An 86716-nucleotide genomic window follows, 5' to 3' on the forward strand; every position below is an offset into this window, starting at 1 on the left:
CTGTGTGAGTGAGGCCCCGGCCCGCAACCCCGTCACCACGACGGCGTCACGTCATACCGTCTAGCCGACACCGAACAGTGTTCTACTGTTGCGATCATGGGGGCGACAAAGCGGTATCCCCGACCGAGGCCTCCGGACCCGCTCAAGCGGCTGTGTGGGTCCTAGTCGACCATCGCGGAACTTGTGGCCCATGGGTCGGGCTGACATTGGAGTGGCAGGAGATCAACTCCGAGAACTGGACAGCTCGCGTGATCTATGTCCGCAACCCGAAGCGGGGGAGGCAGTTGAGGAGTGGCTTGATGCTGGCTTGCTACGGCCGGCCGATTCTGCAAGCTTCGAGCGGATCGCCGGGGAGGCGCATTACATCGACACGCGGGGGCTGTAGTGGCGGTTTCACTCGGTCGGCCGGCACTCGCCGAACAACGGACGTTGACGTGTATCTGCCAGACTGCTGTCCGGACGAGCGGCATTATTCGACGCTAGGAGGGGACTCTACGCGATGGGGATACGAAAGGTCACAGTCAACAACTTCCGGTCCATTCGAGCTGTGGACGACCTTGAGCTTGGGCCGTTGACGGTGTTGATCGGGCGAAATAACTCGGGCAAGTCGGCACTGCTGCGCGCGATGTATCTCGCCCAAGCTGGAGTGAATTTCCAATCTGGTGACGTTCGCTTGCGTACAGGCGGACCTATCGTCGTCGACATGACGGTGGCGGGGGGCCAGTATCCGGGAAGCATCTCGGAGCACTGGAGTCCAACTTGGGGAACGATGCCGGACGACATACGTATCCGCGTGGATGCAAACGCTAGATCGATCGACGTTAAACTCGTCTGGAGAATCGCGCAGGCCTCCGATCTGAGCGAGAATCGACTTCCAGGCGGCCTTTCAGCGAATCGTCCGGGCCATTTATTCGTTCCCATCTTGTCTCGCCGCAGGTCAGGTGCATATGACCAAACTATCAACCGTGAGCGAACGGCCACAGTGCACCCCAGCGATTCAAATCTTGCCGCAAGTATCTCTTCCTTGAGCGGAGAGTATGCCGAGGGCGTAAAATTCAGGCGGCTCATAAAGTCGGTATTCGATCTCGACCGCATCGATCTTTTCGCCGCGGAGAATGGCCAGTCGCCCGGCATTGCAATTAGCTCCAGCGAGGGCATTGAGCTGGAACGAATGGGAGAGGGCGTCAGTGGCGCACTCAAGATCCTCTCTGAGATTGCCCTAGCCGGCGATCACGTCTTCTTGGTTGAGGAGCCGGAGAATGACCTGCACCCAGAAGCATTGCGACGCTTGCTGGATGCGATGATCGAGGCCACGGTTGATGGCGCCAGCCAATTCATTGTTTCGACGCATAGCGATTTGGTGTTGCGGATGCTTGGCGCTGAACCTGGCGCTGTTGTTTATCGAACCGAGATGGTTTGGAAGGATGGTCTACCCGAAACGTCCTACCATCTCGTCGCGGACGCATATGATCGACATGCCGCGTTGAGAGAATTGGGATACGAGGAATCATTGCCCGCTGGCTGGCTAGTCTTTGAAGAGGCTAGCGCCGAGTACTTTGTAAATAACGCATTGATCCCCGAGTTTGCTCCTAGGCTGGCTGGCTTGAAGTCAGTTAGCGCACAAGGCGCTGGGAATTTAGCACGCACGGTCGACGCACTCTATCGCCTTGTGCTGTTCGCTCATTTGCGGGACAAGTCACTGCCTAGGGCTTGGGTTATAGCTGACGGAGGCACGCCGGGATTGACCGCAAAAGCCAAACTCGAGGAAAGATTTCCAACCTGGCCACCTGACCGATTCATCGTGCTCGGCAAGACACAGATCGAGGACTACTATCCTGATCGCTTCCGGGATTCGGTATCTCAGATATCGCAGGAACGTGACAAGAAGAAGCAAGGTGAAATGAAGGGCGAACTCGCTCGGAAGGTTTGCCAGTGGTATAACAAGGAGCCTGAATCCGCAAGCGACGAGCTAAAGCTGTCAGCTGAGGAGGTTATTGCCGCCCTGCAGACCATCGAAGCACAAATCGGCACGCTCTTCGACTAGCGCCGAGCATGCTCGCATGTTGACAGTCAACTGTCAGCGCGTGGGCAGTTCTCTGCATCGCCCCGATAGCTGCCGACCTCAGGTTCGGGCCGGTGCGGGTCAAGGGTCGAGCTTGCTCGATCGCGGAGCGACGCCGGAGGCGCCCTTGACGCGTGCCGGGCCGGACCCACTCCCATGATTGCTAGCGGTGCGATGCGGAGCCCCAGGTCCACGCTGCGACGGCGCCGGCACTGAGCCAGAGATCCGAAGGTAGCCGGCCACCTGCTCGACTCCCCCGAGGGTGCCGTTCGTTGATGACGAGTCTCGTTGTCTCCGGGCGGCCACCCTTTGGCACGTGCGCGCCAAGCCAAGGGCCGCCAGGGAGGAGCCCCCAGGGCGACGAACCGCCCGCGGCCCGGCCTCCGGTGGCGGCGCGCTCCCGGGCCCCCTAAGGGCCCGGCTTGAAGACGTAGAGAAACTTGAAGACGTAGAGAAACTTGTCAGACGACGGAACGCGGATGGCATGGCAAGCCAGCGACGGTATGCCTTGACGGTGGGCAGCGGTAGGTCTCGTGTTGCCAGGCGAGCGCAACCAGCTCTTCGTCGTCGGGCAGCCAGACGATCGGACGTATCGCAGCCCGTGGATCACATCGAATCCGGCGCTACTGCTTCGCGGCTCGCGCCATCCCCCTGAAACTGTGGGACGTTGCTGCCATCCTTAGGAGTCCGATCGCGCTTCGCTAAGGCCCGAGTGTCGCACAAACGTTCGATTGAATGGTGGAATGAGAGCACATATGAGTAGCGGCAGTCTTGTCCCTCGGAACGCGCTGCACCTCACCGGAGGGGTTGCTTGATGCCGCCCGCCAGCAAGGAGGCCCAGCGTGCGGAGCTGCACAAGACCATCTGGCGCATTGCCAGCGACCTGCGTGGCAGCGTGGATGGCTGGGACTTCAAGAGCTACGTGCTCGGCATGCTGTTCTACCGCTTCATCAGCGAGAACCTCACGGCCTACCTAAACAAGTTGGAGCGCGAGGCTGGCGATAGCGACTTTGACTACACCGAACTCAGCGACAAGGACGCCGAGTTCGGCCGCAGGGACACGGTGGACGAGAAGGGCTTCTACATCCTGCCGAGCGAGCTGTTCGCAAACGTCCGCAAGCGTGCCGCTGGCGACGAGGACCTAAACGAGACGCTGGCTCGCGTCTTCAAGAACATCGAGGGTTCGGCCCTCGGCACCGACAGCGAGGACGATCTCAAGGGTCTGTTCGACGACCTGGACGTCAATAGCGCAAAGCTCGGTCCGACGGTAGCCAAGCGCAACGTGAAGCTCGTGAAGCTCCTCGAAGCCATCGGCGACCTGAACCTGGGCGACTTCAACGATCACGCCATCGACTCTTTCGGCGATGCCTACGAGTACCTGATGACCATGTACGCGTCGAACGCGGGCAAGTCTGGTGGTGAGTTCTTCACGCCGCAGGAGGTCAGCGAACTGCTAGCGCGCATCACTGTGGTCGGCAAGACGTCTGTCAACAAGGTGTATGACCCGGCCGTCGGCTCGGGCTCGCTGCTCCTGAAGTTTGCCAAGGTGCTGGGCAAGGACAGCGTCCGCCAAGGCTTCTTCGGTCAGGAGATCAACCTGACCACCTACAACCTGGCTCGCATCAACATGTTCTTGCACGACATCAACTACGAGAAGTTCGACCTGGCGCACGGTGACACTCTCACCGACCCACAGCACTGGGACGACGAGCCGTTCGAGGCAATCGTCAGCAATCCGCCCTACTCCATCAAGTGGGACGGCGACACCAATCCTCTGCTGATTAATGACCCGCGCTACGCGCCAGCCGGCGTGCTCGCACCGAAGAGCAAGGCTGACCTTGCCTTCACGATGCACATGCTGTCGTGGCTGGCAGTCAACGGCACTGCCGCCATTGTTCAGTTCCCCGGCGCGCTGTACCGCGGCGGTGCCGAGCAGAAGATCCGCAAGTACCTGGTAGACAACAACTACGTCGACACGGTGATCGAGCTGCCGTCCGACTTGTTCTTCGGCACCACCATCGCCACCTGCGTCCTGATCCTGAAGAAGTCGAAGAAGGACAACTCCGTCCTCTTCATCGACGCCTCGGCCGAGTTCAAGCGCCTAGGCAACAAGAACAAGCTGCTGCCCGAGCACCAGCAGAAAATCCTCGATGCCTTCACTGCCCGCGAGGACGCCGACCACTTCGCCAAACTGGTCCCGAACGCAGACATCGCCACCAATGGCTACAACCTCACCGTATCGTCCTACGTCGAGGAGGAGGACACGACCGAGGCGATCGACATTACGGCTCTGAACGAGCAGATCGCCGGGATCGTGAAACGCCAGGCCGAACTGCGCACGCTGATCGACGCCATCGTGGCCGACCTGGAAGCGGGGGGAAATGCGCTTGTCTGACCTCCTTTCGAGGGCTCCAGAGCCGACCGCAACAAGAGTTGAAGGCTTCCTCGACGACCGCGCGTTGAAGTGGGGCAAGCACAAGAAGATCAAGGTCGGCAAAGTGTTCCACAACTTCCATTGCAAGACATGTAACGACCAACGGACCTTCGAGTCCGGTGATGAGCTCTACTGTCTGGGTCTCGGCGACCATGCGGTCAGCATCGATGCCACACTGAGGTGCACAGCGTGCCAGTCGTCGGTTGAAACGTGGTTTCTTGTCGCTAGCAATGACAACATCGCTGGATTTGCCCCGGAAGTTCGAATCGAGCGGTATACCGAGAACCTACGGGATCGCGCTGAGCACATTGGCGAGACTGCTGGCCAGTTCGCCGATCTGGTGAGACGCGCGCACGTGGCGTATGACGCAGAACTTGGCGCCGGATCAATGGTCTACTTGCGTTGGATCCTAGAATCGATCACGTACGAGGTCGCCGAGATTGCAGGGATCCCCACCAAGGGCAAGAAAGGTGGGCGAGTTCCTTTCAAGGACCTTCTCGAACGAGTAAACGAGCAGCGGCGCATCATCCCGCAACGTTTCTCCAGCAATGGGTACAAGTTGTTTGGCGAGTTGAGCGACGTTATCCACGGGAACTCAACCGAAGAGGAGGCATTGAAGAAGTTCAAGCCATGTCTTCAGCTCGTGCTTGGGGTGGTTGAAGAAGTTAACCGAGACAACGTCTTCGCCAAGGCTATCGACGAGCTCGGGTGGGGCGTCGATGACATCGACGAGATCGCAGGGGAGGCGTCATGAGCCGGATCGACGACCTGATCCAAGAGTTCAGCCCGCACGGCGTTCGGCGCGAGTCGCTCGAAGACCTTGGTATCATTTTCGGCGGCCTCACCGGAAAGTCTAAGGCCGACTTCTCGGATGGCAACGCTCGTTACGTCTCGTACGTCAACGTCCTCAATAACCTCGCGGTCAAGGTCGACGCCAACGACTTCGTTCGAGTCGCGCCGGGCGAGAAGCAGCGGAAGTTAATGCGCGGCGACATCCTTTTCACCGGATCGTCGGAGACGCCAGATGAGGTCGCGATGTCGTCGGTCGTGACCGCGGATGTTGACGAACCGCTGTACCTCAACAGTTTCACCATCGGCTATCGCCTCAATAACCCGAACACCCTTGACCCCGAGTTCACCAAGCATCTGTTTCGCTCCGGGGCCATGCGCAAGCAGCTCGTGCGTACGGCCAGCGGCGTGACTCGCTTCAATGTATCGAAGGCTCGCCTTGCGAAGGTTGTCGTGCCGATCCCGCCTGTCGAAGTTCAGCGCGAGATCGTTCGCGTGCTTGACTCATTTAGCGCGCTTGAAGCGGAGCTGGAAGCTGAGCTGGCAGCTCGGCGGCGTCAGTACGTCTACTACCGCTACTTGCTCCTGACATTCGACGATGATGTGCAACGAAAGCCGATGGGGACACTCGCCGTCAGCATCGCATCAGGCAAGAACAAGTTGCGTGCTGACCAGGGTGAATTCCCTGTCTATGGCTCTACTGGGCTGCTTGGATACTCCGATCATTTCGCCAACTCGGGAGACGTTCTACTAGTCGCTCGCGTGGGCGCCAACGCAGGCCGAGTCAATGCGGTGGGAGGCAACTTTGATGTCTCTGACAACACCCTGATTGTTCGACCTGACGAAGAGTGGGATGTGCGCTTTGCGTTCCACCAACTGACCCACATGAACTTAAACCAGTACGCGGTCGGCGGCGGCCAGCCGCTCCTAACTGGGGGGCTATTGAAGAGCCTTGAGATCGAACTTCCACCTCTTGAAGTACAGCAACGCATTGCAGCTACGCTCGACAAGTTCGATGCGCTCGTCAACGACCTGAACGATGGCCTCCCTGCCGAACTGAATGCTCGCCGGACCCAATACGAGTACTACCGCGACAAACTCCTGGCCTTTGCGGAGGCGGCGGCATGAGCGAACTGTCGTCGCATCGATATGAGCCGATCGCGGTCAGCTCAGAGAGCACGGTCGTTGCTGAGTTCACCGCGGACGAATCCGCGAGCTCGGCCCACCAGTCCGAGGCCGACCTGGAAAGGGAGTTCGTCGGGCTACTGCAGTCACAGGCCTACGAGCACCTGCCCATCATGTCTGAGGCGCAGCTGGTCACCAACCTGCGCACGCAGCTAGGAGCCCTGAACGGGATCACGTTCAGTGACACTGAGTGGGAGTCGTTTTTCAGCGAGAAGATCGCTAGGGCGAACGAGGGCATCGTGGAGAAGGCGGTGCGCATCCAAGAGGATCACATCCAAGTTCTCAGGCGCGATGACGGTTCGACCAAGAACGTCTCGTTGATCGACAAGAAGAACATCCACAACAACAGCCTGCAGGTGATCAACCAGTACAACATCGGTGCTGGCGAGGGCGGTGCAGCACACGCCAACCGCTACGACGTGACAGTGCTGGTGAACGGCCTGCCGCTGGTACACATCGAACTAAAGCGGCGCGGCATGGAAATCCGCGAGGCGTTCAACCAGATCGACCGCTACCAGCGAGACAGCTTCTGGGCCGGTTCAGGGCTGTTCGAGTACGTGCAACTGTTCGTGATCAGCAACGGCACGCTGACGAAGTACTACAGCAACACCACCCGCCGCCTGCACCTAAGCGAGAACACGGGTGCAAAGCGTGGCCGCAAGACGTCGAACTCGTTCGAGTTCACCTCGTGGTGGGCAGACGCCACCAACCGGCCGATCCAAGACCTGACGAGCTTCACCAGAACATTCTTCGCCAAGCATTCGTTGCTGAACGTGCTGACCAAGTACTGCGTGCTGACGGCCGACCGGCTCTTGCTGGTGATGCGGCCGTACCAGATCGTGGCGACCGAGCGGATTCTGCAGAAAATCGAAGTCGCCACCAACCACAAGCAGCTCGGCAGGACCGCGGCCGGCGGGTACGTGTGGCACACCACTGGCTCCGGCAAGACGCTGACGAGCTTCAAGTCGGCGCAGTTGGCGTCGAAGCTGCCAGACGTCGACAAGGTGCTCTTCGTGGTCGACCGCAAGGATCTCGACTACCAGACCATGCGCGAGTACGACCGCTTCCAGAAGGGCGCCGCCAACTCCAACACCTCGACGGCTGTCCTCAAGCGCCAGCTCGAGGATTCTGGCGCAACCATCATCATCACGACCATCCAGAAGCTCGCCAACTTCATCGCCGCGAACATGAACCATGCGGTCTACGACGGCCATGTAGTGATCATCTTCGACGAGTGTCACCGCTCGCAGTTCGGCGACATGCACACCGCCATCACCAAGGCGTTCAAGCGCTACAACCTGTTCGGCTTCACTGGCACGCCGATCTTTTCGGTGAACGCGGGAAGTAGCGGCAGCCCGAACCTGCGCACCACGGCTCAAGCGTTCGGCTGCTTCCTGCACGGCGACCCGGCCAACTGCCCGCCCGAAGCCCACCAGATGGCAGTGCATGCCTACACCATCGTGGACGCCATCAATGACAAGAACGTTCTGCCCTTCCGCATCGACTACGTCAACACCATCAAGCTGTCCAAGCGCATCGATGACAAGCAGGTGTCGGCCATCAACACTGAGCGGGCGTTGCTCGCGCCTGAGCGGCTGAGCCAGGTGGTTGGTTACACGCTGGAGCACTTCGATCAGAAGACCAAGCGTGCCGAGCACTATTCGTTGGCTGGCAAGCGGGTGCATGGCTTCAACGCCCTGTTCGCCACCGCTTCGATCGACGCGGCGAAGCGCTACTACGCCGACTTCACGGAGCAGCAGAAGCACCTGACACCTGACCGACGGCTGAAAATTGGGCTCATCTATAGCTACGCCGCCAACGAGGACGTCGGCGACGACTATCTGGACGAAGAGGGCTTCGAGACCAGCGCTCTCGACCAGTCGTCGCGAGATTTCCTCGACGCTGCGATTCAGGACTACAACGCCACATTCGGCACCAGCTTCGACACGTCGGGCGACAAGTTCCAGAACTACTACAAGGATCTGTCGCTACGGCTGAAGAACCGCGAGATCGACCTGGTGATCGTGGTCAACATGTTCCTGACCGGCTTCGACGCCACGACCCTGAACACGTTGTTCGTGGACAAGCGGCTGGTCAACCACGGCCTCATCCAGGCCTACTCGCGGACCAACCGCATCCTGAACTCGGTCAAGACCTACGGCAATATCGTCTCCTTCCGCGACCTCGAGGAAGAGACCAACGCCGCCATCGCGCTGTTCGGCAACAAGGAGGCCCGCAGCATCGTCCTGCTCAAGCCGTACGCCGAGTACTACGGCGAGTACAGCGAGCGCTCCAACGAGCTGCTGGAGAAGTTCCCTCTCGGCGAGCCGATCGTCGGCGAAGCCGCCCAAAAGGCGTTCATCGCCCTGTTCGGTGTCATCTTGCGGCTGCAGAACATCCTGACCTCGTTCGATGAGTTCGCGGGCAACGAGGTGCTGACCGAGCGTCAGAACCAGGATTACCGCAGCGCCTACCTGAATCTCTACGCCGAGTTCCGCAAGGAGGGCGAGGCCGAGAAGGAATCGATCAACGACGACGTGGTCTTCGAGATTGAGCTGATCAAGCAGGTTGAGATCAACGTTGACTACATCCTGATGCTCGTGCAGAAGTGGCGCGAGGCGCGTGGCAACGGCTCGGACACGGAGCTCAATGCCGTGATGAAGATCCAGCGTGCTGTCGACTCCAGCCTGACGCTGCGCAACAAGAAGGACCTCATCATGGACTTCGTTGACCGCGTCTCGGCCAGCGGCGAGATTGATGAAGAGTGGCGCGCCTACGTCGACGCCAAGCGCACCACCGAGCTGGACGCGATCATCAGCGACGAGAGCCTGAGGCCTGAGGAGACGAAGACGTTCGTCGACCAAGCCTTCCGCGACGGCGCCATCCCGGTCACCGGTACAGCGATTACGAGGATTCTGCCGCCCGCTTCCCGTTTCTCGGCAGCCGGCGGACACGGCGAGAAGAAGCAGCGTGTGCTCGCTCGCCTCGAAGATTTCTTCGGACGGTTCTTTGGGCTGTCGGCAGGAGCGCAGGCGTGATCGAGAAGGTTCGAGTCGATGACTGCTGTCACTCGACTACGGTGTTGACTATCACCTTCGATAGATCGTCGACTGGGTTCCCCTCGTGGAGACATCCGCTTAGAGAGTGTGGGTGATGGGCGAGCCACGATGGAAGTTTGATCGGGAGTTCCGGCAGGGCGCGGTGCGGATTGTCTGGGAACGTGGGTTGGCCGGGCGTCCCAGGCGGTGGCCAGGCTTCTAGCCTGTCGCGGATCAGCTGGCGGACATGTGTCGCGCATCTCTTAGCGGATCACAGGAATTGCAGCCACTCTCGTCCGCCACGGTGATCTGCGATAGAGCGGAAGTACGGATCGCGGCTACGTGTTGATATTTCCTACGGTAGAGGCCAGGCCAGATCCGTACGTGTGGATTTGTGGCCTGACGGGCGGCGAATTTTCGGCCGCCGCCGATACAGTTGGACCGTGACTCCTGATGACCTCAGCTCCGACTTGGTGTGGGAGCCGCTGTGGGTCGGGCGGCCTCCCGATACGCACTTCTCGGCCGTGGTTCTAGTCCGCTTGTGCGTGCTGACGACACGAACAAACTCGAGACGCACGCGACTCTTGGCGGCCGGGTCGAGGACGACGAAGGCGACCAGTCCGACCTGCTCAAGGTGGCTGTGGGCATCGCGTTGACCATCGGCGCCGTCAAGGCGGCATCGCACGTCCAGACCTGGTGGAAGGAACGCCGAGCAAAGAAGGTAGCGCTCTCAGAAGCGGCCGAGCCCGCCGGCGAAGCCGACACTTCCGACGTGGCGACGCTGGCCGTTGCCGCCTTCGCGTCCGAAGTGGAGGTAGCGCTGAACGAGCAAAGGACGAAGATGAGCAGCGCAGAAGCGCAGCGACGCGTCCTCGAAATCATGCTCGCGGCGGCCGTCATCGCCGACAACATAAGAGCACTTTCGAGCGCTCAAGTCGAGGACGGCGCCCGCGCAGAGTTGCAGAGCGCACCGGCGAAGCTCACGGTTCCCCAGGTCACGGACAGCCTCAACCGGATGCTCGAGGCGGACGGCACTCTGCTCTGTGAGCAAGCATCGGCTGACCTCATGCGGATTTTCGGAGGAGGTTGCGCCGTCGACGGCCAGTACATGCCTTGCGCAACGACAGGATCAGGGAAGCTCTGCGGCTGCCTCGGACTGCGTAGCCCTACGCTCTGCCGGAAGTAGTTCATGCCCTCCAGCCCGGCCGTGCGCAGTAGACACGACCCAGGCCGTCCGATCATCGCAAATTCGTGCGTTCGCTGGCGCCCAATGGTGGGACAGCAGCCTTTTAAGCCTGTCGCGAATCTGGTGACGAACGAGTGTCGCGGATCTGTTGGCGGATCACATTGGCGACATTGGGTCGGGTTGCCCGCACCTGGACGCACTGAGATGGCAAGGTGTAGCCATGTCCGAAGACCTCATCCCTGTCCTTGGCCGGCTTACTCCTGTACCCCCCCGCGACGTGTGGTCGCATGAGGCTCACAGCTTCACGCCGTGGCTACTCAACAATGTCGACGTACTCAGCGATTTACTCGGGATGGATCTCGCACTCGAGGTGGCAGAGCATCCGGTAGGCGGATTCAGCTTGGACCTCATGGGTCGGGATGAGACCACTGGCGAGGTTGTGATCGTTGAGAATCAGCTTGAGACCTCCGATCACGGCCACCTCGGCCAGATCCTCACCTACGCGGCCGGCACTGACCCCACCACGATCGTCTGGGTTGCCGCATCGTTTCGAGCCGAACATCGAGCGGCAATCGACTGGCTCAATGCTCGCACTGATGAGAACACGAGATTCTTTGGTGTGGAACTCGGCGTAGTGCGGATCGGACAATCTGACCCAGCGCCGTCGTTCCGGTTGGTTGCCCAACCCAATGATTGGGAGAAGACGGTTCGGGCCGCCACAAGCCAGGCCGACGCAGCCGGCAAGCAGGTTCTGTACCGTTCCTTCTGGCGTCGATGGATGGATCTATTGCAGGCCGAGCGCCCGGGTTGGTCTCGGGCGAGGAGCGCTCCGCGAGACTCGTGGTTCACCATGACAGCCGGAATCGCTGGCGCCACTTATTACACGGCATTTACCAAGCGTGGTCTCTCCAGCCAACTGGTCTTTGAATCACCCGACCGTGATGTCAACCTCACCCGATTCCAAGCGCTGCAGGCGAACCAATCGGCTATGGAACAGGTCTACGGGCACCCCTTGGACTGGGAGGAGCTGCCTACTCGTAAAGCGACCCGAGTAGCGGAGTATCTGCCCGACACCGACGTGAGCGTCGAGGAAGACTGGAATAGGTACCTTGAATGGTTGCTTGATCGACAGACCCGACTCCGGGAAGCCTTGGCGACAATCGGCGGCGTGCCATCCTGATGCTGTATTGCGGCCGCGGTGAGGCGATACGCCCCGCGCAGGTGATCGACGCGCACCACCCGTCCGTGGCCAACCCTGCCATGGCCAGATTCGTGCGTTGGCCGGTCAACTACCACTTGGGACCGCCGCCCAATGGAAGCCTCTCCATAACCTGCCACTCATACATCCGGTTGTCGCGGTGCATCTCGATCAGGGGCACTTCATCCACATGGACGTGCGTGCGTGTGCTCTCGACAGCTTCGAACGCTGTCAGGGCCTCGGCGGCCGACTGGTCCGCATTGACGTACGCGAAGCTCACGTGCGGTTGGAAGTCCCTGGAGCCCAGGTCGACGCTCCCCCGCCCTACGGCCTTCTCGATCGCTGACCTGACTCGGTCTCGAAGGGCGCACAGAGGTTGCACGTCTTCAGGCAGGAGCACGAGTGCTTCTGGTCGGATGAGAGGACGGTTGAAAACGAGGGCGAACGGCTGAACCTCTGCCAGTGCTGCGCGCGTTGTCTTCATGACCGACGAAAGGTCTTCCTGCGAGATGCCGTCCACGAACGCGAGTCCTTGCATCGTTATGTGAAGCCCCTCTCGGGGGATCGGGTCGAAACCAACGATGCCCCGGATCGCATCTTGGTACCGCGTAACCAGACTTGCTAGATCCTCGCACCACCCGACCGCGAGGTGGAAAGCTAGGAAGCGGGTGCCCATCTGCCAGCCTGGCCGCCACCACCAATGGTTTCGAAGTTCGGTTGCGTTGCGCCACATCTACTCTGGCTTGTCTGTCATCGGCCTCCTAGATCTCCGACTGCGCGTTTGGCTGCTCGGCTTCTGCGGTGATCTCGTACTCATCAATGAGCATCACGCGATCGGCCGGCCAAACTGACTCGGACACTTCGACGACGTCGCCGTCTGTACTGCGGGCGGTATGGATGACGTGGAGAACGGGCATGCCGGGGGCCAGGTTGAGGATGTCGCTCTCCTCGGCGGTTGGCAGTCGAGAGACCCACGCGTCGCGAGCCTGAGCATAGAGCTTGCCGCTGAGCTCTTCGACGCACAGAAATAGTGCCTTCGGTACGACAGTCGGCTCCTCGAGGTAGGTGCCTCCGGCGATCTCGACCGGGATGTAGCTGGCACCAACTTCTTCTGGGCCGTCGACCTTGTCGTAGAGGTTTCGGCGCCGTACGACTACCTCCGTGCCCGGCAATGTTCATCGCCTCGGCGATGTGCTGCGGAACCGATTGCCGACCGGCGAAGACGATCCGGTGCTCGAAGTCGGATGACAGGAGCTGCTTGTCGGCGCGCGCTCGTCCGTAGCGGTTGCGCGATCGTCTCTGACGTCGTCGACCATCCTTGACGAAGGTGCCGACGCCGTGGCGGGACTCGATGAGACCTTCGGCGCGTAGGACGCCGATGGCTTGGCGGAGTGTAGGGAGGCTCACGTCGAAGCGTGCAGTCAGAGCCATCTCCGCGGGCAGTCGATCGCCAGGCTGCAGCTTGCCGTTCTGAATGTCGGCACGCACGTCCTCTATAGGACCTGAGGACAGGACGACTGACAAGGAAGGTTCTCATGAAGCTGACCATCGACACCACGGGCAAGACGTTCACGGTCACGAAGGGTGTGGAGGAGAAGAAGGACCAGAACGGCCGGCAGAAGGCTGACCGGAACACCAACGAGCTGCTCTGGTCGGTTCAGGTGATGGCGCTCGACGAGACCGGCGGCGAGGTGATCAATGTGACTTTGGCGGGCAATGCCACGCCGAAGGTCAACGTTGGCGCTGTTGTCGTGCCGGTCGAGCTGGAGGCCATGCCGTGGGCCACCAATGGGCGGAACGGTGTCGCGTACCGGGCCAAGACCCTCAACGCGCAGGCCGCGGGCAAGTCCGCCTAGTTCTCCACTCGTCCCGTGCTTTCGTGCAACTGCTCAGCTAAGGGGTAAGAGCGGTTGCCCGTTGGTCCAGACGTGGGCCCGCTGGTGGCGTGTTCGACCAGGTGCTCTACCGAGGCGACACCTACCAACTCGTTCTCGCGGGCCTGCGGGCGGCAAGGCATCCCCGCCTCGGTCGTCCAGCACCCTTCGGCGTTCGTCACCTTCACCGCGCCCTCGTTCGGTCCGGTCCACTCCGCCCGCAAGCACCGAGGACGCGACGGGCAGCTCTGCAACCAGGTTTGCCGGCCGCGCCACAAACCCGACCTCTGCCCCCACGGCATCGACTTGCGTTGCCACCAGGTCCACCACGACGGCGAGAAGATCCTGGGCATGCCGCGTGTCTGGACTGCTACGACCACGACCACCAGGTCGTCTGGAACGCCCTGTCCGGCGAACTGTGGCGACGCACGATGGAGCGCGCCAAGGACACCCTCCGCCGCTGGGGCGCCAAGCACGGCATCCAGGTCAAGCTGTCCTACGGCAAGGTCGCTGAGATGCAGTCGCGGGGCGTCGCGCACTTCCACCCGTTGATCCGGCTCGACGGAGCCGATCCGCTGGAGCCCCACCACCTGGCCGTGCCGCATCTGGCCGCCGACTTCGCTTTGCTCACCGACGCGATCCGCCGCGCCGCCGAAGGCACCCGGTTCCGGTCCGCCGCACCCCGACAAGCTCGGCGCTGGCTCATCGAATGGGGCCAGCAACTCGACGTACGGCCGGTTCGGCAAGCGGTGGCCGGGGTGATCACCGAAACCGCGGTCGCCGGGTACCTCGCCAAGTACGCCACCAAGGGAGCCGAGGCCACCGGCCACTCATCGGCTCGCCTCACCGCCGCGACCGTGCGCCGCTACACCAGCGACAACACCCACACGGCCCGCCTGGTCGACGCCTGCTGGCGACTCGGACGCCCCGGCGCAGACCTCGACCCCGCAGAGGCCGCCAAGAACTCCGGACGCCTGTCCTACAAGAGGCTCCGGCTCTGGGCACACATGCTCGGCTTCGGTGGCCACTTCTCCACCAAGTCCCGGCAGTACTCCACGAGACTGAGAGCCCTTCGCGAGGCGCGGGCCAACTGGCGACGCGAACGCCACCGCACCGCCGAACGCACCGGCGACACCGAAACCACCCTCATCGTCGGCAACTTCACCTACGCCAACACCGGCTGGCGAACCATCGGCGACGCACTCCTCGCCAACACCGCAGCCGCGAAAGCACGCGAAAACCGACGGCTGGTCAAAGACGAACTGGAAGCAATCGGAGATCTCGATTGAAGGAGGAAAGTCAGTGGTTGCAAGCATGCAGCGGCGATGGACCGTTGAGGATGTCGCCACCTACTTGGGCGTGCCGGTCAAGACGCTCTACAAGTGGCGCTGCCAGTGCTACGGCCCCGTCGGAGTTCGGATCGGCAAGCATTTGCGTTACGACTCGGACGAAGTGGTTGCCTGGTTCGACGCGCAGAAGTTGGCGTCATAGGTCAGGGGCTGAAGATGGGTAGGAAGCCACTGCCGCTTGGTTCCTGGGGACGGATCCGGACCTATGCCGTGCACGTCAACGAGAAGGTAAGGCGGATCGCTTCCGGGCGGTTGCGTACTACCGAGACTTCGACGGCAAGACGCGTCAGGTCGACGCGTATGGCAAGAGCGCAACGGCAGCAGATAACAACCTGCAAACGAAGTTGAAGGAGCGCTCGCAGCTGGCGAGGTCTGGCACGCTCACGTCGATGACCCGGTTCTCTGCGGCGGTCGATGTCTACATCGGAAAGCTCAACGCGATGGTTAAGGACGACAAGCGCTCACCCGGAACGCCCTACACCTATCAGACGCAACTCAAGACGAACGTGCTGCCACGCGTCGGCGACGTACGGCTTGGTGAGATGACCACTCCGCTCCTCGACAAGGTCATCACCGCGATCAAGGACGAGGTCGGCGCGGTGTCGGCAAAGACCTGCAAGAGCGTCATTGCTGGTGTTCTCTCACTCGCCGTACGGCACGGCGCGATCGTCTCGCACCCAGTTCGCGAACTGGGCTCCATCGAGGCAGCACCTAAGACGGCACCGAGAGCGATGACCGATCAGGAACGACAGGAGTGGTTCGTGATGTTGGCGAGTGACGAACGCGCCAACCGTGCGGACATCCCCGACCTGTCGCTATTCCTACTGGCCACCGGACTGCGCATCAGCGAGTCGCTCGCTGTCCTATGGGAGCAAGTGGACTTCGAAGCGAACGAGGTCGAGATCACTTCGCAGATCAACAGGGTCAAGGGGGTAGGTCTCGTCCGGCGTCGCACAAAGTCCAGGGCGGGTTTCCGTGTGCTGAGCCTTCCTTCCTGGGCGATGGCAATGCTGCAACGACGGTTCAGCGCCGGTGTCCAACTGGACGCTCCAGTCTTCGCCGATGCACTGGGAGGGTTCCGGGACCCGAACAACGTCCGCACGGATCTGCGCCGCGCTCGGCAGCCGATCGGTAGTGAGCAACGCCGGGAGCTCGGTCGCGAGCTGCAGAAGATTCGCCGCGAGGCCGGCCTTCTACAAGCTGACGTTGCTCAGCGGTTGGGATGGCCGAAGCACAAGCTCAGCCTGATTGAACCGCGCGTGTGCGCGTGGACCGCTCGGAAGCGGAAGCCCTCCTGGCGCTGTACCGAGTAAAGCGCTCCGTTCGTACATCCCTGCTCGACCTCTTAGCTCGAGCGGCTGAGCCCTCGATCGCCGACCAATTCGCCTGGGTCACATCGCACAACTTCCGGAAGACAACGGCGACGCTTCTGGACGAGGCCGGGCAAACGGCAAGGCAGGTAGCAGACCAGCTCGGTCAGTCGCGCCCATCCATGACCCAGGATGTCTACTTTGCCCGACGAGCCCGGAATCCAGAGGCCGCGCATGCTCTGGCCAAGGCGATGCCGGAGAGCCGGGAAGACCAAAACCATGGGGTAAACCATGGGCAGGAGGCTCCTCGTTCATGAGCCCGAAGGCATATGCCCTGGTGAGAGAGCCGACGAGGGGACTCGAACCCCTAACCACCGCTTTACAAGAGCGGTGCGCTACCAATTGCGCCACGTCGGCGGGTGCACGTGAGTGCCGGACCATCGTAGAGGATCCTGAGCCCCGGACGTCGCAAAGGTTGCCCCGGGGGGTGGTGGACGGGTCAGACCTGGGCGGCAACCCGGGCGGACAGACATGGGCTGGGTGGCAGGCCGGGCGGGCGGGCGACCGAGCGCCAGGCTGGGGTGGACGGGCGTCTGCTGGGTGGAAGCGGGGTTGGGGTGGGAGCCGAGGAGGCGGTGCACCGGAGTGGGGCCGTGCAGGTCTTGCGGGGGAATGTCCCGTTTCGGCGGTTGTGGGTTGCTCGGGCTGTGTCGTTCCTCGGGGATTCGCTGAGTCTCGTCGCGTTGCTGCTGTATGTGGAGGAAAAGACCGGGGCGGCGTTGGCGGTGGCGTTGCTGTTGTTGGCTGGGGACTTCACGCCGGGGTTGTTCGGAGCGTTCGTGGGGGTGATCGGAGACAAGTTCGATCTCCGGAAGGTGATGGTCGCCTGCGATGTCCTGCAAGGCGCGCTCGTGGTCGTGATGGCTGCCACCCTGCCGCCGTTGCCGGTGTTGCTTGCGCTGGTCGCGGTCCGGAGCCTGGTCGCGCAGGTGTTCCAGGCGAGCTCGCGGAGCGCAGTACCGGCGCTGGTGCCCGATCGGGATCTGGAGACGGCGAACTCGGCGCTGGGGGCGGGTACGCACGGGCTCGAGGCGGTCGGGCCGTTGATCGCGGCAGCTTTGTTCCTGGTCCTCGATGTGCGCGGGATCCTCTTCATCGACGCGGCGACCTTCCTCGCGTCTGCGGTTCTCCTGAGCCGGCTGCCGTCGCTGCCGCCCAGCGAAGAGTCCGACGGGGGCTCATTCCTCGGCAACGCACGAGCCGGGTTGAGGTACATCTGGAGGACGAAGGTCGTCCGCGTGATCGGTCTGGGGTTCTTCGCCGTGGTCGCGTTCAGCGGGGTCGACGACGTGGCGATGGTGTTCCTCGCCAAGGACGAACTGCACGGTGGGAACTCGGCCGCCGCCACCCTGTACGCCGGGGTCGGCATCGGCCTCGTCGTCGGCTATGCCCTGCTGACCAGACTCGGCAACAAGCTCAGCATGCTCCCCCTGATGGTGATCGGCTTCGCAGTAGCGAGCGCGGGCAACCTGTTCACCGGGTTGGCCTGGGCTATCTGGGCAGCACTTGCGCTGCAGACCATCCGCGGGCTAGGGATCGCCGCGCTCGACGTGGCGATCAACACGCACCTGCAGCGCGTCGTACCGGCTGCCATGCTCGGGCGGGTGTTCGGGAACCTGTACGGCGCGATCGGCCTGGCTGCAGGTATCTCGTACGTCTTCGGCGGCCTACTGCTCCAACACACCAACGCCCGGGTCACCTTCATAACCGCAGGCGCGGGTGGACTCCTCGCTGCAGCCGCAACCGCGCTTGCCCTGGCTACGAGAGCTCGGCAATAGGCCGCCGCAAAGCACGCGCCCCTGGTACTGCGATCAGCGCGACGACGGCCATCACCAGGAATGCGGCCAGCGGGTGATCCACCAGTAGCCCGACCACTGTGGCAACCACCAGGCCGCCCAGGTTCCCCGCCATCCAGATCAGCCCGGCGCCTGTGCCTTCGGCTTCGCCCGTACGGCGCTCCACGAGCTCCAGCACGATCGGTAGAGCCGGCAGCAGGAGGAACCCAATCACCGTGATCGCCACGAACCCCATGACCACCCCAGGCAGGAACGCCAGCGCAGCACAGGCCAAGGCGGTTACGGAGAGGCTTGCCACGAGCAGGGCGGACTCGGCGTGGCGACGGACAACCAGGACCGGTACCACGGCACTACCGATGACACCGGCAACCACGTTGACCAGCAGGATCGTGCTTGCGGTCTCGCCGCTGACTCCGGCTGGTTCCAACAGCGCCTGCGCAAAGGTGGTCATGGCAACGAACACGCCGAACGGGAAGATCGCCAGCAATGACAACCGCCGGATCAGCGGATCACCCCAGGCGACCTTCAGAGCACCACGATCAGGGCGTCGCCGTTCGACCTTGTGCTCACCGGGCTTGCGCAGGGCAACTAGCAGTAGTACGGCGGCGAGCACGCTGAAGCCGGCCGACAACCACAGCATGCTGGGCAGCTGATCCGCATGGGGCAGCACGGCGGCTAGTACGAAGGCGATCACCATGCCGGCGAAGACGCTCGCAGTACCGGCCGCAATCCCCGTTGGGCGGTCCTTCTCGGCCAGGTAGCGCCCAGTGATGCCCGTGACTGCGTTCAGCACGAACGGCTGCGCGACCGAGGCCAGCAACTGCCCGACTAGGAGCCAGCTGTAGTCGTCACCGATGAGCCGCACGGCTGCACCGATAGCAGTGAGCAGTGCACCGATGAGCAAGCCGGTGCGGAACCACCGGTCGAGGATCAGCCCGGCCGGGATCGCCAGCACGACGTACAGGAGCGGGAAGACCTGGGCGAGCCACCCGATTGCGCTCTCGGACACGCCGTACCGCTCGGCCGCGACAGTGGTGACGCCAGCGAAGTTGAGCCAGACCAACTGGGTGGCCGCGCCGACCAGCGCGAACGCGCCGATCGCCGACCACCTACTCCGAACCGCTGTCCCCACCTGAGTCGCCATCCGGCCTCCCTTTTGGCAGGAGACTAGCCGCCGTACGCGGCTCAAAATAGGAAGAAGGCCGCGATCGCAGTTGGAAGGATGCCGGGTACGAGCCAAGGTGACAGCAGTGAGCGTTGGAAGATCAGCAGTACGCCGCCGGCGGTGACGAGGCCGACGACGCCGGACATCACCCAGAGACCGACGCCCTTGCCGTAGTCGGTGTCGACGAGGTTGGTGCTGTAGGCGGCGAGGGTGACCGCGGGGGCGCCGCCCACGTGGATCAAGATGACTGAGGCGACCCAGCGTTGGACTGTCTCGATCTTCACGAGCTAGCCGACCTGCTCGACCGTGGCCGCGTGACGCTGGGCGAGGTCGTGGTAGACGGCGGCATTGTGGTCGACGAACAGCTTGGCGGTGCCCTCGAGCGGGATGATCTTCTTCGCCGGGCTCCCGAGGGCGACCGACTCAGGCGGGATCACCGAACCCGGCGTGACGGTGGCGCCGGCCGCGACCAGGGTGCGCTCACCCACAACCGCGCCGTCCAGCACGATCGCGCCGTTGCCGATCAGGGCCTGCTCACCGACGATGCAGTCGTGGACCAGGCACTGATGCCCGACGGTCGCGTTCTTGCCGACCTCGCAGACGCCGCCGTCGCCGACGTGGATCACCGAGTTGTCCTGGATGTTTGCGCCTTCGCGGATGACGATCCGGCCCAGATCGGCGCGGATCACCACGCCGTACCAGATCGACGCGCCCTTCTCGACGACCACATCGCCGACCAAGGTGGCGGTCGGCGCGATCCAGGCTTCCGGGTGCACGGTGGGGCTCACGCCCTCGAAGGAAAACAGCGGCATAGCCAGCAGACTAAGCGACTGCGCGGACGCGACGGACCAGTACTGCGCCCAGCAGCGTCACGGCGGCGGCCGATCCATAGAGCATCGGGTAGCCGCCTACGTACTTCACCACGGGGGCGGCGATGGCCGGGGCGATCACCTGGGGCAGGGAGTTTGCGATATTGATCACGCCCAGGTCCTTCGCCCGGTCGCGTGCGCTCGGCAACACCTCGGTGAGCAAGGCGAAGTCGACCGACAAGTACACCCCGAACCCGACGCCCAGGATCACAGCGGCCACCACAGCCGCCGACCACGTCGGCCACACCGCCAGAACCACCGCCCCAACGGCCATCACCACGCCGGACCAGGTGACGAACACCTTCCGGCGGCCCAGCCGGTCGGACCAGCTCCCCGACGCCACCGCGGTCAGCAGCACGCAGACGCTGTAGATCGCGGTCAGGATCAGTACGCCGGTGTCCGGATTGTCGTAGGACACCGCGTCCTGTAGGTAGAAGAACAGGTACAGCGTGCCGAGGCCGTTGCCTAGGTTCAGCAGGAACCGCGTCAACCAGGCCCAGCCGAAGTCGGGAAAGCGCCGCGGGCTGACCCAGAAGCCGCGGAGGAACTCCGGCCAGGCGAAGGGAGTTCTGGAAGCCAACCGCTGATCGCCGCTCCCGAGCAGGTAAGGCACCACCGAGATCAGTAGGAAGACAGCACACGCAAGGTAGCCAACGCCGACCCCTCCGACGGCGGTGGCCAACCCCACTCCCACCAAAGCGCCGAGCGTCTGAGCCAGCGCGACCCAACCGCCGACAACACCTCGCTGCAACTTCGGGACCCGATCCGGGATCGCCGCTGTGATTGCCGCCAGCAACGCATTGCAGAACAGTTGCACCAGGCACCAACCGAGCAACATCCACGCGACGGCACCTGCTCCAGCGAGCACTAGCAACCCGATCGCCCCGCCGACCGCGCCTCCGAACACCCACGGAACCCGCCGGCCCCAGCGGGACGCAGTACGGTCGGAAAGCGCGCCGAACAAGGGGTTCGCGACTACCGACACGGCGGCTCCGACTCCGGTGACCAGCCCGAAGACGAACTCCTTGTTGCCTGGAGCAATCGCATCGGACTGCTTCGCGAGCAGCACCTGGATCGGGCCGAGCCAGGCCGCGAACACCCCGACATTCGCCAGCACCACCGCCGCCGTCCACCGTCCCTGCACTGCCACCACCGGCTCAGCCAGAGCCAGCGCAGCGGCAGCCTCCGCGCCAGGGTCGGCGGCGGCAGTCGGCTCGGTGGTCATCCTCGGCTCTTGGCGATCAAGTCGCGGTACCAGTGGTACGACGCTTTCGGCGTGCGGGCCTGGGTCTCGAAGTCGACATGCACCAGGCCGAACCGCTGGGAGTACCCGACGGACCACTCGAAGTTGTCCAGCAGCGACCACTGGAAGTACCCGCGCACGTCCACGCCGTCGTCGATCGCCTGCTTCAGCACCCGCAGATACGAGTCCAGGTAGTCGATCCGGCGCTGGTCCGCGACCACCCCGTCGACCGGTCCGTCGTTGATCGCGCAGCCGTTCTCGGTGATGTAGATCGGCGGCAGCCGGTCGCCGTACCGGTCCTTGAAGGTGCGCAGGATCTCGCCGAAGGCAGCGGGCACCACGGGCCAGCCGAAGTCCGTCTTCGGGTAGTCGTCGAGCTCTCGCGGTTCGAACGGAAGTCCAGCCGGCATGGTGAAGCCGTCCGTCGCGGAGGTGTCCGGGCTGCCGGTCGGCGCACCGACGCGAATGGGCGCGTAGTGGTTGAGGCCGAAGAAGTCGAGCGGCGTCGAGATGATCTCCAGGTCCTCGGCCACCGGACCCGGCATCGCAGCAGCGAGATCTTCCGTGGGATAGCGGCCCAGCAACACCGGATCAGCGAACAACCAGTTGACCAGCGCGTCGTAGAACCCAGCTGCCGCGACGTCCTCCGCGCTGTCGCTGGCTGGCCAGGTTGGCGCGTGGTTGCTCGCGATCCCGATGGTGGACGCACCGCCGGCACGCAGAGCCTGGACGGCTCGACCATGAGCCAGCAGTTGGTGATGAGCGACCGGCAGGGCATCGAACAGCAGCTTCTTGCCCGGCGCATGCGCCCCGAGGGAGTAGCCCATCAGCGTGATCACCATCGGCTCGTTGATGGTCATCCACAGCGCGACCCGGTCGGCGAACCGATCGGCCAGGATCGAGGCGTAGTCGGCGAAGCGCGAGGTGATGTCCCGCGAGAGCCAGCCGCCCGCATCCTCCAACGCCTGCGGGGTGTCCCAATGGAAGAGCGTCGGGGCGGGCTGGATCCCGGCCGCCAGCAACGAGTCGATCAGCCGGTCGTAGAAATCGAGTCCCGCGGGATTTGCCGGCCCCTGCCCGGAAGGCTGCACCCGCGGCCAGGAGAAGGAGAACCGGTAGGTGTCGACCCCGAGGTCCGCCATCAGGGCGACATCGTCGGCATACCGGTGGTAGTGGTCGCAGGCGACGTCACCGGTGTCGCCGTTGAGGATCCGGCCCGGCTCGGCGCAGAACGTGTCCCACGTCGAGGGCCCGCGACCGCCCTCGGCCACGGCACCCTCGATCTGGTACGCCGACGTCGACACCCCCCAGCGGAAGTCAGGGCCGAAGACCAATGGCTCAGCTGTCATTCGCATCATCCTCGTCGGGTTGGGCGGGCGCGTCCTGGGGCCGCGGCGGCTCGATCTTGCGGACGACCACCGCGGTGCCGTAGGCGGCGACCTCGCTCATCGTCTGGGCGATCTCGTTGCAGTCGAACCGCATCGCCAGGATCGCGTTGGCGCCCAACTGGTGCGCCATCTGGCACATCCGCATCACCGCGACATGCCGCGACTCGGCCAGCATCCGGGTGTACTCCGGCACCTCGCCGCCACCCAGCGAACGAAAGCTCGCGGTGAAGTTCGAGCCGAAGTCGCGACTCCGCACGGTCAACCCGAAGACCTCCCCGAACACCTGCTCGACCGTGTAGCCCGGCAGGTCGTTCATGGTCGAGACAAGCACCGGGTACGGCGAACCCTGCGGCGCGATGTGCGGCACGTTCGACTGCACCGGCTGGTAACCCGCCGGCGGCTGGCCCTGACCAGGCTGGCCGTAACCAGGCTGGCCCTGACCAGGTTGCCCGTAGCCCGTCTGGCCGTAGCCCGGCGGTGGTGGCCCCTGCTGGTAGCCAGGCGCGTACCCGGGCGGCGGCCCCTGCTGGTACCCCTGCTGCGGCGGATAAGGCTGGTTCGGGGGAAAGTTCTGGTTCATGCCGCCATCTTGGCAGTCCCCTGGTCGTCCCCTGGTCGTCCCCTGTCGTCACTGCCGGAAGACCTGGAGCTCATACAGCGAGTACCCGTACGACGTGGCCCGCTGTGTCCCGGTGATCCGGACATAGCGAGCCGCGGTGGCCCCGAACCGTGCCACGTCCTCCCCGCCATTTCCGTTGCTGGTGGCAAACACCTGCTGCCAGTTCACGTTGTCCCGCGACACCTCGACCTTGTACGCCGAGGCGTACGCGGACTCCCACTGGAGCACCACCCGGCGGATCGTCTGCTCGCTGCCGAGGTCGACCTTCAACCACTGCGGGTCGGACCAGTCGCTCGCCCAACGGGTCGCCGGGTCGCCATCGACGGCCCTGGACGGCGGCGAGTTGAAGAGTCCCGTCTCGTAGCTGCTCGCGGTCGCGGTCTTGCCCACCGCCTGGTTGCTGACGACATCACCGCGGCGGGCCGGGAACTCGATCACCTGCTGGTAAGTCGGCCGGTTGACCCAGGCGATCCGATCCTGGGTGATCCCACCCATCGGTTGGTGCACGATCTGGTCCGCGCAGAACTGGTCCCCCGCAGTACAGTCGGGCGTTGCCGGATAGGTGGTCGCCGCCGGCACCTTGGTTGCCGCCAGCAAGGACTCCGCGAGAACGCCACGGCAGGCGGCGAGCGAACCAGCACCGCAGTACGTCACCGGTTGCGCGGCCTTAACCGGGTCGCCGAGCACCTTGCGCAGGTCGCGCTGAACGAAGCCCCACCACCCGTTCTGGAAGGCGGAACCCTGTGCGCTCGGGCGTTCGTCGATCTTCTGCGTACGCACGAGCGCGTCGTACAGGTCCGGCCCGAGGCCTTGGAACTCGGCAGGAACCAGCAGCGGCCACCAGGCATCGAGGATCCGGATCGCCTCGGCGTGGTCGTAGGTCTTGGACGCCTCGTTGGGCGTCTTCCGATGGCTCCCGGCCGTTTGCCAGGCTTGCAGCTTGGCGACCGCGTCCGCGACGGCCGGGTCGGTGATCGGCGCGCTCTTCAAGACGCGCAGCAGATAGGGCAGCACCTGATCAGCCCGCAGGTCCACCGTCGCGGCGTCTTCCATCGCCGACACGAGCTTGCCACGGGTGAACTTCTGGCCGGACCCGATCACCGCCTTGATCCGGTCGTCCAGCGGTTGGCTGCGATACACCGAGTTGTAGCCGAAGTTGCCGTCGGCAGCGGAGAACCCGGGTGCCTGCTTGTTGTTCCAGCTGGTCAGGTAGTCCTGGTTCACCACCTGCGGATGCTGCACGGCCGGGGTGTAGGTGGCCCGGTTGGTGTCCGGGTTCCAGCCCTGCCACTCGTACTGCGGGTAGCCCCAGGTCGGCAGGTTCGGATCGGCCCCGGCCGGGCGGATCGGGTTGTCGCCGGAGTTGAAGTACGCGATGTCCGTCTTGTCCGTGTAGAACCAGTTGAAGGTGTAGCCGATGTTGCTCGCGGCGTTCTTGAAGTCCGTCGCGGAGTGGATCTTGTCCGGGTCGTTCAGCAGCATGAACCCGAGTGCCGAGCCCGCCTCGTTCCCGTACGTCGACCGGTTGCTCGTGAACAGGACGGGTTTGCCGCCGACCGTGCCGCGATGGGTGACGATTCCGAGTTTGGTGCGCTGGGCAACCAAAGTGTAGGAGCCGGCCGGTTCGGAGGAGCCCAGGCTCGAGTACCACGCGTTGTGCCGTTCCAGCTTCTCGATCGGCAGGCACTGGTTCCGGAAGACGTAATGCGTCGACGCCTTCGTCGGCGTTCCACCGTCCGGCTCGCACAGCGGCACGGCGTACGTGTCGGTGATGTCCTGGCCGGCGGAGGTGGCGCTCCACGAGTAGTCGGCACCCCGGCCGATCAGGGTGTAGAAGTTCAGCCCCGCGAAGGCGGCGCCGCGGCTGCTGACTCCCGGACCTTGGAGTTCCTGGCGGAGCAGGAGTTGCGGCGCGAAGTACGAGGTCTGCGGGCCGTAGACCGCGACCGGGTTGCCACTCTCGGTGTACTGCCCGGAGACCAGCAGAGCGTTCGACATCCCCTTGGGACCGAAGCCTTCCGGGAAGACGCCGCCGTCGAAGATGCCCTTCAGCGATTCCTTGCTCTGCGCAGTTCCAGGCGGTTTGATCCCGGTACTGCTCTTGGGCTGCGCTGCCGTCGTGGTCATTGCGGATCCCGTCTGGTCGACGACCTCCGGCTCAGGGGTGACCGACCCGCGATCCGGCATCGCGCGCCCGGCCGGGTTGGCGGGCGTCGTGCCGTAGGGGAACGTCGTGCCGTTGTGCACGGTGGTGCTCGCCTCAGGATCGTTCTGCGAACGGAACGACTCCCAGACCTTGGTGCCCTGCGCCACTCCGTACTTCGCCTGCGCCTCGAGCAACGCGAGCGCGGACTGGATCTCACCACCGCCACCAGTGCCGAAGATGCCCGCGACCACAGCGGCCGTGGCGACCACGTCGGTCACCTTCCACGGTTGCGGCGTCGGCAGGCCGAGCGCGACGTACTCACCGGGATAGGCGACCCCGACCGTGTTGATGTAGTAGTTCACGCCATCGACCCAGGCCTGGATGTCCTGCTGCATCTTGGCCCCGTCAGCGCCGTAGCGCTCGTCGGCGTCGTCGAACTGCTTCTGCAGCTCTGCCTCGGTGTACGGCGCGATCCGCCAGAACTCCTGCTCGAACGCCCGGTTCGCCGCCGCGCCACCCGCGAACGGGGTCAGCTGGCCGCGGCCGAGATGCCGGAACACGTCCATCACGAACAAGCGGTCCTGCGCCCCGGCGTACCCGGCGCCGAACATCGTGCCCTCGCGGGTGGTCCCGGTGATGTGCGGGATGCCGCGAGACTTGTCGCGCACGATCGTCACGTCCGCGCGCGGTTGGAACGTGCTCGCCACGTCATCGGGTCTCACCCCGAACGAGGAGTCGTCGAAGTACGGATCAAGACCGTCGTCGGTGATGCCCTGCGAGTTCCAGACCAGTTGCTCGTACGGCTTGAGGGTGTCGCTGAAATGCGGCGGGCGGGTGCCGAATCCCTGGAAAAGAAGGAGATCCGCGAAGGTCGCGTTGCCGTTCTGCCCGGGTGGCACGATGTCCGCGCACTGCCCGACGCAATAGTCGGTCGGCGGAGCGGCCTGGGTTGCCGTCGGCCTGGCTTCGCTGGGCGTAGACAAGCCCAGGACCAGTACTGCGGTGACGGCCAGCGCGGCGGTCGTCGTACGAGCAAAGCGGTGGGTGTGAGCACGGGCAGTGTGAACACGTAGAGCGGGGCGGCGCGTCACGGGGTCCTCCCTGGGAGATCGTCGCGGTGATGACGGCAGGGAACGTCTGAAAACTGACGATGACTCACTAGTAGGTCTAGGTCAAGAGTCTTGGACACTTGACCTAGAAGTCGTACTGTGATCGCACGGGAGAGCGGTCGAGAGGAGTCCGATGCCACGGGTACCCGCGAGCGAGCGACGCGCCGAGCTGGTCCAGGCGGCGATCCAGGTCGCGACCCGGGAGGGGCTCGCCGCGACCACCACCCGGCGGATCGCGCAGGAGCTCGGCATCTCGGTCGGCATCGTGCACTATTGCTTCCGCTCAAAGGAGGAACTGCTCCACGAGGTGATCCGAGTGATCGCTGAGGCGCAGGTCGTCGCCGCACGCTCGGCCATCGTTCCCGGTGGGGACGTGCGGGAGAGTGTGCGGAACGCGTTCCTCGGATTCTGGGGACTGGTCGAGGAGACGCCGGACGCCCAACTGCTGACCTACGAGCTGACGAGTTGGGCGCTGCGGAACGCCGAGACGGAACCACTCGCGCGGGAGCAACGAGCGAGTCAGCTCGCCGGCATCGTGGAGATCCTCGACGAGATCTCGGCCGCCACCGGCGCCTCCTGGTCCTTGCCGGCCGACCAACTCGCCCGAATGACCCTCGCCATCACCGACGGCGTCACCCTCGGCTGGCTGGTCGACCGCGACACCAAGGCCGCAGTACAGGCTCTGGAGGTCTTCGCCGACCAACTGATCAAGCTGGCCCTGTAAAACAGGAAGGCCCCCGGGTGATCCGGGGGCCTTCCTGGTTAGAGCTTGGTCAGCGGGAGTACGACTTGCCGCCGCGGTCGGAGCGGCCCTTGTAGCCACCACCGCCCTGTCCGCCACGGCCTTCGTAGCCACGGCCGCTCGGACGGCTGTTGCCGCCGCCGAAGCGCTTGCCACCCTTGTTGAACCCACCGCTGCCACGCTGCGGCTTGGGGGCCGGCAGCTTGACCGGGTAGCCGGACGGCTTGGTGCCGCCGGTCAGGCCGTTCACGACCTCGTCACCCGGACGAACCCGGACCGGCTCGGTGTTGACGCCGGCCGACTCGGCCAGCCGCATCATGCCACGCCGCTGGTGCGGCAGGACCAGCGTGACGACGGCACCCTTGCCACCGGCGCGCGCAGTACGACCCGCGCGGTGCAGGTAGTCCTTGTGGTCCGCCGCCGGGTCCGCCTGGACGACCAGGCCGACGTCGTCGACGTGGATACCGCGAGCCGCGACATCCGTTGCCACCAGCACCGGAACCGACCCGTCCTTGAACTGGTCCAGCGTCCGGTTCCGAGCGCCCTGGGTCAGGCCGCCGTGCAGGGCCGCGGCCATCACGCCACGGTCGCGCAACTGGGTGGCGACGCGATCGGCGCCCAGCTTGGTGCGGACGAACACGATGGTCCGGCCGTCGCGGCTGGCCAGCTCGGCCGTCAGCGACTGCTTGTGCGCCGGCTCGATCACGAGCAGGTGGTGCTCCATCGTGGTGACCGCGGCCTGGGCGGAGTCGGTCGAGTGCGTGACCGGGTCCTTCAGGTAGGTCTTCACGATGGTGTCGACGTCACCGTCGAGGGTGGCGGAGAACAGCAACCGCTGGCCCCCGGCCGGGGTCATGTCGAGCAGCGTGGTGACCGCCGGCATGAAGCCCATGTCGCACATGTGGTCGGCCTCGTCGAGGACGGCCACCTCCACCGCGCCGAGGTCGGCAGCGCCCTGCTCGCACAGGTCGATCAACCGGCCCGGGGTCGCGATCAGCAGGTCGACGCCACGCCGCAGCGCGTCGATCTGCTTCGGGTACGGCAGGCCGCCCGCGATCAGCTTGATCGACACGTTCATCACGTGCGCCAGCGGCTCGAGCGCGTCGTGCACCTGCATCGCCAGCTCGCGGGTCGGCACCAGCACCATGCCGCGCGGACGGCGCGACTCGGTGTGCCCGCCCGCCAACCGCATCAGCGTCGGCAGTCCGAACCCGAGGGTCTTGCCGGAACCGGTCTGACCACGACCGAGCACGTCCCGGCCGGCCAACGCGTCCGGGATGGTCGCTTCCTGGATCGGGAACGGCTTGGTGATGCCGTCGCGAGCCATCCGCTGCACCAGCCGCGGCGACAGGCCGAGCTCGGCGAAGCCATTGCCCTCGGCAACGGTACCGAGATCGACGGGAACCTCGACCTGGGGACGCTCGGTCCGCTCACGCCGCTCGTAACCCCGGTCGGAGCCCCGCTCGTTGCGGTCGGACCCACGGTCGTTGCGCTCGAAGCCTCGGTCGTTGCGCTCGGAGCTGCCGGCGTTCCGGTCCGGGCGATCGAAGCCGCGGTCCGTCCGCTCGGTGCGGTCGTTGCGGAAGGAGCCCTTGTCGGCAGGGCTCTTGGTGTAAGGGGTCTTGCTGTACGGAGTGTTCTTGTCGTACGAGCTCTTCTGGTACGTGCTCTTCGGGTACGACGAACCGTCCGTGCGGCTGGTGCTGCTCCGGTTCTCGGAGTACGCCGGACGCTCGGGGCGCGACTGGTTCGCCTGCTCCGCGCGGTAACCCCGCACCGGCGGGCGGCTACCGCTACGCCGGTCGTCGTCACGGCCGCCACGGCGGTCGTTGTCCCGACGGTCGGAGCCACGGCTGCCCCGGTCGGAGTACTGGCTCGGTCCACCCCGGCGCTCAACCTGGGCAGGCTTCTCCACCCGGGCCGAACTACGGTCGGTGCCGGGGGTGCTCGGGGCGTCCAGCTCGGCGGCCATCCGCTCGCCGTAGGACTGGGTCTGGAACTTCTTGTGCCGCGGCTTCTTCACCCGGTCGGCGGCCTCGTTGCCGTCGGCGGGAACATACTGGTCCTGGTGGTGCTGGGACACGCAATCTCTCTCTCAACGTCACGGCCCGATGCCGGATCGGAGCCCACACGCAAGTGCCGGCCATGAGAAAATGGCCGGAATTGTCGTGCGAGGCAGGAGATTAGGCATCGACCTGCGGGTGCTATCGCGTTGCACCCATGTCGCCGGGGAAACATCAGCGGGATGCTGAAACCGACGGGTCGGAGCGCCTGGGAAATGCTCTGGTGACGCGACTCGCGCACCGACAGAGAAAAGTATACCCCGTCCGGGCCCTTGCTCTGACCACGACCCTTGCTCTGACCACTGCTCCCCCACCCTACCGGCCACCTACTGGCGCTCCCGCTTCCCCTCCGGCGGAGGGCGGACCGCCAACACTCACCAACGTCGATCGCATCACCGGCGCCGACTCGCTCCCCCGCTCGGCAACAGCGTTCGAACCGCCCGCAAGGCGCGAAGCTGAGTGTTGGCGGTCCGCCTGCCCAAGCTCAAGTTCGGTTTAGCTCTTGTGCGACGGTCCTAGGGTGGCGGTATGGCGGAGGACACCATTCCCAGCAAGGACCACTGGTTGTCGATCGGCGAGATCGCCAGCCGCTCCGGCGTCGCCGCGTCGGCCTTGCGCTTCTATGAGGACCAGGGCCTCATCACCTCCCGGCGGACCGCCGGGAACCAGCGGCAGTACCAGCGCAGCACGCTTCGACGGATCGCCTTCGTCCAGGCAGCACAGCGAGTCGGGTTGGCGCTGTCCGAAATCAGGCTCGCGCTGGACTCGCTACCCGATGACCGGACGCCGACCCGGGCCGACTGGAGCAAGCTGTCGAAATCTTGGCGGAGCCGGCTCGACAGCCGGATCGCCGAGCTCGAGCGGCTCCGCGACGACCTGGACGGCTGTATCGGGTGCGGCTGCCTCAGCCTGCAGCGCTGCAACCTGTACAACAAGTCCGACCGGCTGGCCGAGCGTGGACCAGGTGCCCGCATCCTGAACGTCGGCATCCCCGGCGAGTTATGACAGCCATAGGCCCCACAGCGGTGAACGAGGGATAACCCCTGCCTTTTTCCCGATCTGGTGCGGATTTTCCCAAGGCTTGGCAACATCCCGCCTTGTAGCGATCAGTAGTCCGCCGGTCGCTTTCCGCCACCAGATCACGGAGTGAGGCCCTCCCATGTCGCATCGCCGTCTCCTGACGTCCCTAGCCGGGCTCGCCGCCGCAGCCCTGGCAGTCCCCGCCTTCGCCGCCGCCCCCACGGCGCAGGCCCCCGTCACCACCTCGACCCCGGCCAGCATCGCGGCGTACACCGGTTCGCCGCAGGACGAAGCAGCCACCAAGGCCTTCTACGACGCGGTGATGAAGTCCGCCAGCGCAAAGCAAGCACAGCAGGCCAAGTCCGGCCACAAGGCCGCGGCCGTCACCGTCACCTACGCGGTGGACGCACCCAGCTTCCGGTCCCAGATCAACTCCAGCACGTCGGTCTGGAACTCGTCGGTCAGCAACGTGCGCCTGGTCGAGGGCAGCAACTACGACTTCTACTACACCGAGGGCAACGACCCGCGCGGTTCGTACGCGTCCACCGACGGCCACGGCAGTGGCTACGTCTTCCTGGACTACGCGCAGGCCCAGCAGTACAACCCGACCCGGATCACCGCGCACGAGACCGGTCATGTGCTCGGTCTGCCGGACCACTACTCCGGCCCCTGCAGCGAACTGATGTCCGGCGGCGGCCCCGGCCCGTCCTGCACCAACGCGTACCCGGACGCGAACGAGCGCTCCCGCGTCAACTCCCTCTGGGCGAACGGCTTCGCCGCCTCCGCCGGCAGCAAAGCTGCCTTCCACACGTCCAAGTAGAAGGTATCCCTGACCCTCTGGCTCGGAACCGCCCGGCAGGGGACGGTTCCGAGCCGGAGTTCTGTCTTGTACTACGGGGCGCCTGCCGAACGCGGGCGCCCCGTCCTCAGCTTCCCGGGCGGTGGGGACCGGTTGACTTACGGACCACAAGCTCGGGGCGGAAGAGGAACTCGGTGTGCGGGGTGGTGTGGCCGCGGACCTCCTCCAGGAGGGACTGCACCGCCGCCAGGCCCATCGCCTGGACGGGCTGGCGGACCGTGGTCATCGGCGGGTCGGTGAACTCCATCATCGGGGCGTCGTCATACCCGACCACCGAGATGTCGGCGGGTACGGCGAGACCGCGCTGCCTGGCAGCCCGGATGACGCCCAGCGCCATCATGTCGGAGCCGCAGACAACGGCACTGACCTCGGCATCGAGCAGTCGCTGGGCCGCCGCGGCGCCACCCTCGACGCCGAACATGCTGAGCTCCACCAACTGATCCAGGTCGTTGTCGTTCAGCCCGAGCTGCGCCTTCATCGCGGTCCGGTAGCCCGCGAGCTTCCGCTGGACCACGATGAACCGTTCCGGTCCGGAGGCGAACCCGATCCGCCGGTGGCCGAGGGCAACCAGATGGGACACGGCCAGCTCCATCGCGGCGTACTCGTCGGAGGAGATGAAGGGCGCCTCGACGCCGGGCAGCCAGCCGTTGACGAACACCACGGGGAGGTTCCGGTCCACCAGCGACTGGTAGCGGGCGTGATCCGCGCCGGTATCGGCGTGCAACCCGGACACGAAGATGATGCCGGACACGCCCCGCTCGAGCAGCATCTCGACGTATTCCTCCTCGGTCGCTCCGGAAGGCGACTGCGTGCACAGCACCGGAGTGAACCCGCGCTGCGAGAGCGCCGACTCGATCACCTGGGCGAACGCGGGGAAGATCGGGTTGATCAGCTCGGGCATCACCAGGCCGACCAGGCCGGCAGACCGTCGCCGCAACCTGGTCGGACGTTCGAAGCCGAGCACGTCCAGGGCGGTCAGGACGGCTTGTCTGGTTTCCTCGGCGACCCCCGGCCTGCCGTTCAGCACCCGCGACACGGTCGCCTCGCTGACCCCCGCCTTGACCGCGATGTCGGCCAGCCTCGCTCTACTGCTCACGGGCGCACCCTACCCACCGATCCTTGTCCTTGCAGCAAACCATGCAAGATCTTGCAGACTGAGCAGTCGGTCACGGTGCGCGAAGTTGTCCAGTCCGTGAACAGTACGGACAGCTCACACGCCGTACACCCTTGTCAGGACGAGCGAGTCAGGTGAGGATGGGCGCACCCCCGCCTGGGGGCCTTTACTCGGATCGTCCGGCACGTTCCTGCCGGTGAAGGAAGGAATCGTCATGGCTACTGTCTCGTTCAAGGCGGCCACCCGGGTGTACCCGGGTTCTGAAACGCCGGCCGTCGACAAGCTCAACCTCGAGATCGAGGACGGCGAGTTCATGGTGCTCGTCGGCCCGTCGGGTTGCGGCAAGTCCACCTCGCTCCGGATGCTCGCCGGCCTCGAAGAGGTCAACGAGGGATCCATCTACATCGGCGACCGCGATGTCACGCACCGTCCGCCGAAGGAGCGGGACATCGCGATGGTGTTCCAGAACTACGCGCTCTACCCGCACATGTCGGTCGCCGACAACATGGGCTTCGCGCTGAAGATGCAGGGTGTCTCCAAGGAGGACCGCGCCAAGCGCGTCCAGGAGGCCGCCAAGCTGCTCGGCCTCGAGGACTACCTCGACCGCAAGCCGAAGGCCCTGTCCGGTGGTCAGCGTCAGCGCGTCGCCATGGGCCGCGCCATCGTGCGTAACCCGCAGGTCTTCCTGATGGACGAGCCGCTGTCGAACCTCGACGCCAAGCTGCGCGTTCAGACCCGCACCCAGATCGCCGAGCTGCAGCAGCGTCTCGGTGTCACCACCGTTTACGTCACCCACGACCAGGTCGAGGCCATGACGATGGGCGACCGGGTGGCAGTACTGAAGGATGGCCTGCTCCAGCAGGTCGACACCCCGCTGAACCTGTACGACGCGCCGAAGAACAAGTTCGTGGCCGGCTTCATCGGCTCGCCCGCGATGAACCTGCTCGACGCCGACCTCGTTGAGGGTGGCGCCAAGCTGGGCGACTACGTCGTACCGGTCGACCGGAACATCCTGGCCAAGGCCGGCAACGACAAGACCCTGACCCTGGGTGTACGGCCGGAGGCCTTCAAGGTCGCCGACCAGGGCCTGCCGGTCAAGGTCGCCGTGATCGAGGAGCTCGGCGCCGACGCGTTCCTCTACGGCACCGCCGAGCACAACAACGAGCACCAGCAGATCGTCGCCCGGATCGACGCCCGGATGAAGGTCGAGAAGGGCTCGACCATCCACCTGGCGGCGGAGCCGGACAAGCTGCACCTCTTCTCGGCTTCCACCGAGGAGCGCCTCATCGCCTGATCTCCCGTACTACGCGACGCCGGCCCTGGGTGGTTCTCCACCCGGGGCCGGCGTTCGTTCTGGCTGGATCGTTCCCGAGCCCCTGTCAGGTCAAGCGGCCCTGTCAGTTGATGTCGCGGCGGCTGAAGACCGCGGCACCGAGAGCGAGGAGAACCACGGCGATGATGCCCAGGTACCAGGCGCCGTGTTCGAAGCTCAGGGTCTTCTCGATGGTGGTGCAGTTGTAGTTGCCGTCCGTCATGACCTCGCACTTGTCGACGTAGTACTTCGCGTCGTGCTTGACCCAGGCGTCGAAGTTGAGCTTCACCAGCCACGGCTGGGCCTTGAGCAGGAACCCGCCGAACACGCCCTCGATCAGCACCAGGTAGCCCATCGCCAGACCGATCGCCGCAGCCGTGTGGCGTAGCAACAACCCGAAGACCCCGCCGAGAGCACCTGCGGCAGCGGTCAGAAGAACCGCCCGGCCCGCTGTGCTGGTCAGATCACCCCAGACCTTGCCCGTCGTACCGGCTGTCGTTCCGAGCTGATCGATGATCAGGTAGGCGCCTGCCAGCAGGATCGCGAGCGCCACCACCGCGACCGGGACCATGCCAACCGCCGCGCCCAGCAACTTGCTGCCGTAGACGCGCAGCCGACGGGGCTCGAACGTCAGCCAGTTGCCGATCGCACCACTGCTGAACTCGGCGCCGACGAAGCTGGCGCCGATCAGGAAGGCGACGAAGGCCAGCAGGTACGACGATCCGAGCAGCAGGTCCGGCATCGTGTCGACGAAGCTCGTCGGCGGCTTGCCGAACATCTCGATGGTGGGCTCGGGATAGTTGCAGAACTCCGCGAGCGAAGGCTTCGGATCGGGCGCCGACGCGTAATCCGTCGTGCACTGCTTCTTCCACTCCGCGCCGTGCGCCAGCCACTCCCCATGCTGCTGCTCGAAACTGACCCGGGCTTGCTTTTGCTGCGCCTCGGACAGCGGCTTCGCGTTGTTCCAGGTGGCCACCAGGACGATCCCGGTGATCAGCAGGACCGCGGCGACGCCGGCGACAGTGAGGCGGCGGGCGATGAGTCGACGGAGCTCGACTGCGGTGAGGCGGATCATCGGTCGTCTCCCAGGCCCTCGTCGGCGGTGAGTTCGAGGAACACCGATTCCAGGTCGGCACGGACCGGGATCAGTTCGGATACGTACAAGTCCTGCTCGGCCAGACGCCTGGTCACGTCCGACGACTGCTCGGCACCGTCAACCAGCAGGTAGTTGCCATCGGCCCGCACGGTAAGGCCGGCAGCGGTAAGGATCCGGGTCGCCGCCTCATGGTTGTCGACAGCAACCTTGACGGTGGTGCCGGCCGAACCGCCGATCACCTCCGCGACGGTGCCGGAGGCAAGCAGCCGACCGTGACCGATGATCGACACCGTATCGGCGACCTGCTCGACCTCGGCCAGGATGTGGCTGCTGACCAGTACCGTGCGGCCCTGCTCGCCGAGGCGACGCATGGTTTCGCGGATCTCGCGGATACCGGCCGGATCGAGACCGTTGGTGGGCTCGTCGAAGATCAGCAGGTCGGGCTCCTTGAGCAGGGTGGCGGCAATCGCCAGCCGCTGCTTCATACCGAGCGAGTAGCCCTTGAACCGATCCTCGCCGCGTTCGCCGAGTGAGGTCTCGACGAGCACCTCGTCGACCCGCTTGCGGGGTGCGCCGATGGCGTCGGCGAGTAACTCGAGGTTCTTCCGGCCGCTGAAGGCCGGGAAGAACTTGGGCGACTCGACGATCGCGCCGACCCTGCCCACGACGTCGGGCAGGTGCCGCGGCACGACTTGGTCGAACACCGTCATGGTGCCGGCGTCGGCTCGGACCAGGCCGAGGAGCATCCGGATCGAGGTCGTCTTGCCGGATCCGTTGGGGCCCAGGAAGCCGTGCACTCCCCCGATCGGCACGTCGAGGTCGAGGCCCTGTACGGCGACGACCCGCTTGCCCAGGCGAGTGCGGTAGGTCTTCCGCAGTCCCCGTGTACTTACAGCCAACTCCGGCATGCCACCCCTTTGTTCGGATACTCCTTGAGTCAGGAGACGCTCACCCTGCCATGTTGGTTGGGCCATCCGGGGCCACGCCTTTCGCCGACAGGCAGTACAAGATCGAATCTGATTTGGATACTGTGAGCCATCCGCAGGCTGCACTGAGAGTTGAGGAGATGCCGTGGAGGCCCGGCCACCGCTGCCCCCGTTCACCGAGGAGACCGCGATCCAGAAGGTCCGGGCGGCCGAGAACGCCTGGAACAAGCAGGATCCGGAAGCCGTCTCGCTCGCCTATACCCCCGACACCTACTGGCGGAACCGGGACGTCTTCGTCAACGGCCGCCAGCAGGTCGTCGAGTTCCTCACCCAGAAGTGGGCCCGGGAGCTGGACTACCGGTTGATCAAGGAACTGTGGGCGTTCACCGGCAACCGGATCGCGGTGCGGTTCGTGTACGAGAGCCACGACAGCAGCGGGCAGTGGTTCCGCTCGCACGGCAACGAGAACTGGGAGTTCGACGAGAACGGCCTGATGCGGGTCCGCCGGGCCAGCATCAACGACCAGGCCATCGACGAGTCCGACCGCCTCTTCCACTGGGACGCACCGGGTATCCGGCCCGACGACCACCCGGGCCTCACCGACCTCGGGCTCTGACCGGGTTCGGCGCTGAGCCTGAGGGCGGCTCCGACTTCGACCGCGGCTCACCGCGGCCCGCGATTCGCCGCGGGCGACTTTCACCGGCCAGGCAGCAGGATGCGTACGGCGTCCGCTGCCTGGCCGTTCGCGTTACCCCCACCCGGTATGCGTCGAGGACTTGCGCTGGATACCCCAAGGGGGTAGCTTCAAGGCGTTGGCATACCCCGGTGGGGTAGCTGTGGAGAAGGAGAACCGCCATGACCGCCGAAGAGAACGCCGAATCGAGCACCGGACAGGTGCACGGCTACACGTCCGAGAAGTCCAGTCACTTGAAGCGGCTGCGGCGGATCGAGGGGCAGGTGCGCGGCCTGCAGCGGATGGTCGAGGAGGACAAGTACTGCATCGACATCCTCACCCAGGTCTCGGCGGCGACGAAGGCACTGCAGTCGTTCTCGCTGGAACTGCTGGACGAGCACCTCTCGCACTGTGTGGTCGAGGCCGCCCAGAAGGGCGGCGCCGAGGCGGAGGAGAAGGTCCGCGAGGCCTCCGACGCCATCGCCCGCCTGGTCCGCAGCTGACCGCCGCCGGCTGACCAACGCCGGTCGAGCCACGCCGGTCGAGCCACGCCCGTTGCGCCACGCGAACCACCCGGCACCGGCCGACTCAGATCAAACCAACCCGAGCTAGGAGCAACGCTATGACGACCACGACCTACTCCGTCAGCGGCATGACCTGTGGACACTGCACCGCTGCCGTCACCGAGGAGATCAGCAAACTGGACGGCGTCCAGGAGGTCACCATCGACCTCAACGCCGGCGGCACCTCCGCGGTGCATGTGAAGAGCGACAACGCACTCGACGACTCCGCGGTTCGCGAGGCGGTCGACGAGGCCGGTTACGAGTTGGTCGGCTCATGACCCGGGCTGTCGCGCTCCGGCTCGCCGCGTTCGCCGGTGCGTTGCTGCTCGCCTTCGCCGGCGCGTTCGCACTCGGCTCCGCGGCCGACCCGATCGCGGCAGCCGACCCCGCCCCGCACGCCGGTACCCCGGGCATGACCGACGGGATGGCCGGCGACGAGCCGGGTGGGCACGCGACGGGACACAGCGACCCGGGCGCGCAACCACCCGGGCTCGCGGTGTCCCAGGATGGCTACACGTTGCTTCCAGCAACCACGTTTTTCCCTTCGGGGCAGCAGCAGACCCTCAAGTTCACGATCCAGGGTCCCGACGGGAAGCCCGTCACGCAGTACACGAAGACTCATGAGAAGGACCTGCACCTGATCGTCGTACGGCGGGACCTGTCCGGGTTCCACCACGTGCATCCGACGCGGGACGCGAGCGGCGCGTGGAGCATTCCGTTCACGTTCACCGCAGGCGGCACCTGGCGGGTGTTCACCGACTTCCAGCCGGCCGCGCTCGGTAAGACGCTGACGCTCGGCACCGACGTCAACGTGTCGGGGCTCTACGTCCCGGTTCCGCTGAACGAGCCGTCGGCCGTGACCAGCGTCGACGGGTACGACGTGACGCTGGCGGGTAATCCGAACGCCGGCAAGGAGTCCGAGCTCACTTTCAGTATCAGCAAGGGCGGCCAGCCGGTCATTGACCTGCAGCCGTATTTGGGGGCCTTCGGCCACCTGGTGTCGCTCCGCAGCGGAGACCTCGCGTACCTCCACAACCACCCGGCCCAGCTGGCGACACCTGGCAGCAAGGGCGGCCCGAAGATCCAGTTCGGCACGACCTTCCCGACGGGTGGCACCTACAGCCTGTTTTTGGACTTCCAGCACGCGGGCAAGGTGCACACCGCAGAGTTCACCGTGAACGCCACCGGCAACGCCATCGTCCCGCCGGCGACAACGGCAGCCACGACTGCTTCCCCGACCCGAGCTCCGAGCAGCACAGCATCTGAGACGCCCGGACACGAGTCCACTCCGCACGGCCACTGAACACCGAGAGGAGGACCAGAATGGCCAGCCCAGCAACAGAACCCGGCAAGTCCGTCGAACTCATCATCGGTGGCATGACCTGCGCCTCCTGCGCCGCGCGGGTGGAGAAGAAGCTGAACCGGATGGACGGCGTCACCGCCACCGTCAACTACGCCACCGAGAAGGCCAAGGTCACGTTCGCCGACGGCATCAGCACGGACGACCTGGTGGCGACAGTCAAGGCGACCGGCTACACGGCCTCACTCCCTGCGCCGCCGGCGGCCGACGAGACGACGGCGCCCGATGAGCTGAAGCCGTTGCGCGAAAGGCTCATCACCAGCATCGCGCTCGCCGTACCGATCATTGCCCTGGGCATGGTTCCGGCGCTGCAGTTCAACTATTGGCAGTGGGCGTCGCTGACGCTGGCCGCACCGGTGGTCACGTGGGCGGCCTGGCCGTTCCACAAGGCGGCCTGGACCAACCTGCGGCACGGCGCCGCGACCATGGACACGCTCGTCTCGCTCGGCGTCGTCAGCGCATTCCTCTGGTCGCTGTACGCGCTGTTCCTCGGCGGGGCCGGCCAGCCGGGGATGAAGATGCCGTTCACCTTGATCCCGTCGCGAGGCGGCGGCGCCGAGGAGATCTACCTCGAGGTCGCGGCCGGTGTCACCACCTTCATCCTGGCCGGCCGGTACTTCGAGGCCCGCGCCAAGCGTCGCTCCGGCGCAGCCCTGAAGGCACTCCTGGAGCTCGGCGCCAAGGACGTCGCCGTACTACGGAACGGTGCCGAGGTGTGGATCCCCGCCGACCAGCTTGCCGTGGGCAACGAATTCGTGGTCCGGCCGGGCGAGAAGATCGCCACCGACGGCGTGATCGTCACCGGCAGCAGCGCGGTCGACGCCTCGATGCTCACCGGCGAGTCCGTCCCGGTGGAGGTCGGCGAAGGCGATGCCGTCGTCGGTGCCACCGTGAACGCCGGCGGTCGGCTGATCGTCCGAGCCACCCGGGTCGGGGCCGACACCCAACTCGCGCAGATGGCTCGGCTCGTGGAGGACGCCCAGAACGGCAAGGCCGCAGTGCAACGCCTGGCTGACCGGATCTCCGGGGTCTTCGTGCCGATCGTGATCGTGCTCGCCCTCGGGACCCTCGGGTTCTGGCTGGGCAACGGTTCGCCGACCGAGGTCGCGTTCACCGCAGCCGTCGCCGTGCTGATCATCGCCTGCCCTTGTGCCCTCGGGCTGGCCACGCCGACTGCCTTGATGGTCGGCACCGGCCGGGGAGCTCAACTGGGGATCCTCATCAAGGGGCCAGAGGTGCTGGAATCCACCCGGCGCGTCGACACCGTAGTACTGGACAAGACCGGCACGGTGACCACCGGTCGGATGGCACTGGTCGACGTACTGCTGGCACCTGGCGAGGAGCGGTCGGAGGTACTGCGGCTGGCGGGCGCCTTGGAGCACTCCAGCGAGCACCCGATCGCGCAGGCTGTTGCCCGGGGTGCGGCTGACGAACTCGGCGCGCTCCCCGCTGTCGAGGATTTCGGCAACGTCGAGGGCCTCGGAGTACAAGGGATCGTCGACGGCCACGCAGTACTGGTCGGTCGGACGCGGCTGCTCGAGGAGTGGAGCCAGCACCTGCCCGAGGCACTCACTCACGCGAAGGAACACGCCGAGGCAGAAGGCAGTACCGCGGTCGCGGTCGGGTGGGACGGAAAGGCGCGAGCCGTGCTGGTGGTCGCGGACACGGTCAAGCCCAGCTCGTCCGAGGCGATCAAGCAGCTGCGGGCATTGGGATTGCGGCCGGTCCTGCTGACAGGGGACAACGAGGCGGTGGCTCGGAAGGTCGCGGCCGAGGTGGGGATCGACGAGGTCATCGCCGAGGTGTTGCCGGCCGACAAGGTCGACGCGGTGAAGAAGTTGCAAGCCGAGGGCCGGGTGGTCGCGATGGTGGGCGACGGCGTGAACGATGCGGCCGCACTGGCGCAGGCGGACCTGGGGCTGAGTATGGGCAGCGGCACCGACGTGGCGATCGAGGCGAGTGACCTGACCTTGGTGCGGGACGACCTACGCTCGGCGGCGGATGCGATCCGGTTGGCGCGCAGCACGTTGCGAACGATCAAGGGCAACCTGTTCTGGGCGTTCGCCTACAACGTGGCGGCGATCCCGCTGGCCGCCGCGGGACTGCTGAACCCGATGCTCGCGGGCGCAGCGATGGCCTTCAGCTCGGTCTTCGTGGTCTCCAACAGCCTCCGCCTCCGCCGCTTCCACTGAGCCGTTGCGACGGGGCCCGTTGCGAGGGAGCCGTTGCGAGGGAGCCGTTGCGACGGAGCCGTTGCGTCCGAAGAACCGTGGGGCAGGGACCTCGGTTCTTCGGACGCAAGGCGTCTCTGTGGAGCAGGGCGTCTCTGTGGAGCAGGGCGTCTCAGCGGAGCCAGGCGGTCGTGTCGGTGGGGAGTTTGCCCTCGTCGAGAGGGCTGCTGGTGAGGAGGAGCTCGGCGTACTGCGGCAGGTCGATCGGCTCGGGGGTCAGATTGACGATGCAGGTCAGGTTCTCGCGGGCGAAGGACAGCACGCCCGGGGCCGAGTCGAGCCAGGTGAGCGTGCCGTCGCCCAGTTCCGTACGGCGGATTCGCAGGCCGTTGCGGTAGAGCGCCAGCATCGAGTTCTGGTCATCCTGCTGGGACTCGACGGTGAGGTTCTTCCAGTCGGCGGGTTGCGGCAGCCACGGCGTACCGGAACCGAAGCCGAACGGCGGTTCCTTGCCCGACCACGGAATCGGCACACGGCAGCCGTCGCGCCCGCGGTCGGTACCACCGGACCTTGCCCACAACGGGTCCTGCAGCAGCTCGTCCGGCAGGTCCTCGACCTCGGGCAAGCCGAGCTCCTCGCCCTGGTAGACGTACAGCCCACCCGGCAGCGCCATCGCGAGCAGCGCGGCCGCACGGGCCCGGCGCTCCCCCAGTAAGGGATCGGTCTCCATCCCGTGCTTGCGGTCCTGGTGGGAGAACGAGGTGTCAGGACGCCCGTACTTCGTGACCGGCCGGGTGACGTCGTGGTTCGAGAGCACCCAGGTGGGAGGTGCTCCGATCGGGACGTGCGTCGCCAGGGTGAGGTCGATCGACGCGCGCAGCTCGTCCGCCTGCCACGGCCGGGACAGGAAGTCGAAGTTGAACGCGGTCTGCATCTCGTCGGGCCGCAGGTAGAGCGCGAACCGTTCCTGGTCCGGCATCCACATCTCGCCGACCAGGAAGCGGCCTTCGTAGCCGTCGGTGATCCGACGCCAGTTGCGGTACACCTCGTGCACGTCGTCGTGGTCGGTGTACGACTCCTCGACGCTGTCCAGGTCCTTGAACAGCACTGCGGCCGAGTCGATCCGGATCCCGTCGACGCCACGGTCCAGCCAGAACCGGAGGATGTCGTGGAACTCCTCCACCACCTCGGGGTTGCGCCAGTTGAAGTCGGGCTGCTCGGGTGCGAACAGGTGCAGGTACCACTCCCCGTCGGCGACCTGGGTCCAGGCCGGCCCGTTGAAGATGGACTGCCAGTCGTTGGGCGGAAGGCCGGCGGCACGCCCGGCGCGGAAGATGAACCGCTCACGCTCGGGCGAACCCGGGCCGGCCGCGAGCGCCTCGACGAACCAGGCCTGCTGGTCCGAACCGTGGTTCGGGACGATGTCGATGATGGTGCGGATCCCCAGTGCGTGGGCCTCCGCGATGTAGGCCTCGGCCTCGGCGAGCGTGCCGAAGCTCGGCTCGATCGCGCGATAGTCGGCCACGTCGTACCCGCCGTCCGCCATCGGCGACGGGTACCACGGGTTCAGCCAGATCGCGTCGATGCCGAGCTCGGACAGGTACGGGAGTTTCGCCCGCAGCCCGGCCAGGTCCCCGATCCCGTCACCGTTGCCGTCGGCAAAGCTTCGCAGGTACACCTGGTAGATCGCGGCTCCGCGCCACCATGAAGCAGTCCCGGTTTCCGACATCGCTTCTCCTTAGGGGGTTGGGGGAATCAGCCTTTGAGGCTTCCGGCGGTGAGACCCGCCATGATGCTGCGCTGGAACACGAAGAAGACCAGGATCGTGGGAAGGCTGGCGATCACCAGGGACGCGATCAGCACGTTCTGTGGCATCTGCGCGGACAGGGACGCGATGCCGACGCTGATCGACATCTTGTCCGTCTCCGGCAGCACCAGCAGCGGCCAGACGAAGTCCTTCCACACGGTCACGACAGACAAGATCGAGACGACGCCGAGGATCGGCCGCGACACCGGCAGCACGATCGACCAGAGGATCCGCATCGGCGACGCCCCGTCGATCTCAGCGGCCTCCAGTAGCTCGCGCGGGATCGAGTCGAAGAACCTTTTCAGCAGGAAGATGAAGAACCCGTTCGCTGCCGCCGGCAACCAGATCGCCCACGGGGTGTTGAGCAGGTCGAAGTGGAAGATCGGCACATCCTTGGCGACCAGGTAGGTCGGCAGCAGCAGCACCATCGGCGGGATCATCAACGTGGCCAGCATCAGGCCGAGAATCAGCTTGCCGAAGAACGGCCTGAGCTTGGACAACGCGTATGCCGCGGTCACGTCGACCGCGAGGGTGAACAGCCACGCGCCCCCGGCGTACAGGGCGGTGTTCTTCAGGAAGACGCCGAGCTGGAGCTGGTCCCAGGCGTCGAGGTAGACGCCGAAGTCGAAGTGCTTCGGGAAGAAGCTCGGCGGGATCTGCGCCAGCTCCTCCGGCGACTTCAGCGCCCCGGTCACCATCCAGTAGAGCGGGAAGACGAAGGCCAGGGTGAACCCGATCACGACGACGACCAGTACGGTCCAGTAGGTCAGCTTGCCGCGCCACGACCTCAACGAGAGCGGCGACACCAGGCTGCGAGTGTCGGACGTGCGTCCCCTGTCCTTCTTCCGACTCGTACTGCGCGGCGCCGGCGCGGGTGTTGTTGCCTCAAGCAACGGCTGGGGTTGCAAGGTGGTGGTCATCGGATCCCCCTAGTTCTGGTTGTCCCGCGACACGCGCAGGTAGATCGCCGAGAACACCATCAGCACGACCATCAGCATCAGGCCGAGCGCGCCACCGCCTCCGAAGTCGCCGAAGTTGAAGGCGTACTGGTACATCAGGTACGCCACCGTCACGGTCGCGTTCTCCGGGCCGCCACCGGTCAGCAGGTACGGCTCGATGAACACCTGCATGGTGGCCACGATCTGCAACAGCAACATCACCAGCAGGATCAGCTTGGTCTGCGGGATCGTCACGTGCCAGACCCGACGGAACAACCCGGCGCCGTCGAGCTCGGCCGATTCGTAGAGATCACCCGGGATGCTTTGCAGGGCAGCCAGGTAGATCAGCGTGCCGGTGCCGAGGTTCATCCAGGTGGACACGATCACCAGCGAGATCAACGCCGTACTGGTGGAGTCCAGCCAGCTCAGCGGCGGGATGCTGAAGACATCGAGGATCTGGTTGAACAAGCCCGCGCCGGGATCGTAGAACCACTTGAAGAGCAGCACGCCGACTGCCGGCGGAAGCATCACCGGCAGGTAGACGACGAACCGCAAGTAGGCCTTCATGTGCCGCAGCTCGTTCAGGATCACCGCGAGCAGGAACGGCACGGCGTACCCGACCACCAGGGTCAGGCCGCTGAAGGCGGCGGTGTTCAGCCAGGCCGCGTTGAACGCGGAGTCCGCGAAGACGGTGCGGAAGTTCTCGAAGCCGACCCACTGGGCCGGGTCGACGAAGTTGGTCTGCTGGAAGCTCAGGATGATCTCGCGGATCATCGGATACCAGGAGAAGAAGGCGAAACAGATGAGCGCGCCGCAAAGGAACCCGTACGCCGTGAGGTTCCTGCCCACCGCGCGGCGCGCCGCCCCCTGGGGAAGGGAACGGCGCACCGGCGGTTTGGCGGTCAATACAGCCATCAGCTGTTCTTGGCGAGGATCTTGTCGGCCTTCGAGGCGGCGTCCGACAAGAGCTTGTCGATGTCAGCGTCCTTGCGGGTCAGGACTGCGGACATCGCCACGTCGAGCACCGCATACAACTCCTGCGCCTTCGGCGGCTCGAGCTTGTTGGTGATGCTGCCCTGCACACTCACGTACGGGGTGAAGTGGTCGACCGGCACGGTGGCGAACTGCTTGCGGAGGGCGGTGATCTCCTTGCCCGGGGCGGTGTCGCCGTACAGGTCCGGGATCGGCAGACCGACCGGACGGCCCTGCGCCTTGGCCCGCTCGTAGTTGAACTGGCCCTTGCCCGGCGTCAGCTCGTGGAACTCCAGCCAAAGCAGACCGGCCTTGATCTTCTCCGGGCTCGCCTTGGGGTTGAACATGTACCCGTCGCCACCACTCAGCGACGACTTGCCCTCGGACTCCGGCACCGCGGTGACGCCGTAGTCCTCGAACTTGCCCTGGAAGTCGTTGTTGACCGACTGCACGACGTCCGGCGCGCCGATCATCATGCCCAACTTGCCGGAACCCATCATCCGCATCAGGTCTTCCCACTGCAGCAGCTGCTTGGTGCCCATGCTGTTGTCGTTCCAGCGCATCTGCTTGAGGTTCTCCAGCACGGCCTTGCCCTCGGGGCTGTTGAACGCCGCGGACTTGCCGTCCTCGCTGACCATCGAGCCACCCCGCGCGTACAGGGAGGCGGCGAAGTGCCAGCCGCCGGTGTTGCCGGCGCTGTACTCACCGTAGCCGGTGTAGCCCGCGCCGAGCGCCGCGATCTTCTTCGCGGCCTCCTGCACCTCGGCCCACGTCTTCGGCGGGGCGTCCGGGTTCAGGCCGGCCTGGGTGAACAGCTTGCGGTTGTAGACCAGGCCCATGTTGTAGTTGTTGCGCGGCAGGCCGTAGGTCTTGTCGCCGTCCTTGAAGACGCTCTGGACGTCAGGACGGATATCGGCGAGCGCCTTGACGCTGCCGACGTACTGGCTGATGTCGGCGGCCTGCTTGTTCTTAATGATCTTCTGCACGTCCGTGTAGTAGACGTAGAAGACGTCCTCCTGCGAACCGCCGGCCAGCTTGGCCTGGAACGTGTCCGGGTTGATGCAGGGGAAGGCGTCCTTGCTCACGATGGTGATGTTCGGGTGCAGGGTCTGGAACGCGGCCACGTCCTCGTCCCACCCGGCCCGTTCCTTCGGGTTGCTCTTCGGCGGCTGACAGCCGACGGTGATGGTCACCTTGGCGTCGGCACCCGCTGACCCCTGGGCAGCCGGCTCGTCCTTGCTCCCGGATCCACAGGACGCGGCCGCCAGTCCGAGTCCTGCCACGAGCAACAGGCTGACTGCCCTGCGCTGGCTCGTTGTCCTCATCGATCTGCCCTTCTGCTGCGAACGGCGCCGGTCTGAGCCGGCCCACTTTGTGCGAGGGCGATTCCCGTCCCGCCCCTCTGATGTGGGCCACACCGTAGGCAACGCGACCGGATCAGCGCAATACTTCGATCACAAGTTGCAAAAACGTGACTCCACAGCGGAACTTGCGGGTATAGCAAAGGGGCAGAGCGGCGAGATCGCCACTCTGCCCCTAGGTGATCGGGCGGTTACCGACCGTTCTGGAGAGCCTTGATTGGTTGTCTGTCGTTGTCAGCTCGCGCTGGCGGCCGGCACAGGTGCCGTCTTCAGGCGGGCGGTGGAGGCGCGGACCACCAGTTCGGGCTCGAAGAGCAGTTCGTCCGCGGGGACGGCGGCACGTTCGATGAGGGCGACGAGCATGTCCACCGCCGCACGACCCATCGCGTCGATCGGCTGCCGGACGGTGGTCAGCGGCGGATCGGTGCAGTTCATCATCGCGGAGTCGTCGTACCCGATCACCGACACGTCCTCCGGCACCGACAGTCCCGCCCGGCGGACCGCACGGATCGCGCCCAGGGCGAGGATGTCGCTCGCGCAGACGATCCCGGTGACACCGTGCTTCACCAGCCGGGTCGCCGCCGCGTGACCGCCCTCGAGCGAGAACATCGTGTGCTCGACCAACTCCAGATCGCCCTCCGGCGAGGCCATGAACGCGTCCAGCTTCCGCCGGGACGGAATGTGGTCGCGGGGCCCGAGCACCATGCCGATCTTCTGATGCCCGAGTGCGCGCAGGTGGCCGATCGCCATCTCGGCGGCGACAACATCGTCCGACGAGACCTGCGGGAAACCGAGGTGGTCGACGGCCGCGTTGACCAGGACGGTCGGCAGCCGGCGCTCCTGGATCAGCTCGTAGTGGGCGTGCGGCGCGTCCGCCTGGGCGTAGAAGCCACCGGCGAACACCACCCCCGACACCTGCTGCTGGAGCAGGAGGTCGACGTAGTCAGCCTCGGACACTCCGCCGACGGTCCGGGTGCAGAGCAATGAGGTGAAGCCTTGCTGCGCGAGCGCGCCGCCGACCACCTCGGCGAAGGCCGGGAAGATCGGGTTCTGCAGCTCGGGCAGGACCAGGCCGACGAGCCTGGCACGATCGCCCCGCAGCTGGGTCGGTCGTTCGTAGCCCAGCACGTCCAGCGCTGTCAGCACCGCCTCCCGAGTCGCCTCGGAAACGCCCGGCTTACCGTTCAGCACCCGGCTCACCGTGGCCTCGCTGACGCCCACCTTCTTCGCAACCTCAGCAAGTCGTCGTGTCATGACGCAAACACTACGCCACTTCCCGCAAGAATTTGCGTCCACTTGCGTTCTTTCGTGTTCCACCCCCGCGTGCTGCCGCGTGGGATCCCGCGGCACGGCCCCGACTCCCGCGGCGGCGGCGCCTCGCAGTACGGGAATTGCTGAAGGCTCAGCCGTCCGTCAGCCGGAACTGACACACTGGTACCCGTGCCTCGTTTCGTCGCCACCCGCCCGGACACCGGTCTGCTGTCGCTTCCCTGGGACGTCCCACTGGAGGACTGGCCCGAGGACCAGCTGGTCGCGCTGCCGCGAGGTATCTCGCGGCACGTGGTGCGCTTCGTCCGGGTGAACGGCAGCGTCTATGCGATCAAAGAGGTGATGGAACACCTCGCGATGCACGAGTACCGGCTGCTCCGCGACCTCGAACGTCTCGACTCCCCCTCGGTCGAACCCGTCGGCGTGATCACCGACCGCCTGGACGCCAACGGCGAAGCACTCGACTCGATCCTGGTCACCACACACCTGCAGTTCTCGCTGCCGTACCGCGCGTTGTTCTCCAGCACACTGCGGCCCGACACCGTCAACAGGTTGATCGACGCCCTGGTCGCGCTGATCGTGCGGCTACACCTGCTCGGCTTCTTCTGGGGCGACTGCTCGCTGTCGAACACCTTGTTCAGACGCGATGCGGGCGCGTTCGCGGCGTACCTGGTGGACGCCGAGACCGGAGAGCTGCACCAGGACATCTCCGACGGGCAGCGCGCGCACGACCTCTACACGGCCGAGATCAACCTGTTCGGCGAGCTGTCCGACCTGCAGGAGGGCGGCCTGCTCGACGAGTCGATCGATCCGCTGGAGACCGTCCAGTCCATCACCTCGCGGTATGAGGCGCTGTGGAAGGAGCTGACCGCGCCGGAGGAGTTCCACACCGACGAGATGCACCGGCTGGACTCGCGGATCCGGCGGCTGAACGAGCTCGGCTTCGACGTCGCCGAGATCGACATCATCACCGACTGGGACGGCAGCCAGGTCCGGATCCAGCCGAAGGTCGTGGACGCCGGGCACCACAGCCGGCGGCTGCTGCGGCTGACCGGGCTCGACGTCGAGGAGAACCAGGCGCGGCGCCTGCTGAACGACCTGGACGCTTTCGCGGCGGCCACGGACCAGCAGAACGAGGACGAGGAGATCGTCGCGCACCAATGGCTGACCGACGTGTTCGAGCCGGTGGTCCGCCTGGTGCCCCGCGACCTCAGACGCAAGCTCGAACCGGCCGAGGTCTTCCACGAGGTCCTCGAACACCGCTGGTTCCTGTCCGAACGAGCCGGCCACGAGATCGACACCATGGCCGCCGCCCGGTCCTACGTCGACAACGTCCTCAGCGCCAAACCCGACGAAAAGCTGACTCTCCCGCCACCGCCGGTCTCCGAAGTCGACTAGGTCGCCGACTCGCGCACCAGGCCGCCCATGTGCCGACTTTCAGGTGCATCGTCAGACGCCGGGCCGGGGTTGGGGCAGGCCGACCGCTGGGCGGCGATTCGGTCGAGAGGCGGGTGGGTTCAGCGGGGCGGCATGCGGAGGGCGCCGTCCAGGCGGATCACCTCTCCGTTGAGGAGTTGGTTGCTGATGATGTGCTCGACCAGGGCGGCGTATTCGGAGGGGCGGCCGAGGCGGGCGGGGTGTGGGACCTGCTGCTCGAGAACCTTGCGGGCGTCCTCGGGGAGGCCGGCCAGCATCGGGGTCTCCATCGTGCCGGGGGCGATGGTGACCACCCGGATGCCCTTGTCGGCGAGATCCCTGGCCGCTGTGAGGGTGAGGCCGACGATGCCACCCTTGCTCGAGGCGTACGCCGCCTGGCCGATCTGACCGTCGTACGCGGCGATCGAGGCGGTCATCACCACGACGCCGCGGTCACCGTCCTCACCGGGCGGCAGGTCGAGCATCCGTTCAGCGGCGAGCCGGAGCACGTTGAAGGTGCCGACGAGGTTGACCTCGATCACCTGCCGGAACGTTGCCAGCGGCAATGGGCCTTGACGGCCGACGATCCGGCCGGGCGTGGCGATACCGGCGCAGGTGACAAGCACCCGCAGCGCGCCGAGCTCCGCCGCGGCGTCCAGCGTGGCAGCCACCGCGACCTCGTCGGTGACGTCGGTCGGCACGAAGATGACGTGGTCGCCCAATTCCTTGGCGATCTTCTTGCCCGCCGAGGTCGGCAGGTCGCAGATCACCACGCCTGCACCGGTCGCTGCGATCCGGCGTACGGTCGCTTCGCCGAGCCCGGATCCTCCCCCGGTGACGAGGGCGACGTCGGTCGGGCCAAGCTTCATCGAACACTCCTGAGCTTCATCGAACGCTTCTGAGCAGGTCACGGCTGATGACCAGTCGCTGGACCTGGTTGGTTCCTTCGAAGATCTGGGTCACCTTGGCCTCGCGCATGTACCGCTCGGCCGGGAACTCCCGGGTGTAACCGTAGCCACCGAGCACCTGGACCGCGTCCGTGGTCACCTTCATCGCCGCGTCCGTGCAGATGAGCTTGGCGATCGCCGCCTGCTGCGTGAACGGCTTCCCCAGATCCCGCCGCCGGGCCGCCTGCAGGTACGTCGCCCGCGACGACTCGACCGCGGCGGCCATGTCGGCGAGCAGGAACTGCAGCCCCTGGAACTCCGCGATCGCGTGACCGAACTGCTGTCGCTCCAACGCGTACGACGCGGCGACGTCGAGCGCGGCTTGTGCCAGCCCGGTCGCGCAGGCCGCGATCCCCAGCCGTCCGGAGTCGAGCGCGGACAACGCGATCCGCATCCCCGCGCCCTCCTCGCCGATCAGGTTGTCGGCCGGCACGCGGACGTTGTCGAGGTTGACCAGCGTCGTGGTGGATCCGGTCAGGCCCATCTTGCGTTCGGGCGCCCCGAAGCTGAGCCCTGCCGCGGTCGCCGGCACGTGGAACGCGGAGATCCCGTGCTTGGGGTCGGCGGACGTCCGGGCGAAGGTCGTGTAGAAGTCGGCGTGCGAGCCGTGCGTGATCCAGGACTTGGTGCCGGACAGCACATACTCGGAGCCGTCACGGACAGCCTTCGTTGTCATGCCACTGATGTCCGAACCTGCCTGTGGCTCCGACAGCGCATACGCGCCGAGCGACTCGCCGCCGATCATGTCGGGCAACAGCCGCGCGCGCTGCTCGGGCGTCCCGAAGGTCGCGACGGCGTAGCTGGTCATGGTGTGGACGGAGAGCCCGACGCCGACGGACATCCAGGCAGCGGCGATCTCCTCCAGCATCTGGAGATAGACCTCGTACGGCTGTTCGGCGCCGCCGTACTGCTCCGGGTAGGGCAGGCCGAGCAACCCGGCCTTGCCCAGCGTGCGGAACGCCTCCCGCGGGAAGGTCTCCGACTCCTCGGCCTTCGAGGCGTACGGCGCGAGCTCGTGGTCGCACAGGTCGCGGACCAGCGCTAGCAGGTCGACGGATTCCTCGGTTGGAAGCAGGCGATCGACAGCCATCAGGCAGCCCCTCTCAACGGCTGAGCAAATGATACTCCTATTGATACTGAAGACTAAATCTCCGTATCGTTCTATGCTGTCTCAATATGACAACCGTCGTCCCGGGGCGCCGCACCCGCAGGCAGTCCGAGCTGCTCGACCGGCTCCTCTCCCTGTTCCTCACCCAGGGCTTCAGCCGATTCACCCTGGACGACCTGGCGGCCGAGCTGCGCTGCAGCAAGACGACCCTGTACGCCCTCGCGCCGAGCAAGGAACAGCTCGCCGTCGAGGTGGTCAAGCACTACTTCAAGAATGCCACCGCTGAAGTGGAGTCCGCGGTCGCCAAGCAGACCCGGCACGACCGGCGGATCGCGGCGTACCTGAACGCCGTCGCGGACGCGCTGCGGCCGGCCAGCCGGACCTTCCTGGACGACGTGGCGACGTTCGCCCCGGCCCGGTCCGTGTACGAGCGGAACACCCGGATCGCGGCCGATCGGGTCCGTTCGCTGATCGAGGACGGGATCGCCAGCAAGGCCTTCCGGCAGGTCGACATCGGGTTCGCGGCGGAGCTGGTCGCGCACACGATGCAGGCGATCCAGCGCGGCGACATCGCGCGCCGCACGGGACTCAGCGACGCTGAGGCCTACCGGGAGTTGGCCTCCTTCGTTCTCCACTCTCTTCGCCACGACTGACCTTTACCGCGGGCCCGCACCGATTCCCGGAGTTGTGGGTTGCGGTTAGCGTTTTGGGATGCAGCTGAGGTTGGGACCACTTCTCCGGTATGTCGATGAGACGCGGGCGACCGTGTGGGTGGAGACCAGTGGGCCGTGCGAGGTGGAGATCCTCGGGCACAGGGCGCCGACCTGGTCTGTGCATGGGCATCACTACGCCTTGGTCCTGATCGAGGGACTGCGGCCGGCCGGCGCCACGGAGTACGAGGTGCGACTGAACGGTGACCGGGTGTGGCCGCTGGAGAACAACCCGTACGGGCCGAGTGTGATCCGGACGGCGCGGGCCGACGAGTCGTTCCGGCTGGCGTTCGGGTCCTGCCGGAGGTCGGCGCCGTTCGACGAGGAGGGCATCAAGGAGTTCGGCCCGGACGCGTTGGTCGCGCTGGCCGAGCGGATGGCAGAGGAGACCGACCCGCTGACCGCGGGAGACGACGTCGCGTGGCCGGATGCCTTGTTGCTGCTGGGCGATCAGGTGTACGCCGACGATCCGTCGGACGCCGTGCTCGCCAAGCTGCGGGCGGCTCACGGTGGCCGGATGGGGTCCGAGGTGCAGGACGAGATCGGCAACTTCGAGGAGTACACCTGGCTCTACGACGACGCCTGGCTGAATCCCGCGGTCCGCTGGCTCTTGTCGACTGTGCCGCTGTGCATGCTGCTCGACGACCATGACCTGCGCGACGACTGGAACACCTCGATGACCTGGCGTCGCTGGGTGACGTCGCAGCCGTGGTGGCATGACCGGGTCGTCGGGGCCTACGCGTCTTACTGGGTCTATCAGCACCTCGGCAACCTCTCGCCGGAACAGCTGGAGAAGGATCCGACGTACGCCGCGATGCGCGCGCTCGACAACGAGGACGAACGCAGCTCTTACCTCGACGCCTTCGCCTGGGAGGCGGACGAGGACCCCGCCTCGACCCGGTGGAGCTTCTACCGCGACTTCGGCGCACGATCCCTCGGCGTCCGCCTGGTCGCCGTCGATTCACGCTGCTCGAGACACTTGGAACCCGGCGAACGGGCGATGGTCGACGCGCACGAGTGGGAGTGGGTCCGCCGGCACACAGTCGGCGCGACCCAGCCGATCAACCATCTGTTGTTCGCGTCCACGCTGCCCTTCCTGCTCCCGCCCGGGTTGCACCACCTCGAAGGTTGGGACGAGGCGATCTCGTCCGGCGCCTGGGGTCCACTGGGCGCCCGGATGGGCGAGAAGATCCGGCAGGGCATGGACCTGGAGCACTGGGCCTCGTTCCGGAGGTCCTTCGACGACGTGACCGACCTGTTGACCGACCTGGTCCGTGGCGAGGACCCGCCGGCGTCAGTCCTGATGCTGTCCGGTGATGTGCACTGCAGCTACTTGGCGCAGGCCCGGCTGACAACGGAGGACCACCCCGGTACTGCGATCCACCAGCTGACCATGTCGCCGTTCCGGAATCCGATCGGCAAGCACTTCCAGTTGGCGTTCAGGTTCCTCGGCACCCGGTTGATGACCGCGCTCCTGCACAAGCTGGCCCGGTCCGCCCGGGTGCGGGATGTCGCCGCGGACTGGCGTACGGCGTACGGACCGTGGTTTGGTAATGGTGTGATGACGATCACAGTGTCAGGCGAGGCTTGGACGGTACAGGTCGATCACGCCGGGGTTTTTCGGGGTCGGCAGCGCCTGGAGCGGACCTTGAACTTTCGGAGGATAACCCTACCCTCCGGATTTATCTGAATACTCAGCGAGATCTGGGGTAGTACTGGACTCGGTTAAGTCAAGGACGCACCCGCCCCGAGCGCGTCCTCATCGTGAGGAGGCTGACCGTGAAGTTCCCGTCCATCCGCCGTACCGCGGCAATCCTGGCCACCGCCGGGCTCGCCGGCACCACCGCCCTGCTGGCCACCCAGGCCTCGGCTGCTCCCGTCGCACCGTCGACCCTGTCCGCCAGCGCCATCACCGCCACCCTCAGCAAGGACGCCTCGATCCCGGGCACCGCGTGGGCGACCTCGCCCGACGGCCGGATCATCGTGTCCTACGACGACACCGTCACCGGCTCGAAGATGGCGGCGCTGACCGGCGTCACCAAGCAGTTCGGCAGCCGGATCACACTGGAGAAGATCCCCGGCAAGCTGACGAAGTACATCAGCGGTGGTGACGCCATCTACGGCGGCCAGTACCGCTGCTCGCTCGGCTTCAACGTCCGCAGCGGCACCACGTACTACTTCCTGACCGCCGGGCACTGCGGCAACATCGCCTCGAGCTGGTACTCGAACTCCTCGAAGACCACGCTGCTCGGCACCACCTTCGGCTCGAGCTTCCCCGGCAACGACTACGCGATCGTCAAGTACTCCACCTCGTACACCAACCACCCGGGCACCGTCGACCTCTACAACGGGTCGACCCAGGACATCACCTCCGCCGGTAACGCCTCCGTCGGCCAGGCGGTCAAGCGCAGCGGTAGCACGACCGGGGTGCACAGCGGTACCGTCACCGCCACCAACGCCACGGTCAACTACGCCGAGGGCAGCGTCAGCGGCCTGATCCGCACGAACGTCTGCGCCGAAGGCGGTGACTCCGGCGGCGCTCTGTTCGCCGGCACGATCGCACTCGGCCTGACCTCGGGCGGCAGCGGCAACTGCTCCTCGGGTGGCACCACCTACTTCCAGCCCGTCACGGAGGCGCTCTCCCGCTACGGCGTCAGCGTCTACTGACACTGACAGACAGCGTGACCAGTCGCCCCCTGTCCGGTCCCCCGGTCAGGGGGCGATCTGCGTGCGCGGGTCATAACTTCGGCGTACCGGGTTGGCATAACTCCGGCCGGGCCAGGTGAAGGATGTCCCTTTCCTCACCGGGAAATCCGCATACCGACAGAGGGTCTGGGTATCCCTTCGCACGGTTATGTCTAGGACGCGTCCGCCCCCGAACGCGTCCTCATCGTGAGGAGGCTGACCATGAAGCTCACCCGTGCCCGCCGAACCGTGGCAGTGCTGGCAACCGCCGGTCTTGCTGCGACAACCGCCCTACTGGCCGCACAGGCCTCATCTGCCGCACCACCTGATCCGCTAGCGCTCGCGCAGACCATCACCAGCACGCTGGCACAGGACGCTTCGATCCCCGGCACCGCCTGGGCCTCCGACGACGCCGGCCGCATCATCGTCTCCTACGACGACACCGTGATCGGCTCGAAGCTGGCAGCACTCACCGCTGTCACCAAGCAGTTCGACAGCCAGGTCACGCTGCAGAAGATCCCTGGCAAGCTCACCAAGAAGGTCAGCGGCGGCGACGCCATCTACGGCGGCCAGTACCGCTGCTCACTGGGCTTCAACGTCACCGACGGCAGCTCGTACTACTTCCTGACCGCCGGCCACTGCGGCAACATCGCGTCGACCTGGTACTCCGACTCGGGCCACACCACCTCGGTCGGCACCACCCAGGGATCGAGCTTCCCCGGCAACGACTACGCGCTGGTGAAGTACCCGGCCGGTACGCCGCAGCCGCCCGGCAACGTGGATCTCTACAACGGGTCTTTCCAGGAGATCAGCACGGCCGGGAACGCCACGGTCGGCGAATCCGTCCAGCGCAGCGGCAGCACGACCGGCGTCCACGGCGGCACCGTCACCGGCCTGAACGCCACGGTCAACTATGCCGAGGGCACCGTCACCGGCCTGATCCAGACCAACGTCTGCGCCGAGGGCGGCGACTCCGGCGGAGCCCTGTTCGACGGTTCCACGGCCCTCGGCCTCACCTCGGGCGGCAGCGGCAACTGCACCTCCGGCGGCACGACCTTCTTCCAGCCCGTCACCGAAGCCCTGAACACCTACAACGTCGACGTCTACTGACGGCAGACATCCGGGCTGGATCCAGCGCTGAATCCGGGCTGAATCCGGCGCTGGATCCGGCGCTGGATCCGGCGCTGGATCCGGCGCTGGATCCGGCGCTGGATCCGGCGCTGGATCCGGCGCTGGATCCGCGCTGAATCCGGGCTGAAGTAGTGGGTTAGTCCAGTATGTCGGGACCTCGGACAGGCTATTCCCTGTCCGAGGTCCCCACTCCCTGCCCGACGTCCCCACTCCCTGTCCGACGTCCCCACTCCCCGTCCGACGTCCCAACTCCCTGCCCGAAGTCCCAACTCCCTGCCCGAGGTCCGGCTTCCTGGATGAGGTCGCGGCTTCTGGTTGTCCACAGGGATGAAGTCTGGCGTCGGTTCATCGGGTTCGTGCTGCATGTTCTCTGGTGTGAACAGAAGATTGAGCAAGGTGGCCGGCGAGCGAGGCGGCTGGTTCACTCGGGCCGATGCGTTGGAATCCGGCTACAGCGACAGCGAAATTCGCCTGCGCCTTCGCGGCGGACGGTGGGCGCGACTCTGCCGAGATGCCACGTCGAGCCCGGCGAATGGCCCGCGGACGAGCAACCCTGGGAGCGGACAAGGCGGCTCCACCTCCTCTTGGCCAGAGCCGTTGTCCAGCACATGGGCGAGGGGGCGGCGATCAGCCATCAGTCGGCGGCCGTTCTGCATGGCCTACCGAGCTGGGGACTGGACTTGGCGAGGGTGCATCTGACCAAATCCGTCGGGCGAGTGCGGTCCGATCGCGCACTGCAGGTCCATCGCTCGCCACTCGAACCGGACGATGTCCGCGAGGTGCTAGGGCTGTGCCTCACGAGTCCCGCCCGCGCGATCGTCGAAACCACCTGCGGTTCGTCGTACGAGGTTGGTGTCGTGCTGGCCGACGCAGCCCTGCGGGAAGGCCTGGTGACCAGCGATCAGCTGATCGCGATTGCCAAGCGCTTCGAGTGTTGGGCTGGTTCGCCTGCAGCCCGTACGGCCGTTGCGTTCGCCGATGGTCTGAGTGAGTCGGTCGGCGAATCGCGGTTGCGAGTTCTGATGGCGAACGAGGGTCTACCGCGGCCGCAGCTTCAGGTGGAGATCCGCGATTCGGCCGGGCAGTTGCTCGGACGCGTCGACTTCCTGGTGATGCAGAAGCTGATTGTCGAGTTCGACGGGGTTCAGAAGTACGACTCCGCAGAAGTGATTGTGGCGGAGAAGTGGCGGGAGGACCGGCTCCGTGAACTCGGATATTCCTTCGCGCGCGTCGGCTGGGCAGATCTGGATCGCCCACGCGAGACCAGCAAGCGCTTGCGTTGGTTGCTCGCCCGCTCGATCGCTGCTTGACCGGCGCAGTTTGTGGGGACCTCGGACAGCAAGTCGGGACCTCGGACAGGTTATTTCCTGTTCGAGGTCCCGACGTGGTGTCCAAGGGCCCTAGTTCTTGCCGTCTGTGCCTCTCCGCCGATCTCAGCTGCGGCGGCATTCCCTGTTCGAGGTCCCGACGTGGTGTCCAAGGGCCCTAGTTCTTGCCGTCTGTGCCTCTCCGCCGATCTCAGCTGCGGCGGCGGGAGATCTCGTAGAGGGCTACGCCGGTGGCTATGCCGGCGTTGAGGGATTCGGTGGCGCTCGTCATCGGGATGGAGACGATGATGTCGCAGTTCTCGCGGACCAGACGGGCCAGGCCCTTGCCCTCGCTGCCGACCACGAGGACCAGGGGTTCGGTGGCGGCCTGCAGGTCCGGGAGCTCGACCTCGCCGCCCATGTCCAGGCCGGCGATCAGCAGGCCGGCGTCCTTGTAGGACTTCAGCGCGCGGTTCAGGTTCGTCGCGCGCGCCACCGGGATCCGGGCAGCCGCGCCTGCGGAGGTCTTCCACGCCGAGGCCGTCATCGAGGCCGTACGACGCTCCGGCACCAGAACCCCGTGTGCGCCGAAAGCGGCGGCGGATCGGGTGATGGCTCCCAGGTTGCGCGGGTCCGTCACTCCGTCGAGCGCGACGATCAGCGGCACCTCGCCCGCGTCGTACGCACGGGTCAACAGGTCGTCCGGGTGTGCGTACTCGTAAGCGGGGATCTGCACGGCCACGCCCTGGTGGGCACCGTGGCTGGTCAGCCGGTCCATCTCAGTCCGCGGCACCTCGAGCAAGGAGATCCCGTGCTCGACCGCGATCAGCAGGGCCTCGCGCAGGCGGGCATCCCGCTCGGTGCCCTCGGCAACATAAAGCGCGCTGACCGGGACTCCGGCGCGCAACGCCTCCACCACCGGGTTGCGGCCGTACACCCACTCGACGGTGGACTCGCCGACGTCGCGGCGCTCGGGGCGACGACCGCCGGAGCGCTCCTTGGCACGCTCCTTCGCCTTCGCCCGCTTGTGCGCGGGGTGCTTGGTGCGCTCCTCGGCCTTGGGGGTCGGGCCCTTACCCTCGAGACCACGACGGACCCGGCCACCGGATCCGGCGGTCGGGTTCCCACGCGGCTTCTTGCGGATGGCGCCCTTGCGTTGACTACTGCCTGGCACTTCAGTTTCCTTCGGTTGATTGGTGCGGGGCGATCGTCCAGCGAGGCCCCTGCGGGGTGTCCTCCACGACGACGCCGAGCGCCTTGAGCCGGTCGCGGATCTCGTCCGACGCGGCATAGTCCTTGCGTTCCCGGGCTGCCTGACGCTGGTCCAGCAGCGCCTTGATCAGTCCGTCGAGCACCTCGGTCAGTTCCTTGGTCACCCCGGTCCGAGACACCCACGGCTCGGCCAGCGGATCGAGGCCGAGGACGCCGAGCATCGCCCGCACCGAGGCCAGATTCTCTTGCAGAGCAGGCGAATCTCCGTCGGCGACCAGCTTGTTGCCGTCCCGCACGGTGTTGTGCAGCACCGCGACCGCGGCCGGGGTGCCGAGATCGTCGTCCATCGCGGTCACGAAGTCGGCAGGCAGTGCGGCGGCGGGCTCGACCCCACCGGTCACCTCGGTCGCGCGGGCGATGAACCCCTCGACCCGCTGGAAGCTGGTCGCAGCCTCGTCCAGCGCGCTGTCGGAGAACTCCACCACGGACCGGTAGTGCGAGCTGACCAGGTAGTACCGCAGTTCGATCGGGCGGACCCGTTGGACCACGTTGCGCACGGTCGCGCCGTTGCCGAGCGACTTCGACATCTTCTCGCCGGCCGCGGTGACGAGCGCGTTGTGCATCCAGAACCGGGCGAACTTCTGCCCGACCGCCTTCGACTGGGCCAGCTCGTTCTCGTGGTGCGGGAACCGCAGGTCCAGGCCGCCGCCGTGGATGTCGAACTCGGTGCCGAGGTACTTGCCGGCCATCGCGGAGCACTCCAGGTGCCAGCCCGGCCGGCCGCGGCCCCAGGGGGTCGGCCAGGACGCGGTCAGCGGCACGCTCTCGACGTGTCCCTTCCACAGCGCGAAGTCGCGGGGGTCCCGCTTGCCGCGCGGGTCGGCGTCCTCGGCCGCCTCCATGTCGTCGATCCGCTGGTTCGACAGCTCGCCGTACGACGGCCAGGACTTCACGTCGAAGTAGACGTCACCCGAGCCGTCCGGAGCGACGTACGCGTGACCCGACTCGAGCAGCTCGCCGATCATCTCGAGCATCTCGGGGATGTGCCCGGTGGCGCGCGGCTCGTACGTCGGCGGGCGGCAGCCGAGCACGTCGTAGGCCCAGTGCAGCTCGCGCTCGAACTCGTAGGCGTGCGCCCACCAGGGGATGTGCCGCTCGGCGGACTTGGCGAGGATCTTGTCCTCGATGTCGGTCACGTTCGCGATCACGGTGACCTCGTAGCCGGACCGCTCCAGCCAGCGGCGCAGGACGTCGAAGACGACCTCCTTGTAGATGTGCCCCACGTGCGGGGCACCCTGCACCGTCAGCCCACAGTGGTAGATCCCGACCTTGCCCGGCTGGACCGGTTCGAAATCCCTCACTGCTGCTGTCGCGGTGTCATACAAGCGAAGTGTCACCGATCAAGGGTAACGGTGTTTGATACCTTCCCCGCCCCACCGCCCCAGTCGATCCGAGACTGCTCTTGACATTTTCCCCCGAACCGGCCTTACCCGGCCGCGCGAGCAGTGTCCCCTCGGACCGATACGGTTCTGATTCCGGGACGACGCCTAGCGCCCGCACGTCCGCTGTATGGAGGAACCCTTGTCGAGCCAGCCCCCGTTCGGCCCGCCGCATCAGGCACCACAGCAGCCGTATGGCGGACCGCCGCCGGCTGGTCCCCCGCAGTACGCGCCGGGTGCTCCGCAGTATGCGCCGGGTGCACCTCAGTACGGGCCGGGTGCACCTCAGTACGCGCCGGGTGCACCTCAGTATGGGCCAGGTGCTCCGCAGTACGGGCCGGGTCCCCAGCAGTACGCGCAAGCTCCGCAGTGCGGGCCGGGTCCGCAGCAGTCTGCGCCGGGTCCGCAGTACGCGGCGAGCTACGGGCCGCCGCCGGGTGGTCCCGGGTTCGGGTGGGGGCCGGGTGGTCCGCCGCGGCGGAAGAAGAGCAAGGCCGTGTGGATCGTGGTGCCGGTGGTGCTGGGGTTCGCCTGCATCGTCGGCTTGTGGATCGCCGGTGTCGTTGCCAAACAGAACCGGCTGAACGACTACTCCTCGCCGGAGCCGACCTACAGCTCCAGCTACGACCCGACCAACCCGCCCACCGAGGCGCCCACCAACGGCACGACTACGAGCGGGCCGACTTCGAAACCCACCGCCACCAAGACGACACCACCGCCGCCTCGCCGCGCCACGCCGTACGAGGTCGTGAGCCGGAACAAGTTCTACCGGACCGGTACGCAGAGCAGCGTCGGCTGTAAGGAGTCCGGAGCGCGGGCGACCACGCTGGCCAACGCGGTGAAGTACTACTCGGTCGTGAAGGGCTGCGCCGACCGGGGCTGGCCTCGGCAGGTGCGCGGCGGAGGGTGGCAGTTCCGGGCACCCAAGACGATCGTGATGAACGGTCGGGTGCAATCGCCCTGCGGCGGCTACGCCCCGAGCTCGTACTACTGCTCGGCCAACGAGACGATCTACATGGCCGGCGCGGACGACGTGGCCGAATACAAGCGGTACCGCAACTCCGCCTCCGGTCTGGCCTTCAACCGGGCAGGCATGGCGTTCACTGTGGCGCATGAGTACGGACACCATGTCCAGGAGCTGACCGGCGTCCTGGAGGCCTACGGCGAACTGCGGTACGACGCCTCGTCGCAGAGCGCCAAGCTCGAGGTCAACCGGCGGATGGAACTGCAGGCGAGTTGCCTCGCCGGGGTCTTCCTGGCCGCGAACAAGGGCACCTACCCCATCGGTGGGCAACTGAAGACGCAGCTGGACTTCGTCACCAACAACTCCGGCGACGAGTACGACCCGAGCGGCCAGCGGATCCACGGCAACAAGAAGAACCACGGCTACTGGTTCCACCGCGGCTACAACACCCGCAACCTGGCCGCCTGCAACACCTTCACCGCCCCCAGCTCGCAGGTGGCCTGAGTTCGGCAGAGCCTGATTTCCGGGTCCCGACGACCAGAGTCGGAAAATTCTCACACTGATTCTTGATTCGATGGTTATTTCTTACTGACGCGTGGGTAAAACCTCCGCCGAGCGCTCTGTCCGCCCCTCATCGCTCTGTGGAGGTTCCTCGTGAGATCCCTCGTCACGGGTGCCGCCGTGACCCTCGGCCTGCTCCTGGCCCCGGTCGCCGGCACCATCGCATCCGCCCAGCCCACCGCCCCCCACCAACCGACCGCCGAGGCCCGGCAGCACGGCATCTCCAAGGCCGGCGAAGCCTTCATGGGCTGGCGTCAGCCCACCACTGCCGCAGCCGCCCCGTCGTCGATGGCCCCGGCCGCCACTGTCGAAGGCATCGACGTATCCAGCCACCAGGGCAACGTCGACTGGGCCTCGCAGTGGAGTGCCGGCAAGCGGTTCGCCTACTCGAAGGCGACCGAAGGCAACTACTACTCGAACCCGTACTTCGGCCAGCAGTACAACGGTTCCTACAACGTCGGCATGGTCCGCGGCGCGTACCACTTCGCCACCCCGAACGACTCCAGCGGCGCCAACCAGGCGAACTACTTCGTCGATCGCGGCGGCGCGTGGTCCCGGGACGGCAAGACGCTGCCGGGCGCCCTCGACATCGAGTACAACCCGTACGGCGCGACCTGCTACGGGTTGACCCAGGCCTCGATGGTGAGCTGGATCCGCGACTTCCTGAACACTTACAAGTCCCGCACCGGCCGCGATGCGGTGATCTACACCAACCTGGACTGGTGGACCCGCTGCACGGGGAACAGCACCGCCTTCAACGCCACCAACCCGCTCTGGGTGGCCCGCTACGCCTCGGCTCCGGGCACCCTCCCCGGCGGCTGGCCGTTCCACACCATCTGGCAGTACAGCTCGAGCCCGATCGACCAGGACCGGTTCAACGGTGACCAGACCAGACTGGTTGCCCTAGCCAACGGATAACACTCCGAAGGCCTCCCGCTGCTAGGGCGGGAGGCCTTCTGTAATTGGGTTGCGCGGTGCTCATAGGCTCGTCAGGTGGCCTACTTCCTGCCGATCGAGACTGACCGTCTGACCCTTCGCCGCTACCTCGAGACCGACTACGACGACCTGCTGAAGCTGCAGTCGAACGACGCCGTGACGCGGTTTCTGCTGTACGAGTCGAAGACGCCCGAAGAGGTGCGGAACTCCCTTGCCCTGCGACTGACCGACGTACCGATGGATGCTGACGGCCAGGCGCTGACGGTCGCGGTGATCCTGCGTGAGACCGGGCAGCACGTCGGCGAGGTGACGTTGTTCGTACACAGCACCGAGCACCGCTCGGGCGAGGTCGGCTTCGTCTTCCATCCCGACTACCACGGTCTCGGGTACGCCGCCGAGGCGTCAGCCGAGTTGCTGCGCGTCGGGTTCGAAGAGCTCGGCATGCACCGGATCATCGGTCGCCTCGATGCGCGCAACGCCGGGTCGGCGAACCTGCTCAAGCGCCTCGGCCTGCGCCAGGAGGCCCACTTCGTCAGCAACGAATTCATCAAGGACGAGTGGACCGACGAACTCGTCTTCGCGATCCTCGCCGAGGAGTGGCAGACGGCTCGAAAGTAATTGACAGGATCGACACGGTTCGCGGCACGCGTTCACCGCGACAGAGCACAGCGGCCCGTCTACCGTCGATTTCATGACCGCCGCCCACATCGTCACCACCGCGCTGTCCACCGCGATCGTCCTGACAGGAGCGGCCGCACCGACCTTCGCCGCCAAGCCGGCCGCCGTCCGCGACATCGCCTACCACGCCTGGACCACGTCGGCCGATTTCGCCGCCGGGACGCCGCAGGGCACCACCGTCGCCGATGACAGCCTCACGATCGGCGCCCCCACCGGCACCACCTCGTACGTCGACCCGTTCGGCGACGGCTCGGCTCGAAGCTACGACCAGGCCAGCTGGACCTCACCGGTCGTGCAGACCGGCTTCGGCCTGACCGAGCTGGTCGGCTCGTGGAATGCCACGACTCCGCCGGGCACCTGGGTGGAAGTAGCGATGGCCGGCCAGACCGACCTCGGCACGACCACCAAGTGGTACGTGCTCGGCCGGTGGGCCAGCGGCGACGACACCGCGGCCGGCGACATCCACCGGACCTCCGTGCCGAATCAGGGCGACACGAACGGATCCGTTGCCGTGGACACCTTTGTCGCAGCCACCGGCCGATCGCTGAACAATTGGCAGCTGAAGGTGACGCTCTACCGCCTCGCCGGCACCACCCAGACGCCGGCAGTCCGCTCAGTCGGCGCGATGGCGTCACGCCTCCCGGCCGACAAGAAGGTGGCCGCGAGTCCGTTGGGCGGTGCGGAGGGCGTGGTGCTCGACGTACCGACGTACTCGCAAGAGACCCATATCGGGCACTACCCGCAGTGGGACGGTGGCGGCGAAGCCTGGTGCTCGGCGACCTCATCCGCGATGGTGCTCGACTACTACGGCGCTGGACCGACCCCGGCGGAAACCGCCTGGGTGGACCCGACCGACGCGGACCCGCAGGTCGACCATGCTGCCCGGTCTGTCTTCGACTACTCGTACGACGGTGCGGGGAACTGGCCGTTCAACACCGCGTACGCCGGTACGCGAGGGCTGGACGCGTTCGTCACGCGGTTGAGGTCGCTGACGGAGGCCGAGCAGTTCATCAAGGCCGGCATCCCGCTGATCGCGTCTTTGTCGTTCAAGAAGGGTGATCTACCGGGCGCCGGCTACGGGACGAACGGCCACCTGATGGTGATCGTCGGCTTCGATGCCGCCGGCAACGTAGTGGTGAACGACCCGGCCTCCCACCTGATCAAGAGCAATGACGAGGTCCGCACGACGTACGATCGCGCGGCCTTCGAAAACGCCTGGGTCCCCCACTCGGGCGGCCTCGTCTACGTCGTCCACCCGGCCTCAACGCTCCTCCCGCCACAACCTGCGCAGCACAACTGGTAGGCCGCACGCCGCCCCGGTCCGGTCCGGTCGGGTCGGGTCCGGTCGGGTCGGGTCCGGTCGGGTCCGGTCGGGTCGGGTCCGGTCGGGTCCGGTCGGGTCCGGTCGGGTCCGGTCGGGTCCGGTGGCTTCGACGTGATGGTGCGACGGCCCGGGAGGTCTTATGACTCACGCTGCTCTTAGCTGTCGGACCCCCACACCGCTGGTACGGCGGCGCGTTCCTGGCAGTTCGACCAAGTGCCAGGTTGCGACGCGACGGCCGGCATGGTCCCGCTACCCTCGGAGCCCTTCGTCGCCTTCGGCCGTGATCGTCCCCGACATCCCCCGCGGGACCGGTCGGCCGGAGGAGCGGGGTGCTGCCCTGCCGGTGTTGTCGCGGAGTGTGAATCGGCCGGCGGCTTGGTCGGGTGGGGTTACGGCCCCGCTGCCGCTGTGCTGTGGTCGTCGTCCCATGGGGATTTCCAGGTGGTGTCGTTCTTCGGTTGGGTCAGGGTGCGTGTCTGTGTGGTCTGGTGGGGTTCGTCGCCCCAGGGGTTGAGGCGTGCGGTTTCCTCGGCGGTGATCCAGGGGATGTCGCTGGTGTGCGGCCAGGCCGGGGCAAGGCGCGGTGATCCCTCGTCGCCGGGCGGCCGTTCCTCGCCGGGTGGCCCCCCGTCGCCGGGTGGTTGTTCGTCGCCGGGAGAGTCGGGCGCGCCGGCTGAACCGGCTGAACCGCGTGCGTCGCGTGTGTCGGTTGTGGCGGGTGGTCGTCGGCGGTTGAGGCGTGGGAGGCGGCCGGGTTCGGCCCAGGTGGGCCGGGTGACGTTGACGCGGCCGCCGGTGATGGTGATGGTCCAGTGGCCGTGGTGGATCTGGATGTGATGGGCCCGGCAGAGCAGGACCAGATTCCACATCGCGGTCGGTCCGCCGTCGATCCAGTGGATCAGGTGGTGGGCATCGCACTGGATCGGCGGTGCACCGCACACGACACAGCCCCTGTCACGGAAGTTCAACGCCCGACGCATCGCCCGGTTGACGAACCGCTCCTCCTTCCCCACATCCAAAGGTTCGGAGTCGGAGCCCAAAACGATGGGGACGACGCCGGCGTCGCAGGCCAGCCGCCGGACCGCGGCGGCGGACAGGTTGCCGCCGTAGACGAACCGGCCGAATCCCGGGTTGGTGTGGTCGAGGGCGCCGAGCCCATCAAACCCGCCCGGCCCGCCGAGCCCGGCGAGCTCCTCGAACCCCTCGAACCCGCCGTTCCCAGCGAGCCCGCCGTTTCCATCGAGCCCGCCGAGCCCATCGTTCGCGCCGTTCGCGCCGAGCCCTCCGAGACCATCGTTCGCGCCGTTCCCGCTTTGGGCGTTCCGGCCGTTCCGGGCGTTCCCGGTGGCGGCGACGGCGTTTTGGAGGTCGGTGAGGTCGATGGTGACGGTGATGTGGGGTTTGATGACGCCGTGGCCGGTGGTGCCGGCACCGGCGGCGGCGTTCAGCACCGTGGTCAACGCGTCGGCTTGGCGCTTGTCGCGGGATCTTGGGTCTTGTTCGCCGTCGATGGTCTTGTGGGGTTTGGCGTTGGCGTCGATGAGGGTGTTGAGCAGTTCTGCGTTTTCGTTGGCGAGGAACCCGCCGAACTTCAGGCCGTGGTCGGCGTTCTTCATCCAGAACGCCTCACGGGCGTAGGCCTTGTCCTCGGCCGGTTCGGGTCCGTCGGTGTCGAGCAACTCCAGGATTTGTCGGCCGAGGTCGCGCAGGTCACCCGGTGGCAGGTGCCGCGCGGCCCGCACCATCTGCTCCTCCGCCGCGACCACATCCTCGACCGGCACCGTCGTGGGCACCTTTTCCAGCGCGGACACGATCGCCCTCGCCTGCGCCAGGTGCAGCAGCACCGGAACGTCCCCACCCGCGGCGCCGTCGGCGTTCTCCTCGTCGGCCTGCTCGTCACCGGTGGTCTGGTCCTCGCCGGTCTGGTCGCTGTCTGGTGCGGCGGGGTCGCGCTCGCTGCCAGGCTCGTCGCCGTCGAGGCCGGGGGTGGGCAGGGCGGCGGAGACGAGTTCGTACTTGGGCAGCGAGGCGGCCAGTTTGAGGTCGCGGTGGACGTCGGCTTTGTTGAGGCGGTGCCGCAACGACACGAGTTCGGCGGTGTCGCGGGCGCCGAGCTCCTTGGCGTGGCCGCCGGCGTCGAAGCCGGCCAGGACCTGGAGCCGGTAGGTTTCCAGCCGGGCGATCTCGTCGTACAGCGCGTCGAGGGCGGTCAGCTGTTCGCTGCCACTCATCGACCACACCGGCCGCATCTCCACGAGATCCATACCCAAGACTCTAGAGGTGCCCGCCGACAGTTCCTGTGCCGAGAACCCGTTATAGATAAGGGATTCCGTGATGCACCAAAACCCGCCAAGTTGTCCACAGCAACGCTCGACCTGTGGACGCAAAGAGCGCCTAAGAATCAATCAGCTCAGTGCAGGCACGATGCGAGTGATCGGGTCTGCAAATTGGCGTCGGCGTGTTTCGGCCGTGCTCATTCCTTGTCGGACTGGGCGGCGGGCTTGGGCGACAACTGCTGCTGATCCAGGTGGTCCTGGGCGGCGGACCAGCTGGCCAGCAACTTGCAGCACAGCAGCGGTCCATGTGCCCGGCGCTGCGTTATAGACCAACAACGTCAGTCCCGGGTCGGACGGGAATTCCATCGCCTCGAAGCTCAGGTCGAGGTTGCCCGACGACCGGATGGGTGCAGCTTCTTGACGCCGGTCCGGTGGAAGCGAAAGTTGTGCGCGGACCAGCGGGTGCGGAACACCTCGTGCGGGTGGACAGCTCCCCGATGAGCTCGGTGAGCGCCTTGTCGTGCGGGCTCCGCCCGCTTCCGATCGCCACGAAGGTGTACTTCAAGATGCACGACGGTCCCGGCGGTTCCGGCCTCTCGCGGAAGGCAATCATGGAACAGATCGACGCCACCACCCGGCGAGGCCGCTACGACCACCGTTTCCTGGTTCCGGCGTTCACCTACCGGGCGGTTCCCTGATCCCATGCATCGTCCTGATCACCAGCTAGTACGCCGTCGCAGTACCGGGCCGTCGAAGTACAGGAAAACTCAGCGGGTGAAAAGGGCACCGGTGAGGTTGGTCGTGAGGTTGCGGAGGGAGTCCGGCAGGTACTGCAGGTGCCAGCCGCGGGGGCCGCGGTACCAGGGGAAGCCTTCGTCCTCGTCGTCGTTCGCGTCGGTCTCCACCAGGGCGTCGATCCACCGCTCGGAACCACCCAGCACCACGGCGTACGGGAGGGCTCGGGAGCAGAGTTCGGCGTGCTGGTCGGTGGGGAGTTCGCTGACGTCCATCTCGAGCAGTTCGCCCCGGATCGCGGCGACCTGGCCAAGAACGCGGCCGGCGGCGGGTGCCTTGGCGGGCATGTGGCGGCCGATGACGAGGAGCCCGACGCCTACTGCTGTCACTGCGAGGCCGAGGAGGCCCCAAGTGCTGAACAGGGCGAGCAGGACCGTCAGGGCGACGCCGAGAACGGTGACGCCGATGCCGATGGTCGCCCACAGCGACCGGGTGCGGTCGGGGCGTTCGGTGAACCAGCCGCGCTTGACGACCCCGTCGTACAAGGCGTCCTGGACCTCGCCGAGGTTGGCCCGGACCTGCTGGCCGAGCTCGGACACCAGTACCGAGTCGACGTCGCCGAAGATGGCCCGGATGAGCACGTTCTCGTAGCGCTGCAGTTCCTCGGACGGCGCGTTCGCGACGCGCCTCAGCTCCCAGTCGGGGCGCGAGTACTCGGTCTCGCGCTCGAGCTCGGTGATGGTGATGTGGCCGCGGACCGCGAGGTCGATGATCGTGGCGGTCACGTCGACCGGGTCGATCCGCTCGTCGATCAGGGTGCCGACCTCGCCGGGCCGCAGGTTGGCCGGCGGGGTGAACTCGATCCGGGTGTCCTGGCCGAGGCTGAACAGCGAAGCCGGTACTACGCGGCGCGCGTCGACCTGGTCGCGTCCGCGCAGGCGATAGAGCGCGAGCAGGGCGGCGGCGCCCAGGAGGAGCACCAGCAGCGCGGTGAGCAGTTGCGCGGAGTCGGTCGAGAAGGCGCGCTTGAAGGTCTTGCGGAACTCGACGATCGAGTTCGCGGCGATCTGACCGTCGGGAAAGCCGATCGTCATCCGGACCGTGTTGCCCGGCGGCAGGCCCTGCTGGCGGAAGGTCGGTCCGGCGGTCTCGCCGATCTGGGCCAACGTGCACGGGGTGTTGCTGTCCAGCGCACCGGCGAAGCAGGAGACGTGCGAGACCTCGGGCGTGCTGAAGACGACGTTCGCGTCCTGGACAGTGAGGCCCAGACCGGTCAGCGGGGCGAAGCGGACCTCGGTGCCGTTCAGCACCTTGGCGACCGCGCCGCGCACGGTGTAGGTGAAGTCGAGCTGGGTGTCCCCGGAGACGTTCGCGACCGCGATGGACGTGATGTCGCCCGACGTGGTCTGCTCGCTCTGCTTCGCCTGCCCGCCGGACTTGACCTGCAGGTCCTCGATCTTCTGCACGTGGTCGACGTCGTCGGCGAGGTGGTCACGGGTGACCACGAACCGGGTGAACGTCCCGGACACGTTGCTCAGCTTCCAGGACTCGGACACCTTGAGCAGGCCGTCGCGCTCGACCCTGATCTCACTGTCGTAGTTGGTCACCACCGGGTCCGCCGTGCCGGCGCCGGTGGTCGCACCGGCGGTTCCGGCGCAGATCCCGGTCAGGGCCAGGAAGCCGAGGGCACACAGGGGCACCCCGAGGAGACGTAGACGCATCGCCCAATCACACCGTATCGAGAGGGTCAGTTGAAATCGGCCCGCACCGGGCCCCTGCCGAGCAGCCGGGTGGCCGCGGCAGGTCGAGCTGAGTCATGCCAGGGGGCACCATATCGCGACTCATGCCCAACGCAACGGTCCGTCCGCTGCCCAGCGCAACAGTCGGTCCGCGCAGGCTGACCTGCGCGGTGGGCACGGTCTGCACCACGTTCACCGCGACCTCCGGGAAGGTGCGGTAACGCTCCGGCGGGCAGGCGCCGCACCCCATGTGCAGACGGAATGCGGTCCTGGTGGTTAGCCTGGTCGTCCGGATCACGCCCCGTGCGTCGCCGGGGGGATGAGGAAGAACCGTGTCGAACCAGGACTGGAGCGAGCCATCAGGGCCGCATCAGCCGCCGGGACCGCTGCCCGACGGCTCGATACCGGTATATGCCAGCCACCCGTTGCCCGGTACGCCGGGGGGCGGGCCGCCGCTGCCGCAGGTCGGCTGGGGCTCCGAGTTCGGCGGCGGTCAGCACCACCACCGGCAGCACATCGGACCGCCCCCGAAGCGAAGCACTAACGACCTGTTGGTCAGCTTGCTGCTCCTCGGCGGCGTGGCCGCGCTCCTGGTGATCGCGGCACTCGCTCTGCGTGACGGAGGCTCTGCCGCTGTCGCCCCTGCGACCGGGCCGGCCCTGACGGCGCCGACAGCGCCGCCCGACGACAGCACTGGAACCCCGGCGAGCGGACAGTCCTCGCAGGACAGTGAGAAAATCGTCACGGCCGACGCGTTCTACGCCACGGGCGCCCAACGCGGAGTCGGCTGCCGCCAACCGCAGGTCGCTTTGAACAGCCAGGCGACCGTCCAGCGGTACTACACCAACCTGGTCGGCTGCCTGAACAAAGCCTGGGCGCCGAAGGTGCAGGCCGGCCAGGACAAGTTCGCGGCGCCGCGGGTGATCTTCTGGTCCGGCACGACGCAATCGCCCTGCGCAGGCGGCTCCCCGGTCTCGTTCTACTGCGGCGCGAGCCAGACGCTCTACCTGAAGTACTCCGACGACATCAAGCTGTGGAACCGTTCGGCCGACAGCGCCAACCGGGCCTTCGCCCGGATGTGGGCTACGTACACGGTCGCGCACGAGTTCAGCCATCATCTGCAGCAACTCACCGGCATCCTGCCTGCCGCCAACAGGCTCGAGTACGAAGCGCCGAACCGCCAAGCCGAGCTCGAGTTGAGCCGGCGGGTCGAACTCCAGGCGTCCTGCCTCGGCACTGCTTTCATGGGTGCCAACAAGTCCACGTACGGCATCACCGGTTCTGACCTGACGATCTACCGACGGTACGTCGAGGCGCAGACCGGGGACGAGAACAACCGCGGGGGACCGCGGGACCACGGCGCCCGGACCAGTCATCAGTACTGGACCGAGCGCGGCTTCAACACGCTCAACAGCACCAACTGCAACACATTCACGGCTTCGGCCAGCAAGGTCTCGTGAGGAGTATCGATGTCGGACAACTGGAATCCACCCCCTCGGGACCCGTCCGAGCCGGAGGGCGAACAGCCCACCGAGCGCCCGGACTCGTCCCGCCGGGATGGCCAGTCGCCCCTCTGGTGGACCGAGTCCACCGAGAAGCCGCAGGAGTACCTGCAACCCGGTCCACCCGCGGGCCCGCCCACCCCGAGCGCCTCGGACGAACCTGAATCAGACCAGCCCGACTCCGGGTCCACCTCCGGCTCCGGCTCCGGCGAGAGCGGAGCCGGTCAGAGCGGAGCCGGGGGGAGCGGCTCCGGCTGGCGCAGGCCCGGCGAGAGAGGCGGCTGGAGCAACCCGGCCTGGGACCGCCCGCCCTACAGCACCCAGCCCCCGCCTGCCCGCCCACCCCTGAGCAGCCCACCACGCCCCGGCGCCGCGCAACCCGGCGCCGCACAGCCCGGTACTACGCAGCGTGGTCCCGGCCGATTCGGCACCTCCCAACCTGGTGCCACGCACCCCGGCCCCGGGCAGGCTGGCGCTGGGACCCCCGGTACACCCCAGCCCGGCGCAGCCCGGCCCGGCGCGACTCGGCCCGGCGCCGGTGGGCCAAGTGCTGGTGGGCCCAGTGCTGGTGGGCCTAGTGCTGGTGGGCCTAGTGCTGCGCGGCCCGGTGGGCAGCACGCGGCGCCGCCTCCGAGCGGACCTCGGCACAGCGGCAGAGCCGGCGCGCAGGGACCAGGGGCCGGCGCGCCGAGCAGCCCGTGGTCAGCGGCGGCCCCCGGGACCTACCCGGCGTACCAGCAAGGCGGTCACCCAGGCGGTGGACAGCCGAGCTTCCCGCCAGGCGGTGGACAGCCGAGCTTCCCGCCGCCCGCTGGGCAGCCGAGTTGGCAGTATCCGCCGATTCCGATCCCGCAGCCGCCCGGCAACGGCCGTCGGAGCAAGCCGCGTAGTACGCCCAAGGGGCTGCTGATCGGGCTAGTCGTGCTCGCTGTGCTGGTCGTCGGCACGGGCGTCACTTATGCCCTGCGCAACACCGGCGGCGACGGCACTCAGCCGGTGGCGGTCGACACACCGTCCGCGACCGCGTCCGAAAGTCCTTCGGAGACGCCTAGTCCGACCCCGACGCCCACGGTGAAGGCGACGCCCAAGCCGACGCCCAAGCCGCGGCAGCCCACGGCGTACGAGTTGGTATCGCGCAACAAGGTCTACACGGCGGTCGGCCAACTGCAGGCTTCCAAATGCCCCGAGCCGCCCAATCGGCCGACCACGTTCGCGGCGACCAAGGCCTACTACGACCGCATGCTTCCGTGCCTGAACCGCACCTGGTGGTTGGCGATGAAGAAGATCGGGAAGCCGTTCCGGGCACCGCACGTGATCGTGTACGCGAACACCGTCAAGACGCCCTGCGGTGTCGAGCGCGGCACCCGCGGCTTCTACTGCGGCGCCAACGAGGCGATCTACATGCCGTTCAACGTGGACTACAAGAACTACAAGGTGAACCCGATGTACACCCGCGCGTGGATGCTCAACACGTTCGCGCACGAGTACGGCCACCACGTGCAGCAGCTGACCGGCATCTTCGGCGCGTCGTTCGCACGGCAGGCGACCATGGCGGACCCGAACCAGCGGCTGCTGGAGAGCCGCCGCCGCGAACTGCAGGCGTCCTGCCTCGGCTCGGCCTACCTAGGCGCCGACGCGCAGTTCATCCCGTTGAAGGGCGAGCTGCAGACGAGCTGGAAGTTCGTCGTCGCCAACGCCGGCGACGAGTTCGCAGTGCCGAAGGTCCGCGATCATGGCGCGAAGGTGAACCACAACTTCTGGTCCACCCGCGGCATGACCTACAAGGACCCGAAGTACTGCAACACCTTCACCTCACCACCGCAGTACACCTACTAGCACCGACGGCGACGGCCGGGGTTCCCAGCGTGGGGACCCCGGCCCTCGTTTCAGCTCAGAACAACCTGCGGGCAGTGGTCAGCGTGCCGCCGAACGCGGTGACGAAGTTGGACAGCGACTCGCCGATGTCCGACAGGTGCCAGCTCTCAGGACCTGAGTACCAGCCGATCCCCGCGTCCGGGTCATCGTCGTCATCCGTGGCCGCGATCTCCAGCGCCCACTTCTCGGTCAGGCCCAGTACTGCGGCGTACGGCAGGCAGCGGGACGCGAACTCCAGCCGGTGGCTCTGCGGCAGATCCGCGGAGGTCTGATCGGTCAGGTACCGCTGCAGCCCGGCGACCCGCCCCAGTACTGCGGCGCCGCGTGCCGTGCGCGCGGGTGCGACCTGACCGGCCAGCGTCAACGCCACGCCCGCCAGCATCACGGCGAACCCGACCAAGCCGAACTTCGTGGCGACGGCCAGCACGATCGTCAGCACCACGCCGGCACCGAGCAGCACCAGGCCTGCCGTGGTCCAGCGGTTCCGCACCGCGTCCGGGCGGCTCGCGAACCACCCCTGCGTGACGACATCGGAGTACAGCTGTTCGCGGACCAGGGCGAGGCGCGGGCGCAACGCCGGGCCGAGCTCGGACACCAGGACGTTGTCACCGTCGGCGAACACCGCGTCCTGCAAGGCCTTCTCGTACGAGAGCAGCTCGGGTCCACCCGCGTTCAGCCGCTGCAACCGCCAGTCCAGCTTGCCGAACTGGGTCTCGCGCGGCAACTCCTCGATCGTCAGGTAGTTGCGCACGGCAAGATCCAGCAGGGTCGCGGTGATGTCCACGACGTCCGCGGTCTCGTCCACCACGGTGCCCAGCTGGCCTGGGCGGATGCCGTCCGGAGCGGCGAACTGCGGACCGTCGGCAGCATCCAGCACAGGTCGTTCCGGACCAGCCGAGGTGGTCTTGCCCGCGTCGCGACCGCGGAAGAACCAGAGCGCGGCGGCCGCCAGTACGCCGAGGCCCAGCAGCAGCCCGCTCAGCCCGAGGGTGGCTCCGTCGACAGTGAACGCATGGCCGAGGGTCCAGCGGGTCTTGAACTGCGCGTTCGGCTGGACCGTCGCCTGGTCGCTCAGCCCGGTCAGGAAGGTCAACCGCCCACCGGCCGGGACGCCGTTCTGCTCGATCTGGAGCGCGGCCGACTCGGCCAACTGCGAGGACGTGCAGGGCATGCCGGAGCCGACCCGGCCGGCGAAACAGGTCACCCAGGTCGCGAACGGGACGTTGACCGTCACCGCGGCCTTCGGCACCACCGTGGGGAAGCCCTGCACGACCGGCCAGCTGACCTCGCGGCCCTCGGTCGAATCCGCGACCACGTTGTCGACCGTGTAGCTGTAGACGATCTTCGCCTGGCCCGGCACCTTCAGGCTGAGCTGCCGGCCGTTGTCGACGCCCGCGTTCTCGAAACCCTCGGCAGGCTTGCCGTTCACCGTGGCCAAGACATCCTTGATGTCGTAGATGCGATCCCGATCGGCGTCCGACCGGACCCGGTTCGTCAGGGTGCGGCGGAAGGTGTCGCTGCCAGCGGTCAGCTCGACCGTCTCCTTGACCTGCAGGACACCGTCGCGGGTCAGGGTGGCCTCGGCGGAGTACGCGGTGATCCGGTCGTCTGCGGCGTGGGCGGGAACAGTGCCTAGGGCAACGAACGCGGTCGATGCAGACACGAACAGGGCTGCCGGCAGGAGGCGGCGCATCAGTGACATGGGTCGAGAGTAGTCTCGTGCCGGTTCGTCCAGCGACCCCGCTCGAGCGGCCCAGAGTGACGCAGAGTGACCCAGAATGACCCATAGTGACGCAGAATGACCCCAGGATCACGCAGCCAAGAAGGGGCAACGACACGTGAGCACCCCGTACGGGTACGGCGGCCGGCCACAAGACCGGCCCGCTCCCCCGCCCGGCGTACTGCCGCCCCCTCAGGCCGCCCCATGGCAGCAGGGCCAGTACCACCAGCAGGGCCCGTACCAGCAGAGCCAGTACCCGCAGCAGCAGTACCCGCAGGCGCAGTACCCCGGCCAGTGGGCGCAGCCGCACCCGGGCCAGTTCAACGGCTTCCAGCCCCAGCGGCGCAAGTCCGGTGCAGGGCGCGTCATCCTGCTGACGTTCGCCATCATCGCGTTCCTCGGCATCACGCTGGCCGTGGTCGCCGTGATCCTGGCCGGCGGCAGCACGAACCCCACCGCGGACCCCGGCGTGACCGGCCCGTCGATCGTGCCGACCGCGAGCACGAACCCGCAGCAGGGATCCGCCGAGGAGTACCTGCTGAAGAGCCCGCTCTACCAGGCCGGCGCGCTGCCCGAGCTGAACTGCCCGGCCGAGGACCTGGCCGACGGCAGCCTGGCGGCACAGAAGCGGTACTACGAGAAGCTCTTCAACTGTCTCAACGACGCCTGGCGGCCGGTGTTCGCCAAGCTGGGTCAGAACCCGCCCGACCCCGGCCTGGTCGTGTTCGACCAGCCGGTGAACACGCCGTGCGGCAACTTCAAGCCGCTGTCCGGCCGGGTGCTGGCCTTCTACTGCTACGGCAACTCGGTGATGTACACCGACGTGAAGCAGATGAACAAGGCGTTCGGGCCGAAGGAGGACCTGGCCTACCTGCTGACGATCGCCCATGAGTACGGCCACCATGTGCAGGGCGTGAGCGGGCTGTTCTACGCGCGGGCCGTCTACGTGCAGGAGCACCCAGACGAGAAGCTGGAGAGCTCGCGCCGCAACGAGCTGCAGGCGTCCTGCCTGGGCGGGGTGTTCAGCAAGGCCGTCGCCAAGTCCTATCCGCTGACGAACCGGCTGGAGGAGTTCCGGTTCCAGGCCTCCAACAGCTTCGGCGAGACCCCGGATACTCCGGCGGACGAGCGGACACACGGTCTGGCCACCAGCCAGGGTTTCTGGATCGAGAACGGCTTCAACATCGGTGACAACAAGGCCTGCAACACCTTCGCGGTCAAACCCAACCTGGTGAAGTAGGACACGGGTTGCGAAGTTGTCGTCACCGCGGGTCATGATGGACCCCGACCACTGAGGTTGGGAGAAGCATGGACCAGCAGGACGGCCCCGCCGCGACAGAGCGACTGATCGCGGGCCGGTACCTGCTGGCCGAGCCGCTCGGCCGCGGTGGGATGGGATCCGTCTGGCGCGCGACCGACCAGCAACTGGGCCGGGTGGTCGCGCTGAAGCGGGCCCATCCCGGCCTCGACGATCCGGACGGCCGCCGGCTGCGCCGTGAGGCGAAGATCGGCGCCCGCCTGCACGACCCGCACGTGGTGACGATCTTCGACGTGGTGACCGACGGCGCCGACCATTGGCTTGTGCTCGAATACCTGCCGTCGCGCACCCTCTCCGAGCTGATCGAACAGCGCGGCACGCTGCCGCCCGCCGAGGTCACCCGCATCGGGCTGCAGATCGCCCAGGCCGTGCAGGCGGTGCATGCCGCCAAGGTGATCCACCGCGACATCAAGCCCGGCAACATCCTGGTCACCGAGGACGGCACCGCCAAGCTAGCCGACTTCGGCATCTCCCAGCGCCTGTGGGCCGAGGCCACTCTCACGGACAGCTCGACCGTCGGTACCCCCGCGCAGCTGGCCCCCGAGGTGGCGAACGGTGACGAGCCCACCGCTGCCTCGGACGTGTTCTCCCTCGGCGCGGTGCTCTACACAGCCGTCGAGGGCCACTCCCCCTTCGGCACAGACCCCAACCCCCTTGCCGTACTGCGGAAAGCGGCGCGCGGCGAGATCCTGCCGATGCGCCGAGCAGGTGAACTCGCCCCGCTGATCACCCGCATGCTCCGCGTCGACCCCGCAGCCCGGCCAACCGCAGTACAGGTTGTTGCTGAGTTGGGCGGTCCTGCGGCGCCACCGCAAACCCCCAAGCGGCCCTGGTGGATCGCAGCTGCAGCAGCAGGAGCCGCCGTCGTAGTGGTCGCACTAGTGATGACCAACGCCTTCTCTGGTACGGCACGGCAGCAGCCCCGGGCCGAGCCGATTCCGGGACCTCCGCCAACTACAGCAGCACCACAGTTGGACCCGGTAGGCGATGCCCTGACAGTCGATCCCTGCGCACTGATTGATCCCAAGCCGCTCGAGCGGTTCGGCGAGACCACTGTGGACACCGACTACGGCAACTTCGGCCGCTGCGACGTCGTCGTCCAGTCAGGGCAGCGCGAAGTCGACGTACGGGCTGAGCTGGAGGCGCAACCCACGCCCGACCTCCCGCCGCCCGGCCCTGTCGAGAAGCACACCGGGAACGTCACGGCCGTGGCCCGGCAGAAGCAAGAGGACGACGCATGCGAGCGCGTGCTCGTGCTGTCGGACCACAACCGCATCCGGGTCGCCGCCCGCTACACCGAAGGCTCCGGTGGCGACCTGTGCACAATGGCCGAAACCGCCACCAAGAAGGCGGTTTCGGTGCTCTCGGCAGGCCCGATCCCCCGCCGGACCGAGCCGCTCGACGCCGCGTCACTAGCGCGAGTCGACGCCTGCTCACTGCTCGACGCGAAGGCCCTGTCGATCGTGCCGGGTCTCGACGTCAGCAATCCGGAGGTGGGATTCGGCAACTGGGAGTGCGACTGGGACAGCACGACCAGCAACGCCTCGGTGCAGCTGCGGTTCGACCGGAACCAGCCGCTGACTGCCGCGGACGGCCAGCCCACGAAATACGGCAACCGCTCCGCCTTCGTAGAGCGCGAGGGCGAGGGCCCGGGCACCTGCGTCGTGAAGGTGGTGCACCGGACCTACGCGGACCCGGACGACCAAGCCGCCGTCGAGCTGGTCCAACTGATGGTGTCCGGCCCTGGCACGACCACCGAGCTCTGCCGCCTGACCACCGAGCTCGCGCGCGCCGCCGCCGGCCGGCTCCCCTGGGGCTGAGATGGAACCACTGGGCCGCGTCCTACCGAAGGACCAGACCAGCCTCGCGTACGGCGTACCGTCCGCCGCGCCCGGCACGATCTTCGTACTGACCGTGGCGGGTGGCATCTCGGTCGGCCCGCGCCAGGGCCACGCGATCCTGTTCGGGCGGAACCGGCCCGAGGTGCACGTGTGCGTCGGCGAGGACGACCAGCGGGTGAGCCGGACGCACGGGCAGATCGCCTTCCAGGCAGGGCAGTGGTGGGTGAGCACCACCGGGCGTTTGCCGATCCGGCTCCCCAAGGTGCAGTGGTTGTTCCCGGACGAGGCGGCGGTGCCACTGGCTGCCGGGTACACCCCGCTGTTCGTGCAGGGGTCGAGCGGTCGGGAGCATCTGCTGGAGGTGTACGTCACCGGGGAGAGCGGGACCAGGCCGGTATCGCGGCACCAGGATCCGACCCAACCACCACGGGTCTGGCAGCTGTCGCCCGAGGAGAAGCTCGCACTGACAGTGGTCGGGCAGAGGTACCTGCTGCACGAACTGCATCCGCTGCCGTTGTCCTGGCGGTTGGCGGCGGACCAGCTCGCCGAGCTCCAGCCAGCGGCAGGGTGGACCGCCAAACGCGTGGAGCACCTGGTTGCGGGGGTGCGGAACCGCCTTTCGCGGGCCGGCGTACCGGCGTTGACCCGGCAGGAAGTCGGTGAGCCGGTGGGCAATGCGCTGAACGACAACCTGTTCACGGAGTTGTTGCTGTCGACAACGTTGGTGCCGGCCGACGTCGACGTACTGGACGAGTAGCTCGGGAGGGGTCCCGGCAGTTCGGTCATAGCTTCGCGGCAAGCAAGCAAGGTCCCCCCGCTTGGAGCAGGAGCACAAGATGACCCTCAAGATCCTCGCGCTGACCGCCGCAGTGGCATCAGCCGTCTTCGGCGTCGGCCACGACATCCCGAAACCTGCGGACGTCCCGCAACCAGCGGCCGCATCGGCGAGCCGGTTGGAGATCACCAAGGGCGGCACCAAGGAGAAGCCGCTCGTCTACGACGGCAAAGGCCAGTCCGTGCAGGGCATCACGGTCGAAGCCGACAACGTAGTCGTACAGAACTACAAGGCAGACAAGCCCAGCGCGCCCGGCGTCGAACTGACCGGCGACAACATCACTTTGCAGAACGTGACCGTGACCAGCCCGCAGGGCGGCGACGGCGACGGCCTGCGCTTCTTCGGCAACGACCTGAAGATCCTGAACAACACCATCAGCGGCACCCGGAACACCGACGGCAGGCACGCGGACTGCATGCAGACCTTCGCGGACGGCACCCCTGCCAGCCAGCGCGTACTGATCGAAGGCAACCGGTGCGAGCAGATCGACAACATGTGCCTGATGGCCGAAGGCCCGAACGACGGGGAGGGCGACGGCAACGGGCACAGCTCGGACTTCACCCTGCGCAACAACTACTGCGAAACCCTCGATGCCTCGCAGGCGTTGATGATCGAGGACATCCAGAAGCTGGTGGTCGAGGGAAACACCTTCGCGGCCAAGCCGGACAAGGCGATCGGGCTGGCCATCCACTCCACCGACGCCCGGATCGGCAAGAACACGGTCAGCAAGGACATCGGGTGCTACGTCGGCATCGACGACACCTCCCGCCCCGGCTACCAAGGCCCCACCCCTTCCTGCGAACCGTGATGCTTGCGTCCGAACAACTGTGGGGTCCGCCCCACAGTTGTTCGGACGCTAGTGGGTGGTGTCCACGTGGCGCCGAGTTCAAGGGGAAGTCAGCTGAGCGGCGTATCATCCGGCGCGTGACTTTGCGACGGGGGGACAGCGCGCCACCCGAGCGAACGCTGGTCGACATTCTGCAGGCGACGGCGGCGAGCCACCCGGACGAACCGGCCCTCGACGACGGGAGCGTCAGCCTCAGCTATCGCGAACTGCTCGCGCAGGTGACGAAGTTCGCCCTCCGACTGACCGATCACGGCATCGGCCGGGGCGACCGTGTCGGCGTACGGATCTCGTCCGGTCACAACGACCTGTACGTCGCCATCCTCGGCACGCTGAGGGCGGGCGCTGCGTACGTTCCGGTCGATGCCGACGATCCCGAGGAGCGGGCCGAACTGGTTTTCGGCGAGGCCGACGTGGCCGCCGTCGTCACCGACGACCTCGAGATCACCTCGACCCGTCCTGAGCTCTCCCTCGAAAACTCCGACGGCTACTACGACTTCCCGTACTCCGCCCGAATGGACTCCGCCGCACTCGACGCACCGGCTCCACCCCGTACGCCGGGCGCCGGCGCGGGTGGCTCTTCCACGAGCGACGGGGCGCCGACCCCCGACGACGACGCGTGGATCATCTTCACCTCCGGGTCGACCGGGGTACCGAAGGGTGTCGCGGTCACCCATCGCTCGGCGGCCGCCTTCGTCGACGCCGAGGCGCGGATGTTCCTGCCGCACGAGCCGATCGGGCCGGACGACCGGGTGCTGGCCGGCTTGTCGGTGGCCTTCGACGCGTCCTGTGAGGAGATGTGGCTCGCCTGGCGGTACGGCGCGTGTCTGGTGCCGGCGCCACGTTCGCTGGTCCGCAGCGGGATGGACCTCGGTCCCTGGTTGGTTGCCCAGGGCATCACCATCGTCTCGACCGTGCCGACCCTCGCCGCACTCTGGCCGCCGGATGCATTGGACCAGGTCCGGCTGCTGATCTTCGGCGGCGAAGCCTGCCCGCCCGAGCTGGCCGAACGCCTGGCGGTCGACGGTCGGGAGGTCTGGAACACCTATGGTCCGACCGAGGCAACGGTGGTCGCCTGCGGTGCGCAGCTCAGCGGTGAAGGACCAGTGCGGATCGGTTTACCCTTGGACGGCTGGGATCTGGCCGTTGTCGATGCCGCTGGCAACGAGATTGCCGACGGTGGAGTCGGCGAGCTGATCATCGGTGGGGTCGGCCTGGCGCGATACCTCGATCCCGCCAAGGACGCGGAGAAGTTCGCGCCGATGCCGTCCCTCGGCTGGGATCGCGCCTACCGCAGTGGGGACCTCGTCCGCAACGAGCCGGAGGGCCTGGTGTTCATGGGCCGGGCCGACGAGCAGGTCAAGCTCGGTGGCCGCCGGATCGAACTGGGTGAGGTGGATGCCGCGTTGCAGGCCTTGCCCGGGGTCTCCGGGGCGGCCGCCGCGGTTCGCGCCAGCGCCGCGGGGAATCAGCTGCTGGTCGGGTACGTCGTACCGGATGATCCCGAGACATTCGACCAGCAAGCTGCAACCGAACGACTCCGCGAGGCTCTACCGGCCGCGTTGGTTCCGTTGCTGGCATTGACAGACACTCTGCCCACACGGACCTCCGGCAAAGTGGACCGGGCGGCGCTGCCGTGGCCGCTGCCTGGCATGGAGACGGACACGCCCGCCGCTGAGCTCGACGGAACCGCCGGCTGGCTCGCCGAGCGCTGGACGAAGGTGCTGGGCGCGCAAGTGACGGGTGCCGACAACGACTTCTTCCTGCACGGCGGTGGAAGCCTCGCAGCCGCGCAACTGGTGTCCACCTTGCGCGAGCGGTATCCAGAGGCCACTGTCGCCGACATCTACGACTACCCACGGCTTGGCGCGCTCGCGGAACGGCTGGACTCGTTCACCGCGACGGTGGAGCCCGTCGAGATCCGTGAAGTCCGCCCGACGCCAGCTGGGACGCAACTCCTGCAGACAGCGCTGACGCTGGTCCTGCAGACAGTCGTCGGCGTCCGCTGGCTGGTCTGGCTCTTCACCCTGAACAACCTGCTCGCCCTGACCAGCAGCCCACACCCGTGGATGCGCACAGTGTCGTGGTGGTGGATCCTCGCCGGCTGGCTGATCCTCATCACGCCCGCTGGCCGCATGGGCATCGCTGTGCTCGGGGCGAGACTGCTGCTGCGCGGCCTGAAACCGGGGACCTACCCGCGCGGCGGCAACGTGCACGTCCGGCTCTGGGCTGCAGAGAACCTCGCGGATGCCGCGGGAGCCGCCAACCTGGCCGGAGCCCCTTGGATCACCTACTACGCAAGGGCTCTCGGGGCGAGGATCGGTCGAGGTGTCGACCTGCATACGCTGCCGCCAGTCACCGGGCTGTTCACGATGGGGCGGGGCGCCTCGATCGAACCAGAGGTCGACCTGTCCGGCTACTGGATCGACGGCGACCGCCTGCACGTCGGCGCAGTGGCCGTGGGCGCCGAGGCCGTCGTCGGATCGCGCAGCGCCTTGCTGCCCGGCGCAGAGATCGGCCGCAACGCTGAGATCGCCGCCGGCTCGGCGGTGTCCGGCAAGGTCCCCCCAGCGGAGCGCTGGTCGGGATCACCCGCCACCCGGGTCGGCCGGGCCCGCCGCCCGTGGCCCGAGGAGCGCCCTGCGCGCGCCCCTTGGTGGGTCCTCGCGTACGGCGCTGCCTCCGCGCTGATGTCACTCCTGCCATTGGGTGCGGCCGCGGCCGCCATCGTCGTACTGGGTCGTGCGGTTCGTGGGACCGCCTCGCTCGCGGACGCTGCAGTCCAGGCGTTGTGGGCGATTCCACTGATGACCCTGGTCGGCTTCCTGACCTTGGCGGTGCTGACGTTGATCGGAGTCCGGCTGCTGGGACTCGGGATCAAGCCGGGGCATTTCCCGGTGCGGAGCCGGATCGGCTGGCAGGTGTGGGCGACCGAGCGCCTCCTCGACTCGGCCCGGACGCTGTTGTTCCCGTTGTATGCGAGCTTGCTGACCCCATGGTGGTTGCGCGCGCTCGGGGCGAAGATCGGCCGCGATGTCGAGGCGTCCACCGTTCTCCTCCTGCCGAAGATGACCACGGTCGGTGAGGGTGCGTTCCTGGCCGACGACACGATGATCGCGTCGTACGAGCTGGGCGGCGGCTGGTTGCGGGTGGCGGGGGCGAAGGTCGGCAAGCGGGCGTTCCTCGGCAACTCCGGGATGACCGCGCCCGGCCGTTCGGTGCCGAAGAACGGTCTGGTTGCCGTGCTGTCGGCAGCGCCCAAGAAGTCGAAGGCCGGCACGTCGTGGCTCGGCAGCCCGCCGGTGAAGCTGCGTCGGCAGGCCGTCGACGGCGACCAGAGCCGGACGTTCAACCCGCCACTGCGGCTGAAGTTCGCCCGCGCCGCTGTAGAGCTGTGCCGGTTCGTCCCGATGATGTGCACGGTCCTGATCGCGCTCGGCGTCCTGTTCGGCCTGCAGGCGCTCGACCTGTGGCTCGGGCCGTGGCCGACGCTGCTGCTCTCCGGCGCGGTGATCCTCGCCGCGGGTGCGGTCGCCGGCGCGATGGCCACGATCTCGAAGTGGGTCATCATCGGCCGGACGAAGGCAGTCGAATACCCACTGTGGAGCAGTTTCGTCTGGCGGAACGAGGTCGTCGACACCTTCGTCGAACTGGTCGCCGCGCCGTGGTTCGCGAACGCGGCCGCCGGTACGCCGGTGCTGACGCTGTGGCTCCGCACCCTCGGCGCCAAGATCGGCAAGGGCGTGTGGTGCGAGACCTACTGGCTGCCCGAGGCTGACCTGATCACGCTAGGCGACGGTGTCACGGTGAATCGCGGCTGCGTGCTGCAGACGCACCTGTTCCATGATCGGGTGATGTCCATGAGCACCGTCACCTTCGGGCCGGGATCAACCCTCGGGCCGCACAGCATCGTCCTGCCCGCGGCCTCGGTCGGGGAGGGGGCTACGATCGGTCCGGTGTCGCTGGTGATGCGTGGTGAGAGCGTTCCGCCCGGTTCGCGCTGGGCCGGCAACCCGATCGCGCCCTGGCGGGGTTGATGGTTGCCCGTGGCACCAACCGGGGCGGCGGGGTGGGGAAGGAATTGACCGACCGGGGCGGCGGGGTGGGGAAGGAATGACTGGCCACCCTGGTGCGGACACGGCCGGGGATCCCTATGTCCCGAGCCACGGCAACGGCGGCTACGAGGTCGAGTCGTACGAGTTGGACCTCGACTACCGCGTCAACAGCAACCGGCTGACCGGCAAAGCCACCATCACGGCGGTCGCCACCCAGGCTCTGTCCCGCTTCAGCCTGGACCTCGACAGCCTGCGCGTGGCCAAGGTCAGCGTCAACGGCCGCCGGGCCGGGCGCTACGCGCATCGCGCCGGGAAACTCCACGTCTGGCCGGCGGTCGAGATCGTCGACGGCGCCGAGTTCGTGGTGGACGTCCAGTACTCGGGTAATCCCAAGCCGGCCGACAGCCCGTGGGGCGAGCTCGGCTGGGAGGAGCTCACCGACGGCGTGATCGTCGCGAGCCAGCCGAGTGGCGCCGCCACCTGGTTCCCCTGCAACGACCACCCCGGCGACAAGGCGCACTACCGGATCACCATCACCACCGACTCGCCGTACCACGTGGTCGCGAACGGACGGCTCGTCTCACGCCGTACGAAGGCCAGCCGCACCACCTGGGTCTTCGACCAGGCCGCACCGATGGCGACGTACCTGGCGACGGTGCAGATCGGCCAGTACGAGGTGCTGGAGCTCGCGTCCACGCCAGTGACGCAGCGGGCCGCGCTGCCGGCGTCACAGGTGCGGGACTTCCGATCCGACTTCGGACGGCAGCAGGACATGATGAAGCTGTTCTGCCGGTTGTTCGGGCCGTACCCGTTCGGCGGCTACACGGTCGTCGTGACGGACGATCCGCTGGAGATCCCGGTCGAGGCGCAGGGCATCTCGGTCTTCGGCAGCAACCACGTGGACGGCCGCCGGGGAGCAGAGCGACTGGTCGCCCATGAACTGGCGCACCAGTGGTTCGGCAACAGCCTGACCCCGGCGACCTGGCAGCACATCTGGCTGAACGAGGGTTTCGCCTGCTACTCCGAGTGGTTGTGGTCGGAGGAGTCGGGCGGACCGACCGCGGCGCAGCACGCGTCGAGGGCGTACAACCGGTTGGCCGGTCTCGCCCAGGACCTGGTGCTCTCGGATCCCGGGCCGGAGCTGATGTTCGACGACCGCCTCTACAAGCGGGGCGCGATCACCTTGCACCTGGTGCGCCAAAAGCTGGGCGACGACGCCTTCTTCGAGCTCTTGCGCACGTGGACCCGGACGAACCGCCATGGCTCGGTGACCACGGACGCCTTCATCTCCCTGGCCACTACCTTCGCCCGCGACGCAGCCGCAGTACGGGATCTCTTCGCCGCCTGGCTCGACTCGCCTGAGCTGCCGCCCCTACCCCGGGCGGGCCGTCGGCGCTGACCTGGCGTCGGGGGAAACTAAGCTCGCGGGTATGACTTCTCCCCGAGTTGCCGTCTCCACCGATGCCGCCCCGGCTCCCCGCGGACACTACTCGCAGGCGCGGATCGTCGGCGACCTCATCTTCACGGCCGGCGTGCTGGCGTTCGACCCGGCGACGAACGCGCTCGTCGGCGCGGGCGACGCCGCGGAGCAGACCCGTCAGATCTTCCGGAACCTGACCGCGATCCTCGCCGAGGCAGGCGCCTCACTGGACGATGTGGTCAAGCTGACCGCGTTTCTGCAGGACCTCGGTCGCGACCGGCAGGCCTACGACTCGGTCTTCCCCGAGTTCCTCACCTCGCCGTACCCGGCCCGCCTGACCGCAGGCGCCCGCCTCGGCGGCGACGCCCTGGTCGAGATCGAGGTCATCGCCGTCCGCCCCCAGCCCTGACCGCCGCCCCCAGCCCTTGCGTCCGAACAACTGCGGGGCAGGACCGTCGGTCCCTCGGACGCAACGCGTGAGACGCAACACGCGAGACGCAACAGGAGAGGCGCCACACGCGAGGCGCAGCGGCAGAGCGGTCAGTAGACGAGGGCGGTGGCGATGGCTGCTATGCCTTCGCCACGGCCGGTCAGGCCCAGTCCGTCGGTGGTTGTGGCACTGACCGACACCTCGGCGTCGCAGGCCGCACTGAGCGCCTTCTCGGCCTCCTCGCGGCGGCTTGCGAATCGCGGGCGGTTGCAGATCACCTGGATCGACACGTTCCCGATCTCGAACCCGGCCGCCCGCACGCGACGCGCGGCCTCGGCCAGCAAGGAGGCTCCGGAGGCGCCTTCCCACTCGGGCTCGGAGGTCCCGAAGTTCGATCCCAGATCACCCAGCCGCGCGGCCGAGAGCAGGGCGTCACAAGCCGCATGAGCCGCCACATCGCCATCGGAATGCCCGGACGGACCGGCCGTCTCCTCGGGCCAGAACAGCCCGGCCAGCCACATCGGCTGCCCCGCCTCCACCGGATGCACGTCCATGCCCGTGCCTACCCGCGGAATCCTCACGAAGAACGCCTCTCAGCCAGGATCCACTCGGCCAGCAACAGGTCCCGCGGCCGAGTCACCTTGAATGCTTCCTCGGAGCCTTCGACCGTCTGCACGGCGACCCCGAGCCGCTCGCAGAGCATCGCGTCGTCGGTCACCCCGACCACCTCGACAGCATGCGCCCGGCGCAGCAACGAGGGCTCGAACCCCTGTGGAGTCTGTACTGCGACCAACACGGACCGGTCGGGGGTTTCGACCACTTTGCCGCCCGGGTCGACCCGCTTGATCGTGTCCGTGACGGGGATCACCGGCACCACCGCAGGTGCACCGGAACGCACGGCAGCCACCACCCGCTCGATCACCTCAGGAGGCACGAACGACCTGGCTGCGTCGTGCACGAGGATGCAGTCGATCCCGTCCATCGGGACCAGCTCCAGCGCGGCCCGGACGGAATCGCTCCGCTCGGCACCACCGGCGACGACCCGCAGCCGGGCAGCCCCGACGTACGGCTCGAGTTCCTTGAAGACGACGTCCTCGGTGCCGGCGGGCACGGCGATCACAAAACAAGCGAGGTCGGCGGCGGTCGCTGCCTTCAGTCCACGCACTGCGTGGACCAGCAGCGATTCGCCACCGACCTCTCGAAATGCTTTTGGTGTCTCACCACCGAGCCGCAACCCGAGACCGGCCGCCGGGATGATGACCGCGGTACTCACAAGGAGCCCACGCAAGGCGGTTCGGTCACGCGCTCCAGCCTTAGGAGGCGAGGACCTCGTCGAGGATGGCCTCGGCCTTGTCCTCGTTGGTGTGCTCGGCCAGGGCCAGTTCGGAGACGAGGATCTGGCGAGCCTTCGCCAGCATCCGCTTCTCACCAGCGGAGAGACCGCGGTCACGCTCACGGCGCCACAGGTCGCGGACGACCTCTGCCACCTTCATCACGTCACCGGAGTGCAGCTTCTCCAGGTTCGCCTTGTAGCGACGCGACCAGTTGGTCGGCTCCTCCGTGTGCGGCGCCCGCAGCACGTCGAAGACGCGCTCCAGACCAGCCTGATCCACGACGTCACGCACGCCGACAAGATCGAGGTTGCACGCGGGGACCCGGACGACCAGGTCGTTCTGAGCGACGATCCTCAAGACCAGATAGGTCTTGTCCTCACCTTTGATCTGACGGGTCTCGATGTCCTCGATGACGGCCGCACCATGGTTGGGGTAAACAACCGTCTCGCCGACTGTGAAAGTCATATGTCACGTGCCCCTTTCCGAGTTCTATCCTACCACGCGGTCGGTGGTCCGGTCGGGGCGTTTGCGCTGGTCAGGGGCCTATTCTCGCCTTGACAAACGCTGTCCGGCGTGCCTTGGCCGCCCGAGATGGTTGCCGGTGACATCACTGAAAGGTGGAGTCGCCGTCGGGTCCGGCCGCTGCTCTCGCTACGCTTTGCTCCGCCGGAGGCCCAAGCCTGACGGCATCCACCGGGTTGTAGGAGAGGGAACACCAGTGCCCATCACGTTGTCCTCGCAGGCCTTCCGGCGCGTCACTCTGGCGGGCGCCACCATCACGCTGAGCATCGTGGTGGCGGCCTGCGGCGCGGGCTTCAACGCGCAGACCTCCAAGCCCTACCAGGCCGCCGAAGGCACGAACGCGAGCTCGGGTTCCATCGCGGTCCGGAACATGCTGGTGCTGGCCTCGGACGACGGCAAGGGCGAACTCCACGCCGGGATCGTGAACCAGGGCACCGAGGACGACACCCTGGTCTCGATCGAAGGCGCGGCGGCGAACGCCCCGGTCCAGAACGGCGACGTGCCGTCCGACACCCCTGCCACTGTCACCGTCGGCAACGTCCGCAGGGTCACCCTCAAGGCAGGCAGCCTGCTGACCCTGCCGCCCGCCAGCGGCCAGCCGATCACGGTCACCGGCGGCAAGCCGGGCCAGATGATCAAGCTGACCATCACCTTCGCCAAGGCTGCCCCGATCACCGCCGCGGTGCCGGTGCTGACCCTGGACCACTACTCCCCTTCGCCGCGCCCCAGCACCTCCAGCGAAGGCTGACAAACCACCACGACGTACTACGGGCGGTGCCACCCCAG

At 66.7% G+C, this 86716-nt stretch carries 71 protein-coding genes, 1 tRNA gene and 2 pseudogenes; 44 read left to right on the forward strand and 30 right to left on the reverse strand.

Annotation, left to right across the window (positions count from 1 at the left end):
• The first annotated feature begins 499 nt into the window (after nucleotides 1-499).
• From ABD210_RS15270 to ABD210_RS15300, 7 genes are all read left to right on the forward strand, one after another.
• Entirely contained in the window at nucleotides 500-2044 is a 1545-nt protein-coding gene (locus ABD210_RS15270; RefSeq protein WP_344112075.1) for an ATP-dependent nuclease, read from the forward strand.
• 832 nt (nucleotides 2045-2876) lie between these two features.
• Complete coding sequence (locus ABD210_RS15275; RefSeq protein WP_344112076.1) at nucleotides 2877-4457, forward strand: type I restriction-modification system subunit M; 1581 nt, start codon at nucleotides 2877-2879, stop codon at nucleotides 4455-4457.
• A complete protein-coding gene (locus ABD210_RS15280; RefSeq protein ID WP_344112077.1) occupies nucleotides 4450-5250 on the forward strand; it encodes a hypothetical protein in 801 nt (266 codons plus the stop codon). The genes ABD210_RS15275 and ABD210_RS15280 overlap by 8 nt, the downstream gene beginning before the upstream one ends.
• Nucleotides 5247-6413 carry a restriction endonuclease subunit S gene (locus ABD210_RS15285; RefSeq protein ID WP_344112079.1) on the forward strand — a complete coding sequence of 389 codons (1167 nt, stop codon included), beginning with the start codon at nucleotides 5247-5249 and terminating at the stop codon, nucleotides 6411-6413. The genes ABD210_RS15280 and ABD210_RS15285 overlap by 4 nt, the downstream gene beginning before the upstream one ends.
• A complete protein-coding gene (locus ABD210_RS15290; RefSeq protein ID WP_344112081.1) occupies nucleotides 6410-9508 on the forward strand; it encodes a type I restriction endonuclease subunit R in 3099 nt (1032 codons plus the stop codon). Before ABD210_RS15285 ends, ABD210_RS15290 begins: the two co-directional genes overlap by 4 nt.
• Before the next feature lie 541 nt (nucleotides 9509-10049).
• Nucleotides 10050-10694: a hypothetical protein gene (locus tag ABD210_RS15295; protein WP_344112082.1), complete on the forward strand. Its 645-nt coding sequence runs from the start codon at nucleotides 10050-10052 to the stop codon at nucleotides 10692-10694.
• 220 nt (nucleotides 10695-10914) lie between these two features.
• Nucleotides 10915-11874 (forward strand): DUF4268 domain-containing protein, encoded by a 960-nt coding sequence (locus ABD210_RS15300; RefSeq protein ID WP_344112083.1) that lies wholly within the window; start codon nucleotides 10915-10917, stop codon nucleotides 11872-11874.
• A 109-nt stretch (nucleotides 11875-11983) separates the two neighbouring features.
• On the opposite strand, the gene ABD210_RS15305 is transcribed toward ABD210_RS15300, so the two are convergent.
• The 3 genes and pseudogenes from ABD210_RS15305 to ABD210_RS32470 all read right to left on the reverse strand — a co-directional run.
• Nucleotides 11984-12568: a 2'-5' RNA ligase family protein gene (locus ABD210_RS15305; RefSeq protein WP_344112085.1), complete on the reverse strand. Its 585-nt coding sequence runs from the start codon at nucleotides 12566-12568 to the stop codon at nucleotides 11984-11986.
• Between the two features lie 85 nt (nucleotides 12569-12653).
• The gene (locus ABD210_RS15310; RefSeq protein ID WP_344112087.1) at nucleotides 12654-13064 is read right to left on the reverse strand and encodes a UTRA domain-containing protein; all 411 of its coding nucleotides are present in this window, start codon (nucleotides 13062-13064) and stop codon (nucleotides 12654-12656) included.
• 160 nt (nucleotides 13065-13224) lie between these two features.
• Nucleotides 13225-13380: pseudogene (locus ABD210_RS32470) on the reverse strand (winged helix-turn-helix domain-containing protein); the annotation flags it as partial.
• 47 nt (nucleotides 13381-13427) lie between these two features.
• Here ABD210_RS32470 and ABD210_RS15315 point away from each other — a divergent pair.
• From ABD210_RS15315 to ABD210_RS15330, 5 genes and pseudogenes are all read left to right on the forward strand, one after another.
• Nucleotides 13428-13748, forward strand: a complete 321-nt coding sequence (locus ABD210_RS15315; protein ID WP_344112088.1) for a hypothetical protein — start codon at nucleotides 13428-13430, stop codon at nucleotides 13746-13748.
• Nucleotides 13749-13832: 84 nt separating this feature from the next.
• Nucleotides 13833-14066, forward strand: a pseudogene (locus ABD210_RS32475) (replication initiator); the annotation flags it as partial.
• Nucleotides 14067-14077: 11 nt separating this feature from the next.
• Nucleotides 14078-15055 (forward strand): replication initiator, encoded by a 978-nt coding sequence (locus ABD210_RS15320; protein WP_425552681.1) that lies wholly within the window; start codon nucleotides 14078-14080, stop codon nucleotides 15053-15055.
• A 13-nt stretch (nucleotides 15056-15068) separates the two neighbouring features.
• Nucleotides 15069-15257 (forward strand): helix-turn-helix transcriptional regulator, encoded by a 189-nt coding sequence (locus ABD210_RS15325; protein WP_344112089.1) that lies wholly within the window; start codon nucleotides 15069-15071, stop codon nucleotides 15255-15257.
• Nucleotides 15258-15504: 247 nt separating this feature from the next.
• Nucleotides 15505-16428: a helix-turn-helix domain-containing protein gene (locus ABD210_RS15330; RefSeq protein WP_344112090.1), complete on the forward strand. Its 924-nt coding sequence runs from the start codon at nucleotides 15505-15507 to the stop codon at nucleotides 16426-16428.
• A gap of 341 nt (nucleotides 16429-16769) precedes the next feature.
• Here ABD210_RS15330 and ABD210_RS15335 read toward each other — a convergent pair.
• Nucleotides 16770-16842: transfer RNA gene (locus tag ABD210_RS15335), tRNA-Thr, on the reverse strand.
• 236 nt (nucleotides 16843-17078) lie between these two features.
• Here ABD210_RS15335 and ABD210_RS15340 point away from each other — a divergent pair.
• Nucleotides 17079-18263 (forward strand): MFS transporter, encoded by a 1185-nt coding sequence (locus ABD210_RS15340; protein ID WP_344112091.1) that lies wholly within the window; start codon nucleotides 17079-17081, stop codon nucleotides 18261-18263.
• Here ABD210_RS15340 and ABD210_RS15345 read toward each other — a convergent pair.
• Genes ABD210_RS15345 through ABD210_RS15375 form a run of 7 tightly spaced genes read right to left on the reverse strand, consistent with a single transcriptional unit; the run spans nucleotide 18244 to nucleotide 26802 of the window.
• Nucleotides 18244-19425, reverse strand: a complete 1182-nt coding sequence (locus ABD210_RS15345; RefSeq protein ID WP_344112092.1) for an MFS transporter — start codon at nucleotides 19423-19425, stop codon at nucleotides 18244-18246. The two genes, ABD210_RS15340 and ABD210_RS15345, sit on opposite strands and share 20 nt — an antisense overlap.
• Nucleotides 19426-19466: 41 nt before the next feature.
• Nucleotides 19467-19730, reverse strand: a complete 264-nt coding sequence (locus tag ABD210_RS15350) for a hypothetical protein (protein ID WP_344112093.1) — start codon at nucleotides 19728-19730, stop codon at nucleotides 19467-19469.
• A 3-nt stretch (nucleotides 19731-19733) separates the two neighbouring features.
• Complete coding sequence (locus tag ABD210_RS15355; protein WP_344112094.1) at nucleotides 19734-20258, reverse strand: gamma carbonic anhydrase family protein; 525 nt, start codon at nucleotides 20256-20258, stop codon at nucleotides 19734-19736.
• A 10-nt stretch (nucleotides 20259-20268) separates the two neighbouring features.
• Entirely contained in the window at nucleotides 20269-21540 is a 1272-nt protein-coding gene (locus ABD210_RS15360; protein WP_344112095.1) for an MFS transporter, read from the reverse strand.
• Nucleotides 21537-22907, reverse strand: coding sequence for a GH1 family beta-glucosidase (locus ABD210_RS15365; RefSeq protein ID WP_344112097.1), 1371 nt, complete (start codon nucleotides 22905-22907; stop codon nucleotides 21537-21539). The genes ABD210_RS15360 and ABD210_RS15365 overlap by 4 nt, the downstream gene beginning before the upstream one ends.
• Nucleotides 22897-23526, reverse strand: a complete 630-nt coding sequence (locus ABD210_RS15370; RefSeq protein WP_344112099.1) for a heavy metal-binding domain-containing protein — start codon at nucleotides 23524-23526, stop codon at nucleotides 22897-22899. The genes ABD210_RS15365 and ABD210_RS15370 overlap by 11 nt, the downstream gene beginning before the upstream one ends.
• A 48-nt stretch (nucleotides 23527-23574) precedes the next feature.
• On the reverse strand, nucleotides 23575-26802 hold the full coding sequence (locus tag ABD210_RS15375; protein WP_344112100.1) for a penicillin acylase family protein: 3228 nt from the start codon (nucleotides 26800-26802) through the stop codon (nucleotides 23575-23577).
• A gap of 151 nt (nucleotides 26803-26953) precedes the next feature.
• Here ABD210_RS15375 and ABD210_RS15380 point away from each other — a divergent pair, with 151 nt between their 5' ends.
• Nucleotides 26954-27544 carry a TetR/AcrR family transcriptional regulator gene (locus ABD210_RS15380; protein ID WP_344112102.1) on the forward strand — a complete coding sequence of 197 codons (591 nt, stop codon included), beginning with the start codon at nucleotides 26954-26956 and terminating at the stop codon, nucleotides 27542-27544.
• A 49-nt stretch (nucleotides 27545-27593) separates the two neighbouring features.
• On the opposite strand, the gene ABD210_RS15385 is transcribed toward ABD210_RS15380, so the two are convergent.
• Nucleotides 27594-29645, reverse strand: a complete 2052-nt coding sequence (locus ABD210_RS15385) for a DEAD/DEAH box helicase (RefSeq protein ID WP_344112103.1) — start codon at nucleotides 29643-29645, stop codon at nucleotides 27594-27596.
• Between the two features lie 508 nt (nucleotides 29646-30153).
• Here ABD210_RS15385 and soxR point away from each other — a divergent pair.
• Nucleotides 30154-30630, forward strand: coding sequence for a redox-sensitive transcriptional activator SoxR (gene soxR / locus ABD210_RS15390; RefSeq protein WP_344112104.1), 477 nt, complete (start codon nucleotides 30154-30156; stop codon nucleotides 30628-30630).
• Between the two features lie 154 nt (nucleotides 30631-30784).
• A complete protein-coding gene (gene snpA / locus ABD210_RS15395) occupies nucleotides 30785-31465 on the forward strand; it encodes a snapalysin (protein WP_344112105.1) in 681 nt (226 codons plus the stop codon).
• 106 nt (nucleotides 31466-31571) lie between these two features.
• Here snpA and ABD210_RS15400 read toward each other — a convergent pair whose 3' ends face one another.
• A complete protein-coding gene (locus ABD210_RS15400; RefSeq protein WP_344112106.1) occupies nucleotides 31572-32600 on the reverse strand; it encodes a LacI family DNA-binding transcriptional regulator in 1029 nt (342 codons plus the stop codon).
• A gap of 232 nt (nucleotides 32601-32832) precedes the next feature.
• Between ABD210_RS15400 and ABD210_RS15405 the strand changes: the two genes are divergently transcribed.
• The gene (locus tag ABD210_RS15405) at nucleotides 32833-33912 is read left to right on the forward strand and encodes an ABC transporter ATP-binding protein (protein WP_344112107.1); all 1080 of its coding nucleotides are present in this window, start codon (nucleotides 32833-32835) and stop codon (nucleotides 33910-33912) included.
• Between the two features lie 103 nt (nucleotides 33913-34015).
• Here ABD210_RS15405 and ABD210_RS15410 read toward each other — a convergent pair whose 3' ends face one another.
• Nucleotides 34016-35005, reverse strand: a complete 990-nt coding sequence (locus tag ABD210_RS15410) for an ABC transporter permease subunit (protein WP_344112108.1) — start codon at nucleotides 35003-35005, stop codon at nucleotides 34016-34018.
• The gene (locus tag ABD210_RS15415) at nucleotides 35002-35934 is read right to left on the reverse strand and encodes an ATP-binding cassette domain-containing protein (protein ID WP_344112110.1); all 933 of its coding nucleotides are present in this window, start codon (nucleotides 35932-35934) and stop codon (nucleotides 35002-35004) included. The genes ABD210_RS15410 and ABD210_RS15415 overlap by 4 nt, the downstream gene beginning before the upstream one ends.
• A gap of 163 nt (nucleotides 35935-36097) precedes the next feature.
• On the opposite strand from ABD210_RS15415, the gene ABD210_RS15420 reads away from it, so the two are divergent.
• The 5 genes from ABD210_RS15420 to ABD210_RS15440 all read left to right on the forward strand — a co-directional run bounded on the left by ABD210_RS15420 (nucleotide 36098) and on the right by ABD210_RS15440 (nucleotide 40740).
• Complete coding sequence (locus tag ABD210_RS15420; RefSeq protein ID WP_344112111.1) at nucleotides 36098-36568, forward strand: nuclear transport factor 2 family protein; 471 nt, start codon at nucleotides 36098-36100, stop codon at nucleotides 36566-36568.
• Between the two features lie 239 nt (nucleotides 36569-36807).
• Entirely contained in the window at nucleotides 36808-37128 is a 321-nt protein-coding gene (locus tag ABD210_RS15425; protein ID WP_425552678.1) for a metal-sensitive transcriptional regulator, read from the forward strand.
• Nucleotides 37129-37247: 119 nt separating this feature from the next.
• Nucleotides 37248-37466, forward strand: coding sequence for a heavy-metal-associated domain-containing protein (locus ABD210_RS15430; protein WP_344112112.1), 219 nt, complete (start codon nucleotides 37248-37250; stop codon nucleotides 37464-37466).
• Nucleotides 37463-38491, forward strand: coding sequence for a hypothetical protein (locus ABD210_RS15435; protein ID WP_344112113.1), 1029 nt, complete (start codon nucleotides 37463-37465; stop codon nucleotides 38489-38491). The genes ABD210_RS15430 and ABD210_RS15435 overlap by 4 nt, the downstream gene beginning before the upstream one ends.
• 20 nt (nucleotides 38492-38511) lie before the next feature.
• Nucleotides 38512-40740: a heavy metal translocating P-type ATPase gene (locus ABD210_RS15440; RefSeq protein WP_344112115.1), complete on the forward strand. Its 2229-nt coding sequence runs from the start codon at nucleotides 38512-38514 to the stop codon at nucleotides 40738-40740.
• Between the two features lie 151 nt (nucleotides 40741-40891).
• Here ABD210_RS15440 and ABD210_RS15445 read toward each other — a convergent pair whose 3' ends face one another.
• The 5 genes from ABD210_RS15445 to ABD210_RS15465 all read right to left on the reverse strand — a co-directional run bounded on the left by ABD210_RS15445 (nucleotide 40892) and on the right by ABD210_RS15465 (nucleotide 47051).
• Nucleotides 40892-42448: a glycoside hydrolase family 13 protein gene (locus ABD210_RS15445; RefSeq protein ID WP_344112116.1), complete on the reverse strand. Its 1557-nt coding sequence runs from the start codon at nucleotides 42446-42448 to the stop codon at nucleotides 40892-40894.
• A 26-nt stretch (nucleotides 42449-42474) separates the two neighbouring features.
• Nucleotides 42475-43446, reverse strand: coding sequence for a carbohydrate ABC transporter permease (locus tag ABD210_RS15450; RefSeq protein ID WP_344112117.1), 972 nt, complete (start codon nucleotides 43444-43446; stop codon nucleotides 42475-42477).
• Between the two features lie 9 nt (nucleotides 43447-43455).
• Nucleotides 43456-44379: a carbohydrate ABC transporter permease gene (locus tag ABD210_RS15455; RefSeq protein ID WP_344112118.1), complete on the reverse strand. Its 924-nt coding sequence runs from the start codon at nucleotides 44377-44379 to the stop codon at nucleotides 43456-43458.
• The gene (locus tag ABD210_RS15460) at nucleotides 44379-45761 is read right to left on the reverse strand and encodes an ABC transporter substrate-binding protein (protein WP_344112120.1); all 1383 of its coding nucleotides are present in this window, start codon (nucleotides 45759-45761) and stop codon (nucleotides 44379-44381) included. The genes ABD210_RS15455 and ABD210_RS15460 overlap by 1 nt, the downstream gene beginning before the upstream one ends.
• 270 nt (nucleotides 45762-46031) lie before the next feature.
• Entirely contained in the window at nucleotides 46032-47051 is a 1020-nt protein-coding gene (locus ABD210_RS15465; protein WP_344112121.1) for a LacI family DNA-binding transcriptional regulator, read from the reverse strand.
• Between the two features lie 186 nt (nucleotides 47052-47237).
• Here ABD210_RS15465 and ABD210_RS15470 point away from each other — a divergent pair, with 186 nt between their 5' ends.
• On the forward strand, nucleotides 47238-48464 hold the full coding sequence (locus ABD210_RS15470; RefSeq protein ID WP_344112123.1) for a DUF4032 domain-containing protein: 1227 nt from the start codon (nucleotides 47238-47240) through the stop codon (nucleotides 48462-48464).
• 119 nt (nucleotides 48465-48583) lie between these two features.
• Here ABD210_RS15470 and ABD210_RS15475 read toward each other — a convergent pair whose 3' ends face one another.
• Nucleotides 48584-49351: an SDR family NAD(P)-dependent oxidoreductase gene (locus ABD210_RS15475; protein ID WP_344112125.1), complete on the reverse strand. Its 768-nt coding sequence runs from the start codon at nucleotides 49349-49351 to the stop codon at nucleotides 48584-48586.
• A gap of 16 nt (nucleotides 49352-49367) precedes the next feature.
• Complete coding sequence (locus ABD210_RS15480; RefSeq protein ID WP_344112127.1) at nucleotides 49368-50519, reverse strand: acyl-CoA dehydrogenase family protein; 1152 nt, start codon at nucleotides 50517-50519, stop codon at nucleotides 49368-49370.
• An 86-nt stretch (nucleotides 50520-50605) separates the two neighbouring features.
• On the opposite strand from ABD210_RS15480, the gene ABD210_RS15485 reads away from it, so the two are divergent.
• The 6 genes from ABD210_RS15485 (at nucleotide 50606) to ABD210_RS15505 (ending at nucleotide 56373) form a co-directional block, all read left to right on the forward strand.
• Nucleotides 50606-51190, forward strand: a complete 585-nt coding sequence (locus ABD210_RS15485) for a TetR/AcrR family transcriptional regulator (protein ID WP_344112128.1) — start codon at nucleotides 50606-50608, stop codon at nucleotides 51188-51190.
• A gap of 58 nt (nucleotides 51191-51248) precedes the next feature.
• Nucleotides 51249-52937, forward strand: a complete 1689-nt coding sequence (locus tag ABD210_RS15490) for a DUF7800 domain-containing protein (protein WP_344112129.1) — start codon at nucleotides 51249-51251, stop codon at nucleotides 52935-52937.
• An 89-nt stretch (nucleotides 52938-53026) separates the two neighbouring features.
• The gene (locus ABD210_RS15495; RefSeq protein ID WP_344112130.1) at nucleotides 53027-53914 is read left to right on the forward strand and encodes a S1 family peptidase; all 888 of its coding nucleotides are present in this window, start codon (nucleotides 53027-53029) and stop codon (nucleotides 53912-53914) included.
• Between the two features lie 240 nt (nucleotides 53915-54154).
• Nucleotides 54155-55042, forward strand: coding sequence for a S1 family peptidase (locus tag ABD210_RS15500; protein ID WP_344112131.1), 888 nt, complete (start codon nucleotides 54155-54157; stop codon nucleotides 55040-55042).
• A 384-nt stretch (nucleotides 55043-55426) separates the two neighbouring features.
• Nucleotides 55427-55762 (forward strand): type IV toxin-antitoxin system AbiEi family antitoxin domain-containing protein, encoded by a 336-nt coding sequence (locus ABD210_RS32480; RefSeq protein WP_425552679.1) that lies wholly within the window; start codon nucleotides 55427-55429, stop codon nucleotides 55760-55762.
• A complete protein-coding gene (locus ABD210_RS15505) occupies nucleotides 55744-56373 on the forward strand; it encodes a hypothetical protein (RefSeq protein WP_344112132.1) in 630 nt (209 codons plus the stop codon). The genes ABD210_RS32480 and ABD210_RS15505 overlap by 19 nt, the downstream gene beginning before the upstream one ends.
• A gap of 208 nt (nucleotides 56374-56581) precedes the next feature.
• On the opposite strand, the gene rlmB is transcribed toward ABD210_RS15505, so the two are convergent.
• Together rlmB and cysS are read right to left on the reverse strand one after the other, a co-directional pair.
• The gene (rlmB, locus tag ABD210_RS15510) at nucleotides 56582-57544 is read right to left on the reverse strand and encodes a 23S rRNA (guanosine(2251)-2'-O)-methyltransferase RlmB (RefSeq protein WP_344112133.1); all 963 of its coding nucleotides are present in this window, start codon (nucleotides 57542-57544) and stop codon (nucleotides 56582-56584) included.
• A gap of 1 nt (nucleotide 57545) precedes the next feature.
• The gene (gene cysS, locus ABD210_RS15515) at nucleotides 57546-58979 is read right to left on the reverse strand and encodes a cysteine--tRNA ligase (RefSeq protein WP_344112134.1); all 1434 of its coding nucleotides are present in this window, start codon (nucleotides 58977-58979) and stop codon (nucleotides 57546-57548) included.
• 184 nt (nucleotides 58980-59163) lie between these two features.
• Here cysS and ABD210_RS15520 point away from each other — a divergent pair, with 184 nt between their 5' ends.
• The 4 genes from ABD210_RS15520 to ABD210_RS15535 all read left to right on the forward strand — a co-directional run bounded on the left by ABD210_RS15520 (nucleotide 59164) and on the right by ABD210_RS15535 (nucleotide 63463).
• Nucleotides 59164-60489, forward strand: coding sequence for a neutral zinc metallopeptidase (locus ABD210_RS15520; protein WP_344112135.1), 1326 nt, complete (start codon nucleotides 59164-59166; stop codon nucleotides 60487-60489).
• Nucleotides 60490-60639: 150 nt separating this feature from the next.
• Nucleotides 60640-61464, forward strand: a complete 825-nt coding sequence (locus tag ABD210_RS15525; protein ID WP_344112136.1) for a lysozyme — start codon at nucleotides 60640-60642, stop codon at nucleotides 61462-61464.
• 75 nt (nucleotides 61465-61539) lie between these two features.
• Nucleotides 61540-62100: a GNAT family N-acetyltransferase gene (locus ABD210_RS15530; RefSeq protein ID WP_344112137.1), complete on the forward strand. Its 561-nt coding sequence runs from the start codon at nucleotides 61540-61542 to the stop codon at nucleotides 62098-62100.
• Nucleotides 62101-62173: 73 nt separating this feature from the next.
• Entirely contained in the window at nucleotides 62174-63463 is a 1290-nt protein-coding gene (locus ABD210_RS15535) for a peptidase C39 family protein (protein WP_344112138.1), read from the forward strand.
• A 410-nt stretch (nucleotides 63464-63873) separates the two neighbouring features.
• On the opposite strand, the gene ABD210_RS15540 is transcribed toward ABD210_RS15535, so the two are convergent.
• Nucleotides 63874-65748, reverse strand: coding sequence for an HNH endonuclease signature motif containing protein (locus tag ABD210_RS15540; RefSeq protein WP_344112139.1), 1875 nt, complete (start codon nucleotides 65746-65748; stop codon nucleotides 63874-63876).
• 509 nt (nucleotides 65749-66257) lie between these two features.
• Between ABD210_RS15540 and ABD210_RS15545 the strand changes: the two genes are divergently transcribed.
• A complete protein-coding gene (locus tag ABD210_RS15545; protein ID WP_344112140.1) occupies nucleotides 66258-66458 on the forward strand; it encodes a hypothetical protein in 201 nt (66 codons plus the stop codon).
• Between the two features lie 69 nt (nucleotides 66459-66527).
• Here the strand turns inward: ABD210_RS15545 and ABD210_RS15550 are convergent, their stop codons facing one another.
• A complete protein-coding gene (locus ABD210_RS15550) occupies nucleotides 66528-68216 on the reverse strand; it encodes a DUF2207 domain-containing protein (RefSeq protein ID WP_344112141.1) in 1689 nt (562 codons plus the stop codon).
• Nucleotides 68217-68566: 350 nt separating this feature from the next.
• Here ABD210_RS15550 and ABD210_RS15555 point away from each other — a divergent pair, with 350 nt between their 5' ends.
• Nucleotides 68567-69694 (forward strand): neutral zinc metallopeptidase, encoded by a 1128-nt coding sequence (locus tag ABD210_RS15555; RefSeq protein WP_344112143.1) that lies wholly within the window; start codon nucleotides 68567-68569, stop codon nucleotides 69692-69694.
• Between the two features lie 963 nt (nucleotides 69695-70657).
• Nucleotides 70658-71572, forward strand: a complete 915-nt coding sequence (locus ABD210_RS15560; RefSeq protein WP_344112145.1) for a neutral zinc metallopeptidase — start codon at nucleotides 70658-70660, stop codon at nucleotides 71570-71572.
• Between the two features lie 55 nt (nucleotides 71573-71627).
• Here ABD210_RS15560 and ABD210_RS15565 read toward each other — a convergent pair whose 3' ends face one another.
• Nucleotides 71628-73313 carry a DUF2207 domain-containing protein gene (locus ABD210_RS15565; protein ID WP_344112146.1) on the reverse strand — a complete coding sequence of 562 codons (1686 nt, stop codon included), beginning with the start codon at nucleotides 73311-73313 and terminating at the stop codon, nucleotides 71628-71630.
• Nucleotides 73314-73449: 136 nt separating this feature from the next.
• Here ABD210_RS15565 and ABD210_RS15570 point away from each other — a divergent pair, with 136 nt between their 5' ends.
• The 7 genes from ABD210_RS15570 to ABD210_RS15600 all read left to right on the forward strand — a co-directional run bounded on the left by ABD210_RS15570 (nucleotide 73450) and on the right by ABD210_RS15600 (nucleotide 84053).
• Nucleotides 73450-74571 carry a neutral zinc metallopeptidase gene (locus ABD210_RS15570; protein WP_344112148.1) on the forward strand — a complete coding sequence of 374 codons (1122 nt, stop codon included), beginning with the start codon at nucleotides 73450-73452 and terminating at the stop codon, nucleotides 74569-74571.
• A gap of 68 nt (nucleotides 74572-74639) precedes the next feature.
• Nucleotides 74640-76469, forward strand: a complete 1830-nt coding sequence (locus ABD210_RS15575) for a serine/threonine-protein kinase (RefSeq protein ID WP_344112149.1) — start codon at nucleotides 74640-74642, stop codon at nucleotides 76467-76469.
• Nucleotide 76470: 1 nt separating this feature from the next.
• Nucleotides 76471-77247, forward strand: coding sequence for an FHA domain-containing protein (locus ABD210_RS15580; RefSeq protein ID WP_344112151.1), 777 nt, complete (start codon nucleotides 76471-76473; stop codon nucleotides 77245-77247).
• 79 nt (nucleotides 77248-77326) lie between these two features.
• A complete protein-coding gene (locus ABD210_RS15585) occupies nucleotides 77327-78133 on the forward strand; it encodes a right-handed parallel beta-helix repeat-containing protein (RefSeq protein ID WP_344112152.1) in 807 nt (268 codons plus the stop codon).
• Between the two features lie 116 nt (nucleotides 78134-78249).
• Nucleotides 78250-82206 (forward strand): Pls/PosA family non-ribosomal peptide synthetase, encoded by a 3957-nt coding sequence (locus tag ABD210_RS15590; protein ID WP_344112153.1) that lies wholly within the window; start codon nucleotides 78250-78252, stop codon nucleotides 82204-82206.
• Nucleotides 82207-82282: 76 nt separating this feature from the next.
• A complete protein-coding gene (locus ABD210_RS15595) occupies nucleotides 82283-83623 on the forward strand; it encodes a M1 family metallopeptidase (protein WP_344112154.1) in 1341 nt (446 codons plus the stop codon).
• A gap of 31 nt (nucleotides 83624-83654) precedes the next feature.
• The gene (locus ABD210_RS15600) at nucleotides 83655-84053 is read left to right on the forward strand and encodes a Rid family detoxifying hydrolase (protein WP_344112155.1); all 399 of its coding nucleotides are present in this window, start codon (nucleotides 83655-83657) and stop codon (nucleotides 84051-84053) included.
• Nucleotides 84054-84184: 131 nt separating this feature from the next.
• Here the strand turns inward: ABD210_RS15600 and ispF are convergent, their stop codons facing one another.
• From ispF to ABD210_RS15615, 3 genes are read right to left on the reverse strand one after another with little or no spacing between them, the layout of a single operon-like run.
• Nucleotides 84185-84655: a 2-C-methyl-D-erythritol 2,4-cyclodiphosphate synthase gene (ispF, locus tag ABD210_RS15605; RefSeq protein WP_344112156.1), complete on the reverse strand. Its 471-nt coding sequence runs from the start codon at nucleotides 84653-84655 to the stop codon at nucleotides 84185-84187.
• Entirely contained in the window at nucleotides 84652-85347 is a 696-nt protein-coding gene (gene ispD / locus ABD210_RS15610) for a 2-C-methyl-D-erythritol 4-phosphate cytidylyltransferase (RefSeq protein WP_344112157.1), read from the reverse strand. The genes ispF and ispD overlap by 4 nt, the downstream gene beginning before the upstream one ends.
• 40 nt (nucleotides 85348-85387) lie before the next feature.
• On the reverse strand, nucleotides 85388-85873 hold the full coding sequence (locus tag ABD210_RS15615) for a CarD family transcriptional regulator (protein ID WP_012918679.1): 486 nt from the start codon (nucleotides 85871-85873) through the stop codon (nucleotides 85388-85390).
• A gap of 253 nt (nucleotides 85874-86126) precedes the next feature.
• Between ABD210_RS15615 and ABD210_RS15620 the strand changes: the two genes are divergently transcribed.
• Complete coding sequence (locus tag ABD210_RS15620; protein ID WP_344112158.1) at nucleotides 86127-86678, forward strand: copper chaperone PCu(A)C domain-containing protein; 552 nt, start codon at nucleotides 86127-86129, stop codon at nucleotides 86676-86678.
• Nucleotides 86679-86716: the final 38 nt, after the last annotated feature.

The organism is Kribbella alba, assembly GCF_039529635.1.
In the GTDB taxonomy this organism is placed as follows: Bacteria; Actinomycetota; Actinomycetes; order Propionibacteriales; family Kribbellaceae; genus Kribbella; species Kribbella alba.

Coding starts and splice junctions, on each gene's coding strand:
- ABD210_RS15270 (WP_344112075.1), top strand. CDS start 500: ATGGGGATACGAAAGGTCACAGTCAACAACTTCCGGTCCATTCGAGCT.
- ABD210_RS15275 (WP_344112076.1), top strand. CDS start 2,877: ATGCCGCCCGCCAGCAAGGAGGCCCAGCGTGCGGAGCTGCACAAGACC.
- ABD210_RS15285 (WP_344112079.1), top strand. CDS start 5,247: ATGAGCCGGATCGACGACCTGATCCAAGAGTTCAGCCCGCACGGCGTT.
- ABD210_RS15290 (WP_344112081.1), top strand. CDS start 6,410: ATGAGCGAACTGTCGTCGCATCGATATGAGCCGATCGCGGTCAGCTCA.
- ABD210_RS15300 (WP_344112083.1), top strand. CDS start 10,915: ATGTCCGAAGACCTCATCCCTGTCCTTGGCCGGCTTACTCCTGTACCC.
- ABD210_RS15305 (WP_344112085.1), bottom strand. CDS start 12,568: ATGGGCACCCGCTTCCTAGCTTTCCACCTCGCGGTCGGGTGGTGCGAG.
- ABD210_RS15315 (WP_344112088.1), top strand. CDS start 13,428: ATGAAGCTGACCATCGACACCACGGGCAAGACGTTCACGGTCACGAAG.
- ABD210_RS15330 (WP_344112090.1), top strand. CDS start 15,505: ATGACCCGGTTCTCTGCGGCGGTCGATGTCTACATCGGAAAGCTCAAC.
- ABD210_RS15345 (WP_344112092.1), bottom strand. CDS start 19,425: ATGGCGACTCAGGTGGGGACAGCGGTTCGGAGTAGGTGGTCGGCGATC.
- ABD210_RS15355 (WP_344112094.1), bottom strand. CDS start 20,258: ATGCCGCTGTTTTCCTTCGAGGGCGTGAGCCCCACCGTGCACCCGGAA.
- ABD210_RS15360 (WP_344112095.1), bottom strand. CDS start 21,540: ATGACCACCGAGCCGACTGCCGCCGCCGACCCTGGCGCGGAGGCTGCC.
- ABD210_RS15365 (WP_344112097.1), bottom strand. CDS start 22,907: ATGACAGCTGAGCCATTGGTCTTCGGCCCTGACTTCCGCTGGGGGGTG.
- ABD210_RS15370 (WP_344112099.1), bottom strand. CDS start 23,526: ATGAACCAGAACTTTCCCCCGAACCAGCCTTATCCGCCGCAGCAGGGG.
- ABD210_RS15380 (WP_344112102.1), top strand. CDS start 26,954: ATGCCACGGGTACCCGCGAGCGAGCGACGCGCCGAGCTGGTCCAGGCG.
- soxR (WP_344112104.1), top strand. CDS start 30,154: ATGGCGGAGGACACCATTCCCAGCAAGGACCACTGGTTGTCGATCGGC.
- snpA (WP_344112105.1), top strand. CDS start 30,785: ATGTCGCATCGCCGTCTCCTGACGTCCCTAGCCGGGCTCGCCGCCGCA.
- ABD210_RS15405 (WP_344112107.1), top strand. CDS start 32,833: ATGGCTACTGTCTCGTTCAAGGCGGCCACCCGGGTGTACCCGGGTTCT.
- ABD210_RS15410 (WP_344112108.1), bottom strand. CDS start 35,005: ATGATCCGCCTCACCGCAGTCGAGCTCCGTCGACTCATCGCCCGCCGC.
- ABD210_RS15415 (WP_344112110.1), bottom strand. CDS start 35,934: ATGCCGGAGTTGGCTGTAAGTACACGGGGACTGCGGAAGACCTACCGC.
- ABD210_RS15425 (WP_425552678.1), top strand. CDS start 36,808: ATGACCGCCGAAGAGAACGCCGAATCGAGCACCGGACAGGTGCACGGC.
- ABD210_RS15430 (WP_344112112.1), top strand. CDS start 37,248: ATGACGACCACGACCTACTCCGTCAGCGGCATGACCTGTGGACACTGC.
- ABD210_RS15435 (WP_344112113.1), top strand. CDS start 37,463: ATGACCCGGGCTGTCGCGCTCCGGCTCGCCGCGTTCGCCGGTGCGTTG.
- ABD210_RS15440 (WP_344112115.1), top strand. CDS start 38,512: ATGGCCAGCCCAGCAACAGAACCCGGCAAGTCCGTCGAACTCATCATC.
- ABD210_RS15445 (WP_344112116.1), bottom strand. CDS start 42,448: ATGTCGGAAACCGGGACTGCTTCATGGTGGCGCGGAGCCGCGATCTAC.
- ABD210_RS15450 (WP_344112117.1), bottom strand. CDS start 43,446: ATGACCACCACCTTGCAACCCCAGCCGTTGCTTGAGGCAACAACACCC.
- ABD210_RS15455 (WP_344112118.1), bottom strand. CDS start 44,379: ATGGCTGTATTGACCGCCAAACCGCCGGTGCGCCGTTCCCTTCCCCAG.
- ABD210_RS15460 (WP_344112120.1), bottom strand. CDS start 45,761: ATGAGGACAACGAGCCAGCGCAGGGCAGTCAGCCTGTTGCTCGTGGCA.
- ABD210_RS15465 (WP_344112121.1), bottom strand. CDS start 47,051: ATGACACGACGACTTGCTGAGGTTGCGAAGAAGGTGGGCGTCAGCGAG.
- ABD210_RS15475 (WP_344112125.1), bottom strand. CDS start 49,351: ATGAAGCTTGGCCCGACCGACGTCGCCCTCGTCACCGGGGGAGGATCC.
- ABD210_RS15480 (WP_344112127.1), bottom strand. CDS start 50,519: ATGGCTGTCGATCGCCTGCTTCCAACCGAGGAATCCGTCGACCTGCTA.
- ABD210_RS15485 (WP_344112128.1), top strand. CDS start 50,606: ATGACAACCGTCGTCCCGGGGCGCCGCACCCGCAGGCAGTCCGAGCTG.
- ABD210_RS15490 (WP_344112129.1), top strand. CDS start 51,249: ATGCAGCTGAGGTTGGGACCACTTCTCCGGTATGTCGATGAGACGCGG.
- ABD210_RS15500 (WP_344112131.1), top strand. CDS start 54,155: ATGAAGCTCACCCGTGCCCGCCGAACCGTGGCAGTGCTGGCAACCGCC.
- ABD210_RS32480 (WP_425552679.1), top strand. CDS start 55,427: ATGTTCTCTGGTGTGAACAGAAGATTGAGCAAGGTGGCCGGCGAGCGA.
- ABD210_RS15535 (WP_344112138.1), top strand. CDS start 62,174: ATGACCGCCGCCCACATCGTCACCACCGCGCTGTCCACCGCGATCGTC.
- ABD210_RS15540 (WP_344112139.1), bottom strand. CDS start 65,748: ATGGATCTCGTGGAGATGCGGCCGGTGTGGTCGATGAGTGGCAGCGAA.
- ABD210_RS15545 (WP_344112140.1), top strand. CDS start 66,258: ATGAGCTCGGTGAGCGCCTTGTCGTGCGGGCTCCGCCCGCTTCCGATC.
- ABD210_RS15550 (WP_344112141.1), bottom strand. CDS start 68,216: ATGCGTCTACGTCTCCTCGGGGTGCCCCTGTGTGCCCTCGGCTTCCTG.
- ABD210_RS15565 (WP_344112146.1), bottom strand. CDS start 73,313: ATGTCACTGATGCGCCGCCTCCTGCCGGCAGCCCTGTTCGTGTCTGCA.
- ABD210_RS15575 (WP_344112149.1), top strand. CDS start 74,640: ATGGACCAGCAGGACGGCCCCGCCGCGACAGAGCGACTGATCGCGGGC.
- ABD210_RS15580 (WP_344112151.1), top strand. CDS start 76,471: ATGGAACCACTGGGCCGCGTCCTACCGAAGGACCAGACCAGCCTCGCG.
- ABD210_RS15585 (WP_344112152.1), top strand. CDS start 77,327: ATGACCCTCAAGATCCTCGCGCTGACCGCCGCAGTGGCATCAGCCGTC.
- ABD210_RS15595 (WP_344112154.1), top strand. CDS start 82,283: ATGACTGGCCACCCTGGTGCGGACACGGCCGGGGATCCCTATGTCCCG.
- ABD210_RS15600 (WP_344112155.1), top strand. CDS start 83,655: ATGACTTCTCCCCGAGTTGCCGTCTCCACCGATGCCGCCCCGGCTCCC.
- ABD210_RS15615 (WP_012918679.1), bottom strand. CDS start 85,873: ATGACTTTCACAGTCGGCGAGACGGTTGTTTACCCCAACCATGGTGCG.